Source organism: Pseudomonas tructae (assembly GCF_004214895.1).
Lineage (GTDB): Bacteria > Pseudomonadota > Gammaproteobacteria > Pseudomonadales > Pseudomonadaceae > Aquipseudomonas > Aquipseudomonas tructae.
In genome coordinates this window covers 3,654,597-3,764,463 of sequence record NZ_CP035952.1, presented here as the reverse complement: position 1 = coordinate 3,764,463, position 109,867 = coordinate 3,654,597, and the positions used below count along the sequence as shown (strand labels likewise).

Sequence of the window (109,867 nt, the reverse complement as noted above, 5' to 3'; positions counted from 1 at the left end):
GATGCGTATCAGGGAAGAGACTTACTGGGCCTGGGCCGACGCGCAATTGCATAGCCGCAGCCATGATGAACAGCTCAGTGACGGCACCAGCATCGACGTGCAGGTGAGGTTATCGCGCACCGGTGCCACGCAGTTGTTCCTTGGCGTGTATGCATGCCAGGGCAAGGCCATGGTCGAGGAGTATTACGCCAATCGCCCCGGCGAAACCATGACCCGCGCCATGGTCTGGGGTGTCGACCGTGCCAGGGCCCTGGCCACTGGCGCGCTGCCGTTGACCCAGTTGCCGCTGCGCCGTCAGGCCTGAGGGTGGCGGGCGCGGCTGGCCTGGACAATGCGCTGGGCCGGCACGCGGAGCTGGCGCAGCAGGTAGTCGGCGAATGCGTCGGAGTAATCCTGCAGCGCGATAGCCTGCTCCATGCAGCTTAACCAGATAGCGCTGTGGTGTTCATCGATTGGCCATTGGCTATGGAAGGCCGGGATGGCGATCGAGCCGTAGCGTTCACTGAACAACCGCGGGCCGCCGAGCCAGCCACTGAGAAAGCAGGCCAGTTTGTCCTGCGAATCTGCCAGGTTTTGCGGGTGCATCTGGCGCACGGCCGAGGCCTCGCGGTTCTCGTCCATCAAACGGTAGAAGTCAGCGGCCAGGCGGCGCAGGCCGTCGATGCCTCCGGCGGCCTGGTAGGACGCATCAGCGGTTCCGAAAGCAGGCTGGGTCATATGCGGGCTCTTCAGGTAAAAGCGTCATTCTAGCCAGCTCGCGAGGCAAATAAAAAAGCCCAATCCGCAGGGATTGGGCTCAAGCGTGGCTGGGGCCGTGCAGCACCCCAGCGACTCTTAGCAGAGGCGGTCGATGACCGCGACGCCTGGCGTGTGCTGCAGCGCAGCCCATTCGCTTTGCAGGGTCTGCAGGACCCGCCCGACGTACTGCTTGTCGGCGGCGGCTTTCTTGCCAACGTAGCCCTGGCCGCGCCGGTACATCTTCAGGCGGGCACGCATGTTCGGGTTGCGCTCCTCGAACTGGGCTTCGTCGGTCATGGTTTCCAGGCTGTCCAGGCGAACTTCGCCCGATGCGCAAACCCAGAGAATGTGGCTGTCGAGTGTGTCCTTGCGCGCGGCGAACAGCCGGGCCAGTTCATCAACAGTCGGTTGATTGTTCAGATTCATCATAAAGCCCCCTTGACCATTCGTTGTTTGTTCGCACTTGGCGCATAACATGTAGCGTTAAATGAAAGCTGCTACAGCAGCGTCACAACTGGGGGCTTCTACACGCTGCCTTTTGGGCAGTACCCATCCGCACACAGCTCATGGATCTGTCGAGCTGCCTGGAACACCCTTGCCAGTACCCCCGATCGGGGAGACGACCTCATCATGCAAGGGGCGACGAACGGCGTCAACAGGTTTTGTAGTGATTTTTTTATTGCACTACATATTGTCCGGCAATGCCCGGAATCCGCCCCATTGATACGCATCAGTCCAGCCCGGGGCGATCTGCACGATCATGGCAAAACATGTTCTGCAGGGAGTTACCCATGAATTCGCCGGCCAATGTGCCTACCTCTCAAACCGCCGGAACCCTCGTGCCCATTGGCTTGCTGATCGCTATCGCGGCCCTGGCCGGGGTGTTGCTGCTGCCGATGCCCGCAGACTTGCCGGTGGCGGGCCACCGGGTGCTGGCCATCCTCGCCTTTGCCGTGGTGGTATGGATTAGCGAAGCGGTGTCGTACGAAGCCAGTGCGATCATGATCACTTCGCTGATGGCTTTTTTGCTCGGCACCTCACCCACTGTGGCCGACCCGTCACTGACCTATGGCTCGTCGGCCGCCATCACCCTGGCCCTGACCGGCTTCTCCAACAGTGCCCTGGCCCTGGTGGTAGGCGCATTGTTCATTGCTGCGGCCATGACCCATACCGGCCTTGACCGGCGTATCGCCCTGGTGACGCTGGCGAGTGTCGGCGTCAGCACCCGGCGCATACTCATCGGGGCAGTGGCGGTGACCGTGCTGCTCAGCCTGGTGGTGCCCAGCGCCACGGCCCGCAGTGCTTGCGTGGTGCCGATCATGATGGGCGTGATCGCCGCCTTTGGCGTCGACAAGCGCTCGAACATCGCCGCCGGGATCATGATCATCGTGGCCCAAGGCACCAGTATCTGGAACATCGGCATCCAGACTGCCGCGGCGCAAAACCTGCTGACTGTCGGCTTCATGGACAAGATGCTCGGCGCGCGGGTGTCGTGGATCGACTGGCTGATCGCCGGCGCGCCCTGGGCGCTGATCATGTCGGTGGTGCTGATCGTACTGGTGCTGAAAATGCTGCCGCCAGAAAGCGATGCGATCCCCGGCGGCAAGGCGGCGGTGAGCAAGACCCTGGCCGAGCTCGGGCCGATGACCTGCGCGCAGAAACGCCTGCTCGGTGTGTCGCTGATGTTGCTGCTGGCCTGGGCCAGCGAGGGCAAGTTGCACCACTTCGACACCACCACGACCACCTATGCCGGGCTGGTATTGTTGTTGTTGCCAGGCTTCGGGGTGATGACCTGGAAAGACGTGCAGGCGCGCATTCCATGGGGCACGGTGATTGTCTTCGGGGTCGGTATCAGCCTGGGTACCAGCTTGCTCACCACCCAGGCCGGGCAATGGCTGGGCGCGCAAGTGGTGGCGCATACCGGGCTGGATCAACTGGGCACTTTGGGGGTGTTTGCGATCCTGGCGGCGTTCCTGATTCTGATCCACCTGGGGTTTGCCAGCGCCACCGCACTGACCTCGGCGCTGCTGCCGATACTGATCGCCGTGCTGCAGACCTTGCCGGGCGACTTCAGCCGCCTGGGCATGACCATGGCCTTGGGCTTTGTCGTCAGTTACGGATTTATCCTGCCGATCAATGCGCCGCAGAACATGGTGTGCCTGGGCACCGAAACCTTCAGCGCTAAACAGTTTGCCCGGGTGGGGATTGTGGTGACCTTGATCGGCTATGGGCTGATGCTGGTGTTTGCCGCTACCTGGTGGCAGTGGCTGGGGTGGATGTAGCAGCAAGACTCATCGCGGGGCTTGCCCCGCGATCAGGTTCAGAAGTTCGCCGGGGTGTTGGCGCTGATGATCTCGGCCTCATCCTGGCCGATATTCTTGAAGCTGTGGGGCAGGGTGGTGGGGAAGTAGTAGCCGTCACCGGAGTTGAGGATGCTGACCTGGCCATCGACGCGCAGTTCGATGGTGCCACGGGTCACCAGGCCGCACTCTTCGCCCTCGGCATGCACGATCGGCTCACCGGAATCGGCGCCCGGGGCATACAGCTCGCGCAGCATGCGCATCTGCCGGCCTTCGACACTGGCACCCACCAGCAGCATGCGCAGGCCGCTGTTACCCAGGTCCGGCTGCTCGGTGGAGCGGAACACGAAGCGCTCTTCGCGGATCGGTTCGTCGAAGCTGAAGAACTCCGCCAATGACATCGGAATGCCTTCAAGCAGCTTTTTCAGGGAACTGACCGAAGGGCTGACGCGATTCTGTTCGATCTGCGAGATCGTCGAGTTGGTCAGGCCACTGCGCCGCGCCAGCTCCCGCTGGGAGAGTTTGTTGCGTTCACGCACCAGTTTGAGTCGTGTCCCCGTGTCCATAGCCGCCTTAAGTGTCGAAAATTTTGGGCGAGGCATTAAAACACATTCGACCAGGCTTTAGCGGCCCACCTGTTAGGCGGACTTTTTCAGCTGCGGCCATAGTCCCACCAACAGCAGTAGCGCAGCGACAATCAGATACGGCAGGCGCGGATCGACAGCGTAGATCAGGGTCCCGGCCAGGGGCCCGATTACCACGCCCAAGCCCTGCACGGCGCCGATGGAGCCGGCCGTGGCGCCTTGTTCGGAGGCATCCATGGCATTGGCCGCCAGGGCCGAGAACGCCGGGAACACCCAGCCCATGCCGGCTGCCGAGACAAAGAAGCACGCCCACAAGCCCACGGCGCTGCTGGCCAGGGCGCTGGCAGCAAAGCCGACAGCGGCGATGCTGGCGCCGACGCGGATCATCCGCAGCGCTGGCCACTCAAGCTTGCGCACCAGGACCTGCGAGAGGATCAGCGCCACACCGACCAGGGTCAGGGCTACGCCTGCGGTTTGCGCAGCGTCGGCCGGGTTCATGCCGAGGCGGTCGAGGGCGAAGAAACCGACGGTGATTTGCGCCACCGAGACACTGAGCATCGCCACGAAGGCCACCAGCAACGGCCGGCGCAGGCGGGGGTCGGCCAGGCGTACCGGGCGCGGCGGCTGCTTGAGGTGCAGCTCCTGACGCTTGAGCTTGAGCCGCAGCACCACGAAAGCCAGCATCGGTGGCACTGCCATCACATAGAACGGCAGGCTCAGGCTGTAGCGGGCCAGTACCGCCGCCAGCGCCGGGCCGAGCACCAGGCCCAAGGCATTGGCCGCCCCCAGCGAAGCCATGGCCCGGGCGCGGTGCTGGGGTTCGATATTGTCGGCAATCAGCGCTGCACTGCCGACCGGCAGGGCAGCATAGAACGCACCGATCAAGCCGCGGCCAATCACCAGCCCGGCAAAGGCCAGGGCGGCGCTGGGCAACAGTTGCAGGGCGCTGTCGATGAACAGGCACAGCGCCCAGTAGGCGGCGGTGAAGCCTGCGGTACCGAGCAGCAGGACCTTGCGCCGCCCCAGGCGGTCGCTCGCCTGGCCCCAGGGCCGCGCCAGGAGCATCCAGATCACCCCGGCCACGGTCACCGCAGCGCCAGCCTGCCAGGTGGCCAGGTTCAGCGTACGGGCAATCGGGCCGATCAGCGAGACGAAGGCCATCATCGCCATGGTGCAGGCCATGTTGGCCGCCAGCAGCGGGCGCAGGTCGAACGTTGCGTGTGTGGGGGGAGCGAGGCTGGCAGGGTCCGTTGCAGGGGTCATGGGCTATCCGGGGCAGGGAGGGCAAGGCGGTCGATGATCGATCAGATGATAACGATTATCATCTGTCGCTGTCGACCGCCAATTACCTGCCTTAGAAATCGCCTTTGAGGGTCACCGTGAAGTTGCGCGGCTCACCATAGAAGTTACCCCAGGCCAGGGCGCCGACACTGGAGTAGTAATGCTTGTCGAACAGGTTGTTGCCATTGACGGCAATGCTCCAGTGGTCGTCCAGGCGATAACCCAGGCGCGCGTTCCAGATCGCGTAACCAGGTTGCACGGTTTTCGCCGCACGGTCCTGATAGTGGTTGTCGCTTTGCGCGTTGACGCCACCGCCCAGGCTCCAGCGTTGCAGCGGACCGTCGAGCTGGTAGTCGGCCCAGACCCGCAGCAGGTGGCGTGGCACGTAGCTTGCGGTAAAGGTCGCATCCTGGCTGTTGGTGTTGGTCTTGAGGTATTCAAGCTCGGTGTAGGTGTAGCCGGCCAGCACCTGCAGGCGCTCGGCCAGCTCGCCGCTGAGCTCGGCCTCGAAGCCCTGGGCGCGGACCTTGCCGTCGTCGCTGTAGCAGTAACCGTCGGAGGAGCCGGCACAGACCGAGTCATAGTCGGCCTCGGCGCGGTGTGCTTCGATAGTGCGGAACAGGTTGAAGGCCGCGTTGAGGCCGCCGTCGAACCATTCACCTTTGATCCCCAGCTCGTAGTTGGCGCCGGTCTTGGGTTGCAGGGGGCTGCCCTGGGCGTCGGTGTAGGTGCCCTGGGGCTGGAAGATGTCGGCGTAGCTGCCGTACACCGACCAGGTGTCGTCCAGGTCGTAGATCAGCGCGGCGAAAGGGGTGACCTGGCCGTTCTCCTGGCTGCGGTCATGCTGCCAGTAGTCCCAGGCCTGGGTGTAGGAATCGCGCTGGCTGCGGTACCAGCTGACCCGGCTGCCGAGCACCAGGGTCAGCGGCTCGGCCAGTTTCAGGCGCAAGGTGGCGTAGGTGCCGATCTGCCGGGTATCGCTTTCCACCGGCAACGGGCCGCCGCGGTAGGAGGCGGTCTGGTACAGGCTGTCGGGCGGCTTGGGAATGTCGCGGTCGGGGGCGAAGGGGTTCATGGTCACGCCGAGCAACTGGGTCATGTTGATCAGCGCGTAGCTGTCGCTGCCCTTGGCGCGGCTGGCGTTGGCACCGACGATCAGCTCGTGCTCCAGGCCCCAGGCGGTGAATTTGCCGTCCAGGTAGGCGTCCATGCCGTAGTCGTGCTGGTCATAGTCGAACACGCCGGAATACAGCTGGCTGTTGGCCGAACTGGCGCCGACCGGGACGCTGCCCAGGGTCATGGCGTACTGCATGTCCTGGGTGTTGTGGCTGTGCATGGCGGCGACTTTGAGCAGCCATTGGTCGTTGAAGTGGTGAGTGAGGTCGGCGAACAGATTGACCCGCTGGCTTTCCCAGCTGTTCCAGGTCGCGCCCAGGCAGGTGGCGCGCGACAGCTTCAGGTCCGAGCCATCGCTGTAGCGCGGCAGGCCTTGCCAGCAGGGGGTTGCATTGAGCTTCTCGTAGGCGGCGCCGACGCCGAGGGTGGTGGCGTCATTGAAGTCGTAATCCAGGGCGCCGTAGACCACCTGGTCGTCGCGCTTGCCCATGTCGTAGAAATACTGGCGATCCTGCCCGGCGACCACCAACCGGCCGCGCAGGCTACCGGACTCGTTGAGGGGGCCGCCGGTGTCGACCTGGGCGCGGTAGTTGTCCCAGGAGCCTGCCGAAAGGCTGACACTGGTAGCAGCCTTTTCCTGCCCGCGCTTGCGGATGAAGTTGACGCCGCCAGCGGAACTGCCCGAGCCCTTGAGCATGCCCGCGGCGCCGCGCAACACTTCGACCCGGTCGTAGTAGGCCATGTCGCTGGCAAAACTGTTGGCTTGCACATAGTTGCCACCCAGGTCCAGGGGCACGCCGTCGTACTGGTACTGGCCGGCAAGCATGAAGCCGCGCGAGTAGAAGTACTTTCCGCCCATGGGTGAATCGTGCACGGTGATCCCCGGGGTTTTCTCCATCACCTGTTCCAGGGTATTGAGGTTCTGCTCATCCATCATCTTGCGGGTGATCACCGTCACCGACTGCGGCGTCTCGCGCAGCGAGTGTTCGCCTTTGGCAATGCTGACCTGGCGCACGGTGAAGCTGTCGGTGGTGTCGGCGCTGCTGCTCAGGGTGCTGGCACCAATGGTGGTGGCGCCCAGTTCCAGGGCGCCGTTGCTGGCCGGCAGCGGGCGGATCGAGTAGCTGCCGTCGGCCTGGCGATAGGCCTGCAGGCCACTGCCGGCAAGGATCCGGCTCAAGCCTTCGAGTACCCCGAAGCGCCCCTGCAGGCCAGGGCTCTGCAGGCTGGCGGTCAGCTGTGCGTCATACGACAGGTTGACCCCGGCCGCTGCGGCAAAGCTGCCCAGCACCCGGCTCAGAGAGCCCGCTTCGATGGCGAATACCTGGCCGTAACTGGCGTTGTCGGTCTCTGCCGCCTGGGCGATGGCGACGGGCAGCAGGGGCAGGCCGAGGGCGGCGACCAGCAGGTGGCGGCCAATCAGATGGGGCTGGAGGGCACGGGGGAAGCGGGGTTGCATGGAGATCCTCTTCGTTCGCAAATGAGATTATTTCCTACAGAGGCGGACGAACGAAAAAAAACAGGCACCCCGGGCTGAAGAAAATTTCAACTCAGGTCAATGCGGACCCAATAGCGGTTGTAGTGGCGCACCTGGAGCTTGAACGAGGTGGCCAGAGCTGACAGCGCTGCATCACTGTCGGTGAGCGAGAAGGTTCCCGAAACCCGTAGTCCGTTAAGCTCGCTTGCATAGGACAACAATCCGGGTCGGTAGCGGCCAAGCTCGTCGAGCACATCACCCAGGCGCCAGTCCTCGACGATCAGGTGCCCGCCGGTCCAGGCCGACTCGCTGGCCATCACGGGCTGTGGGGCATGCACCCCATGGCTATCGAACTGACAGCGCTGGCCCGCCTCGAGTCGCCGAGCCGGGGCCTGGTACGGGTTGATGCGCACCGCGTGTTCGAACACCTCGACCTGGCTGCCGGCAGCGCGCTGATCGACGCTGAAGCGGGTGCCCAATGCTTCGATCACGCCTTGGCTGGTTTCGACCCGCAGCGGGCGTTGCTGGCTGTCCTTGGCGCTGGTCAGGAACAGCCGCCCGTGGCGCAGGCGAATCAGCCGTTGTTGCCGATCAAAGCAGATGTCGGCGGCGCTGGCGGTATCGAGCACCAGCAGGCTGCCATCGGCGAGGCTCAGGTGGCGGATTTCGCCGGTGGCGCTGCGGACATCGGCCAGCCAGTGCTGCGCCGGCTGGCTGCGGTAACCGGCCCAGCCACCGAGGCCAAGGCCGGTGGCCAGCAGCAGGCCTTTGAGCACGCTGCGCCGAGGCAGGCCGTCGCTGTCGCTGCGCTGCAAGGTGTCGAAGGCCAGGGCGCCGGGCACGCTGGCCAGGCGCCCTTGCAGTTGCTCGACCCGTTCCCAGGCCCAACGGTGTTCGGCGGCGCTGGCCAGCCAGGCGTGCCAGGCCTGCTGCAGCTCGGCCGGGGCATCGCCAGCGGCCAGTTGCACATGCCAACGGGCAGCGGCTTTCAAGGCCTGGCGCTGGCGTTCGCGGTCAGTCATGGCTGGGCATCGTAGGCGAGCAGCAGGCAGCGCTCGGTGGTCTTGATCAGGTATTTTTTCACCGTGGTCAGCGACACACCCAGGGCTGCGGCAATTTCCACGTAGGTCATGCCCAGCCAGTTGGCCATCAGGAACGCCTTGCGCGCCTTGGCGCCGCAGCCGGCCAGCAACTGGTCAATTTCACGCAGGGTTTCAAGAATCACTATTTGCGCTTCGGTGGAGATCTGTTCGGCCTCCGGTTGTGCTGCCAGGGCTTCGAGGTATGCACGTTCCAGTTGCTGACGGCGGAAATGATCGATCATCACCCGCCGCGCCACGGTCGCCAGGTAGTTGCGCGGCTCACGCAGCAGGCGCACCAGCTCCAGCGCCTCGGAGGAGGCGAGGATGCGCACGAAGGTGTCCTGCATCAGGTCCGCCGCCCGCTGCGGGCAGCTCAGGCGGCGGCGCAGCCAGTGTTGCAGCCACAGGTGATGGTGCTGGTAGAGCTGGCCGAGTTCGGCATTGGGCGGTGACGGCGGTGCGCTCATCCTGGCGGCATCCCGAAAAAATGATGCAGATGATAAGCATTCCCAAAAAACTAATAAAGGACTGATTTCACCGCGTCGCACAACGGCTTACCAGAGTGCCAGGGTGTAGCCGACAATCAGCCGGTTTTCATCGATATCACTGGTCAGGCCATTGCTGGAGCGGAAGGTGGCATTGCGCAGGCGCACGCTGACATTCTTCAGTGGCCCGCTTTGCACCACGTAGGCAATGTCGGTGTCGCGCTCCCACTCCTTGCCGTCGCTGACGTTGGCGGTTTCGATATGGCTGCCATTGACGTAACGGGTCATGAAGCTCAGGCCGGGTAAGCCGAGGGCGGCGAAGTTGTAATCGTAGCGTGCCTGCCAGGCATCGGTTTGCGCCTTGGTGAAGACGTTTACAGTCACCAGGTTGACCGAATAGGGGTCCAGGCCTGGGTAGGCAAAGTCGCCATCACCGGAAAGGTTCTGGTAACCGAGGCCGAACTTGTGCCCGCCCACGCCCAGGGTCAGCATGCCGTTGAAGAAGCGGTTGTCGATCTTGCCGCCGTCGACCCGCGAGGCACTGCGCAGGTCATGGCTGCCCTGTTCGCGGGTGTCGAAGTAGCGCAGGTCGCTGCGCAGGTTGATGCCTTCGGCCAGGGGCAGGTCGTGGACCAGCCCGGCGTAGTGCTGGCGGTAGATGTCCTGCATCTGCGCGTAGTAATAGCTGACGGCCAGGCGCGGATTGATTGCGTAGGTGCCGCCGGCCAGGTCCAGGTGATTGCTCTGGACCCCGGCGTAGCTCATGTCGTCGTTGCTGGAGGAGTCGCGCAGGTTCTGTTTTTCCAGGCGGCCGAGGTTCAGGGTCAGGCCGTCGATGTCTTGCGACGTCAGCAGGCCACCGCTGTAGGTCGAGGGCAGCAGGCGCACGTCGTTGATGGCCGCCACCGGCAGCGTCGGTTGTAGGGTGCCGAGCTTGAGGGTGGTTTTGCTGACCCGCAGCTTGGCGGTCAGGCCCAGTTCGCTGTAGTCGTCCACCGGCTCCTGGCTTGCGCCAAACGGCAGCAGGCCGGTGCCGCGGCGGTCGCGGCTGGAGTCGAGCTTGACCCCCAGTTCACCGAGGGCATCGAGGCCCAAGCCTACAGTGCCTTCGGTAAAACCCGACTCCATTTTCAGGATGAAGCCCTGGGCCCATTCCCGCGCCTGGCTTTGTGGCGCGCCGCTCTGGCGAAAGTCGCGGCTGAAGTAGAAGTTGCGCGTTTCCAGGCTGGCCTTGCTGTCCTTGATGAACTCGGCCTGAGCAATGTACGGGGTGAGCGCGGCGCACAGGCCGGCACTCACCGTCAGGGAACGGGGCAGAAGCATGGGGCTACCTTTTTTTGTTGTTGTGGGCGGCGGGTGCCAGGTGTCTCTGCCTATATTGTTAACATATTATCTTTATTTGTGGATAGCCCTGTTGCTGAAGGAAATGCCTTTGCTCAAGGAATAATGAATATATTAATTCTTGCGCAATGGCCCCGGCCACATGCTGCGCAGCACCCCGTCACGGCGCACCAGGCCATGCATCAGCGCCGCCCCCAGGTGCACCAGCACACTGGCGAACAGGACATAGGCCAGCCAGCCATGGGCCTGGCGCAGCAGGGCATACAGCTGCAAGTCATGGGGCAGCAGCGCTGGCAACTGCAGCGGCAACGGGTAACCCCCGGCCGAAAGCATGCCCCAGCCCAGCAGTGGCATGGCCAGCATCAGGCCGTACAGCAAAAGGTGCGAAGCCTTCGCGGCCCGGTGCTGCAGCGTCGGCAGGTCGTCGGGCAACGGTGGTTGCGGTAGCAGCAGGCGCAGGCCGATGCGCACCAGGACCAGCAGCAACAGGGCCAGGCCAATGGCCTTGTGCAGGCTGACCAGCCAGGTATGGCGCGGCGACAGGTCGTTGACCATGCTCACGCCGATGAACAGCATGGCCAGGATCAGCACCGCCATCAGCCAGTGCAGCAGGCGGGCCAGGGGGTGAAAGGCAACAGGTTTCATGGGTGGGCTCCCAGCTGCGCGGCTTCACGGCTGCGGCGATTGAAGGATTCTGAATAGGCCGCCGAACGTGCGGCGAGGATCGGGTCGGCCGACGGCTTGATACCGGTCGGCAGGATCAGCGGATCGAAGTTGAGGTCGCGGCAGGCGCCTTGTTGCGCGGCATCGACCTGGTCGAGTACCAGGGTGCCGGCATTGACTGTGGGGCGTTGAGCGGGCCAGGGTTGGCTGGGGTCATCGACGGCATCACCGGCTGCGGCCAGGGTCAATTGCAAGGTCCAGCGCAGCGGCCCCAGGCTCAGGCGCTGGCGCAGGTCGTGCTGCAGGTAGTCGTTGTCCTCGACCTGGGCGGGCAGGGCGGCGAAGGGCGTTTGTGGCAGCAGGCTCCAGCGCACATAACGGGCCTTGCCTTCGGCATCGATCAGGGCGAAGGCGTTGATGCTGTTGTAGCTGGAGTTGGCGAAACTGTCCGAGGCTTTGTAGTCCTTGGCCCATTGGCGAAAGGCTGCGCTTTCCGGGTGTGCGGCGAAAAACGCCTGCAGGCGCGAGGGGTCCGGCTTGCCGGTGGCCGGGTCCGGGGTCATGGCCAGGACCTGCTGGTAGAAGGCTTCAGGGGTGCCGACCGCCAGCACCGGAGGGGTGTTCATGCCGGTGCGCCACTGCTGGCCATCGTCGCTGCTCAGTTGCAGCGCCAGGCTGCGGGTCGGCACACTGGCGTCCGGGCTGTGCGGGTTGGCGCCACCGAGGGCGAAACGGCCGATCACCGGCACCCTGGCCTGGCTGAATACCCGTGCACTGGAAAGCTTGGCCGCCTCGCCGCTGCTCTGGAAATAACCGCTGACACACAGGCCCTTGGCGTGATTCTTACGGTAGCCGGGGTAGTGTCCGGCTTGAGCTTCGAAGGTGTCGATGAAGCGCTTTGGCGTCAGCCTTTCGCTGCCGATCCAGCCGGCGGTGTAGGCAAAGCCTGCGGCCAGGGCGGTCAGCCCAAGGCCGATGGCAGCCAGGCGCAAGGCGCGGGGACGACCGTGTAACGGAGTGCTCATGGCGCTGATCCGGGTCAGTGAATGAGCCGGTACGACGCCTGGACCAAAGGTTTATTCCAGCGTGCTGGAATAATTCTTCACCTCGAGCGTCTGCCTCGTACACTGATCGCCTACAGGCCAAGACTGCGCCAATGAACGAGCTAGATGACGAGCAATTGCGAGAGATACTGCAGCGCTTGCGCCGCTTCGCCCTGTGGCTGACGCGCGAAGCCAGCAGCGCGGACGACCTGGTCCAGGCCACGGTCGAGCGGGCCTTGAGCCGTCGCGGCCAGCAGCGCGAAGACGGCAGCCTGCGCGCCTGGCTGTTCTCGATCCTGTACCGGCAGTTTATCGACGGCAAACGTCGCGAGCGCCGTCAGGCACGCTGGCTGGCCTGGTTTGGCCGAGTTGAGGAGGCGGGTAGCAACACTGAAGCTATCGTGCTTGCCCAGTCGGGCTTGGCGGCGTTTGCGCAACTGCCTAGCGAGCAGCGCGCCTTGCTGTTGCTGGTCAGCGTGGAAGGCCTGAGCTACAAAGAGGCCGCCCAGGCCCTGGATGTGCCGATCGGTACGGTAATGTCACGTTTGTCGCGCGCTCGCGCGGCCATGCGCGAACTGGCCGAGGGCAATACGCCGCCCCCGGCGTTGCGGAGGTTGAAATGAGTTTGATCCCGTCTGAACACGAACTGCACGCCTATGTCGACGAGCGCCTGGACCCCGAACGGCGCCGGGCGGTTGAGCTGTACCTGGCGGCCAATCCCGAGCAGGCGGCGCGGGTCGAGGCCTGGCGCAACGATGCTCGACAATTGCGTGCGGCGTTGTCCGGCTTTGCCGGGCTTGCGCCCAACCCGCGGCTGGACCCGCTCAATGTGCGCCGTGCGCTGCGCCGTCGGCGGCAACGGCGTTGGGCCAGTGCCGCCGTACTGCTGGTGACCCTGGGCATTGGCGGCCTGGGCGGCTGGCAGGTGCGCGAGGCAAGCCTGTTGGCCAGTAACCCGCCAATGGCCGATGCCGTGCAGGCCCATCGGTTGTTTGCCGACAGCAAGGCCCTGGACCTCAGCGCCCAGGACCCGGCGCGCCTGCAAGCCTGGCTGGGCCAGCACTTCGCCCATGTCGGCAACCTGCCAGACCTCTCGGCGTACGGCTTCACCCCGGTGGGTGCGCGGCTGCTGAGCAACGAGCAGGGGCCGGCGGCGCTGGTGCTGTTCGAGGATGCCCAAGGCCTGCGGGTCAGCCTGTTCTTGCGCTCGCCGGGTGAGCACTATGCGCGCATGCCCAGCGGCGAGCGAACCGACGGCCAACTGCAGGCACGCTACTGGTCGCACGGTGACTACAACTACGCCCTGGTCAGCGCTGCGTCCGACAGCCGGGGTGAGCAACTGCGTCGGGCGCTCGACGTCACTTTGTAGCTGAAATGCCATTAGGGGCGTAAGCTCGAAACCGTTGTCCCCGTTGTTAATTCACTTCATTTGAGGTACCCGCCAATGAAGCGCATGCAAGGTTTGGTAATGGCAGCAGTGGTTCTGCTGGCCGGCCAAAGCGCGCAGGCTTCGGCACCAGAGGTAAAGGATGCGCGTCTGGTTGCCCATGAGCAGGCAGTGCAGGCCTATGCAACAAGAACCGGCAAGACTGTCCCCGCAATCCAGGATTTTGCCTACGGCAAATCCATGGATGTCGCCCGTCTGATCGAACAGACCCCCCTGGCCCGCGGCTGTGACGCCGCGCCAATGTTGATGACCTTCGAGGATTCCAGCGGCCAGCTGGTGACGATGCGTTATCGGCTCGAAGGCCAGTGTTCGCGTTTTCAGTCAACGCGATAACACGCCCTGGCAGCGGCGAGGGAGCGTCGCTGCGCCAGGCTGGATACAGGCCGCAATCACGGGCTTGCTTCTGCTTGATGGCACTTTGCACTCCATCTAGTATCTGCGGATTTGCCTGAGCCAAAGGACAGTCCATGAACGCAACAGGGAGGTCGCGTAGCGATTTCACGCCGCTAACGGCGGCGGAAAGTAGTTTGCAGGCGCATTGCAGGCAAGGAACGACTGCTCGATTCGGTTCATCACGGCCGACCCAGGCGACGTATGAAAACAGCATCCGGGCCGATTTTTTGCGGTTCATGCTGCTCGGTGGTGACCGCTCTGCCCCCGTTCATGAGCGTGGGGTTGAGCTTGCAGGGGCTTACATCATCGGTACCCTGGATTTGTGCAGTTCGGTGGTACCACGGTCGATGACCTTGAACGACTGTACCTTCAGTGATCCACCCAATTTCACCGATTCCCAGGTTTGCGGTTCACTCAATATGCCTGGCTGCTCTAGCCCTGGCTTCGAGGCTGAGCGGCTGGAAGTTTGCGGAGAGGTGGACTTCAACGGATACCGCTGTTCTGGCCCGATGAACTTATGCGATGCCCGGGTGGGCGGAAGCCTGTTTCTGATCAAGGCTCTGTTGAATGGGCGCAAACAGGCTGCGCTGGTCGCTACACGCATCGAGATTACAGGCTCGCTGGTGATGCCAGGCTTGCTTGCCAGGGGCATGGTGACATTCCAGGAAGCCCGTGTATCCGGTGAAGTGAATGGCCGAGGAGGGCGTTTCAATGGCCGAGGCGTTATCGCGTTACTGTTTGCCCATGCGCAGGTCAAATCGTCTGTCCGTTTTTCAGATGAGTTCAAGGCGAAGGGGATGGTTGTCTGCCAGGGCATGAGCGTCGAGGGGGTACTGGACTGCAGTAATGCGTCGTTCGATGGCGCAGGGGATATGTCGCTGTTCTTTAACGAAGCCTGGGTTAAAGGCAATGTCCGCTTGAACAGCGGATTCAGGGCACAGGGAGGGGTTTACTGCCAGAACGCCCGGATAGACGGCCAACTTAATCTTGAAGATGCCAGCCTCAATGGCATGGGTGACTCAGCGCTGAATGCGGAGGGTCTAAAGGTCAGACAGGATCTTGGCATGAGTGGCGATTTTACTGCCGTGGGCGAGGTCCGTCTGTTAGGTGCCCGCATTGGTGGGCAACTGGTTTGTGAGGGGTGTATTGACGGACAACACAGCCCCGCGTTGTTCGCCGATGGGGTCGTTGTCGCGGGCGGCGTATTTTTCAGCAACGATTTTCAAGCGCAGGGGGAGGTGCGGCTGATCCGGTCCAGGATCGACGGTCAGTTGAATTTTAATGGTGGTGCCATAGATGGACAGGGTGGGGATGCGTTATCGGCTGACGGCATGATTCTCCAGGGGGACCTGTACCTTAGCCAGGGATTCAGGGCCATTGGTAAATTTCGTCTTGTGGGGGCCCAGATCGAGGGTGGCCTGATGTGCGGGCACGCTGAACTGTGGGGCGACGACAATTACTCGCTGGCCGCGGCGAGGGTAGAAGTCAAGGGGACGGTCAGACTGGGTGAAGGATTCCATGCGCGCAAAACGGTGAGTTTTGACGGCGCCAAGTTAGCCGGCAGTTTCGATTGCAGCAGAGCCCGGTTTGCCGATGATGATGAGGTCTCGCTGGACCTGGAAGGACTGCATCTTGAGGGGCCATTGATACTCAGGGCGCTGCATCATCCATTGAAAAATGCCTCGCTCGCCGGGGCAAAAGTGGGTGAGCTGGACGACGATCAAAACACCTGGGGCGACAATATCGTGCTCAACGGCCTGGACTATAAGTCTCTGGCCGCAAGCGCACCGGTGAACGCAGCGTTCAGGGTAGCGTGGCTGGGTAAGCAAGTTCCCGCACTGTCAGGCAGTCGGACAAACTCTGGTGAAGACTTCCGCCCGCAACCCTGGCGCCATCTGCAACGGGTCTTCGAGAACATGGGGCATACCGCCGAAGCCCGTGAAGTAGGGATCGCATTCGAGCGCAAACTGCGCGATATCGGCCATATCGGTCAGCCGCCACAGTCCTGGTGGTCTTGGACGCACCCGATTTACACCTACACAGCCAGAAGCTTGCACTGGCTCTATGGCAGGCTCACCGGTTTTGGCTATCGCCCGATGCAACTACTCATCTGGTTCCTGGCGTTCTGGTTGATCTGCGCGTTTATCTACTGGTACGCAGCATCGCAACAACGTGTGTTCGGCCCCAGCAACCCGCTGGTGTTCCAGAATGACGCCTATTTCGATTGCCGACCGGACCGGGGCGTTGCCTGGCGCGGTGCGAATCCCGGGCAGGAGACGCCGCCGGGTTACTACCGCGAGGGCAACTGGTACCTGTGCGACAACCTGCGTGAGGAATACACAGGCTTTAGTCCCCTGGCCTATTCTCTGGACCTGTTGATGCCCCTGGTCGACCTGCAGCAGGAGTCGGATTGGGCCCCGCTGGTACCAACACCCAAGCAAGGCTATTGGGACGAGTTCACGTCGTTTGGCTGGAAGCATTTCGTGCGCCTGGTGATCTGGCTCGAGATTCTGGTCGGGTGGGGTATCAGCCTGCTGATGGTGGCCATCGTCTCTGGTCTGGCGCGTCGTAGCGAGTAATCCTGCTCATGAGCCCATTGCGAGCCGCATTGGCAGTTGAAAAAAGCCCTGCAATAGCACTTGGTTTGCACCAGGGTATTAATTAGAATCAATCTCATTTGATTCCGGTTAACCCAGGTGCGTTGATATGAGCGAAGCGGCGGGCCCCACCGAGCAGACCTTGCATGGCCTCTATCGGCAGCATCGCAGCTGGCTCGAAGGTTGGTTGTACCAGCGCCTGGGCAACCGCTGGGATGCCGCCGACCTCAGCCAGGATACGTTTTTGCGGGTGCTGGCCAGCCCCCAGGTGCTCAGCGAGTTGCGCGAGCCGCGGGCCTATCTGCTGACCGTGGGCAAGCGTTTGCTGGTCAATTTCCACAAGCGCCGCAGCCTGGAGCGTGCCTACCTCGAGGCCCTGGCCAATCTGCCTGAAGCATTGGTGCCTTCGCCAGAGCAGCGCTGGTTGCTGCTGGAAACCCTGCAGGCTCTGGACGAACTGCTCGATGGATTGCCAACGGCAGTGCGTCGGGCATTTCTCTGGGCGCAGCTCGAGGGTTTGAACTACGCGCAGATCGCCGAGCGCCTGGCGGTCAGCGAGCGCACGGTCAAACGCTACATGGCCCAGGCCTATGAGCATTGCCTGCTGGTTGCGGCATGAACACCTTTACCCGCGAGTCCCGGCAACTGGCGCGCACGGCGGCGCGCTGGCTGGCCTTGCTCGAGTCGGGCCGTGCCAGCGCCGAAGACCTTGTGCAATTGCAAAAGTGGCGCGCCGCCAACCCGCAGCATGAGCAAATCTGGCAGCGCGCCGAAGGCTTGCGCCAGCGCTTTCAGGAGGTGCCAGCGGCCTTGGCCATGGCCAGCCTGGATCGCCCCGACGGCCAGCGGCGCACCTTGCTCAAGCGTGGCCTGGCACTGGCATTGGTAGTGCCAGCAGGCTGGCTGCTGAGCCAGCAGACGCCGCTGCTGGCCTTGCGCGCCGACTTGCGCACTGCGGTGGGCGAGCGCCGTGGCCTGCGCCTGGCCGATGGCAGCCTGTTGCAACTGAACACTGCAAGCGCCGTCGACCTCGACCTGGCGCGACAGCGCCTGACCCTGGTTACCGGCGAGATCGCCCTGAGCGTCAGCCGCGCGCAAGCCTTGCACGTCGACCTGGGCATGGCGCAGGTGAGCGTCGGTCAGGCCCAGGTCTGCTTGCGTCGTGACGCCGAGCAGTGCCGAATCGCCGTGCTCCAGGGGACCGTGCAGGTGCAACCGTTGCATGGCGCGCAGCTGGCCTTGCACGTTGGCGATCAATTGACCGTCAACGTCGACGGCAGTGGCGCCATGGACCGTTTCGACCCGCGCCAGCCAGATTGGCGCGATGGCGTGCTGAGCGTCGACAACCAGCCACTGGGGCAGTTTTTGCGTGAACTGTCGCGCTACCGTCCGGGCTGGCTGCGCTGGGAGCCGGCGCTTGAATCATTGAAAGTCACCGGTACCTTTCGCCTGGATGACACTGACCGGGTCCTGGCGTTGCTGGCCGCCAGCCTGCCATTGGCGGTGCAGGCGCGCAGCCGTTACTGGATCACCCTGGTGGCGCAACAAAAAGCCGTGTGAAGGGATCTTCGCTGCGCTTGACCTGACATTTTTGCCAGTAGCGCAGCGGCTCCTGTGTTGGTGATGATGCCGACTCAAAGGCCGGAGCCATGCCGTCATGGATGAAAACAACAAAGCGCGCCTTCGCCTGTACCAACCTGGAGACAGCGTCGTGCTCTACGGCTGCTTTGCCGCCGAGTACGGGGTGATGGAAAGCCAATCGGGCATCGTGCGCAGCATCGATTGGTGCAGTTGCCAATTGCAACTGTACTTCGCCTGTGACGACGAATGCCGCTACATTCCCTTCGCCAGCATCACCGCGGTGCAGTCACCCGCCCGCTGCAGGGCTGGCACAGCGGATCAAGGCTGAGCCGGCCTTCAAGGCAGTTCGATCTGCGCGCACAGGCCGCCACCGTCGCGGTTGCTCAAGGTCAGGCGGCCACCGATGGCCTGGGTCAGTTGCGCGGCGATGGCCAGGCCCAGGCCGGTGCCGCCGGTGGTGCGGTTGCGCGAGTTTTCGACGCGATAGAAGGGCTGCAACACCGCAGCCAGTTCTGCGCTGGGGATCCCCGGGCCCTGGTCCAGCACACTGATCAGCGTGCTGCCCTTGGGCCCGCGGCGCACTACCAGTTGCGCAGCACCCGCGAACTTCAGGGCATTGTCGATCAGGTTCACCAGCACCCGGCGCAAGGCTTGCGGGCGGGTCTGGATCAATGCCCCGTTGTTGCCTTGCAGCTCGACCTGCTGGCCGCTGTCCTGGTAGTCGCAGACCAGGCTGTCGAGAAAAGCATCGAGGTTGACCCGGCAGGGCGCCTCGCTGTTGCCATCGATGCTACGGGCATAGGCGACGCCTTCGCGCACCAGGTGCTCCATGGCTTCCAGGTCGTGCCAGAGCTTGTCCTTGTCACTGCTGCTGTCCATGGCTTCGAGCCGCAGTTTCATGCGTGTGATGGGCGTTTGCAGGTCATGGGAGATCGCTGCCAGCAACTGCATGCGCTCTTTGAGGTAAGCGCCGATGCGCGCCTGCAGGGTGTTGAAGGCCGCCGCGGCGTACACCACTTCACGCGGCCCGCTTTCATCCAGTTGTGGCCCCGGCGCGTTGGGGTCCAGTTTATCGACTGCTTCAGCCAGGCGGGTCAGCGGGCGGATCGCGGTTTTCACCGCAAGCCAGGTGCATAACAGCAGCAGCGCCAATTGCACCAGCAGCACCACGGGCAGCCAGCTGGACATCGGCACCGGCGCCGGGGTTACGTCGAGGGTCAGCGGTTGGCCATCGGCCAGGTGCAAGTGCACTTGAAAGTGCGCGTTGGGCCCGGGAATATTCTGGTAGTTCAGGGCGTAGTGAGTGCCCAGGGCCTTACCGATCGACAGCGCCGCCATGGGCGCTTCATCCATGTTCAGGCGCAGCCCCGAGGCGCCGTCATCCAGCCGATAGCGGTAGGTGCGCCGCGCAAGGCGTGGCAGCCAGGCGGCGCGCTCGGCGGCGGGCAGGCGGTCGAGGATGGCTACGGAGGTGGCGACATCCAGCTCCAGGTTGTTGAGCATCATCGAGCGTGAGCTTTGGTAACGCTCGTAGAACTGGAAGCTGAACGACAGCCCGTAGGCCAGTACCAGGCCCGTGAAGAAAATCAGCGCCAGGCGCGAGGCGAGGGTGCGCGGCCAGCGCAGCAGCGTGCCCATGTTCAGGTCTCGACCAGTTGCACGGGCAGGGAGAACACATAGCCCTCACTGCGTACGGTCTTGATACAGGCCGGCTCACGGGCATCGTCCTGCAGGCGCTGGCGCAGGCGGCTGACCAGCAGGTCGATGGAACGGTCGAAGATATCCGCCTCGCGACCCTGGGTGAGGTTGAGCAGTTGCTCGCGGCTGAGCACCTGTTGTGGGTGATCGAGGAATACCCGCAGCAGGCGGTATTCGGCGCCGCTCAGGGCCACCAGGGTGCCGTCGGCATCGAGCAGGTGGCGCGCGGTGGTGTCCAGCCGCCAGTGGCCAAAGCCGATCAGGCGGCTGCTTTCGCTGATGGTCAGGTTCGGCGGCAGCATGCGCGTGCGGCGCAGCACGGCGTTGATCCGCGCCAGCAGTTCGCGGGCCGAGAAGGGTTTGGTCAGGTAGTCGTCGGCGCCCATTTCCAGACCGATGATGCGGTCGGTTTCGTCGTTGCGGGCGGTCAGCATCAGCACCGGCGTGGCCTTGTGCTTGCCGGCGCGCAGCTCGCGGCACAGCAGCAGGCCATCGTCACCGGGCATCATGATATCGAGCACGATCAGGTCGACCACATCGGCGTCGAGAAAGGCGCGCATCTGCCGACCATCGGCGACGAGGGTCGTGCGCAGGCCGTTCTTCTTCAGGTAGTTGCCTACCAGCTCCCTGATCTCGCGATCATCGTCGACGACCAGGATGTGATCGACATGCTCCATCATACGGCTCCCATTGTGGTGGTGGCGCGAGTGTACCCAGCCCGCTCGTGCTTGCCTGCCGGGCTTTGTATTGCAGTGTATCTGCTGTGGCCGCAGATACCTGGAGAAGCAAAGCGGGCTGATCCGGACACATCGACGATACCTGGCGGGTCTGAAATAGCCGGCAGCGGGGTGGAGGTCTCCACCTCCTTGCACACGGCTTCAGGAGTACCGCCATGAACATCAAGACCCTTGCCACTGCCAGTCTGTTAACCCTGCTCAGCCTCGGCGCCGTGGCTGCCCCGGCCAACGACGAAGTGCCGGTGCAGGAGTATCGCTATGGCCAGCACCTGGACGTGCACAAGGTCCTCGCCCTGCGCGAGGACAGCCGCATTGGCTGCGGCGTGGTCAATGCGCAAATGGACTACCTTGATTCCCAGGGCAAGGAACACCGCCTGCAGTACCAGAAATTCGCCAGCGACTGCCATGACGGCAGTTGAGTCATCGATCAGGGAGATTCGTCCATGAGCATCAGTTTCAACTCAAACCGCCGCTGGGGCCTGGGTATCGCCGCATTGCTTGCCGTGCTGCTGGCGGCGGCAGGCCTGGGCAATCGCCTGCTCGCCGGCACGCCTTCAACTCTTGAAACACTGGGGCCGATGCCGGAACTGGGCGGCGCCGTGCAGTGGCTGAACTCGCCGCCGCTCGACCGTCAGGCACTCAAGGGCAAGGTGGTGCTGGTGGACTTCTGGACCTACGAGTGCATCAACTGCCGCCGCAGCCTGCCGCACGTCAACACCTGGGCCAAGCGTTACGCGGACCAGGGCCTGGTGGTGATCGGCGTGCACACCCCGGAGTACCCCGAAGAGCGGGTGGTGGCCAATGTCCGTGAGCAAGTGCAGCGTCTGGATATCGGTTATCCGGTGGCCATCGACAACGACTATGCGATCTGGAACGCCTTCGGCAACCAGTTCTGGCCGGCGCACTACATCGTCGATGGCAACGGCCAGGTGCGTTATGTGCACTTTGGCGAAGGGGCCTACGACACCCAGGAGCAGGTGATCCAGCAACTGCTCAAGGAGCGTGACGGGCAGGCGGGGTGAAGGCGCTCACTGGGAGCGGTGGTGCGATGCTTCGACTTGCCCCGCGAGAGCATTCTGTCAGTTGCATCGTATCGCGGGGCAAGCCCGCTCCCACCGAAACACTTTGTTAGGCCTGTTTCAAGGCCTTGGCCAGTTTGCGGATCGCCGTTTCGATTTCACTGGTCGTCAACGAGGAATAACCCAGCAACCAACCTTGTTGCTTGTGCTCCCCCGCATACAGGCGGCTGAGTCCGGGTAGCTGTATACCGGCGCGGGCGGCCAGGCGCTGGGTCTGTTGTTCTGACCAGCCAGGCTCGAGCACGCAGGGAATCTGCAGGCCGCCTGGCGGGCGCAGGGCGGTAACGATGCCCGCCAGGTGCTTGCCAATAGCCTCGAGCAGGCACGCCCGGCGGCCGGCGTAGAGTTTGCGCATGGCCCGCACATGGGCGTTGTAGTGACCGTCGTCCATGAAGCGCGCCAGGGTCAGTTGCAGGGTTTGCGGGGTGTGCCCGTCGATGATGCTGCGCGCTGCAGCGAAGGGCGCCACCAGCTCGGGTGGCAGCACCATGTAGCCGATGCGCAGGCCAGGGAACAGGGTCTTGCTGAAGGTGCCGATGTAGAGGGTGCGCCGGTTTGGGTCCAGGCCTTGCACGCAGGCGGTGGGCAGGCCGTCGTAGTGGAACTCGCTGTCGTAGTCGTCCTCGATGATCCACTTGCCGTTTTCTGCCGCCCAATGGATCAGTTCCAGGCGCCGCTCAAGGCTCAAGGTCGCACCGGTCGGGTATTGATGGGAAGGGGTCAGGTACAGGCAACTGGCGCCGCTGCGGTCGGCGCGCAGCAGGTCGGTGCGGATGCCGTGGGCATCGACATCGATCGGCACGATCCGCGCCTGCGCCGCTTCAAAGGCCTTCTTCGCGCCAAAGTAGCCGGGGTTCTCCAGCAGGATCGGCTTGCCGGCATCCACCAGCATCTGCGCGCACAGGAACAAGGCCTGGCGGGTACTGCTGAGCACCAGCACCTGCTCGGGCGCCACCTTGGCTCCACGCTCAAGGTTCAGGTAGGTGGCGATCGCCTTGCGCAGGGCCTCGCTGCCTTGCGGGTCGCCGTGCAACAGGACGTTGCCGCGGTGCTCCTTCAGCGCCTGGCGCTGCAGGCGTTCCCAGACTTGCAGCGGGAACGAGCGGGTTTCCGGCAGGCCGGTGGCGAAGGCCTTGATCGCCTGTTGATCGCTGACCCCGCCGTTGTCGAACAGCGCTCGCCCGCGCAGGCTCAGCCCTTGGCCGGGCTCCGGGTTGCCGCGCTTTTGTGCCTGGGCCTTGTTCCGCCGTTGGGCAGTGCCGCGCAATTCTGCGCCGAGGCGGTCCGCCACATAGCTGCCCGAACCCTTGCGGCGCAGGATGTAGCCATCGCGCTGCAACTGCACATAGGCATTCTCGACGGTGTCGCGGGCAACCCCCAGCGAGGTGGCCAGCGCGCGGCTGGCGGGCAGCTTGACGCCGCCGGCCAGCGCGCCTTCCAGAATCAGCCCGCGCAGGGCCCGCTGGATGCGCTGGTGCAGGTCCAAGGCTGAGAACTCGCTGTCGTTGACGCGTATCTTCAGGGTTTCGAGCTCGAAGCGGGTTGTCATGTGGTTTGCCATAAGTGAAGAAGTTCGCCTGAACGGTATTTTGCACCGGCCAAGCAGGCTACGATCAACAGTCCTGCACTGACAACGAGGTCACCTGTGAAATACGCCATTGCCCTGCTAATGAGCCTGATGCCGCTGCTTGCCGGCGCCGCCGAAGTCGGCGAACGCCTGGCGCCGTTTACCTTGCTTGACCAGCACGACCAGGCCTACAGCCTCAACGAGCAGACCCGTGTGCTGCTGGTGGCGCGCAACATGGACGGCGCCAAGCTGGTCAGCGCCGCGGTGGGCGAGCAGCCCAAGGGTTACCTGGAGGCGCGCGATGCGGTGTTCGTCGCTGATATCCAGCGCATGCCGGCGCTGATCAGCAAACTGTTCGCGATTCCGGCCATGCGCGATTACAGCTACCGGGTGGTGCTGGACCGTGATGGCAAGGTGGTTGCGCGGTATCCGGGGGCTGAGGACAAGGTGCTGTGGATCGAGCTGGAACAGGGCAAGGTAATGGCGCAGAAGGAGTATGCCAGCGCCGAGGAACTGGCAGGCGCGCTGAACGCATTGGCTCTGCGCTGAAGGCAACTGCTGTATGTGGGAGCAACTGTCTTGATGAAAATCTAAAATGCTTGCGCGATCTCTGTGGGAGCGGGCTTGCCCCGCGATGCTCTGCCGATCCCGCCACAGGCAAGCGCACACCTCAAAGTGGCACCTGCAGCGTCGTTTTGACCCGATCCAGCACCACGATGGTCCGGAACCATTTCACGTTAGGGTTATCGTGAAACAGCCGCTGAGCGATGTCCTGGAACACGGTCATGCTCGCTACCGTCAACACCAGCAGAAAGTCGGCATCGCCCGTGACGTAGTAGCACTGCTGAATTTCCGGCCCGGAAAAGGCGCGCTTCATCACCTCCAGGTCCGCCGACTGGGTGCGGTCGGCATGCACCTCGACCATCAGGGTAATCACCTGGCCGACTTTGTCCGGGTTGATCACCGCCGCATTGGCCTGAATCACCCCGGTCTTTTTCAAGCGCTGAATCCGCCGCTGCACCGAGGCGGTGGATAAATGCACCTGTTCGGCCAGCTCGCGCAGGGGCTGGCTGTTGTCTCGCTGCAAGGCGGCGAGCAGGGCAAGGTCGAATTCGTCCAGGTCCATATGCAAAAATTTCTCATCGTGAGCGGTAAAAACGAGGGCACTTATCGGCGGCTGCGGAATAAATTATCACCCTCTGCTGACCCTGATTAAGGTATTTACCATGACCGCGCATAATTCCACGTTGGGCGTAGTGCTCAATGTTCTTGCCTCGGTGCTGTTCGCGGTGATGTACGCCTACACCAGTCTGCTCGCGCCACTGGATGGCGCCGAGATTTATGGCTGGCGGATCCTGCTGACCGTGCCCTGCCTGACCCTGATGGTGATTGCCAGCGGGCACTGGCCGCAGGTGCGGCGGATCTTCCAGCGCGTGTTCGAGGAGCGCGGGTTCTGGGCGATTCGCCTGGTGTCGGCGGTGTTGCTCGGCGTGCAGTTATGGCTGTTCATGTGGGCACCGATCAACGGCTATGGCCTGGATGTGTCGCTGGGTTACTTCCTGATGCCGCTGGTCATGGTGATTGTCGGCCGCCTGGCCTTCAAGGATTCGATCAGCCGCCTGCAACTGCTGGCTTGCGCGCTGGCGGCGCTGGGCATCATCAACCAGATCGCCATCGCCAAGGCGATCTCCTGGCCGGTGCTGGTGGTGTCCCTGGGCTACCCGCTGTACTTCTGGCTGCGCCGGGTCACCGACACCAACAATATGGGTGGGCTGTGGTTTGACATGAGCCTGAGCCTGCCGGTGAGCCTGTACTTCGTGTTCAAGGGCGGGGTGGTGCTGGGGCTTGGCGGGCTGGCCTCGAGCTTGCCCTGGCTGGTGCTGGGTCTGGGCGCGATCAGTGCTGCAGCCCTGGGACTGCAGGCGTTGTCGGCGCCGCGGCTGAACCTGACCCTGTTCGGCTTGCTGATCTATGTCGAGCCAGTACTGCTGGTGGTCGCTGCGGTGCTGCTGGGCGACAGCATCGCCCCGGCGCAGTGGCCGACCTACCTGGCGATCTGGCTGGCAGTGCTGGTGCTGGTGGTGGAGGGCGGTCTGAGCCTCAATGGCAACCGCCGCAGTTACTCGCCTAGCCGCTGCTCGCGCGAAGGCGGATAGCCAAAGTAGGCGCAATAGCATTTGCTGAAGTGCGAGACCGAGACGAAACCGCAGGCAATCGCCACATCCATCAAGGGCAGGTCGGAGTACTGCAACAGGCGCCGGCTCTTGGTGATGCGCAATTCCATGTAATAGCGGCTCGGCGAGGTGCCGAGCTGGGCCTGGAACAGGCGGTCGATCTGCCGCCGCGAACGGCCACTGTAGGCGGCCAACTGATCGAGGCTGAGGGTTTCTTCCAGGTTGCTTTCCATCAGCTCGACGATGGTGCGCAGCGGTGCACTCATGGTCTTTTTCTGGCTGCTGTCGGCCCGACGAAAACGTGCACTGGAAAATGCCAGGATCTCTTCCACGCCCTCGGCCAGCGCTTCGCCGTGCTGCAACTTGAGCAATGCCAGCATCAACTCCAGGGCGCCATTGGGGCTGGCGGCCGTCAGGCGCTCACGGTCGAGCACAAAGCTTGCCGGAGTGATGGTGCACTGCGGGCTGCGCTCGGCCAGGCTGGCCCGTTGCTCGGGGTGAATGGTGCAGTTGTAGCCCTCCAGTACCCCGGCGCGCCCGAGGAACCAGGCGCCATTCCACAGCCCGCCCAGGGCCATCTCGAGCGCGGCGGCGTCAAGCAGCAGCTTGTCCAGTTGCGGGTACTTGAGCGGGGTGCGCAAGCCGCCGCAAACGATCAGGATGTCGAGCTTGCCCAGGGTTGCGCGGTCGATGGGGGCGGCATAAATCTCCAGGCCCAGGTCACTGACCACGCGCTCGCCGCCCAGGGAGAACGGCGTGCTTGCATACCGCTGGCTCTGGAGCAGATTGGCCGTTACCAGCACGTCCATGGCCACGGTGAAACTGGCCATGGAGAAGTTCTCCAGCAACAGGAAGCCCACCTGGCACACCGGGGTCGAGGCGGCGTCGGGGTGTTTGAGGCTGAGCATGTTGCTGGTGCTGGATTTCTTGCTGAACTGGCGTGGGGTGGGCAAGGTCGACTCCGCGTGGCGTGGCGCATCGCCGCCGAGTGTGCGTTCACAGGTGGCGAAACACAATACGGCCTCTGCAGGTCACCATTCGGGTGGCGGTAGCGGTATCTGGGAGAACGGCTCGGGTATCAGGGGAGGATAGCCGGTCAGTTGATCCAGCAAACCCTGGTAGCCCTGCAGAGGGATGGTCCGCGCAGGTTCGTACGGATTGCTGGCAAAGAAGTTTTCCCAATGCCCCAGTACCAGGGTGCGTGGCCGGGTGATTCGCAACAAGGCAGCCGGGTAGTTGCGTACCTGGTCCCAGCTGGCGGCGCAAAGGATCTCCACATCGATGCTTTTGCCGTCGGCGATCAGCGGCGGGAAGCCTAACGGGGGCTTGGCGGCGCTGTCCTGGTAATGGATGCGGTAGACCGGCTTGCCGTTTTCGTCGAGCAGGTCGATCAGCCAGGCCAGGGTGACTTCGCCAAGCCGCCAGCCGAACAGGCCTTTGGGCAGGGTGTCGAGGTCGTCATCGTATTGCCCCTGAATGAAGTTGATGCCCAAGGCGTGACCGGCATGTTCACTGCGGATCGGCATGGCGCGGATCATTCCGGGCGTCGGCTTGGAGGGCCGGGTACCGTCCTTGACGGTTTGGCCGTTGGAGTAGAACCAGGTGCCTCGCTGGCTTGGCTGGTAGGGGTCGGCAATTTCCTCTGTCGTCGGTGACGTGATGCGCGAGGCGTCCACCTTGGCTGCATGGAGGATATGGCCCATGGTTTGCGAGCCGTAGACCCTCGCCTTGGGGGTATGGATGTGCATGATCCTGGGGACATCGAGCAAATGATCGTAATGGGCATGCCCGACCAGGAGCATTGTCACGTCACGGGCGGGGGGCATCAAGGCATCGATGCGTTGCGGGTTGGCCCTGACCCGTAACGGCGGCACACCGCGGATGCCCAGGCTGCCGGGATTGGAAAACGACGGCGCCAGCAGCAGGCCTTCACCTCGCCAGTGGATCAGCCAGCCGCCGACCCCCAGGTACTGCAGTTTGGGCTCGGGCAGCGATTGCTGATTGCTTACCGTCAACTGCCGAGCGCTTGGCAGGTAGGTGCAGGCCGAAAGCAACAGGGCCAGGATGAGCAGCAGCCTGCGCATGGCGTTACCTCGCAGGGGGGAGGAAGGTGCACACCCAACAGTTCAGTCGAACGCTTGGCTATTTGCCATCATTTTGTGCTGTGGCGGATGAGCGGTGTTTGACTGAATCGGGCATGCTTGACCCGCCCAGGCTTGAGAAACCCTCTGGGAGCTATCATTCGCATAAGGAAAGTGCCATGCCGCTGTTCGAAACCCCGCGTCTGCTGGTCCGTGAACTCTCGCGCCAGGACCTGCCTGCCCTGACCGCCATCCTCAGCGATCCCGAGGTCATGAAGTACTCGTTGCGGGGTGTTTGCGATGAGCAGGTCACGGGCGATTTCATCGACTGGTGCGTGCAGTGCTACGCAAGCTACGGCATGGGGCAGTGGGCCCTGGAAGAGAAGGCCAGCGGCGCGCTGGTCGGGTTCTGCGGGGTCAGCCCCGAGCAGGTCGCAGGCGTTGAGGAACCCGGCCTGGGCTATCGTCTGGCTACAAGCTACTGGCATTGTGGGCTCGCCAGCGAAGCGGTGAACGGCGTGCTGGAGTATGTGTTCAGTCGGCAACTGCAGCCTGCCGTCATCGCGATCATCGAGCCTGCCAATGTCGCCTCCTTGCGCGTGGCGCAAAAAGCCGGTTTCAATCGCTTTGATACCGTACAGTTCCACGACCGGCCCGTGCGTGTGTACCGGCTGACGCAGCAGCACTGGAAGGCGCCATGACCAGCAGACACCTCGACCCCTTGCGCCAGGCCATTGGCCAACAATCGGTCACGCCTGCGCCTGCGCCATGGAAGCTGGCGGGGCATTTCACCATCGCCGGCCTGCTGGAAATCGGCTTTGACCGCGATACAGAGCGCTTGCTGGTAGCCTCAAGCTCGGGCCGCAGTGTGATTGACTGCCGCAATGGCGAGAAAATCGCCCGCGACCGTACCGACAACCTGGGCAGCGACCATTACCTGGAAACCCGCGGTATCGGCCCGCTGCACGACCGGGTGATCCGCATGGCCGGCATTCAGGGCGGTAGTCTGCCGATCAGCACCAGTGATGGCTGGGTGGTCGAGAACATCACCCTGGCCTGGCCCGAGCAGCACCTGCTGCTGGTCGAGCCGGGCTCGTGGCTGCACGGCGCCCGCTACAACCGGCCCTGGCAGTTTCATACCCTGGCGATCGAGACCGAGGTGCGCGCGTTCGGTTTTTCCTATACCGGCTTGAGCCTGGTGATCGCCACCGCTGGCGAACTGGTGGTTTACGCCCGAGGGTAGCGGCTGAGCCAGTTCAGTATTTCGTCCCATAGCGGCTGTGCCTGAGCCTTGAAATAGCCCATGTGGCCGATGGCTGTATTGCCCGGTTGCAGGTCACGGCGAACCAGTGGCGCGTTGCAGTAGGCCTTGACGAAGGCATCGCGCGACTGCGGTGGCGCCCAGGGGTCATCCACTGAGGTGGCGAACACGCAAGGCATGCGCACCTGGGCGTACTGCCCGGCCAGGTGCGCCATGCGGGGGTCATCGAAGTAGTAATGCGGGTAGCTGCACCAGCGCTTGCAGTCGCGGTAAACCCCGTGCGGCAGATCATCGCCCATGCCCAGCAGGCTCCAGGCCATGTAACCCTTGAAGGCCACCAACGGCGGCAGTATCCAGCCCCACAGCAGGCGCATTTTCAGGGCCTCCAGCCAGGGCATCCAGCCGGCCCAGCCAGCCCCGCTGCCCAGGCTGTAACAGGCGCTGATGCCGGTGTGGTTGGGCAGCAGGCCGATGGCATGGCCGCCGAAGGAGTGGCCAACCCAGTACAAGGGCAGTGGCTCTGCGCCGAGCAGGTCGACGGCCGCGCTCAGGTCCAGGTGGGCCCAGTCCAGGTAGGCCATCTCAAAGCCCTTGAGTGACGCTGGACGCGATTCACCGACACCGCGGTAATCCAGGGTCAGCACGTTGAAGCCACGGGCTGCGGCATGCTCGGCAAAACGCCGGTAGAAACGCTGCTGCACGCCAGCGGCGCCGGCCATGATCAGGTTGCCCCGGGCCTCACCCTGAGCCGGGTAGCGGTAAGCCGTCAACGGATAACCGTCGCGGGCAGGCAGGGTAAAGGCCGCTATTGGCTTCGCTCATCGACTTGCACTCCTGCAAAGAAGGTTACTGACCATTTATTCGGTTATGGAATCTAACCAAACGTTCAGTAACTATCAAGTGGAGCGGGCCGGGCTTATGGCATAGAATCAGCGTCATTGATACCGAGCAGGGTTGGCCGTGCGACCGCTGAAAATCCCCCGAAACGAACTGCTGCAGCGCTGCGCCAACACCTTCAAGCGTTTTGGCTATCACGGCACCACCATGGACATGCTCTCGGCGGCCTGCGGCCTGACCAAGGCATCGTTCTATCATCACTACCCGAACAAGGAAGCACTGTTGCGTGACGTGCTGGCCCGGACCCATGAGGAGCTTGCCGAGCACCTGTTCAGCATTGCCGACGATCTGAGCCTGAGCCCCGTTCAACGCCTGGAGGCCATGGGGCGCAAGGCAGGTCGGGTGTTCGAGGCCGATGCCATTGGCTGCCTGATGGCGGTGGTGGCCATTGATGCCAGTTATGGCAAGAACGAGCTGATGGAGCCCATTCGTGAATTCTTTGCCGCCTGGGCCAAGGCATTTGCCCGGCTGTACCAGGGCCTGCTGGATGATGAACAGGCGCAGGCCCGTGGGCGGCAATTGGTGGCGGACTACGAGGGGGCGATCCTGTTGGCGCGGATCCATGACGACATGAGCTATTTCAAGGCGGTGACCAAACGGGCCTTGAGTGAACTGCAGGGCGCTGCCGGGCAACCCACTGTCGGCAACGCCCGCCACAATGGCTCTGTATAGACGTGACGGGTAGTGTTTGCAGCGGTCGCAATCCGAACAACGCTGGCGTATTTTTGATAACCCGTCCTCAAGATGCCATTGCTAATGCCCGCCCAACTTTTCCAGCCCTGCCAAGACCTCGCCGACGTTCTGTTGCCGCACTTGCCTGCGGATAATGGCGATGGCTCCCACGATCTGGCCCATATTCATCGGGTCTGGAGCAATGCCCGGCGGATTCAGGCCCAGGAGGGCGGCGATCTGCACATCCTCTTGGCCGCCACGCTGCTGCACGATTGCGTCGCGGTCGAAAAGAGCTCGCCGTTACGCGCAAAGGCGTCGACCCTGTCTGCGCAAAGGGCCGAGCGGATACTGGCCGAACTGGGCTGGGCGGGTGAACGCATCAGCGCCGTCGCCCATGCCGTCGCTACCCACAGTTTTTCTGCCGGCTTGCAGCCTGAAACCCTGGAAGCAAAAATCCTCCAGGACAGCGATCGCCTGGATGCCATCGGTATGGTCGGCGTGGCTCGCTGCTTTTATGTCGGTGGGCGCATGGGCTCTGCCCTGTACGATTTCAGCAACCCCACCGCAGCAGGGCGCGAGTACCAGGACCGGCAGTTCAGCCTCGAGCACTTCCATACCAAGTTGCTGAAGCTGGCCTCGGGCTTTCAGACCGAGGAGGGCGCACGCCTGGCGGCCGAGCGCCATCGACGCCTGGAGCTGTTCGTTGAAGGCTTCATGGACGAAATCAGCGGCCCTCAAGACTGATGCGGGCAGTGCAGGAATCGTGCATGCTCGGGGGCCTAGCAACCTGAGCGAGAGCCGCCGATGATCACCTGCTACCTGCGCTACGTCCTCGACCCCTGCAAGCTCGCCGAGTTCGAGTACTACGGCAAACTGTGGATTCCGCTGGTGGAGCGCTTCGGCGGCCAGCACCACGGTTACTTCCTGCCGTCCGAAGGCGCCAACAATATCGCCCTGGCGATGTTCAGCTTCCCCAGCCTTGCCGAGTACGAACGCTACCGCCAGGATTCGATGAACGACGCCGAATGCCTGGCTGCCTTCCAGTACGCCCAGGACACCCGCTGCATTCTCAGTTACGAGCGTTCGTTCTTTCGCCCGGTGTTTGCCCAGGACTGCGCGACTAACCCGGCAAAACCGGCTGGTCTGACGGCAAAGTGACCACTGACTGAGGGAAAAGCGCTTTTCGCTCTTTCGACTTGGGGCAAGGGAGGGCACAATGCGTGTCCTTTTTTTGGCCGGCCTGGCCGGGGGCCTCGAAATGATCAAAACGCCGTACTACCTCATCGACAAAACCAAGCTGCTGCACAACATGCAGAAGATCGCCTACGTGCGCGAGCAGTCCGGGGCCAAGGCCCTGCTGGCACTCAAGTGCTTCGCCACCTGGTCGGTGTTCGACCTGATGCAGCAGTACATGGACGGCACCACTTCGTCCTCGTTGTACGAGCTCAAGCTCGGCCGCCAGAAGTTCGCCGGCGAAGCCCACGCCTACAGCGTGGCCTGGGCCGACGATGAAGTCGAAGAGATGCTTGAAAACTGTGACAAGATCATCTTCAACTCCATCGGCCAGTTGCAGCGCTTCGCCGATGCCTCTGAAGGCAAGGTCCGCGGTCTGCGCGTCAACCCGCAGGTGAGCAGCTCCGACTACCTGCTGGCCGACCCGGCGCGCCCGTTCAGCCGCCTGGGCGAGTGGGACCCGGTGAAAGTCGAAGAAGTCATCGAGATGATCTCCGGCTTCATGTTCCACAACAACTGCGAGAACGGCGACTTCGGCCTGTTCGACCAGATGCTGTGCACCATCGAAGAGCGCTTCGGTCACCTGTTGCACAAGGTCGAGTGGGTCAGCCTCGGTGGCGGCATCCATTTCACCGGTGAAGGCTACGACGTGGACGCGTTCTGCGCGCGCCTCAAGGCATTCTCCGAGAAGTATGGCGTGCAGGTTTACCTGGAGCCGGGCGAAGCGGCCATCACCCAGAGCGCGTCGCTGGAAGTGACCGTGCTCGACACCCTCTACAACGGCAAGCACCTGGCCGTGGTCGACAGCTCGATCGAAGCGCACATGCTCGACTTGCTGATCTACCGCCTCAACGCCAAGCTTGCGCCAAGCGAGGGCGAACACACCTACATGATCTGCGGAAAATCTTGCCTGGCCGGCGATATTTTCGGCGAATACCCATTCGATCGTCCGCTGGCGATCGGCGATCGGCTGTCGTTTGTTGACGCAGCGGGTTACACCATGGTCAAGAAAAACTGGTTCAACGGCCTGAAAATGCCGTCCATCGTAGTGAAACAACTCGACGGTAGTGTCGAGGTGGTTCGCGAGTTCGGGTTCGAAGACTACGTGTCCAGCCTGTCGTAAGCTGGCAGTAAAGGAGAGAAAGAGAAATTGAAGAAGAACGTTCTTATCATTGGTGCAGGAGGTGTCGCCAAGGTGGTGGCCCACAAGTGCGCGCAGCACAACGACGAACTCGGTCGTATTGCTATCGCGTCGCGCAACATCTCCAAATGCCAGGCCATCATCGACAGCGTCAAGGCCAAGGGTAGCCTCAAGCAACCCGCAGAAATCAAGGCCTTCTCGCTCAATGCGCTGGACGTTGAAGCGACCAAGGCGCTGATCCGCGAAACCGAATCGCAAATCGTCATCAACGTCGGTTCTGCGTTCCTCAACATGTCGGTGCTGCGTGCCTGCATCGATACTGGCGTGGCCTACCTGGACACCGCCATTCACGAAGAACCGGGCAAGATCTGCGAGACGCCGCCCTGGTATGGCAACTACGAGTGGAATCACCTCGAGGAATGCCAGCAAAAGAACGTTACCGCCATTCTTGGCGTGGGCTTCGATCCGGGCGTGGTCAACGCCTATGCGGCCCTGGCCAAGCAACAGTATTTCGACAGCATTGAGTCGATCGATATTCTCGACGTCAATGCTGGCTCCCATGGCAAGTACTTTGCCACCAACTTCGACCCGGAAATCAACTTCCGCGAGTTCACCGGGCAGGTGTGGAGCTGGCAGAACAGCCAGTGGACCAGCAACACCATGTTCGAAGTCAAGCGTACTGACGACCTGCCGGTAGTCGGTTCGCAGAACCTGTACCTGACCGGTCACGATGAAGTGCACTCGCTGTCGAAGAACCTCGACGTGCCGAACGTGCGCTTCTGGATGAGCTTCGGCGAGCACTACATCAATGTGTTCACCGTGCTGAAGAACCTTGGCCTGCTGTCCGAGCAACCGGTCAAGACCGCCGAAGGCCTGGAAGTGGTACCGCTCAAAGTGGTCAAGGCCGTGTTGCCTGATCCGTCTTCGCTGGCACCGGGTTACACCGGCAAGACCTGCATCGGCGACCTGGTCAAAGGCACCAAGGACGGCCAGCCGCGCGAAGTGTTCATCTACAACGTAGCGGATCACGAAGAGGCTTACGCCGAAACCGACAGCCAGGGCATCTCCTACACCGCAGGCGTGCCGCCTGTAGCGGCGGCGCTGCTGGTTGCCCGTGGCGAGTGGGATGTGCAGCGCATGGTCAACGTCGAGGAGCTGCCGGCCGAGCCGTTCCTCAAGGCGCTGGACGTGATGGGCCTGCCGACGCGGGTCAAGGACGAGAACGGCGACCGTCCGTGGAACTGAGTTTCACCCTGCGGTAAAGGGTCGAGGCGCCTTGCTGGCGCCTCGATTCAAAGTAAGTAGCTGTTTTAACAACAATTTGTGCAGTAGGGGGCTTCCCAGACGCATCGATGTTTGTTAAATTAGCGCCCACTTCGCAAGTGAGTGCCAGGCACTCATCGCTACAGTTACAGGGGCGTCGCCAAGCGGTAAGGCAGCAGGTTTTGATCCTGCCATGCGTTGGTTCGAATCCAGCCGCCCCTGCCATTTTCTCGTTGTATCCTCCCCACTGGTTTTAGCTTCGTGGGAGCGGGCTTGCCCCGCAATAACCTCAACTCGAAATGCCCATTGGCTTCCTGCCAATTTACTGTCATCGTTGCCACTTCTTCTCCCTGGCAAGGACTGCCGTCCATGGCATTGCACCTCTGGCTCACCTTTTCCTTCGCATACCTGCTGACTTCCCTGACGCCTGGCCCCAACGTATTGCTCACCGTGCGCAACGCCTTGCGCCATGGCCCGGCAGGCATGGGCGTGACCTTGTTCGGCAACCTGCTGGCGCAATTGCTGGTGATCAGTGCCGTGGCCTGGGGTGTGGGGGCGATGTTGCTGGCGCTGCCAACGGCATTCCTGGCCTTGAAGGTGATCGGCGCGGGCTACCTGATCTACCTCGGTGCACGTCAACTGTTCGCCCGTAAAGCCTCAGCGGTGGCCGCAACCCAGGCCCCCGAGCACCTGGCTCAATCGAAGTGGCGCATTGGCAGCGAGGCTTTCCTGGTCTCGGCCAGCAACCCCAAGACCCTGATCTTCTTCTGCGCCTTCCTGCCGCAGTTCCTCGACCATGGCCGGCCGATCGCCGAGCAGTTCACGGTCATGTACCTGACCAGCGCCGCCATCGTCTGCGGTGTGCACTCGTTCTACAGTTTCAGTGCCATGCGCTTTAGCAAACACGTGAAGGCTTCGCGCCTGGTGGCGGCGCTCAAGCGTGCCACTGGCGCGCTGTTCATCGGCCTGGGTGTGCGCTTGTTGAGTGCTCGGGCGGTATAAAACGCCCGTTCACAGATGCCGCACGGCGCCCATGCCGACCATGGCCGCCAGCCCCAGCAGGCAGAGGATGCCCACGGCGTAGGCAAGGGTGCGCCAGGGTTGCCAGCGCGCCAGATAGGTCAGGGTGTGCACCAGGCGGGCAGCGGTGAACAGCACCATCAGCCCGGCCGTCAGCATGAACGGCGGGTTGAACACCAGGCACAGCGCGCCCAGTACAAAAAACAGCGGAATGTTCTCCAGATCGTTGGCCCAGGCCTGGGCTGCGCGGCGTACTTGCGGCAACTCCTGGGCACTGGCTTCGCGGCCGACCAGGCTTGCGTCTTCAGGGTTCTTGAAGGTCAGCCGGCTGATGCGATAAAAGCCCTGATAGCAGGAGATCGCCAACATCTTCACAAACAGCGCGACCACGCACAGGGCGTAGACGGAGAGTAGCGTGTGCATCTTCATTCCTTTGAAATGGGGAGCGCGATCATCGCCTGAATCACCCTGGCGCGTATAGGCCAACTGTCGTGGGGCAGAGGGCAGGTATCTGACTCAGGTATCGGTCAGGTCGCGGTCTTTGGTTTCCGGCAGGAAGAAGGTGCCGAGAATTGCCGTCATCACCGCGATTACGATCGGATACCACAGCCCGTAGTAGATATCCCCGGTGGCGGCGACCATGGCAAAGGCCACGGTCGGCAGGAAGCCGCCGAACCAGCCATTGCCGATGTGATAGGGCAGCGACATCGAGGTATAGCGGATGCGCGTCGGGAACAGCTCCACCAGCCAGGCGGCAATCGGGCCGTAGACCATGGTTACGTAGATCACCAAAATGGTCAGCAACAGCAAGACCATCGGGTAATGGGTCTTGGCCGGGTCGGCTTTTTCCGGATAGCCGGCGTCCTTCAGCGCGGTGCCCATAGTGGCGATGAACGTATCGTTCTGCGTCTTGAAGTCAGCGGCCGGCATGCCGGTGCCCTCGAAGCTCTGGATCACCTTGTCGCCGATACGAATCTGCGCGACGCTGCCCGGCTCGGCCTTGACGTTGGCGTAGGGGATGGCCTTTTTCGCCAGCACGCTTTTGGCCAGGTCGCAGGAACTGGTGAATTTGGCCTTGCCCACCGGGTCGAACTGGAACGAGCACTGCGCAGGGTCGGCGACCACGGTCACCGGGTTCTTCTCCTGGGCGATGAACACATCGGGGTTACCGTACTCGGTCAGCGCCTTGAAGATCGGGAAGTAGGTCAGCGCGGCAATGATGCAGCCGGCCATGATGATGCCCTTGCGGCCGATGCGGTCCGACAGGCTGCCGAACAGAATGAAAAACGGCGTACCGATCAGCAGTGAGCCGGCAATCAGCAGGTTGGCGGTTTGCGGGTCGATCTTGAGCATCTGCAGCAGGAAGAACAGCGCATAGAACTGCCCGGTGTACCACACCACTGCCTGGCCGGCGGTGCCGCCGAGCAGGGCCATGATGACGATCTTGAGGTTGTCCCAGCGGGCGAACGATTCGGTCAGCGGTGCTTTAGAAGCCTTGCCCTCGGCCTTCATCCGCTGGAACACCGGTGACTCGCTCAGTTGCAGGCGGATGTACACCGAGATGATCAGCAGCAGGATCGACAACAGGAACGGAATCCGCCAGCCCCAGGCCTCAAAGGCCTCGGTGCCCAGCAGGGTGCGGCAGGCGAGGATCACCAGCAGCGACAGGAACAGCCCCAGGGTTGCGGTGGTCTGAATCCATGAGGTGAAGTATCCGCGCTTGCCCTTGGGCGCATGCTCGGCCACATAGGTCGCCGCGCCGCCGTACTCACCGCCCAGGGCCAGACCCTGCAGCAGGCGCAGGGTAATCAGGATGACCGGCGCGGCCACGCCGATGGTGGCGTAGTCTGGCAGCAAGCCGACCACGGCAGTGGACAGCCCCATGATCACGATGGTGATCAGGAAGGTGTACTTGCGCCCGATCATGTCACCCAGGCGGCCGAAGACTATCGCGCCGAATGGCCGCACGGCAAAACCTGCGGCAAAGGCCAGGAGAGCGAAGATGAAGGCGGTGGTCTCGTTGACCCCGGTGAAGAAGTGCTTGGCAATGATCGCGGCGAGCGAGCCGTAGAGGTAGAAGTCGTACCACTCGAACACAGTGCCCAGGGACGAGGCAAAAATGACCTTGCGCTCTTCCCGGGTGATTCCGCGTTTGGGCGCGCTGCCCGTGGGGGTACTGTCGATTGCGGCCATGAGTCTTCTCCGTTTTGTCATCGGATCGCCAACAGCGTGAACACAGACAGCCCCGCACCGCTGCACGGTTTCTTGAAGCATAATCATCTTTGCTTGGATATCCACTCGTGGCGCAGGGCAGCTCAATGTGGTGTGGGAGCGGGCTTGCCCCGCGATCGGGCATCACATCTTGCGATTGGGTGATGGCGCAAAGGCGCAGGACGTGAGGTCGGGTATACCTTGCCAGGTGTTCGCCGCAAGGCTTGTGGTGCCCTTGAGATCGAGCGCCGCCCGCGCGGCGCATCGCGGGTCAAGCCCGCTCCCACATTTTTTGCAACGTGCCATGGCCTGCGAGAACGGTGTTGTCAGCTTTGGTGCAAGGCGAGCGCGCGTGTCGAGGCACCCCCTAAGGTCTCGCCCGCTTTGAAACCAGTGGCAAAGTCATGGACAGGATCCTTGGGCGAAAAGGCCCGGAACCTAGCACCGATAATCTTGACCTGGGGTACCGCTGGGCGGAGCCAGAAACGTCCTACGGCAAGCACGGATTAATTGAAGTGCCCAAGGTAGGTGAGTGTGGCCGTGCTTTGCGGCTGTCGTAAAGGCGTGTGATCCGGCGCACGGCGATCTGCGCCGAGCGCGTTGTCGCCGATGATGATGAAGTGACTGAAAGCCTCCAGCGACGGGGAGGACAACAGCGCTTTCTGCGCCTCGCTGGCCACCAGGCTGTGCACGTAGGTCAGCGACTCATCCAGCTCGACAAAGTCTGAATCCATAAAGAACTCAAGCTCCTCGGCGAGGGGCCAACTCGGGTTGTTATCTTCCCATGCAGCGTATTGAGCCGGGCTCGCATCGGCGGGCGGCTCGGGCTGCCACTGCTCGAATGCAAACTGCCGAGCCTGGTCTTCGCTCTGGAAGGTGGCGGCGAAGAGGTGGAAGGGGTAGTAGCGTGGATCGTCCATAATCTGCCGTGCCGGGTGTTTTGAATGGCGCGCAGGTTATCAGTGTTGAGTGATTAATTGGTTGCCTGGTTTGTGATCGCGGGCAAGGTGTTTCACAGGGTCGCTGCTATGTTTCTTGAAGCATAATCCACTCATGGCGCAGCGCGGAGACGGCGGGGGATGGCATCCTTGTCATGGGCAGGTTCCTTGGGCAATGAGGCCCGGAACCTAGCACCGATAATCTTGACCTGGGGTACCGCTGGGCGGAGCCAGAAACGTCCTACGGCAAGCACGGATTAAAGAGGTGCCCGAGGTAGGTGAGAGTGGCCGTGCTTTGCGGCTGTCGTGGAAGGGCGTGATCCGGCGCACGGTGATCCCCATCGAGCGCGTTGTCGCCGACGATGATGAAGTGACTGAAAGCCTCAACCGTCCGTCGCCCATACTGCACTTTCGCCACCATCCCCTGGCCACCCCGGCTTTCCCTGCTTAACTGCAAGGGGCTGCCAGGCAGGCAGCTATGCGCCCAGGGAGGGTTCAATACCGTCGCACCTCGGCAGGCCTTGCCCATCGTCGGCAAGGTTGTACCGGACCGCAGCGTCTTCGCCGCAGGCAATCTGCGCGTGACGTCATCACGGAGGTCGCAACGCCATTCGCCCATCTCCAACTGTGCGCCAAGGAAGTCGCCGGCCAGAAACAGCCTACGCGCTTGTTTCCACTCATTGATTGCAATGGAGGCACCATGACTGACTCATTACAAGCACCTGTGATCGGACTGTTCCCACTGTCTTACGTTATTGGCACCGAGGCATCCGGCGCCCAGCGCCTGGTACTCGACCTGCTGGTTCATCCAGCCGACCGCACCCTGCGCGGCGTTGCCCAGCTCACCCAGGCCACCAACCCACCGCTGGACCTGCATCTGGATGTCTGGGGCACTTTCAGCTATCAGCTGTCCCTGCCACCGAGCCCGAGCCATATCCTCATTACCCTGCAAGGCAACCATGGCGGCAAGACGGCCAATTCGCCGATCATCTTCCACCTCAATCTTGCGGTCGGCAGCGACTGGCAAAAAGGCCTGGCGGGTTATCGCTACCTGAACAGCCAGGGGCAATGGATCGTGGTCGAAGCACCCGCGCACCGGGAAGAAACCCGTATCCAGACTTTCGGCAACCTCGACATCCAGGCGCTGTTGCACGCCACTACCCTGGAGGCAGCCATTGCCACGGGCGATGTCGAGCACCTCAAGGCCGTGGCCGCCGGTGACGCCGGCCAGGCGCTGAATACCGCGATCGATTCGACCAAAAGCACTTCCGGTAAAGCCGGCAAGTCCAGCCGCGCCTGACCAGACAAGGAGTCGTACCATGCCTGTAATCGGATTGTTCCACACTCGCCTCAACGTGCGCACCGGCCTGCTCGGCGCGCCGGTCCTGACCCTCGATCTGCTGGTCAATACCGTGCAGAAGAGAATCAGCGGCGTGGCCAGCATCTTCGCTGCTACGTACCCGCCGCTGAACTTCCACGCCGATGTGTGGGGAGACTACTCAGACCTCAAGCTGGGCCTCAAAGGCGAGGGTCATATCGTCCTGAACCTCACCGGCAGCCCGAGCGGCCCGTTCAGTACCCTTGAGCAGACCTTCCACTTGCACGGGATCCTCGACGCCGACTGGGCGAGGGGGACCGCCAGCTACCGTTACCTGCGCCTGGATGGCGGAGATTGGCACGTGGTGCCCCACGCCAAAGTGCGTCAGGCACCGACCGAGACTCACCAGAGCCACAAGGATCTCGGCGAGCATAGCCGTCACCGGCTGCAGACGGCGATTGCTGAGCTGGAAAGCGTGTAAACCGGCGCAACAAGAGGGCAGCCTGGGGTGACCGGGTTGCCTTTCTCCTAGGTGTAAAAGCTTTGCGCCCTTCAAAGCTCGATCTCAACGACAACCGGGCAATGGTCCGATACCGCCAACACTGGGGTAGGGTATTGGGGTGGGTTGGCGCGAAACGAGGCGCCCATCTTGCCGATCGAAATCTTGGACACCGACTTGATGCCATTGGCCAGAGTCTGTGATACCAGTACATGGTCCAGGCCCACGGGATTTCGACAGCCCAGTCCATTGGTAGCCGTCAGTGTTTTGCGTTGCTCTTGAGTCAGTGTCGCGGTTTTCGCTGACTCGCACGCTGCCGTCACTTCAGGCGATCCGGGGCAGGCCGCGGAAAGGAGCCTGGCCTGCGAGCCTGCGGGCGCTCCGTCATTGATTTCCAGCAGCAGGTTTCGCGTCGTTACTGTGGCGGCCCGGCTTTTCGTCAAGTCGACTTCTCCGTCGCTTCGCCGTGGCTCCGCGCCTGCTACTTTGTTGGCTTCGTGCCAAAGATTGCGGTTGAAGTCGCCCAGTACAATAAAACCATCCACGTTCATCGGCTGCTTTTCAAATGCGGTTTCAAGTGGACCTACCTGTTGCTGCAGAACAGGGCACGGATCGTTGGTGCCTTTGTTGCCGTCGAGTCGATCGCCTTCCAGCGGTGACACACAGCCGGACTTCAGATGCAGCGTCAGAAAACGAACCCGCTTGCCTGCCAGGTTCAACGTGACGCTATAGCCGGGCCGTACCTGCTTGCCCTGCGGTTGATCCGGCAGGGAAAAATCCACCAGGTCGGTACAGGCTTCGACCGCGTCGCCCCATGATTTTTTCCAGGCAAACGCCAGGCGCTGGATCTTGTAGGCGCCGTCGAAGGAGCAGACGTTGTAGTCTGCGGCAAGGTCGCCGAGTGCTTCACGCACACTCTGGGTTCCGGAGACTTCCTGGAATGCAATGACATCCGGCTTGATCTGGGTAGCCAACAGGCTGGCGATTTGCGTCAGGCGTTTGGCATAGGCTTGAGGGGTAACTTCCACCCCTTGATGGGCAGCCGTGGTGTAGGCCGCGCAGGGCGGCATTGTGGAAAGATCCACCCCTTCGAGTGACGCACGTGACTCGCTGATGTCCCAGCCACGCTTGGCTTGCGGTGTGCCGGCAGGTACCAGCATCCAGTCACCTTGGGCGTTCTTGGCATAGGTTTTCGAGCACTGGGCAATCCAGCCTGGCAGCTCTTGTGCAGCGACGTGCCAGCCCAGGTTCCAGGTGGTGATGCGAATCACCTCGCCCTGTGCGAAAGAACATCCGAACAGCATGGCGGTGCCTATGATGAGCTTCCAGGTCGGGTACATGCGATGCTCCTTCTGCAAGAGATGAGTCCCGGCGGATGATGTCCGGTAATCAGAACTTGATCGGTATGGATAACGATACGGAGGGGAGCACGCTGCCAATGGCTTTGCCCGCTTTGACCAGGTCATTGTTTTCACCCATGCCATTGCGCACATCCCCCAGGGCAGTATTGAATGCCTTGACCACTTCATGATTGGGCCCAGGAAGCAAAACATTGTCCTTGTACAGTTTGTAGGCTTTGTACACTTCGCTGTTTTCACCCAGCGCCGTCCGCATGCTTCCATCGATTTGATCAACGAACTTGCGGATGTCATTGTTGGGGCCAAAACAACCGTCATTCGTCGCTACGCCATGCTCCCAGCACTTGTCGAGCTCCCTGGCCAGTAATTGACCGCCGGTGCATGCCAGGAAAAGCTTGGGATTGCCGCCGGTCTTGACCGCACAGGACACTGCGATCTGCTGCTCGGGTGTCAGGTCCTTGGCCAGGCCGCATGCGGCTGCAGCGCCATAATCGGTTTTGTTCTGCTTCAGGCACTTTGCATAATACAGCTCGTTTTCACCCAGGAACTCTCGACCGGCGCAGAGCGCTATATCCTCTTGCGTGTTGTGATTTTTACTGCACTCCTGGACCCTGCGCATTTTCCGGTAGGACTTTTCAAGGTTCTCATCACCGATGCTGCACACTGCGGCAGCGCCTGCATCGTCCGGATGTTCATCCATGCACGTCACTGTCGTACGGTAGGCTTTGGGCAACGCCCGATTGACCAGGCACTGGTACATCTGTTCTTCATCTTGCGCCTCGTCGTAACACTTCTCGGCGACCTCCAGATTCGGAATCGGTGGCCTGGCCATGGAAATCGTCGTACCAAACTGCCCGTCACCCTGTGCTGGCGCTGGCACCACAATCTGGACCCTGGGCTTCCAGCCGAATCCACCGATCTGTTCGCGAGGCACTCTTACGAATATCGGTGGCGCAGGTATGGGGGCCTGAACAATCTGAGGATGTGGACAGGCAAACGTGGTGGGTGCACCGCAGGGTTGCGCGAGTGCACAAGGGGGGAGCCCCGCCACGCCACAACCCGGCGCTACGATGAACGGCGGGAACGGATATCCAGGTGGTGGTGGGCAGGCGATGGTATTGGGAAATCCGCACGGGCTTGGCGCCGGGCAGTATGCATAGCCCATTGCGCCACAAAACGGCGCACCAGGCGGCAGTGGCGGCGGTAGGGGTTGCGAGATTCCCAGAGGCGGCTCATCGAAACAGGCACCACCGGTCATGCAGGACTGAAACACCGGTGTTGGCACGTTCAGCCCACTGCATTGGTACATCATTTGTTGATTGAAAGCCCCGGCGCTCCAGCAGGCGGCAATCGCCTGGCGCTTCTGGGCTGCAGCGTCATTGGCCATCACAGCTAACAGGCCAACGAGGATGATGCTGAACAGTGATCGCTTCATGGTGGGGCCACAGCTGGCAGAGAGCCATAATTCTCATCGGTATAGACTGCATCCCGATACTCGGCAAACACCGCTCAACCTGATGGCCTTACCGAGGGCAGGTTTTTGCGCGTTTGGCCAAGCCAACCTTGATCGCCACCAGCACAGGCGCCGCCAGCACAAACAGCAGCGCCACGGCCATGAACGCACTGTCGAAGGCCAGCACCTGGGCCTGCCCGGACAGCGTGCGCCCCAGCAGGTTTGTCGCCGCCCGGCCAGCTGCTACTGCATCCAGGCCCTTACCCATCAGCATCACCGTGCTGCTGCTCAAGCGCTCCACCACCGCTGCGCTGCCAGGCGTGACATGGGAGCCGAGCACTACAACATTGCTCACGGCATTGTGCTCGATCAGGGTCTGCAACCCGGCCACGCCCATCAAGCCACCCAGTTGCCGCCCGGTATTGAACAGGCCGATGCCGGCCGCCAGGTTGCGGCTGTTGAGGTGAGTGAAGGCAATCAGGGTGATCGACAGAAACAGAAACCCCAGGCCCAGGCCGCGCAAGACGATCGCTGTCAGCATGTCCGCGCTGCCGCTGTCGTGGGTCGAGCCAGACAACATCCACATGGCCAGCATGATCAATGCAATGCCAACCGGCACCGTGGCAAACGGTGGCAGCCCGCGTACCTGCACGAGGTAGGCGCAAGCCAGCAGCGCGGCGATGAACACCGCGCCACTGGGCAACAGCAGCAGGCCTGCATCCGTCGGGGTGAAACCAAGCACTGACAAGACAAATGCCGGGATCAGGTAGGCACTGCCAAACAAGGCGGCACCAGCGACGAAACTGACGATGAAGGCAAAGGCAAAATCGCTCGACCTGAACAGGCTGAAGTCCAGCAGGCCTTGACCTTTGGCCAACACTTGCTGAGCGAGAAACGCCAGCAATGCCGCGGCGCCCATCAGCGTCAACCAGCGGATGCGCAGCGCCTCGAACCAGTCCCAGCGGCTACCTTGGCTGAGCACGTAGGTTGCGCACAGCAGGGCAGTGGCGAGCAGCCCCAGGCCAAGCCAGTCGTACGGCAGCATTCGCGCCTTGGCCGGCCGCGGCACGGCGGCGATCAGCAACAGTCCACTGGCGAGCAGCGCCAGCGGTGCAACGCTGAAGAAGATCCAGGTCCACGACTGGCTGTCGAGCAACCAACCCTGCAGGGCCGGGGCGAGTGCTGCGGGGGCAACCACGGCGCCCATGGCGAACAACGCTTGCACGAGCGGTTGCCACGCACGCGGGTAAGCCCGAAACAGGAGCATCTGAGCGCTAACCAGCAGGGTGCCGCCGGCATACCCCTGGGCCACCCGCAGGGCAACCAGCAGTTCCAGTGGCGGGGTGAAAGCCGCGATGGCACACGCCAGACCCATACCCAGGGTTGCAGCGATGACCACCTGCCGGGGAGCGAAGCGTTGCAGCAGCCAGGCTGCGCTGATGAAGCCGATCAGTTTGCAGCCGGTGTAGCCGATATCCAGCCAGGCGAACTCATCGGGGGTGGCATAGGTGTCGCCGATGATGTCGCTGCGGCCCAGTCCCAGCACGGTACTGGCGATGGCCTCGGTCAAGGTGGCGAGCAGTATGCCGAGCACCAGCAGGTTAGCGCCGCTGCGGTTCACGAGCCACCGCCATGAGCCACCTCGACCCGTGCCGACAGGCCCGGGACGATGCGCCCGGGCAAAGGGTTATGGGCCAGGCGGATCTTCACCGGTACCCGCTGGACCACGCGGACAAAATTGCCGGTGGCGTTGTCGGCCGGCAGCAGGCTGAACGCCGAACCGCTGCCGGGGGCAAAGCTGTCAACCACGCCTTCGAGCACGTCGTCGGGGTAGCCGTCGACTTCGATGCGCGCGCGTTGGCCGGGGCGGATCGCCGCAAGTTGGGTTTCCTTGAAGTTGGCCACCACCCACACATCGTTGATCGGCACGATATCGAGCAAGGCCATGCCAGTGCTGACAAAACGCCCGACCCGTACCTGGCGGTTGCCGATAACGCCATCCACCGGGGCACGCACCACGGTGCTGTCCAGGTCGATCTGCGCCAGGTCCCGCGCAGCCAGGGCCTGGGCCACGGCAGCAACGGCAGCTTGACGCAGGGCCAGCAGCACGGCGATGTGCTGCTCTTGCGCGTCCACCGAGGCCGAGGCTGCAGATACTGTCGCCGCAGCTTTGGATTGCGCCGCGCCGGTTTCATCGACCAGGGCCTGGCTGACGGCGTTGCTTGCGATCAGCTTGCGGCTGCGCGCGTGGCTCTTGCTCGCCAGGTTCATCTCGGCGGTGGCCGAGCGCCGTTGGGCCTCGGCCTGGCGAATCAGGGCGTGTTGCAGCCGGGTCTGCGCATCGACATGGTTCAGGCGTGCCTGGGCCGCCTTGTAGTTGGCTTCAGCCTGGGCCAGGTGGGCGCGGTAGTCCTGGTCGTCGATGCGAAACAGCACGTCACCGGCGCGTACGCTCTGGTTGTCCTGTACCTCCACCTCGGTCACGTAGCCAGCCACTTTGGCTGCCAGCGAGGTCACGTCGCCGCGCACGTACGCGTTGTCGGTCGAGGTGCTGGCGCCGCTCAAACCCACGGCCCAGCCAAGCGCCAACACTGCCACGGCAGCGGCGCACAGCAGCAGGCCGACGGTCTTGCGCTTGCCGAGCCGTGGTGGTTCTGCTTGGGTATGGATGGGCTTGGGCGCGTTCATGATCGGTGTCCTGTTCACGGTCAGTGCCCCCGGCAGCAGTCGCTGCCAAGGGCGCTTGACGGGTTACTTGCTGACCGGCTTGACCAGTTCCTGCTCGCTGCTGTCGAGGACGAACACCGCCAGCAGGCGGGCCGGTTCGGTGCTGCTGGCGTTGGCGCTGACTGCATGGAAGGCGCCTGGCTCCTCGACGAAGTGTTCCCCGGCCTGGTAGACCTTCTCGGGGCCGTCGCCGACCTTGCTGCGCACCGCGCCTTCGAGCACCGTGGCATAGATGAACGCCGACTTCGGATGCAGGTGCGCCGGTGATGCGCCGCCGGGCGCGTACTCCACCAGCACACCCTTCATGCTCTTGCCCGGCACGTTGGGCAGGGCGCGGTCGAACACTACGCTGACCTTGCCCGGTTGCGGTTCGCTAGCCCATGCGCTGGTGATCGACAGGCTGGCAAAGGTTGCGGCGAGAACCAATCGGCTAAACATGGCAATACTCCTTCAATGGGTGGGGTGAGCGCGCCTCAGCGCGGTGCCTGGGCGGTAGATTGCGCCAGCCAGTCCTCGAAGCGCAGCGCGCCCAGGCGCGGATGGCTGCCGGGGGTCAGCGACTGGTCGTCGAGCACGTCGCCGAAGTAGCGCGCGTGCACGTCTGGCACCACCTTGCGGGTGTCGTGGGTGGCGCGGAAAAAACGCCGCACCAGCTCGTCCAGCGGCAGAGCCTCGGGGCCGGCAACTTCTGCGGTGGCGTTCAGGGGGGCTGCCAGGGCCACATCGGTGAGCGCAGCAGCGACGTCATCCGAAGCGATGGGCTGGATCAGCGCCGGCGACAGACGAACTTCCTCGCCAACCACGGCCGCCTGGGCGATGCCGCCGACAAACTCGAAGAACTGCGTGGCACGCAGCAGGGTAAAGGGCTGGCCTGACGCCTTGATCAGGTTCTCCTGGGCGAGCTTGGCGCGGAAGTAGCCGTTGGCCGGCAGCCGCTCGCTGCCGACAATCGACAGCGCCACATGGTGGCCGACCCCGGCAGCGGCTTCGGCGGCCAGCAGGTTGCGGGTGGAGGTTTCGAAGAACGCCAGCACGGCCTGGTCTTCCCACGACGGTGCATTGGCCACATCGACCACCACCTGGGCGCCATCCAGCGCCTCGGCCAGGCCTTCGCGGGTGATGCTGTTGACCCCGGTGTTGGGCGAGGCGGCGACGGCGTCATGGCCGCGCTCGCGCAAGTTGTTCACCAGTTTCGATCCGATGAGGCCGGTGCCTCCGATGACGACGATTTTCATGGCGACTCTCCGCTTGCCGACGGCAACCATTGCTGTCGATATGCTTCAAGCGTGCCAGCAGCGCCGGGGCAAGTCCTTGCCGCGGCCTTGGATTTACCTTGGCGCTGGCGTGGATTTGTGTCCAAAGCCTCCAATCTGCGCCAGGCCGCCGGTTGGACGGTGCAGCCGGCCACGGCCTGCCGTATGATCGAAACCACGACCCATCGCCGGCTCGGACACGGCGTCGGGGGCGCTCGATCCAGAGGATAGCCACCGTGCAATTCGTGTTTGAAGACTATCTGCTCGACCAGCAGCGCCGGCAACTGACCCTGCGTGGTCAGGTCGTTGCCATCGGCCCACAGGTGTTCGACCTGTTGCTGTTGTTGGTCAGCAACCACGAACGGGTGCTCAGCAAGGACGAGCTGCTGCAGGTGGTCTGGAGCGGGCGGATTGTTTCCGAGTCGACCATCACCAGCCATATCAACGCCGTGCGCAAAGCCATCGGCGACACCGGCGAGCAGCAACGCCTGGTGCGCACCGTGCCGCGCAAGGGCTACCGCTTCTCAGGTGTGGTCAGCCGCAGTACAGAGCCGGCTGATGAGCCTGCAGCCTCAGCCGAAGTCGTACCGGCCCCCGCCGCACTGAAGCTGCCGGACAAACCGTCCATCACTGTGCTGCCGTTCCAGAACCTCAGTGGCGACCCTGAGCAGGACTATTTCGCCGACGGCATGGTCGAGGACATCATCGCCGCCTTGTCGCGCCTGCGCTGGCTGTTCGTCATCGCCCGCAACACCAGCTTTACCTACAAGGGCAGGGCGGTGGACGTGCAGGGCATTGGCCGGGAACTGGGGGTGCGCTACGTGCTTGAAGGCAGCGTGCGCAAGGCTGGCAACAAGGTGCGCATCACCGGCCAGTTGATCGATGCCAGCAGTGGTACCCACCTGTGGGCCGAGCGCTTCGAGGGCCTGCTCGACGACATTTTCGACCTGCAGGACCGTATTGCCCAAAGTGTGGTCGGCGCCATTGCCCCACAACTGGAACGGGCCGAAATCGAGCGGGCCAAACGCAAGCCCACCGACAGCCTCGATGCCTACGATTACTACCTGCGCGGCACGGCCAAACTGCATAACGGTACCCGCGAAGCCATCGACCAGGCCCTGGCGCTGTTCTACCAGGCAATCGAACTGGATCCGGAATTCGCCTCGGCCTACGGCATGGCCGCCTGGTGCCATTTCTGGCGCAAGCTCAACGGCTGGATGAGCGACCGCCCGCAGGAAATCGCCGAAGGTACGCGGTTGGCACGCCTGGCCGTGGTGCTCGGCCGCGACGACGCCGTGGCCCTGACCCGTGGTGGCCATGCCCTGGCGCACCTAGCGGGCGATGTCGATGGCGGCATCGCCTTGCTCGACCGCGCCCGGCTGCTCAACCCCAACCTGGCACCGGCCTGGTACCTGGGCGGTGTGTTGCGGGCCCTGCGCGGCGAGACCGAGGCCGCCATCGACAACCTTAACCATGCCGTACGCCTGAGCCCGCTGGACCCGGAGATGTTTCGCATGCAGGTGGGCATGGCCCTGGCGCACTTTTTTGCCGGACGCTTCGACCTTGCCGCCAGTTGGGCCGAAAAAGCCCTGGGCAACCTGCCCAGCCTGCTGCCGGCTGCGGCCTTGCTGGCGGCCAGCTACGCCCATGCCGGCCGGCAGGACAAAGTCGAGGGGGCAATGCAGCGCCTGCGGCTCATGGACCCGACACTGCGGGTGTCGCGGCTCAAGGAGTGGCTGCCGATCCAGCAGGGCGAAGATTTCGAGCGATTTGCCCAAGGGCTGCGCCTGGCGGGTTTGCCCGAGTAATTGCGAGCGGTACAAGACTTCCCGGCGAAAACCCGGATAATGGCGGCCAAATCGTTTTGCTCGGTATGGTAATCCCCATGGAAATCAAGGTTAACTTTCTCGACAACCTTCGACTTGAAGCCAAGTTCGATGACTTCACGGTGGTGGCCGACCAACCTATCCGCTACAAGGGCGATGGCTCGGCGCCAGGCCCGTTCGACTACTTCCTGGCGTCCTCGGCGCTGTGCGCGGCGTACTTCGTCAAGCTGTACTGCCAGACCCGCGATATCCCCACCGATAACATCCGCCTGTCGCAGAACAACATCGTCGACCCGGAGAACCGCTACAAGCAGATCTTCAAGATCCAGGTCGAGCTACCGGCTGATATCAGCGAGAAGGACCGCCAGGGCATCCTGCGCTCCATCGACCGTTGCACGGTGAAGAAGGTGGTGCAGACCGGCCCCGATTTTGTCATCGAAGAGGTGGAAAACCTCGATGCCAACGCCCAGGCCCTGCTGATGCTCGACCCGGCCTCGGACACCAGCACCTACATCGCCGGCAAGGACCTGCCGCTGGAGCAGACCATCGCCAACATGTCGGCGATTCTCGCAGGCCTGGGGATGAAGATCGAGATCGCTTCGTGGCGCAATATCGTGCCCAACGTCTGGTCGCTGCATATCCGCGATGCGCAGTCGCCAATGTGCTTTACCAACGGCAAGGGGGCGACCAAAGAGGGCGCGCTGGCCTCGGCACTGGGCGAATTCATCGAGCGGCTGAACTGCAACTTCTTCTACAACGACCAGTTCTGGGGCGAAGACATCGCCACTGCCGAGTTTGTCCACTACCCGGACGAACGCTGGTTCAAGCCTGGGCGCAAAGATGCGCTGCCGGCGGAGATCCTCGACGAGTACTGCCGCAAGATTTACAACCCCGATGGCGAGTTGTGTGGCTCGCACCTGTACGACACCAACTCGGGCAATATCGAGCGTGGTATCTGCTCGCTGCCGTTCGTGCGCCAGTCCGATGGCGAGGTGGTGTATTTCCCCTCCAACCTGATTGAAAATCTCTACCTGAGCAACGGCATGAGCGCCGGCAACACTCTGGCTGAAGCCCAGGTGCAGTGCCTGTCGGAGATTTTCGAGCGGGCGGTGAAGCGCGAGATTCTCGAGGGCGAACTGGCCCTGCCGGATGTGCCGCAGGCAGTGCTGGCCAAGTACCCGGCCATTCTAGCCGGTATCCAGGGCCTGGAAGAGCAGGGCTTCCCGGTGCTGGTCAAGGACGCCTCGCTGGGCGGTGCCTTCCCGGTAATGTGCGTGACCTTGATGAACCCGCGCACGGGTGGCGTGTTCGCCTCGTTCGGCGCGCACCCAAGTTTTGAAGTGGCGTTGGAACGCAGCCTCACCGAATTGCTCCAGGGCCGCAGTTTCGAAGGCCTGAACGACCTGCCGCAGCCAACCTTTGAAAGCCACGCGGTGACCGAACCGAACAACTTTGTCGAGCACTTCATCGACTCCAGCGGCGTGGTGTCGTGGCGCTTCTTCAGTGCCAAGGCAGACTTCGAGTTCGTCGAGTGGGACTTCAGCGCCGAGGGCGAACACGCCAACGCCGAAGAAGCCGCAGCGCTGTTCGGCATTCTCCAGGACATGGGCAAAGAAGTGTACATGGCGGTGTACGAGCACCTGGGCGCCACGGCATGCCGCATCCTGGTACCGGATTACTCGGAAATCTACCCGGTGGATGACCTGATCTGGGACAACACCAACAAAGCACTGTTCTTCCGTGAAGACATCCTCAACCTGCACCGCCTGGATGATGAGCAACTGCAGGCGCTGGTCGAGCGCCTGGAAGAAAGCGAGCTGGATGACTACACCGACATCACCACCCTGATCGGCATCGAGTTTGACGACAACACTGCCTGGGGCCAGCTGACCATCCTCGAATTGAAGCTGCTGATTCACCTTGCCCTGCAGCAATTCGAGCCTGCCAAAGAGCTGGTCGAAACCTTCCTGCAGTTCAACGACAACACCGTTGAGCGCGGCCTGTTCTATCAGGCGGTGAATGTGGTGCTCGAAGTGGCGCTGGACGATGAGCTGGAACTGGCCGATTACGAGGTCAACTTCCGCCGCATGTTCGGCAACCCGCGCATGGACGCGGTGCTTGGTTCGGTGGACGGCAGCGTACGTTTCTACGGCCTGACCCCGACCAGCATGAAGCTCGAGGGCCTCGAGCGTCACCAGCGCCTGGTCGACAGCTACAAAAAACTGCACGCGGCGCGGGCCAAGGTGGCCAACCTGTCTCGGTAAGACGCGCAAACAACAAAAGCACCTTCGGGTGCTTTTTTTGTGTTTATGCATCCAGGTTATAGCCCTGTAACCAACGAATCTTGCCACTGAAACGGCGCCGCTTGCCGGATCATGAAGTTGGCGTTTAGCTGAGCGTTCGTGTGAACAACCTCATCAGGTGCAGACCATGAGCACACCTCTGGATATGAATGCCTTGAAGGCCCGCCAGCAGGCGGCCTGGGCCAGTGGCGATTACGCGGTGATTGGCACCACCTTGCAGCTGGTTGGCGAACGCCTGGCCGAAGCCTGCGACTTGCGCTGGGATGAACAGGTGCTGGATGTCGCCGCGGGCAATGGCAACGCCACTCTGGCCGCCGCCAGGCGTGGCTGCCAGGTCACCTCCACTGATTATGTGGGCGAGTTGCTCAAGCGCGGCGAAGAGCGCGCCCGGGCAGAACGTCTGAGCAATGTAGTGTTTCAAGTCGCCGATGTTGAAGCCTTGCCGTTCCAGGATGGCGTGTTCGACGCGGTGGTCTCGACCTTCGGCGTGATGTTCGCCCCCGATCAGGCCCAGGCGGCCAGGGAGCTGGGGCGTGTGTGCCGCCCGGACGGCCGCATCGGCCTGGCAAACTGGACCCCGCAAGGTTTTGTCGGGCAAATGTTCAAGACCCTCGGCCGCCACGTCCCGCCACCGGCCGGTGCGTTACCGCCGTCGCGTTGGGGGGATGAGGAGCAGTTGCACATTCTGTTTGGCGACGCTATCGGCTCGATCAAGGTAACGCGCGAGCATTTCAACTTCCGCTATCGCTCGGCGGCGCATTTCATCGAGGTGTTCAGGACCTGGTATGGGCCAGTGCACAAGGCGTTCGCGTCGTTGGACGGCGACAAGGCCAGTGCCCTGGAAAGCGATCTGAGCCAACTGTTGAACGACAGCAATGTGGCGCAAGGTTCAGCGCTGGTGGTGCCCAGCGAGTACCTGGAAGTCGTCATCACTCGACGCTGAACAATTGTGTGTGGGAGCGGGCTTGCCCCGCGATAGCATTCGTTCAGCCACATCGCATCGCGGGGCAAGCCCGCTCCTACAGATGTATCGTGTCGATGACTGCGCCGGTAAAGAAGTCCACGACCTCCAGGCGATGGGTCAACAACCGATCGCCAAACCAGTCGGCCGCAAGCCGGGCAGGTGGTCCCTTTTGCCGGACCACGGTGTTTTCGATCCGGCCGCTGCCCGCCGCAATGATGATGTCTTCGCCCCAGTCAGAGCGCTGGGTTGATGAGAGGGGCAGGCACAGGTGGCTGCCAGACTCATTGAAGAAGATTTTCCCGGCGCCGGTCTGGCCAATTTCACTCATATCCCTGGCCCAGCGCACCGCGCCGTCGCGGTCGCAGCAAAGCAGGCGGTGGTTTTCGCCGACGACGAACAGGTACTGGCCATCACGGGAAAATCGCAGGTTTTTCACCTTGGCCTCCAGCGGCAACGCCACCTTGCTGATCTCACCGCTGGCGCAGTCAACCACCAGTACGCTGTTGCTGGCGCGCTCATCGGGGGCCCAGAGCTTGCCCTGCACGGGGTCGATGCTGCCGAACCTGGCGTCGGCGTCGCGAGCGATAGGCTCGCTGCATTCGCCGCTGTTCAGGTCGATGACCACGGGGCGTTTTTTACCGTTGCCGACACTGACCAGCGCATACCGGGCGCTGGGGTCGAAACGCGTCCAGTACGACAGGAACCTGTCGGTTGCCTGCAGCGGCGCACCATCCTGGATGAAACTCAAGCGCGAGCGACTGGCGCCGCGCACCACCAGCCAGTCGACCCCTTGCAAGGCCATGCGTCGACCATCGGCGCTGATGTCGCTGACACTATCGTCGGCCAGCGGGCCAAGAGGGTAGCTAACGGCGCCGCTGTCCGGATGGTATTGGCTCAGGCGGGCCGGGCGGATATTGTCGTGTTTGTCGAAGAACACCAGGCGGCGCGGTACATCAATGTACATTGGAACTTCCCAGGGTCGTTACGCAAAGAGGGGCAGGATAAAGTAAAGCCAGGCCGGGTGTCTGCAAAGCCTCACATCGGCTGCAACGCCCTGAACTGCTCGACGAGCCAGGCATGCAGCTGCGACACCGCCGGCGAGAGCTGTTTACGATGCGGGCAGACCAGGCTCAAGGGCAACACCTCGCCAGGACAGTCGGGCAGCACCAGCTCAAGACGCCCGGCCAGCACGTCGGCACTGACATCCAGCCAGGACTTGAAAGCGATACCTTCGCCCTCGATCGCCCAGCGACGGGCGACCTCGGCATCATCGCTGAACAACGGGCCCGAAACCTGAAGGGTCTGTGAGCCCACTCGCCACTTGTCGTAGACGCGGCCGTGCTGCAGGTACAGCAAACAGGCGTGGGCGAGCAGGTCCTTCGGGGTCGATGGGCGGCCATGGCGTTCAAGGTAAGCCGGCGAGGCCACCAGCACCCGCCGATTCCACGGTGCCAGCGGCAGCGCCACATAGTTGGCCTCGGCATTGAGCCCGTAGCGGATGGCGATGTCCACCGGGTCGCGAAACAGGTCGGCAATCTGGTCAGAGAGAAACAGACGCAGATTCAGTTGCGGGTGTTCGCGTCGAAACGCCGAGAGCCAGGGCAGCAGAATATTGCGCCCAAGGTCCGAGGGCGCGGCGACCTGCAGCACGCCTTGCAGCGGTGCGTTGTCACCGCGCAGGCTGTCGCGCCCTTGCTCGAGGGTTTGCAGCACCGACACGGCGGTCGGCAGGTACTGCTCACCTTGCGCTGTCAGGCGCAGGCTGCGGGTGGTGCGGGCAAACAGGCGCACGTCGAGTTCGCGCTCAAGGCGCTTGATCGCGGCTGCCACCTGGCCCGGGAGCAGGTCGGCCTCAAGCGCTGCGGCGGTGAAACTGCCCAGGGCGGCGCTGCGGACAAACATCCCCAGATCATCAATACGGATCATTTTCACTCCTGCAGTGAAAGTGTTGGCGTATTTTGCCGGTTTTTCTTTGCCCTGGGGAAAGTAAAACTATGCCTCGACCTTACTTCTTCAATCAGGAACTCACCCATGGATCTCGTCAGCCTGGCTCAACACCGCTACACCACCAAGGCCTTCGATGCCACCCGCAAAGTACCGGCCGCCACGCTGCAGGCCTTGCTTGAGCAACTGCGCAACAGCCCGTCCTCGGTGAACTCGCAGCCCTGGCATTTCGTCATCGCCCAGACCGACCAGGACCGCGCGCGCATCGCCAAGGGCACCGAGAACGGCTTTGCCTACAACCAGGCGAAAATCCTCAATGCCTCCCACGTCATTGTCTTTTGCACGCGGACCCACATGCCTGAGGAGCACTTGCAGGCGGTGCTGGCCCAGGAGGCTTGCGACGGACGTTTTCATACCGACCAGGCCAGGGCCGGGCAAGATGGCAGCCGACGTGGCTACGTCGATCTGCACCGCTTTGAACAGAAAGACTTGCAGCACTGGATGGAGAAGCAGACCTACCTGGCGCTGGGGACGCTGTTGCTCGGGGCGGCCTCGCTTGGCGTTGATGCCACGCCCATGGAAGGTTTTGACAGCAAGGTGCTGGATGCCGAACTGGGCTTACGTGAGCGGGGTTTCACCAGCCTGGTGCTGGTCAGCCTCGGCTACCGCAGCAGCGAAGACTTCAACGCCGGCCTGCCCAAGTCGAGGTTGCCGGCGCAGTCACTGTTTACCTTTCTGTAAACAGTGACTGCGCAGCCTTGGCGCACCGTCCGTGACCAGGGCCTTGAGCAGCAGGTCAGGGTACCCCTGGCCGATGGCCTGGCGGCGATCAGATCTGCGCAGGATCGGACTGCAATTGCCACTGGCTGCGTTGCGACTGCAGCTGTGCTTCCAGGATCGATAGGCCGCGATCGCGCAGGGAGATGCGCTCGCGATCGAACAGGTCGGTGAGCAGGCCAAGCAGATTGCGCGATTCGGAGACGGAGCGTGGTGTGCTCAGGTCGCTTACCAGCGCGCCATTGGCGTACGTGCGCACACGCTCGTTCTGACTCGCCTGCTGGGTGGCGCTGGCCTGCACCAGGACATTTTTGTCGTAGCTCAGGCGCGTGCTACTGCTCGATTGGTCACTGATCTGGTGGTAGCGGTAGTTCTGCGACAGCAGAGCATTGGCCAGCGATTCCTGCGGGTTGAGGCTGGTGTGGTAAGCGGCTTTGAGCTGCGCCTGCTGATCCTGTTGCACCGAGCGGTTCGCCGCAGACGCTCCACTGACCTTGGTGGACTGGGACACCTGGTAGTCGAAGTGGTCGATCTCTGTAAGTCGCAGCGGGTTTGACTGCTGGCTGGTCTGGCTGATCGATGCGCTGAAGTCGGCCAGCCCACTGAGTAGAACGGTGTCCTTGGCAGCGAGCAGCGGGATGCGGTCGGTCGACGGCCTGCCGATGTCGTCAGCGCTATTGAGTTGAACGAAGGCGTCCTTGAGCAGGCCCACCAGGTTCTTGTCGCCTTTGCCGCGGCTTTGCGCCGCATCAAATTGGTTCAGGTAGTTGCTGATCGCTGCCTGGCGCTGGGCACTTTTTCCCAGCAGTGAGCTGTCGAGGGTATCGAGGTTCAACTGCACATTGCCGGCAGGGCCCTGCAGGCTGAGTTTGCGCGTGCTGTCATCCAGTGTCAGGTCGAAGGACAACTGATCATCATTTGCCGTGTCCAGCTTGCTATGCATCTGCAGCGAGCTGAACAGGGCCGGGTCGAGTGTTGCCAGCTTGCCCAGTTGCAGGCGCGGTGGCTGTTCATTCAGGCCGCTGATGGTTGCCTGAAAACTGTCGGCCAGCGACGCCAGCCCCTTGAGCTCATCGCTCGTGAGCTGGCCGCCCTGTACCTGGGCGCTGACTGCCAGGCCTTGCTCATTGCTGGCCAGGGTCAGGGCAACGGTGGTGCCGGAGGCGGTGGTCAGGCTCAGGTTCACGGCATTGGCCGGGTGTTGGCGCAGGCTGTTGCCTTGAAGCTTGAGCGCCTCGGCGCTTGGCTGGCTACCCTCGGCGAAAGCGAACACCGATTGCGTGAATGACTGCCCGCCATTGGCCACCAACTGATTGATCAAGGCCGCGCCCAGGCCATGCAAGCGCGAGCCGATAGCCGAAGACTGGACGCCGACGAGCAGCTTCGTGCCGAGCGTGTTCGGACTGTCATTTTCCAGCGCATAGCGCAGGGGGACTGTGATGACCCCGCGCGACGAATAGGTGCTGGTGGCGTCGTCACGGGGGCTCTGGCCCAGGCTGACGGTGCTACCGGGGATTGGCGCAAGCTGCTTGGCAGCAGTGCTGACAGCGGGCGGTATCGGCTGGGGGCCCGTGTATGCGGGGGCAATGCGCAATCCTGCGTTGATTGGGGTCATGCTCGGTACCCATGGCATCCATACTTGTTCAATGGTATCGGCGGCGGATTGCCAAGCTTGAATGGGTGGGCGCAGGCTTGCCCGCGATCCGGGCGATGGGCTATAAGCGCCCCGGTTGCAGGCGTTCAACGCACTGCAGTAACCCCATGATTCAGGACGAATGAATGAGCCGTTTTTGCCTCAGGCCGCTGTTGGCCGCACTGGTGCTTTTGCCACTCGCTTACACGGGCACTGCCACGGCACAGGAGAGTAGCTGCTATGGCTACCTCACCGAGCTGGTCAGGAGCAGTAACTTCCCGTTTCTTTATGTCGGCAAGGACAAGGTCAATCTGTTGATTGACGAGGACGACGGCGAAACCGTGCAAGCGAAGCTGTTGTATGACACCGATGGCACCGGCACCATTGGCTGGATCAAATACACCCCGGCCACCCGCGAACTGCTCAATACCTCGGCGGACCTTGAAGAGCCGGTGAGGCTGCGCTTCGATGCGGCGTTTGCCGATGGCTATGCACAATGTGTAGCCGGGCAACAGAACTCACGCTAGTGGCGTTCACTGCGCCTCGGTACTGGTGATGGGTGAGCGGTGTTCGGTGTGAGCAGGAGCAACAGCGTCGCGCCAGCCGACAGTACCGTGAAAGCGCTGAGTATCAGCAGCAGGGTACTGAACCCTTGCCGATAGGCTGTCTTCAACAGCAGCGGGTCGAGCCCCTGGCGTTGGCTGAGGTCGCCCATCGCCAGGCGCTGTGCCAGTTCGCTGTAGTCGGCATGAGGCAGGGCTTGGGACAAGTTGTTGCCGATCAGGGCGCTGAGCAGGGCGAAGGTGATTGCCAGTGCCACGCCTTCGCCGGCCACCCGGGAGGTGTTGAAAATACCGGCGGCCATGCCGGCTTGCTCTTTGGGCACCAGGCTGACTGCCAGCCCGTCCATCAGGCCCCATGGCAAGCCTGTGCCGACACCGATCAGCAGCATGGCCAGCACCCCGTGCAGATGATCGTCGCTGTCGACCCGGGCCAAGGCATACAGGCCAGCGGCGGCCAGCAGGAAGCCGGCGGCGCAGAGCCTGCCGACGCTGACCCAGCGTGTCAGCCAGGCGGCCAGCATCGGCACTCCCAGCATCGGTGCAGACAGCGCCAGCATCAGCAGGCCGCTGTGCAGCGCAGTGAGACCTTCCACGCCGATCAGGCGCAACGGCAGCAACACGATCAGCACGATGTAGCAGTAGCAGGTGCCAATGGGCAGGATCTGCACACCTAGGAAACGGGGGTGTTTGAGCAGGCTCAGTTCAAGCATCGGCTGCCGGCTGCGCAGTTCAACCTTCACCAGCGCCAGCGCACTCAGTAACGCACCTGCCAGCAATGCCAGGATCAGTGGCGAAGTCCAGCCGTACTGTGGCGCGAAGATGATGGCGCTGGTGAACAGCACAAGCAGGGTCGAGAAGCTGACGATGCCAGGCAGGTCCGGTGCTTGGGCGTCGATTACTTTGCTTTCGCGCATGTGCGACCGTGCAACCAGCAGCGAGAGACTGGCGAGTACGGCGGTGGTGATGAAAATCGAGCGCCAGCCGAACTGCTCGATCAGCAGGCCGCTGAGCAGTGGTCCGAACGCCAGGCCAAGGCCGAAGGTGCTGCCTAGCAGGCTGAAGGCGCGGGTTCTGGCATGGCCTTCGAACGCCTGGGCCAGGGCCGCCGATCCGCTTGCCAGGGCGGCAGCGGCTGCGATGCCCTGCACTGCACGCAGCGCATCAAGGCACACGATGCCGGGGGCGATCGACAGCAGCAGGCTGACGATGACGAACAGCAGCAGGCCGCCAGTGAACAGGCGTTTACGTCCATAAATGTCAGACAGGGTACCCGCAGCCATCAGCAGGCTGCCGAAACTGAGCATGAAGGCGTTGGTGATCCACGTCAGGCTCGACGGCTCGGCATTGAAGGCCTTGCCAATGGCGGGCGTCGCGACGGCGCCGCCGGTGAAGCTCAGTGGCAGTACCAGGGCGGCCAGGCAGATGGCCGCCAGCACTGCGTAACAACTTGTTGGTAGGGACTGATCGGTAGCCTGGTCCATTGCGTGCGCGCTCCTGGTGTAGCAATCTGTGAATTAAATCTACAGTGGCGGCAATTTCGGATAAATAGGCTGTCAATCCACTAATAATGGACAAAAAGGATGTAATTGTATGGAGAGCCTGAGCGGCATTCTTGCATTTGTGAAAACCGCCGAGTCCCTGAGTTTCATCAGCGCGGCGCGGGCGCTGGGTATCTCGGCCTCAGCCGTCGGCAAGAATGTGGCCAGGCTCGAAAGCGCCCTGAAGGTGCGTCTGTTCCAGCGCAGCACCCGTAAGGTCAGCCTTACGGTCGAGGGCGAACTGTTCTATGAGCGCTGTCGCAAAATCCTCGATGACCTGCAGGATGCGCAGGCCATGCTTTCCCACGCGGTAGAGGTGCCGCGGGGCCGTTTGCGCGTCAGTTTGCCGACCATCGGCTACCGTTTCCTGCTGCCGTTGCTGCCGGCCTTTCGCACGGCCTACCCGGAAATCGAGCTGGAGATGGATTGCAACGACCACCTGGTCGATCTGATTGACCAGGGTTTCGATGTGGTCATCCGCAGCGGCGGGCTGCCCGACTCCAAGCTGATGTCACGCAAGCTTGGGCCCTTTCGTTTTGTCCTGTGCGCAGCGCCCGCCTACCTTGAGCGCAGGGGCAGGCCGCAGACCCTGTTCGAGCTGGAGGCGCATGACTGCTTGCGCTATCGCTTCGTTACCACTGGCAAGATCATGGACTGGACTCTGAGTGCCGACCCCGAGGTCACTCGGCTGCGCCTGCCCTGCGCACTGACCCTGAACAACATGGAGGCGATTCTGATGGCTGCGCGCGATGGTCACGGTATTGCCTATATGCCGGACTTTCTGGTCCATGACGCAGTTAGTGCCGGGGCGCTGGAAACCTTGCTTGATGCCTGCACCCAGGAGCAAGGGCAATTCTGGGCGCTTTGGCCGTCTAACCGTCACCTGTCACCGAAGATCCGGGTATTCGTCGACTTCATCAGCGAACACCTGTTCAAGGACCAGCCTTGAGTCGGTTTGGCTCAAGCGGAGGGTGATTCACTTGCAGCAAGGGGGGCGTCGAGACCGGCTTCAGCGGCCAGTTTCAACCGGTCAGCCTTGCAAATGTATTTAGGCTTGCTCTTGGGCGCCAATTTGGCACTGGCCTTTTTGGCGTGAGCCTTCAACAGTTGTTTGATTTTCTTTTGACGATTCACTTTTTACTCGCAATGGTAAAAGCCGGAATCATACCAGCTATGCGGAACGATGCTTCTTGATCCGGTACATATCGCTATCGGCATGGCTGAGTAGCGTGTCGGCATCCTCTGCATCGATGGGATAAAAGGCCACGCCGACACTGCAGGACGGCATCTTGATCCCGCCAAATTCAGCGCCCAACGGCTCGGCCAGGACTGCGCGAATCTGTTCGATCTTCGCGTGAACGGCCTCTTGGGAATGGATACCCGGTAACAGCACCGTGAATTCATCGCCGCCCATCCGCGCCACTGTGTCGGTCTCACGCACGCAGCCTTCCAGGCGTCGTGCAATCATGCAGAGGATACGATCACCCATGGCATGCCCATGGATATCATTGATCCCCTTGAAGTCATTGATATCCAGAAACAGCAGCGCCAGGGAGCTTTGCTGTCGGTGCGCCACGTGCAGGGCCGACTCCAGTCGATGGTTGAACAGCGAGCGGTTGCTCAGTGCTGTCAGTGGATCGTGATGGGCCAGGAAGTGCAGTTCTTCCTCGGCCTGCCTCAAGGCTGTCACGTCCCGCGCGACGCCGATTCGCGCCTCTACTTCCTCGGACCAGAACGCCGCCCAGAGGATGTGCACGACACTGCCATCCTTGCGGATGTAGCGGTTGCGAAAATCGACATGGGATTGACCATTCATGACCCGGACAATGGAGGTGCGGGTGACCGCCAGGTCGTCAGGGTGGATGTAGTCGGTGATCGGCGTGCCGGTCAGTTCGTCGGCACGGTAGCCAAGCAGCGTTTCGCAGGCATCGCTGACAAACACAATCTGATTGTCCCGGTCGACCACGAACACTGTATCGAGCATCAGGTGGATCAATTTGGGGTACAGCGCTTGCAGGTCGACGGGCATAGGCCGGGGTCCGCTTGGTTTTGCTGGATCATGGCTGCTGGTTAAGGCCGGTGGCAAGCCCCGTTGGATTAGCGTCGATAGTAACGGCGATCCTCTTCGTAGCGGTGACGCATGGCCCGATCATGGCGGCGCTCCCACTCATGGCGGCGTGCAGCTTCGCGGCGTGCTTGCTCGCGCCGCCATTGTTCCCGACGCCAGTTGTCTCGGCGCCAATCGTCGCGGCGATCGTGCCAGCGGTCGTCATGCCAGTAGCGGTCATCGTGGGCCAGCAAGGTTGCGGGTTGTTTGTCGGCGATGCTGGCCATTGTCGGCCAGGGGCTGTTGCCCGGCTGGGCTGCCGGGGCTGACACAGGGGTGGGGGTCTTCATCGAAGTGGCCGAGGCCGAGGCCATGCCCGCCAGGGCGAACAGGGCAACGAGCAGTATCCGCGGGGAATGGTATTTCATGAACCAAGACAACCTCTGCGTGACGATTGGGCGTATCCCAATAGACCGATAAACAAAGAAAAGTTCTGTGGCAGTCGCGCAGCACGGCAAAGGGCCAATCATCCGTACCAAGTCGATATACTCTGCACCATTGGTAAGTGCGAGAGAGAGGTTTATGCGCCAGGTTTTGCTTATCGTTGATGTCCAATCCACGTTCAGCCCGCCCGAGTGGCTGGTCGATGGTGTACGGGCCCTGTCAGAGAGGATCCTGACCATCGCCTCGGTCGAGTTGCATGATGAGCGGGTAACCCCGTTTGAAAAACAACTGGGCTGGCATCCGGCGGCCGAAGACGAGAGCCTGGTCGAGGCCGACCGGGTGTTTATCAAGCACGGCTACGGGCAGAGCGTGGAAACCATCGAGTACATCAAGCAACTGGGCGTTGAGCGCGTGCTGGTGTGTGGCATCCAGACTGAAACCTGCGTACTCGCCGCAGGCTTTGCGCTGTTCGATGCAGGGCTTTCGCCGACCCTGGTGACCGATCTGACGGTGGGCTCGTCGCTGGACAGGTCCGGTCGGTTGGGCATTGATCTGTGGAAGCATCATTTTCGCCAGGTCACGACAAGAGCAGAGATTCTGGCCGATCTTGATCGGTGAGTTTCTACCGTATGAAGCATTATTAACTGTGGGCTTGCCCCACGATCCAGACGTTCTGTACAGGGAGTACACAATGGACACACCTCAATGGCTGGCTTTGTTCGAACATGCTTTTCGCCGCATGGAAAAGAAACTTGAGCAGGTCGTGCAGTTGAACAGTTGCCGCGAACACTGGATACAGGCCGAGATCAGTCTCCACGCCTGGTTCGAAGATGGCATTGAAATCTGGACAGAACTGCCAATCGGCGACCGGCGCAAAGCTGACCTTTATGCCTTGGATGGCAGCGGCTCGCCGACCATGGTTGCCGAGATCAAATGCCTGGGCGATCTGTCGCAAGCCAAATGCCTGGAAGGCGACTGGTCGGTGCGGGCGGACGTCGATCGGCTGCGATCATTCGAGTGCCCGACCCGCTTGTTCGTCCTGGTCATCGCCAACGGTGAGCGGGAAACCACTACCGGGCGGCGCCTTCGTGAGGACGAGTGGGTGGATGGGCAGTGTGTCAGCGTGGACCTTGGATTTGCACTGGTGCGGATGTGGGCGTTGTGATCAACACCGCTCTCACAGGCCATGGGTGGGAGCGGGCTTGACCCGCGATGCGCCGCGCGGGCGGCGCTCGATCTCAAGGGCGCCACCAGCCTTGCGGCCTACACCTTGCCGTCATCACGCAATCAAGAGTTGAGTAGATTGCCCTGCTCATCGCGGGGCAAGCCCGCTCCCACCCATGGCCTGTGAAGCGGTGTTGTCAGCCTTGCTGCATGACGAGCAATAACCACCTGTCGGACCTGCGCGCTGGCCTGTCGATCCACCCCCCGCCCAATCGACCATCCTGCACACCCCAAAGGCAGGAGTATTCCCATGTCCTATGTAGACGGTTTCGTCCTCGCAGTTCCCACCGCCAACCGTGACACCTTCAAACAGCACGCCGAAGCCGCTGCCGTGGTGTTCAAGGAGTGCGGCGCTTTGAAGGTGATCGAGTGCTGGGGCGATGATGTGCCGGATGGCAAGATCACCTCGTTCCCCATGGCCGTGAAGCTCAAGGACGATGAGACGGTGGTGTTCTCCTGGATCCTCTGGCCGTCGCGCGAGGTGCGCGATGCGGGGATGCAGAAGATGATGCAGGACCCGCGCTTGCAGCCGGACAAGAATCCGATGCCGTTTGATGGCATGCGGATGATTTTTGGTGGCTTCAGGATTTTGGTGGATGTGTAGGTTGATCGCGGGGCAAGCCCGCTCCCACAGGCTCCGCGATGATCTGTGCCGTGTCGTTTACCTCAGCGTCCCTCATGCTGGCGCCGATACGCCCCCGGCTGCACCCCGACGGCCTTGCTGAAGGCGCGGGTGAAGGCGGCAATCGACTGGTAACCCACGGCCGCGCACACCTGTTCTACGGTGTTGTTGGCCTTGAGTAACTGGCAGGCATGGCGCATGCGCAGGGCCAGCAATACCTGCCCCGGGGATTGCCCGGCCAGCTCGCTGAAGCGTTTGAAGAACGCCGAACGCGAAAGCCCGGTGCATGCCGCCATGCTTTCCAGCGACCAGGGCTGCTCGGGGTGTTCGATCAACTGTTCGAGCAGACTGGCAAAGTTGCCGTGGCGCGCCAGTGCCACCAGGCCACGGATACCCTGATCGTCACTGACGCGCTGGCGCAGCACATATAGAAACAGCAGATGGCTCAAACGTTCGAGCAAGGCCGAGGAGGGCGCCGGCAGGCGCTGGCACTCGGCAAGGATCAGCTCGAACAGCGCCCGCGCAGCACTGAGCGCCGGGTCACCGGCGCGCAGGATGATCCAGTCGTCCAGGCCTTCGATGATCAGCGACGACAAGCCCGGCTGAAAGTGGAAGAACCCGCACACCAGGCCCACGCCATCTGTGGCTTCACTGTCCAGCGGCTGCATGACCTGGCGCGGTTGTTGTTGGGCCAGCTCGCAGTCCGCGGCGTTGGACAGTCGATAGTTGAAGTCGCGCAGCAAGAACACTGCATCGCCAGCCTGCAGGCGAATGGCTTCGGCCTGGCCGTCGATATGCAGCCAGCAATGGCCCTGGACGACCAGGTGAAAACTGGCCCGGGCCAGGCCGTGGGTGCTGGCGTGCCAGCCGCCGCAATAACGCCCGACATGGAACAGGCTGGCGTCTAGCTCAAGGCTTTCTAATAACCAATCGACGAGGGGGCTGGACGAAATCATCTAATGAAAAGACTCAGGAGCAAGTAATAGCGACTGCAGAATATGGCAGGTAATTCTTATAACCAACAGACTTGTGGCACACCCTCAGTCAGCAGGAGTCCACTCCATGTCGCGTGTCACTGTCCATACACTGCAAAGCGCCCCAGAGGCTGCCCGTCCTTACCTGGAAAACGCCCAGAAGGCCTCAGGCTTCATTCCCAACCTGCTCGGCGTGCTGGCCAACGCCCCGGCGGCGCTGGAAACCTACGTCACGGTGTCGGCCCTCAACGGCAAGGCCGAGCTAAGCCTGGCCGAGCGCGAGGTGGTGCAACTGGTGGCCGCCACCCACCATGGCTGCGACTTTTGCGTGGCCGGCCACACCGCCGTGGCCTTGAACAAGGCCAAGCTGCCGCAGGAGGTGGTCGATGCCCTGCGCGCCAAGGGCGAACTGCCGCAAGACAAGCTCGAAGCCCTGGCCGCGTTCACCCGCGAAGTGATCGCCACTCGTGGCAATGTCAGCGAAGCCGGCTATGGCGCCTTCCGTGAGGCGGGCTACAGCGAAGGTCACGCCCTTGAAGTGATCCTCGGCGTGAGTCTGGCTACCCTGTGCAATTTTGCTAATGTGTTCGCCCAAACGCCGCTCAATGACGAGCTGAGCAAGTACCGCTGGCAGCCTTCGGCCTGATGACCCTTGGCGCCAGCCTGTGCTGGCGCATTTTTTAAAGGAGTAACGCTATGCTCGATCCCGCATTGGTCACCTGGCTGGATGCTCAGGCCGAAGCCCTCGACCAGGGTCACTGCGACCCGCAGGCGGTGCTGGGGCAACTGGCGGCGGCGCAGGTACTGCGCGTGGGTATCGACCCGGCCCAGGGCGGCAGCGGCGGCACGGTCGCCGACGCGGTCGAGACGCTGGCCCAGGTCGCCAGCCATTCCCTGGCCGCCGCCTTCGTGTTCTGGGGCCAGCGCGCCTTTATCGAATACCTGCTGCACAGCCCCAACACCGGGCTGCGCGAGCGCCTGCTGGCGGACTTGCTCAGCGGCAATCTGGCCGGTGCCACGGGGCTGTCCAACGCCATGAAGTACCTGTCGGGCATCGAAGCGCTGCAGGTCAAGGGCCTGCGTGATCACCAGGGCTGGACCCTCGCCGGTCGCCTGCACTGGGTCACCAACCTGCGCCAGGGCGGTTTTGTGGTCGCTGCCGCGATCGAAGAGGAGGGCGCTGCGCCGTTCGTCCTGGCTATCCCGGACAACGCCAGCGGGCTGAGCCGCTCCGATGACCTGCAACTGATGGGCCTGCAGTCGAGCAACACCGCTGCCTTGAGTTTCGATCAGGTGTCGATCAGCCGCGACTGGTTGCTGCACGACAACGCCAAGCAGTTTCTGCCGGCGGTGCGGCCGTCGTTCCTGGGCCTGCAATGCGGCATGGCCATCGGCCTGGCGCGCCGTGCCCTGAGCGAGGTCGAGGCGCACCTGCAAGGTATGCGCTCGTTCCTCGGCGAGGCGCTGCAGGTGCTGCGCGAGCGCCTGGAAAACACCGTCAGCGAGCTGAAAACGGGCCTGCTCGACGGGCGCTTTCTGACCCAGCCGGCAGCCTTGTTCAAGCTGCGCATCACCCTGGCGGAAACCGCCGCCGATGCCGTGCAGCTGGAGTTGCAGGCCAGCGGTGGCAAGGCCTATCTGAGCGCGCATGGCGCAGGGTTTGCCCGGCGCTGGCGTGAGTCGGCCTTCGTGCCGATCGTCACCCCGAGCCTTGTGCAACTGCGCGCCGAGCTGCAACGCCAGGCGCCAGCAGCATGAGCGAGGTGCTGCTCGAGGCGCGTGGCATCAGCCTTGGCTACCCTCGCGAGCAAGGCTGGCAAAGCGTACTGGAAGGCTTTGACCTGCAACTGGCGCCGGGGGAAGTCATTACCATCCTCGGCCCCAGCGGCGTCGGAAAGTCCAGCCTGCTGCGGGTGCTGGCCGGTCTGCAACAGCCGCGCAGCGGTAGCGTGAGCCTGCTCGGCGAGCCGCTGCAAGGCCCGCATCCACGCTTGGCGGTGGCGTTCCAGGACCCCAGCCTGCTGCCCTGGCTGAGCCTGGAAAGCAACGTCGCCTTCGGCCTGGATTTCGCCCGCCAGCCCAAGCTGGCTGCCAGTGAACGGCGGGCACGTATCGACCAGGCGATCGAGGCGGTCGGCCTGCAGCACGCCCGCGAACAGTACCCGGCGCAGCTCTCCGGTGGCATGGCGCAGCGCACCGCGCTGGCCCGCTGCCTGGCTCGCCAGCCCCAGGTGTTGTTGCTCGATGAGCCGTTTGGCGCGCTGGATGAAGTGACCCGCGCCGACATGCAGCAACTGCTGCTGCAACTGATTGCCCGGCACAACACCGCAGCCATCCTGATTACCCACGATATCGACGAAGCCCTGCTGTTGTCCGATCGCGTGCTGCTACTGGGCAACCACCCGGCGCGCACCCTCGGCCGATGGCACATCGACCTGCCGCAGCCGCGCGAGCAGCGGGTCGAGGAACTGGGCGCGCTGCGCATCGACATACTCAAAACCCTTCGGCGGGCCAGCCGCACACCCGAACCTGATTCCCAACCTATGCCGCTGCCGCCGGAGACTGCCCATGTGCCTGGACGACTTCACTCACACTCGTCGTGACTTCATCAAACTCAGCGCCTTGCTGACAGCAGGTGGCGCCATGCCGCTGCTCAGCAGCCTGCAAGCGCGCGCGGCCAGTGAGCCGGATGCGCCGGTGCGCATCGGCTACCTGCCGATCACCGACGCCACGCCGTTGCTGGTGGCGCACAACAATGGCCTGTTCGAGGCCGAGGGCATCAAGGCCGAGCGCCCGGTGCTGTTGCGCAGTTGGGCGCAGGTGATCGAGGCGTTCATCTCCGGGCAGGTCAACGTCATTCACCTGCTGTCGCCGATGACCGTCTGGGCCCGTTACGGCAGCAAGGTGCCGGCCAAGGTGGTGGCCTGGAACCATGTCGGCGGCTCGGGCCTGACCGTGGCCCCGGGCATCACCGAGGTCAAGCAACTGGGCGGGCAGAGCGTGGCCATTCCGTTCTGGTATTCGATCCATAACGTGGTGGTCCAGCAACTGTTCCTTGACCACGGCCTGACTCCTGTATCCAAAGCCACTACGGCCCAGCTTGCCGCCAACGAGGTCAACCTGGTGGTGCTGCCACCGTCGGACATGCCGCCGGCCCTGGCCAGCAAGCGTATCGCCGGCTATATCGTCGCCGAGCCGTTCAACGCCCTGGCCGAAGACCTCAAGGTCGGCCGCGTGCAGCGCTTTACCGGCGACATCTGGCGCAACCATGCCTGCTGTGTGGTGTTCATGCACGAGCATGACCTGAACAACCGCCCGCAGTGGTCGCAGAAGGTGGTCAACGCCATCGTCAAGGCCCAGCTGTGGACCCGCGATCACCGCGCAGAAGCCGCCGCGCTGCTGTCCAAAGCCGGCCCTAATCGCTATACCCCGCACACGCCTCAAGTACTGAGCAAAGTGCTGGCGCCAACAGCGCAGGACCGCGAAGCCTATGTGGCCAGCGGTGCGATCCAGCACGGGCAGTGGGACGAGCAACGCATCGATTTTCAGCCATACCCGTTCCCCAGTTACACCGAAGAGCTGGTGCGCCGCCTGCAGAACACCCTGATCGAAGGCGACAAAGGTTTTCTCGCCGGCCTCGACCCGCAACACACCGCCCGCGATCTGGTCGACGACCGCTTCGTGCGCAACAGTATCGAAGCGGTAGGAGGGCTCAAGGCCTTCGGCTTGCCCGAGAGCTTCGAGCGTAGCGAGGAGTTTGCGATCTGATGGGTAAGCATGCAGTACATGGCGCCCTGGGCGTTGCCGGCCTGGTCGGCTTGTTGTTGCTCTGGTGGGCGGGCGTGCAGCTGTTTGGTGCGGCCGATGGCCTGTCGGCGCGTTTTTCGCCCCAGGCCACCTTCAGCAGCCTGATCGAGTTGCTCGGCCAGGCCGAGGTCTACGAGCACATCTGGGTCAGCCTCAAGCGCATTTTGATCGGCTTGCTGCTGGCCTTGCTCATCGGTGTGCCATTGGGCCTGCTGGTGGGCAGCTACCGCCACCTTGAAGCGGCGACCACCCCGGCGTTCCAGTTCCTGCGGATGATCTCGCCGCTGTCGTGGATGCCGGTGGTGGTGATGCTGATGGGCGTCGGCGACCAGCCGATCTACTTTCTGCTGGCGTTTGCCGCCTTGTGGCCGATCCTGCTCAACACCGCCGCCGGTGTGCGCCAGCTTGATCCACGCTGGTTGCAGTTGAGCCGCAGTTTGAGCGCGACTCGCTGGGAAACCCTGAGCAAGGTGATCATCCCCGGGGTTATCGGCCATGTGCTGACCGGTGTACGTTTGGCCATTGGCATTTTGTGGATTGTGTTGGTGCCGTGCGAGATGCTCGGGGTCAGTGCCGGGCTGGGCTATTTCATCCTCGACACCCGCGACCGCCTGGCGTACTCGGAACTGATGGCGATGGTGCTGTTGATCGGTGTGCTGGGCTTCATGCTCGATGCCCTGGCCCGTGGCCTGCATCGGCGGTGGGTGCACGCCTGATCGCGGGGCAAGCCCGCTCCCACTTTGGATGGCCTACACCCTCCTGGTGGGAGCGAGCTTGCCTCGCGATGCGATCTACCTTGTGCCGAACTGTTGCGCAATAAATTCACCACGCTGTAGTGCTTGCCCTGGCTGAAAACCCGCTACTGTCGAGACTCGCAACCCAGCCAGGAGGCCTGCGATGCTCGACATGCAAACGCTGCTGATTTTTTCCGGCGCGGTGATCCTGTTGCTGCTCTCGCCGGGGCCGAACATGGCCTTTGTCATCAGCCACGGGCTGTCCATGGGCTGGCGCGGCGGGCTGGCTGCGGCGCTGGGGATCAGCGTTGCCGATCTGCTCCTGACCGTGCTGACCGCCACCGGCGTCACCGCGCTGATCGCCGCCTGGCCGCCGTCGTTCGACATCATCCGCTACAGCGGGGCGGTGTATCTGTTGTGGATGGCCTTCAAGCTGCTGCAGCCGCGCAAGGCGGGCGAGGGGCAAGGGCGGCGGGAAACGTCACTGGTGGCGGTGTTCGTTGCGGCCACGCTGAACAGCCTGCTCAACCCCAAGGCGTTGTTGTTCTTTATCGTGTTCTTGCCGCAGTTCGTGGTGCCGGCCAAGGGCGCGGTCGCCGAGCAACTGTTGTTGCTGGGGCTGGTGCTGAGCGTGATTGCCCTGCTGTTTCATGTGCTGCTGGGGGCCTGTGGCGGGGTGATCAGCCGGTGCTTCAGTGGCCAGGGGCGTATGGCCAGGTTGCAGCCGCGTTTACTGGCCAGTGTGCTGGCGTTGCTGGCGCTGCGCTTGGTGTTGATGCAGCGCCCGGCTTGAGTGGACGAATTGCGCAGTAGCCTCGGGATTGCTCGTTAGAACCAGCGATCGTTGCGTTTGCGCCCACGGCTCAAGGCCGGCAGGATCAAACCGGCTAACAGACCGGCGCCGGCGATGGCGCCACCGTAGACCATGTAGCGCATCAGCACCTGCTTGTTCTCGTCTCCCAGGCGCGCCTGGGTGCTGCGCAGTTCCGACTGGGTGTCGCTGAGCTCGGCATTCAGCGCCTTGCTGCGTGCTTCAAGCTCATCGATCAGCGCCTTGCGCGAGTCCAGGGTTTCCTGCATGCCTTGCACGCGGGTTTTCCAGCTGTCGTCGATGGTTTTCAGTTGCTCGCTGAGCTGGGTCACCCGTTCGGTCAACTGCGGCAGGCGTTCGACCTGACCGGGCACGGCCTGCAGGTCATTGCTGGTGATCCACACGGTGTCGCCGGACTCGCCGCGAACCTGGCTGTAATTGCCCTGGGTGGTCAGCAGGGTGACCTTCTGCCCGGACTTGAGGTTGCCAACGATACGGTGGCCATCGGTCGGGCCGCTGCGCACGTAGGTGCTCAGGCTGTCACTGACCCAGCGCTCGCTGCCGGTAGCGACTTCTTCGGCGTGCAGCGGGGTGGCAAGGACCAGCAAGGCGCCTATCAGGCCACCGGCCAGCACTCGGCGTGCGTCTGGGTTCGAGGAGCAAAGCAGCGCTGGCGTTGCGCTAACAGGACGGGTGATAGGCATGATGGTCTTCGCGTGAAATAAACAGTAAAAGCCCGATGATTGGGCCGGTGAAGATGAGCGTGCGCGCAGGCCGCCTGCAGAAAGACCATATTTCTATAGGCTGGTTCACTGAGCAGTGTAGGAAAATGGCAGGAAATGTTGCGGGCACAGGCTGTGCCCGCAAGCGGGGACGTGCGGTTGAGTCAGCTCACGACGCGGTAGCAGGGCACATACTCGGCGCCGCCTGGCAGCTTCATGCGGTGCTGGTCGACGAAGGCCTGGAGCAGGTGGCCCAGCGGTTCGAGCACGGCGCTGTCACCCTTGATTTCGTATGGGCCTTTCTCTTCGATCAGGCGAATACCCTTGTCCTTGACGTTGCCGGCGACAATCCCGGAGAACGCCCGACGCAGGTTGGCGGCCAGTTCGTGGGCCGGCAGCGCGCGGCTGAGCTTGAGCCCGGCCATGTTCTCGTGGGTCGGGTCGAAGGGGCGCTGGAAGCCTTCTTCGATCTTCAGCAGCCAGTTGAAGTGGAAGGCGTCGTTGCGTTCGCGGCGGAACTGCTTGACCTGCTTGAGCCCCTCGACCATCTGCCGGGCCACTTCGGCCGGGTCGTCGATGATGATCTGGTAGTGCTCTTGCGCCTCGTCGCCGAGGGTGGCGCGCACGAACGCATGCAGTTGCTGCAGATACGGCGCGGCGCTCTTGGGCCCGGTGAGGATGACCGGGAACGGCAGGCCGCGGTTGTCCGGGTGCATGAGGATGCCGAGCAGGTAGAGGAACTCTTCGGCGGTACCGGCGCCACCAGGGAAGATGATGATGCCATGGCCGACGCGGACGAAGGCTTCCAGGCGTTTTTCGATATCCGGCAGGATCACCAGCTCGTTGACGATCGGGTTTGGTGCCTCGGCGGCGATGATGCCGGGCTCGGTCAGGCCCAGGTAACGGCTGCCGCTCATGCGTTGCTTGGCGTGGGCGATGGTTGCGCCTTTCATCGGGCCCTTCATCACGCCCGGGCCGCAGCCGGTGCAGACGTCCAGCTTGCGCAGGCCCAGCTCGTGGCCGACCTTCTTGGTGTACTGGTATTCCTCGGTGCTGATCGAGTGACCGCCCCAGCACACGACCATCTTCGGCTCGACGCCCGGGCGCAGGGTGCGGGCGTTGCGCAGCAGATGGAAGACGTAGTCGGTAATGCCCTGGGAGCTTTCCAGGTCGATGCGCTGGCTGGCCAGTTCGCTTTCGGTGTAGACGATGTCGCGCAAGGCGCTGAAGAGCATTTCGCGGGTACTGGCGATCATTTCGCCATCAACGAAGGCATCCGCCGGCGCATTCAGCAGTTCCAGGCGCACGCCGCGGTCCTGCTGGTGAATGCGCACCTCGAAGTCCTTGTAGGCTTCGAGGATGGTCTTGGCGTTGTCGACGTGCGCGCCGGTGTTGAGGATTGCCAGCGCGCACTGGCGGAACAGGGTGTACAGGCTGCCGGAACCGGCTTCACTCAGTTGCTGTACTTCTCGTTGAGACAGTGTTTCCAGGCTGCCTTTTGGGCTGACAGATGCATTGATAACTTCACGTTGGGGCATTCTGGGTTTCCTGTGAGCGGGTAAACGTCCATCTTCAGAACACCACCATACCGGCAAATTGTCGCAGCAACGAGTGCCTTTCGTTGTCAGGCCCTCCAGCCGACCGCCCGCAGGGCTTCACCCAAGCGCTCGGGCGTGAGCGCCAGGACCTTGCTGCCATGGGCCTCAAGGTCGCTGGCGGCCAGCAGGGCATTGACGATGGCTTCTTCCACCGCGTCGGCCGCAGCGCTGAACAGCGCCGAGATATGGTCGTTATTGACCATCTGAACCGTGCTGGTCGGCGCCCCGGGGTGGCCGAAGTTGGCCGCAGGCAGTTCGTTGCCGGTGGAGAAGGCGATGAAGATGTCGCCACTGGAGTCTTCGGTGCCGCCGCCGACCCGCGCCAGGCCGACGCTGGCCCGTTGCGCCAGGCGCGTGCACTGGTGGGGCAGCAGTGGTGCGTCGGTGGCCAGGGTGATGACGATCGAACCCATGCCCGGCTCGCCAACATTGCGCGCAGCGCTGAACGGCGAATGCACCTCGCCCAGCACCTGGCCGACCGGGTAGCCGGCCACGCGCAGGGCGCCGCGCACGCCATAGTTGGCCTGTACCAGCACGCCGACGGTCCAGCCACCGGCCTCGCTGTGCAGTACCCGCGAGGAGGTACCGATTCCGCCCTTGAACTCATGGCAGATCATCCCGGTGCCGCCACCGACGCAGCCTTCGGCGACCGGTCCCGACTGCGCGGCGGCAAGCGCTGCATGGACATGCTCGGCAGTGATGTGCTGGCCCCAGATGTCGTTGAGCACACCGTCGTAGGTTTCCAGCACTGTGGGCATGCACCAGTAGGTACGGGCCTTGCCCAGCTCGCGCTCGGCCGCCACCAGTGCATCGCGGACCACACCGACGCTGTGGGTATTGGTGTAGGCAATGGGCGTGGTCAGCAGGCCCGCCTCGCGAATCCACTCAAGCCCGGTGGCATCGCCGTTGCCATTGAGCACGTGCACGCCGGCAAAGCAGGGCTGCAGGCTGGCAGCCTGGGCTCGCGGCTCGATCACCGTGACGCCGGTATTGACCGCGTTGTCACCGCTGCCGCGCTGTACGGTGTGATGGCCGACGCGCACACCCGGTACATCGGTAATGGCGTTGAACGCCCCAGGGGTGCCGGTGCCGATACGAATGCCCAGATCACGTACACGCATTGATTCACAACTCCTGCTGAAGGTTTCGAAAGGCCGCAATAGCCATTGCTCGTACAGCATGACAAGTGCTCGAGCAACCGCAATACTGCGTGCCGGTGAACAGAGTCTAGAAACTCGGCCTGCCGCTGGCGATTCCCCCCAATCGTTACCCCCTAGGAGTTACCGGTGAACCTGCTATTTGAAGCCGCCGCCCATCACCATGCCCTGGCCCGGGCCATCGAGCAGTTGGGCAAACCGGGGTTCTGGCATCAACTGATCGTGCTGCTTGAGCAACTGGTGCCCTGCGATACGGCCCTGGCTTTGCTGGTTGAGCGCGACGGCGCGCCGACGGTACTGGAGGAGTTCGACCGCGGTTTTCGCGATGCGCCTGCAGCCGCGCCGATGTACCTCGGTGGCCTGTACCTGCTCGACCCGTTTATCCAGGCCATGCGCGATGGCCTGGCCGATGGCGTGTACCGCATGGAAGAGGTGGCGCCGGACGAGTTTCGCAAGAGCGACTACTTCAACAACTACTTTCGTGCCCTGGTCGGCGAGGATGAGCTGCAGCTGATCCTCAACCTTGAGGCCGGCAAGGTGTTGGCCATCTCCCTGGGCGCCAACCAGCGTTACCAGAGTGCGACCATCGGCCAGTTGAGCGTGCTCGCCCCCTGGCTGCTGGCGTTGATGCGCCAGCACTGGCACCAGCAGCATCCACAGCAGGCCACAGAACATTCGACACCGGTTGAGCGTGCTCTGGAGCATTTTGGCAGCGACACCTTGTCGGCCCGCGAGCTGGAAACCGCCCGCCTGGTGTTGCGCGGCAACTCCAGCAAGGCCATCGCCAAGCGCCTGGACATTTCCCAGGAGACGGTCAAGGTGCACCGGCGCAACCTGTACAGCAAGCTTGGGGTATCGTCCCAATCGGAGCTGTTCAACCTGTTTTTGCAACACCTGGGACAACACGACCAACAGGAGTGAGTGATGCTGCGGATACTGGGCAAGGCTTCATCGATCAACGTGCGCAAGGTGCTGTGGACCTGTGCTGAACTGCAACTGCCGTTCGAACGCGAGGACTGGGGCTCGGGTTTTCGCTCGACTGCGGATGAGGCGTTTCTGGCGCTGAATCCCAACGCCATGGTGCCGGTGATTGAAGACGGCGATTTTGTGTTGTGGGAGTCCAATAGCATCATCCGTTACCTGGCCGCGCAGTACGGTGGCCAGCACCTGTACCCGGCCGAACCCAAGGTGCGGGCACGGGTCGATCAATGGATGGACTGGCAGGCCACCGACCTCAATGGCGCGTGGAGCTACGCCTTTGTCTCGCTGGTGCGCAAGGCGCCGACCCACCAGGACCCCGAGGCGCTGGCGGCGGGGTGCCGCAACTGGGCGAAGAACATGACCATCCTTGAGCGGCAACTGGAGCGTACCGGGGCCTATGTCAGCGGCGCGGATTTCTCCCTGGCCGACATTCCCATCGGCCTGTCGGTCAACCGCTGGCTGCAGACCCCGCTTGAGCGCCCGGCATTGCCGGCGGTCGAGGCTTATTATGATCGCCTGAGCGAGCGCGAAGGCTATCGATTGCATGGGCGCAATGGTTTGCCTTGAGGTCAATTGGCCTCAATCGCGGGGCAAGCCCGCTCCCACAGGGGTGGTGGAAACCCAGTGGGAGCGGGCTTGCCCCGCGATCTTATTGTTCCAGAACCGTCAGGATCTGATGCGCCACCTTCACCCGCTCGGCAATCGGGTAGTTCTTGTTCGCCAACAAGACAATGGCAATGCGTTTCGACGGCACGAACGCTACATAGGCACCAAAGCCTTCAGTCGAGCCGGTCTTGTTCAGCAACGTGTTGGCCGGCAGCGGCTGCGCCGGTTTCAGCCAGGTCACCGGTTGCGGCTCCAGCACCATCGATGGGGCGTTGCCGGCCTGTAGCTGTTCCAGGCTGACCGGGTAGGCATACTGCTCCCAACCCAGGCCCTGAGTCATTCCGCCCACCTGGTAGTAGCCGGTCTGGGTGGTGGCGATGGCCCGTTGCAAGGGCTTGCTCAGGCTTTGCGGCTGCATGTTCAGGTCCAGGTAGTGCAACAGGTCCACGGCCGTCACTTTCAAGCCGTAGGCTTCGGCATCCAGCGGCCCGGGGCCGACGCGTACCGGTTGGTCCTGCTTGTTGTAACCCTGGGCGTAATTGCCCATCTGCGTGGCAGGCACCTGCAGGTAGCTGTGCTGCAGGCCCAGTTGCGCCAGCAGCTGTTTTTCCATCAGTTGGGCAAAGGGTTGATCCAGGCTTTTTGCCGCCAGGTAGCCGAACAGGCCCAGGCTGGGGTTGGAGTACAGCCGGTGGGTGCCTGGCGCGTAGTCGGCTTTCCAGTGCGTGTAGTAGCCGGGCAGGTCGGCTTCGCCCTTGATCTCGTCGGGGAACTGCAAGGGCAGGCCGCCGGCGCTGTAGGTGCCAAGGTTGAGCAGGGTGATGCCATCGAACGCCGTGCCCTTGAGCGCCGGCCAGTGCTTGCTGGCGGCATCGCCCAGGCTCAGCTTGCCACTGGCCTGGGCAAAGCCTGCAAGAGTCGCGGTGAAGGTCTTGCTCACCGAGCCGATCTCGAACAGGGTGTCGGCATTCACGGCCTGGCCGCTGCGTTTCGACGCAATCCCGTAGTTAAAGTAGTGCTGTTGGCCATCGACGCTGATGGCCACGGCCATGCCGGGGATCGCCTGTTGTTGCATCAGCGGGCGGATGGCGGCGCTCACCGTGGATTCCAGCGGCGCCTGGGCGAAGCTGTAGCCGGAGGCCAGGCTAAGGGCGAAGGCGGCCAGAATCCCTGGCTTGAGGTTGGTTTTTTGGTGCATGATCGGCAACCTTTCCATAAGTGGACTGTTGTGGGCCTGGCTGCAGCAGGGAGCGCCAATCTAGGCGTTTTGCCCAGGCACGACAAACGATGATATTTCGCAGCAGCCATTAGAAAAATTTGGGAGTCTGCATGATTCGACCGCACCTGCCCCTGAACGCCCTGCGCGCCTTCGAGGCCTCGGCCCGGCACCTGAGCTTTACCCGCGCCGCCATCGAGCTGTGCGTGACCCAGGCGGCGGTCAGCCATCAGGTCAAAAGCCTCGAGGCCCAGCTCAAGGTCACCCTGTTCAAGCGCCTGCCGCGCGGGCTGATGCTCACCAGCGAAGGCGAGACTTTGCTGCCGGTGCTGCGCGAGTGCTTCGACCGCATCGCCCAGACCCTCGATTGCTTCGACGGTGGCCATTACCGCGAGGTGCTGACTGTAGGTGCGGTGGGCACCTTTGCCGTTGGCTGGCTGCTACCGCGCCTGCCCGAGTTCCAGGCCCTGCACCCGTTTATCGACCTGCGCCTGTCGACCAACAACAACCGTGTCGATATCGCTGCCGAAGGCCTGGATTACGCTATTCGCTTTGGCAGCGGTGCCTGGCATGGCATCGATGCGCAGGCGCTGCTGGAGGCGCCGCTGTCGGTGTTGTGCGTGCCCGCGATTGCCGAGCAGTTGCACAGCCCTAACGACCTGCTGCAACAAACCCTGCTGCGCTCCTATCGCAGTGACGAGTGGGCCGAGTGGTTTCAGGCCGCCGGGTTGTCTGGCGCCGTCCAGCCCTCGCGGAGCATGGTCTTCGATTCGTCGCTGGGGATGATGGAAGCGGCCCTGCAAGGCGCCGGTGTCGCCCTGGCGCCGCCGTTGATGTTCGAACGATTGCTGGCTAGTGATGCCATTCGCCAGCCGTTTGACCTGAGTATCAGCACCGGCAGCTACTGGCTGACACGCCTGCAATCGAAGGCCCAAAGCCCGGCGATGAATGCTTTCAGCAATTGGTTGCTGGAGGCGTCTGGCCGCTGAACCGCGTCGGTCGGCAGCCTTGAAGCTCTGTTGCAAGCTTGCCTTCGATGAGCTCTTGCGCTACCAGCCGGCCGATCACTGCCGCGAGGGTGACGCCCGAATGCATCACCGCCAGGTACAACCCGCTGACAGACGGCAAGGTACCGATGATGGGGATGCGATCATCCGGCATGGGCCGCAGGCCAACCTCGGTGCTGAGCAGCTCAAGGCCCTGGCCGCCGTGCAAACGCTTGCGAATGGTATTCAGCGCCCGCAGGGCAATGGCCTCGGGGCCATCTTCGCCGTCGGCGTCGAGGTAGTCTTCGGCGGCCAGGATCAGCTCAGGTGTCGGTTGGCGGATTTCCAGTTCGTCGCTGGCGATCAGGGTATGCACCAGCTGGCCTTGTGCTCGCAGGCGGAGCAGGATCGATGGTGACGGGTGTAGCGGCAAGGTAACACCCAGGGGCTGCAGCAAGGCCTTGCACTCGGTGCCTGCCGCCACTACCAGACACTCGCAGGTGATCCGTCCGCCAGCGGTGACAAGCGTTTCGACGGCGCCGTCACGGCATTCAATCGCCTGCACCGGCGTGTCAGTCAGCAGGCGGGCGCCGTTGGCCTGGGCGCGCTCGAGCAGCAAACGGGTCATCGCTACCGGGTCGATTGATCCTTCCTGCGGAGCAAACAGCGCCTGCTGCATTGGCGCTTTGAAATGCGGCTCAAGCTGTTGTACGCGAGCGGGGCCGATCAGCTCGACGCCATCAGTGGGCGAGGGCGTTTCGCTGAACGACAGCGCGCCGGTCCAGTTGATCAGCGCCGTACCCAGCTCGTGTTGTAGCCGGTGATACTCGGCAATCGCAAGGCCCCGCAGCCCAGCAAATTCAGGGGGCTGTGGCGCCGTTGTGTTGAGCCAGCCAAAAGCCCGGGAGGTGACGCCCAGGCCTGGCTGGCCCTTGTCGATGATTGTCACCTGGGCATGCGTGCTCAGGTGGTAGGCAATCGAAGCGCCGACGATGCCCGCGCCGATCACCACCACGTTTGGGCGCTGATTACCTGCTGTCATTGGCGCTTCTGCGGCCAGCTGGCGGTTGGGAAGTAAGTTTCCATACCCGGCTCCTTGTGCTCGATGCCGTCGCGCTGCCAGTAGCAGGTCAGGCGCGCGTAGTTGTCCAGGTCCCCGTGGATCAGGCAGGTCGAGTGGTGCCCGGGCCAGGTGAAACGCAGTACTTTGGCCTTGGCAATGGCCGCGACCTCGACTTTGCCGATGGCAGTGTGGGTCTTGCCGTCGATGGTCTTTGCCAATACCAACTGGCCATCCAGATAACGCAGGGTGGCTCGGCCGGAATAAGTGGCGCCGTTATCCGGTTCTTTGCCGATCAGCGCGTAAGGTCCGACCACAAAGCCGTATAGCGGGTCCGGATAGTCCTCGTCATCGGCGATGCTGGCGCTGGCGACTAGCGCCAGGGCGAGCATGAACCACCTCATAGCGGTGTCAGCTGTTGGACAATCATGGGCAATCCTTTGACTGATGGCGTGTTATTGGGTCGGGACCAGATTGCTGGCAATCAGTGTCGGGCAACTGAATGTGGGCCTGGGCGCCGAAGGGTCCAAGGGGATCAGCACCGAACCATTGATTAATAATGAGTGTGGGGTGGTCGAACGATTACTGGTACACGCAGGCTCGGGCCAACCCATGGTCCAGTGATTACCCAGCGCCAGCGCATTGGGATGGTGATGAACATTCAGGGCGCCGAGCGACAAGGTTAGATGGGGTGCAACGGACGTTGTTGCAGCCGGGGGCATTCCCGCCCATCCACCATGGTGACTGGCAACCAGCGATACCAGCTGGGGGGGAGGTGATGGCCAGTGGAGATTGGCGTACTCAACGTCGCCCGGAAGGAGGGTCGCCCGTTGGGCGCCGGCATTGGGCATCACGAACCACGCCAGACCCTGGTTGTTGCGATCGTGCGGGTCTCTGGTCGGGTCGGTACGAGTGATGACGCCGGCCGCGAAGGGGACGCTCCGCAGCCTGTTTGGCCAGACCAACCGTTGGCGCAGTTGGGCAATGAAACGCAAATGTGTCGGGCCCAAGCCTTTGCCCCTGCGTCTTGCAGGTGGTCGTGGAATAATCCAGGGACGATCAAGTGCATGCGGATCGAACCTGATATTGGCGGCCCGGGTACCGTAGTTGTAGTTCATGTTGCTCACAGCATAGGCCCAATGATCGAAGTCCCAGTGAGACAGCACCACGGGAGCAGCAGAGCCACTATGGCAGACACAGCCAGGGGCAACCAGCAGTTGCGGTCGTTGCGGCGGGCGTGTGCGAGCATTGGCACTGGTCGGCCAGCCAAGGTCAAAAAACAGGCAGGGGTAGCCCAAATCGTTGACAAGCGCATTGGCGTTACCCTGGCCAACGTCGTAGGCCACTACCCATCGTGATTGACCCGCTTGCATTGCGGCGGCTTCGAGTACCTCCAGGATCTGTGTCCCGCGTACCGATAGGCCAGTCAGGAAAGCCAGTTGCTGTAGCTGTGGTGCTGCACTGCGGATATCGGTCAGGGTAAAGTGCGGGAGCGTTTCCTGGTCCTGGCCTCCAAGGCTGAGAAACCTGGCGCTGATTGCGCCTTCGTCTGCAACAGGATTGTGATCCTGCAGGTTGAAGCAGATCCACACCTTTGGCACATCAACATTTGGCTGTAGATGCAATGTCACGCGGCTCATCAGGTCTTTCAGGCTGACAGTCAGCAGCATCGTCTGTTCAAGGTGCTCGTCGTTGGGCTGGGTCCTTGCCCATTTTTGAGTGCTCAGTGCAGAAGCGGCTTGGGCAGTGATGCAATCGAGGATAACCATGGCATCAGGTCCATCGAACACAATATCTTCGATCATCGCGTAATGGGTGTACGTCATTCGCATTCCTTCCCTGGTCATCCGGGCTGAGCTGCCGGTTACTTCAACACCAACTGCCGAGTAATGGTCGGGTCACTGATCTTGTCGTCATCGATCAGCAGCAATGCCTTGGAGAGGATGATCGACAATAGCGCGTCGCCCTCGAACGGCAGGTATTGCGGCGTGGTCTGCTGGCGCGCCTTGGCGTCGGGGACGATGCACAGGTATTGATCGTTGGGCAGCATGAGGATGTTGCCCGAGCCCAGGTGGATCTTGTAGCTGCGCAGCTTGCCGGTAACCTCCAGGAAGCGCCCGTGCAGGGCCCATTTGTCCTTGAGGCGGGTCATGCGTGGCAGCAGTTTTTCCAGCAGTTGCTTGCGCGTTTGCGCGGTGGCGCCCAACTCGCCAAACGAGTGCTTGTGCCAGTAATCGCGGTAACGCCCATCCGGACCGCCATCGGCCCATTGCGGGTCGTTGGCCAGCGAGGCGACACCGACGAACAGGTCGACATCGCGCATCACTTCACTGAGCACCAGCGCCGGCACCTGGTCCAGGGGCAGGGGCGTGGCATCTTCGCCGTCACGCCAGTGTTCGGGGGCATAACCGCCGCCGCCGGCATGGGAGTAACGCTGTGCGGCATCGATGGCGTAGAAGCGCACCTGGTCGGTGCTCAGGCGCAGGAAGGCCCCGGCTTCGTTGGTATCGACGCCATAGTCATCGCCCACGCCTTCGATCCAGAACTCGGCGCGCAGGCCCCAGGCCGGCAGATCGCGGGTGGCCGGCGGGTAGCTGTCATCGACCATCAGCCGCAGTTTGTTGCGCCAGCCGCGGGCGGCGGCCAGGGCGTGGAACTGATGCTGGCGCAGAATGTGCGCGGCGAAGCGGTTGGAGTAGATGGCGGTGTTGCGCTCGGCCTCGGTCAGCAGGTAGACCTCCCGGTGGGCCTGCTTGAACGGCTGGGTAATCTGCAGCGCCTCGATACGTTCGCGCCAGGCCAGGACCTCTTCCAGGGTACGGCCGATCGGGTGCCAGAGGCGTACCTCGGCCTCGCTGGACGGTGTCACGGTTTTGCCGTCGAGGGTTTGCAGGCGGTCTTCGCTGAACACCACGGCGTGCTGCTGGCCGCCTTCTTTGATCAGCCAGATCAGCCGCCGCGCCAGGGTGCCGATCAGCGGGTGATCAAGGTAGCGCTCCTGCCATTGGCCAAACGGCCAATGTTTTTCCAGCAGGAACAGGCTGTCCAGGCGCTCGGCCTGGGCCGGCAACATGGCGCCGATGTCCTTGACCGCGCCTTGCAGCTCCTTGAGTTCGTCCTTGTGTTCGGCCTTGACCTTGGCCGGCACCGATTTTTGCGGCGTGCCGTCGGCGCGGAACCAGTTCAGGGTAGCGCTCTTGCCATCGACTTTGAGCTCGGCGACAAAGGCGCCGTCAACAAAGCTTTCCCGACGCAGGCCGACCTGCTCCAGGCCATAGCTTGGCACGCCGAGCTCTTCGATCTGGTCGCGGGGCAATTGCAGGGCCTGGGCGGCGCTGGTGAAGGCTTTTTCGATTTCCTTCTGTGCGGTCCCGAACTTGACCCGCACCTTGAGCAGGGCCAGTTGCCCGACTGCTTCATGGCTGGGGATCGACGACAGGGCGAACACCGCCGCGTTGCCGACCTTGGGCGCACGCGGGCCGATGCCGCGGACCTTGCGGTAGGCGCTCAGGGCCAGGCGGGCGATGGCCCGGGTCAGTTCGCTGTCGGCCAGCGCGGCGCTGATCCAGAGCAGGCCGCGCAGCACCGTGGCGTTGCCATCGTGCATGCGTGCGCGGTCATCGCTGCTTTCCCAGCCGACATTGAGCAGTGCGCCGCAACGCCCGGCATCGACCCGTGCAAACCAGCGCAGCAGGGCCGCCCGCAGTGGCGTCTCGCCGACCTTGAGCAGCAGCGCCTGGGCGTTCTTCAACCATTTCGCCGATGGCCGCGCCGAGGTCGCCGCGGCGGCCTGACGCAGCAACGCCAACCAGTCTTCGCGTGCCTCGGGGCTCAGTTGTTCGAGGTCTTGCAGGGCCAGTTGGGTCCAGTGCTCGCACGGCGCCAGTACCTGCCAGGCGCCGCTGCCCAGCAACGGGTCGAGCTTGGCCAGCAGTTGATCGCCGAAGTTGCCGTAGTGGCCCAGATCTGAACACTGGCTGCGCAGCAGGATCAGCAGCTCACGCAGGTCGTCGGGTACTTTCGGGAAGTTTTGTGCGATGACCCAGTCCGTCACGGTCAAGGTCGGCAGGGTGCCGTAATAGGCGAAGCGGTAGCTGGTGAACCACTGCAGCACCGGTTCGGCCAACGGGCCGACCTGGGCGCCGTTTTCCATCAGCCAGGACATCAGCGCTGGCAGCACGCCATAGTCGAAGACGTGGGAAAAGGCATGGCCGGCACTGGCTGTGCTCAGCTCACCGTTGTAGGCCACCACCCGTTCGATCAACGCCAGTACCAGCCGGGTGCGAAACGCAGGGTCCGCATCCAGGGCCATGACCGCCGGCAGTTTGCTCAAGGCGAAGATCATGGCATCGGGTCGACCATGAATCTTCTGCAGCAGCGGCAGCAGCTCGCTGATCAACCCATGCTCGTGGCGCAACTCGGAGCCTGCCAGCAGCGGGTAGCCATCGGGACCGATGTGTTCGACCGGGCCCAGTTCGGTTTGCGGGCGGTCGTGACGAAACGCCTGAAGTTGTTCCAGTGCCATGTTCAGCCTCCTATCAGCGGGGTCAGTTTGATGAAATTGACCACGCTGTCGTGGCGGATGGTCAGGACTTCGTCGAGGCTTTCGGCCTGACGCTCGTCGAGAAGGATGAAAAAGCCATTGCGCACGAAGGCGTCGCAGGCGACCTCGACCTGTTTGCGCCAGTCGATGGTCGGGCGTTCGCTGGGGCGCTCGCCATTGAGCGCAGCTTCCAGCGGCTCGGGGCTGACCAGGCGCTGGCGTCGGCTGTGGGGGGCGGTATCGCTGCTGCGCTGCAGGACTTCCTGATGGACCCGCTCGCGGATCAACTGGCGCACAGTGATGGTGTCGGTGGCAAAGTGCAGGGCGAAATCGTCGAAGACTTCGCCCGAGACCGACTCGTCGCGAACGGTGAGCGTTGCCATGGGAACTCCTTTTCTGGCAAGAGGCAAAACGGATGGGCGCAAGGGTATCAGGCCGGCCGGGGAATTTCGATGTACAGGGTTTTACAACAACACACCCTTGACCGGTTGCAAGGGCGCCGGCGCCGCTTCGCCTTCCAGCTCGCGCACGGCGATTTCCAGGTTGCGGCACATGGCATCCAGGGCCAGGTCGTTGGGCTGGGTGTCGAACGGGTCGGCAATCTGGTCACCCAGGGCATCCAGGCCGAAGAAGGTATAGGCCAGCACGCACACGGCAAACGGCGTGAACCAGCCAATGCTGTCGACCAGGCAGAACGGCAGCAAAAAGCAGTAGACGTGGACGATGCGGTGCAGCATGAGGATGTAGGGGTAGGGGATGGGCGTGTTCTTGATCCGCTCGCAGCCACCGAGCACATAGGACAGGCGGTTGAGCTGCTGATCGAAATTGGCCTGGATCACCTCGCCAGCGCCGGCTTCGCGGGCCTGGGCCATGAAGCGTTGGCCGAGCAGACCGAGCAGGCGGCTGGCCGGCGCATCGCTGCTGGCCAGGGCCGTGCGCGTCGGGGTGTCGAGCAGGCGCTGGCGGTCGGCGCTGGCGGGGGTGCCGCGCAACTGGTCACGCAGCACGTAGGCGAAGCCGATCAGCGGGTCGAGCAGGGCGCGGCGCTGGTTGGCGTCGAGGCTGGGCAGCAGGCTCAGGGTCTGGCGGGTCAGGTTGCGGCTGACGATCAGCAACTCGCCCCACAGCGTGCGCGCCTCCCAGAAGCGCTGGTAGGCCACGGTGTTGCGAAAGCCGAGGAAGATCGCCAGGGTCAGGCCCCAGAGGGTAAAGGGTGTGGCAGTGAGGATCACCTTGTACTCGAACAGCGTGCCGTGGGTGGCCACTACCGCCGAACTGATCAGCACGGTGTACAGCACCTTGCGCCAGATCGCCGGGATGATCGAGCCCTTGAGCGAAAACAGCAGGACGCGGATGGAGGGTTTTTGCGGCTGGATGATCATGCAAGGCGAACCTGTACAGTAGCGCGGGGCTTTGTGCGCGCTACTGTAGGGCAAAGTCTGGCCAGGATACAGTCCGGCAAGGCCCGGTCGTGACTGTACTAGTCGTGGCAGCAGTGCGCAGGTGCCTGGCTGGCGCCTTCATAGCGATCATGGTGGCGCACCCAGTCCATGGTGCCGTCTTCGTTGCGGCCTTTGGGCATCAGGTCGAGGAAGTTGTAGGTGCCGACCAGGATGTCGAGGCCGCGGGCGTAGCTGGAGTAGGTATGGAACAGCGTGCCGGCAGCGTCGCGGTAAAACACGCTGAGGCCTGGCAGCTCGGTTTCATCGCCCGCATACGGCTCATAGTTGTATTGATCGCTGCCTTTGCCGCCAACGCCGAAGTCCTGGTTGAAACTGCTGGCATGGGATGAGACCCAGGGAAACTGCCAGCCCATGCGGTGCCTGAAGGCCTGGAACTGGGCGTAGGGCGCGCGGGAGACGGCTACCAGCGATACATCGTGATGGGCCAGGTGCAGGTTGGCGCCGTCGAAATGATCGGCCAGGAACGAGCAGCCGGGGCAGCCTTCTTCCCAGCCTTCGCCGAACATGAAGTGATAGACCAGCAACTGGCTGCGCCCGGCGAACAGCTCGGCCAGGCTCAGGTGCCCGTTGGCGCCTTCGAAGCGGTAGTCCTGCTCGACGCGCACCCAGGGCAGGGCGCGGCGGGCCTTGCTCAGTTCATCGCGCTGGTGGGTCAGGGCCTTTTCATGCAGCCACAACTGGCGGCGGGCGCTGAGCCATTCGCTGCGCGTGACCACCTGGGGGTTTTGATAGTTGTCCATGGATTACGCTCCGCTGGGGGATGTACTCATGGTCGATTGCCGGGGTGGGGATTCGACAGGTATGAGGGCAGGGGCGATGAATGGTGGTGAATTCATCGCCGGCAAGGCCGGCTCCCACAATGGATCTGCATACACTGGAACCTGTGGGCGCTGGCCTTGCCAGCGATGGGGGCGATGCGGTCCTCAGGCAGACATCCGCTTGATCAACGCCCACAAGCGCTCATCCTCGAAATCCTTCACCACCAGCTGCGCACCTGCGGCCAGCAGTGATTCAGGCCGCTGGCTGGTGGACAGCCCGACGGTAAAGATCCCCGCGCCACTGGCCGCCTTGACCCCCGGCACCGAGTCCTCGAACGCCAGCGAGTGCGCCGCCCGCGCCTGCAGGCGCTCAAGGCCGGTGAGGTAGGGCAGCGGGTCGGGCTTGGCCCGGGCCAGTTCCTCGGCCACCAGCACATGTTCGAAACGCAGGTTCAGGCCCATGGCGCCAAGCATGTGCACGGCATTGGCCCGTGGCGCATTGGTGACCACGGCAACGCCGATGCGCAGGCGCTCGGCATGCTCGAGCAGCTTCAGCAAGCCGGCGGTGGGCTGCAAGGTCGGCGACAGGGCACGAAAGCGTGCCTCTTTGCGGTCGGCAAAGGCCTGGTGCTCGTTCAGCGGCCGGTCGGGGAACAGGTAACGGCACAGGTCGGCATTGGCCCGGCCGCTGATGTGGGCGTCGAACTGCGCTTGGGTGAGTACCCGGCCTTCTTCGAGCAACAGTTGTTGCATGGCCAGCAGGTGGAGTTTGTCGGTGTCGGTGAGGGTACCGTCGAGGTCGAACAACAGGGCATCAAGCATGGTCGGTATCCGCTGCGGTGGCCGCACATGATAACCGGATCGGCGGGGCTGGTCAGACCTACAGGAAAAGAGTACAAATGTACTCCATGAATACACTATCGCCCAAACGCCGCGCTATCCTCGACTTCATTCGTCAGCGCATTGCCGATCAGGCCCAGCCGCCGAGCCTGGCCGACATCGCCACGGCCTTCGGTTTTGCCTCGCGCAGTGTTGCGCGCAAGCATATCCAGGCGCTGACCGAAGCCGGCTTCATCGAGGTGACCCCCAACCAGGCCCGTGGCATTCGCCTGGCCGGTGCCCTGCGCCGCCCCGAGGTCCTGGAAATCCCGGTGCTCGGCCAGGTGGCCGCCGGCCGGCCGATCGGCCCGGACGTGGATATCCACGAGCAGTTGATGCTCGACGCGCACCTGTTCAGCCGCTCCCCCGACTACCTGCTCAAGGTCCGTGGCGACTCGATGATCGACGACGGCATCCTCGACGGTGACCTGGTCGGCATCAAGCAGCAGGCCGACGCCCGTGACGGGCAGATCATCGTCGCGCGCCTGGACGGCGAGGTGACCATCAAGCGCTTCGAGCGGGCCGGCGGGCATTACCGCCTGCTGCCGCGCAACCCGGCGTATGCCCCCATCGAGGTAGGCCCGGAGCACGACTTCGTCATCGAAGGGGTGTTCTGTGGCCTGGTGAGGCGCGGCTGATGGGCGCGGTGGTCAGCCTCGACGGCCTGCTCGACCAGCAACGGCTCTGGAAGGGCCGGCCGCAGGCCTTGCCCCAGGGCTTGCAGCCCACAGGCCATGCTGCCCTGGATGCGGCGCTGCCCGGTGGCGGCTGGCCGCCCGGGGCGCTGACCGAGTTGCTGCTGGCGGCCGAGGGCTGTGGCGAGCTGCAACTGCTGTGGCCGAGCCTGGCGCGGCTGACCCAGGCTGGTGAGCGGGTGGTGCTGATTGCCCCGCCATTGATTCCCTACCCACCGGCCTGGCAGGCGGCCGGGGTCGACCTGCGCTGGCTGACGGTGGTCCAGGCCACTGCCGGCGAGGTGCTGTGGGCTGCCGAGCAGTGCTTGCGCTCGGGCAGTTGTGGCGCGGTGCTGTGCTGGCCGCATAAAGCCGATGACCGTGCCTTGCGCCGCTTGCAGGTGGCTGCCGAAAGCGGCCAGACCCTGGCCTTCGCCTGTCGCGCGCAACAGGCCGCGCTCAACCCGTCACCGGCAGCGCTGCGCATTGCCGTCGATGCCCAGCCGGCGCAATGGCGGGTGCTCAAGTGCCGTGGTGGCCTGGCCCCGGCTGTGGCCATTGCCTGCCCCGGGCGAGGCTGATGGATCATGCTCTGGGCCTGTATCCTGCTGCCGCAACTGGCACTCGACGCGGTGCTGCGCAGTCGCGATGACCCCGACACGCCGCTGGTGCTGCTCAGCGGCCCGGCCCAACGTCGGGTGCTGCAGGCGGTCAACCCGCCAGCGGCCGCCTTGGGCTTGCGCGCCGGGCAGTCGTTGACCACCGCCCAGGCCCTGGCCGGCAGTTTTACCTGTGTCGAGCACGACCCGGCCGCCATTGAGCAGTTGCAGCAGTTCCTGGCCGCCTGGGCTTACCGCTTCAGCTCCCAGGTCAGCCTGCATTACCCGCGGGTGCTGTTGCTCGAGGTCGAATCCAGCCTTGGCCTGTTCGGGCCCTGGCCGGCTTTCGAGGCGCGGCTGCGCGCCGAGCTGAGGGCGCTGGGTTTTCGTCACCGTATTGTCCTGGCCAGCAACCCGGTGGCGGCGCGCATGCTTGCCAATGCCCACGATGGCCTGGCCCTCGACTGCCCGCAGCAAACCCGAGCGGCGCTGGAACAGATGCCCATCGAGCGCGTCGGCCTGCCTGCCGAGGCCGCCAGCGCCTTTGCCCGCATGGGCCTGCGCCAGCTCGGCCAGGTCCTGGCCTTGCCACGTGAGGCCCTGGCCCGGCGTTTTGCCGCGCCGGTGCAACTGCACCTGGACCGCCTGCTCGGGCGCCGGCCCATGGCCCTGGCGTTCTACCTGCCGCCGGACCGCTTCGATGCGCGCCTGGAACTGAACTTCGATGTCGAGTCCCATCAGGCCTTGCTGTTCCCCCTGCGCCGGCTGATCAACGACCTTGCCGCCTTCCTCGCCGGGCGCGACAGTGGCGTGCAGCGTTTTATCCTGCACCTGGAGCATGCCCAGGGGCCCGACACCTGTGTGCCGGTCGGCCTGCTGGCCGCCGAGCGCGACCCGTCGATGCTCTTCGAACTGGCCCGTGGCCGTCTTGAGCAACTGCAGATTGGCGCACCGGTGCGCAACCTGCGCCTGCTGGCCGAAGACCTGCCGGCCTTCGTGCCGCAACGCAATGAGCTGTTCGAGGCGCGAGCGCAGCAGAACCAGCCCTGGGAGCAACTGCGCGAACGCCTGCGCGCGCGCCTTGGCGACGAGGCGGTGGGCGGCCTTGCGGCCCAGGCCGATCACCGCCCCGAATGCGCCTGGCAGCGCGGCGAGGGGCCGCGCCAGGCACCGCTGTTGACGAGTGCGCCGCGCCCGGGCTGGCTGCTGGCCGAGCCCCAGGCCTTGCCCGGCATCGGCGTGCAACTGCTGACCGGCGCCGAGCGTATCGAGTCTGGCTGGTGGGACGGCGGCGATGTGCGCCGCGACTACTATCGGGTGCGCACCGCCAGCGGCCTGCAGGGCTGGGCCTACCGCACCCTCGGTGAAGAGGGCCCACTGTGGCTGCAAGGCTGGTTCGCATGAGCGCGCCGGGTTACGCCGAACTGCATTGCCTGTCCAATTTCAGTTTTCAGCGCGGCGCTTCCAGTGCCCAGGAGCTGTTCCAGCGGGCCCGCCAGCAGGGTTATCAGGCCCTGGCGATCACTGACGAGTGCACTTTGGCCGGCATCGTCCGTGCCTGGCAGGCGGCCAGGGCTGTGCAATTGGCGCTGATCGTCGGCAGCGAAATCCGCCTGCACGATGGCCCCAAGCTGGTGCTGCTGGCGGAGAATCTCACGGGCTATCAGCACCTGTGCAAGCTCATCACCCTGGGCCGGCGGCGGGCGAAGAAGGGCGAATACCAGTTGCTGCGCGAAGACTTCGCCAGGCCCCTGGAAGGCCTGTTGGCATTGTGGGTGCCGGACGGCGGCGAAGACGACCAGGCCAGCGGCCACTGGTTGCGCGGGGTGTTTGCCGAGCGCTTGTGGCTGGCGGTGGAGTTGCACCGCGGCCCGGACGACCCGCAGCGCCTGCAGCAGTTGCTGGCCCTGGCTGAGCATCTGGGCATCGCCGCCGTGGCCAGTGGCGATGTGCACATGCATGCCCGTGGTCGCCGCGCCCTGCAGGACAGCATGACCGCCATCCGTCATCACTGCAGCGTTGCCGAGGCCGGCCAGCGCCTGTTCGCCAACGGCGAGCGGCACCTGCGCCCGCTGGCGCAACTGGCCGAACTGTATCCGCCGGCATTGCTCGAAGAAAGCCTGCGCATTGCCGCGCGTTGTCAGTTCGACCTTGGCCAGTTGCGCTATCAGTACCCCCGCGAGCTGGTGCCTGAGGGCCAGAGCGCCAGCACCTGGCTGCGTCACCTGTGCGAGCAGGGCCAGCGCTGGCGCTGGCCCGAAGGCATCGGTGACAAGGCTCGCCAGTCCCTTGAGCATGAGCTGGAACTGATTGCCGAGCTCAATTACCAAAGCTACTTCCTCACCGTCCATGACATCGTCAACTTCGCCCGGGGCCAGGGCATCCTCTGCCAGGGGCGTGGCTCGGCGGCCAACTCGGTGGTGTGTTTCGTGCTCGGCATCACCGAACTCGACCCGATGAAAAGCCACCTGCTGTTCGAGCGCTTTTTGTCCCGCGAGCGCGACGAGCCGCCGGACATCGACGTCGACTTCGAACACGAGCGCCGCGAAGAGGTGCTGCAGTACGTGTTTCGCCGCTATGGCCGCCATCGCGCGGCGCTCACGGCAGTGGCCAGCACCTACCACGCCGCTGGCGCGGTACGCGATATCGCCCGGGTGCTGGGTTTGCCGGTGCAGCAGATCAACGCCCTGGCCGACTGTTGCGGGCGCTGGAGCGACCGCCTGCCGCCGCCCGAGCACCTGCGCGAAGCCGGTTTCGACCCCCACAGCCCGTTGCTGCGCCGGGTGCTGGCCTTGACCGGCGAGCTGATCGGTTTTCCCCGCCACCTGTCCCAGCACCCGGGTGGTTTCGTGATTTCCGAGCAGCCGCTGGACAGCCTGGTACCGGTGGAAAACGCCGCCATGGAAGACCGCACGGTGATCCAGTGGGACAAGGACGACCTCGACCTGGTCGGCCTGCTCAAGGTCGACATCCTTGCCCTGGGCATGCTCAGCGCCTTGCGCCGCTGTTTTGACCTGCTGTACCGCCACCGTGGCCGTGAGCTGACCCTGGCCAGCATCCCGGCCGACTGCGCGGCGACCTACGCAATGATCGGCCGCGCCGATACTGTCGGGGTGTTCCAGATCGAGTCGCGGGCGCAGATGGCCATGCTGCCGCGGCTCAAGCCGCAGAACTTCTACGACCTGGTGATCGAGGTGGCCATCGTTCGCCCCGGGCCGATCCAGGGCGACATGGTTCACCCATACCTGCGCAGGCGCCAGGGGCTTGAGCCGGTGAGCTATCCGTCCGAGGCGCTGAAAAAGGTCTTCGAGCGCACCCTCGGCGTGCCGTTGTTCCAGGAACAGGTGATGGAACTGGCCATGGTCGCTGGCGGTTATTCGGCGGGGGAGGCCGACCAGTTGCGCCGGGCCATGGCCGCCTGGAAGCGCCACGGCGGCCTTGAACCGCACCGCGAGCGGCTGACCCGGGGCATGCTCGACAACGGCTACAGCGCAGAGTTTGCCGAACGTATCTTCGAGCAGATCAAGGGCTTTGGCAGTTATGGTTTCCCCGAATCCCACGCCGCCAGCTTCGCCTTGCTGACCTACGCCAGTTGCTGGCTCAAGTGCCATGAGCCGGCGATCTTTGCCTGTGCGCTGATCAACAGCTGGCCCATGGGTTTCTACAGCCCCGACCAGATCCTTCAGGACGCCCGTCGGCATCGCATCGAAATCCGCCCGGTGGATGTCTGCCACAGCGACTGGGACTGCAGCCTGGAGCCGGGGGCTGGGCAGGCCCTGGCCATTCGCCTGGGGCTGCGTCAGGTGCGTGGTTTTCGCCAGCAGGATGCCCAGCGTATCGAACAGGCCCGGGCCGAGCGCGGTTGGCGTGATGTCGGTGACCTGTGTGAGCGGGCGCACCTGGATGCCCGCGCCCGTGAGCTGCTGGCCGATGCCGGGGCCTTGCGCGGCCTTGCCAGCGACCGCTATCGGGCGCGCTGGAGCGTGGCGGCGGTACAGGCGCAACTGCCGTTGTTCGCCGGTATCGAGGCGCCGCCGGAAGCGCCGGTGGACTTGCCGCAGCCGTCATTGAGCGAAGACATGTTCGCCGACTATGCAAGTGTCGGCACCACCCTCGGCCCGCATCCGCTGACCTTGCTGCGCCGCCGCCTCACTGCCCTGGGTTGCCGTAGCTCGCAGGCGCTGGAGCAGGCCGGGCATGGCGACCGGGTCAGCGTGGCGGGGCTGGTGACCGGGCGTCAGCGCCCGGGGACGGCCAGCGGGGTGACCTTCGTGACCCTTGAAGACGAGTTCGGCAACGTCAATGTGGTGGTCTGGCGCGACCTGGCCGAGCGCCAGCGCCGGGTGCTGGTGGGCTCGCAGCTGATGCGGGTGAGCGGGCGGCTGGAGTGCGAGAGCGGGGTGCGGCACCTGATTGCCCAGCGCCTGGAGGACTTGAGTTCGCTGTTGCAGGGGCTGGATGTGCGGAGTCGGGATTTCCACTGATAAACATCGCGTGTAGGAGCGGGCTTGCCCCGCGAAGAGGCCAATCGCGGGGCAAGCCCGCTCCTACAGGTTGAAAGGTCAAACCATCGACAAATGCTGCTTGCGCGTCGGCGGCGCAAAAGCCCGATCAATCGCCCGCAAGTCTTCACTGCTGAGCACCAGGTTGGCCGCTGCCGCATTCAGGCGGACATGCTCAAGGTCCACCGCCTTGGGAATGGCGATCACACTCTCTTGGCGAATCACCCAGGCCAGGCTTACCTGCGCCGGTGTCGCGCCATGGCGCTCGGCAATCTCGGTCAGGACCGGGTGCTTGAGCAAGCGTCCGGCCTGGGCCAGCGGGCAGTAGGCCATGGTTGGTAGCTGGCGCTGCTGGCTCCAGGGCAACAGGTCGAATTCGATGCCGCGCTGGGACGGGTTGTACAACACCTGGTTGACCGCGCACTCGGCGCTCACCTGATACAGCTCGCGCAGGTCATCGACATCGAAGTTGGACACTCCCCAGCGGCCGATCTTGCCCTCGCTACGCAAGCGCTCGAAGGCTTCGACGGTTTCGCCCAGCGGGTATTGGCCGCGCCAATGCAGCAGGTACAGGTCGATATGGTCGGTGCCCAGGCGCTTGAGACTGCGCTCGCAGGCGGCGGGAATGCCCTTGAAGCTGGCGTTGTGCGGGTACACCTTGCTGACCAGGAACACCTGATCGCGACGCCCGGCGATGGCTTTGCCGACGACCTTTTCCGCGCCGCCGTCGGCATACATTTCGGCGCTATCGATCAGGCTCATGCCCAGCTCGATACCGTGCTGCAAGGCAGTGACTTCGGCGCGCTGGCGGTCCGGGTCTTCACCCATGTACCAGGTGCCCTGGCCGATCCTGGAAAGCCTGTGGGATGTTGTTTGCAATCGTGCGAGGAGGTCCTTTGTGTCAGTCATCAGCAACCGAGTCCGTAGTTCTTGAAAATGGTGCGGGCAACGGCTAGAAAAGGCTCGTTTGGCGCCAGGTGGCTTTTGGCATCTTCGAGCAATTGCCGAGCGTGCTCCTTGAGATCTTGCTTGAGCGCCGGATTATCAGCCTGGCGCATCATTTCAATGGCTTTGAGTGCTTGTTCCAGAGCCGCCTTGACGCGTTTCTCCTTGAGCTGGCGTTGTTCGACGAGGTCGCGCCGCAATAAGCCGTACACTTCGATGGAGACTTGTCCCTGCGGGCTGGGTACCAGGTTGGCCGCTATCTGGATTGTCCTGGGGCGGACCAGACCTTCGGCAAGAAACTCCAGGTGTTGCTCGGGGTTATCCACGCAAGGATTGAGCAGCAACGCTACTTCATTTTTTTGCGCGGCGTGGTTGCGCCAACGCAGCGTTTCATTGACTACAGGGAACAGATTGGCTTTACCGGACATGCCGGTGCTGTCATCGGCAAAGGTCTTGCCGCGTTTACGGTTGCAATCGATACACGACGGTAGCAGGTTGTCCCAGTCGGCGGCGAGCCAGTAGTAGCCGGGCTTGCTCATCTTGCCATTGATTATCACTGCGCCTTTGGGGCGAAAGTGCTCGATGTCTTCCGGCCCACCGGCAGCGTAATTGAATTCGCAGTAGGCGCATTTCTTGTGGAACAGCGTGCGCAGGGCTTCGACGATTTGCGGGTCCTTGTACACGCTGTACTCGAAGGGCGTGGACGGGGTTCCAGGCAAGGCACTGAGCACATGCGCGATGGCGCGGCGGGTCTCATCCTGGCCGGCGGATTGCGCCCCATTCAGCACCGACGGCGTGGCGCTGCGTTGTACCCGGATCATGATTCAGGCCCTTTTGCGCCGTTTGCCGCAAGCGGGGCGGGCTCAAGCTGGATTTCCTCCCACAGGCTCTGGAGTTCAATGAGCACGTCATGCTCATCCTCGGCTGGCAGCTTGCGGGCGCTCGCCATGCGCTCAGCCAGAAATTTGTCAGCCGCCTCAAAAACCATATGTTCCCGTGGCGTCAGGCCCATCTTGTTATTGCCCTGCAACTGCTCGCTGATGGCCTGCAGGCGATCTTGCTGGCCTGGGCTGCGTTTCTCCATGGCCAACAGGCGGTAGTATTCCTCGAACAGCCGATCGATCTCCACGTCCTCGGTCGAATGCAGGCCGAAATACTCTGAGGCCAGCAATTGATCGACGCGCATGTAGCGCGGGGAGGGCAGTTCAGTGTTCTTTGAGGTCATGGCCGTGACCGGGCCATCGAGCGTGCGGGTCAGTACGGCGATTTCACTGCTGTCCAGCCCCCTGAGGGTGAGCGGCTCATGGCTGGTGGCAATGAACTGGACCCGCGGAAACACTTCGCGCAAGCGCTGCACGATGCGCATCCGCCAGCGTGGATGCAGGTGGGCGTCGACTTCGTCGATCAGCACAATGCCTTCGGCCGAAGACATATCCTGCCAACCCAGGCGCATGATGCTCATGATGTCCATGGCCAGTGCCAGCACGGCCTGGTAGCCACTGCTGACGGCGGTCAGGGTATCTTGTCCGGAGGGGCTTTTGACGATGATCTGATGATTGCGGCGAACCAGTTCGACGCCATCGGCGCTGGGCAGCAACGATGTCAGTGAGCGGGCGAAGCGGTTGAACGCTGCTGAAGTGGCGGTATTGAGCCAAGGGACTCCGTTGTCCAGCAAGCGTGTCGGGTCGAACAGATTCTCCACTTTGCTCCTGGCCGCAGCAGACGGGTCGGCAGGCTGCGGTTTACCCATCAAGCGCGTTGCGCCATAAGCCAGCACCATGACTTTGGGCTCCGGTGGCGTGATGGTGATGTTGTTGCCGCGTCGGGTCAGGGTCATGACGATAGGTTCCGACATGCCCGACAACTCGACTCGCACTTCGCCACGGGCCGCGCCTTTTTGCAGCAGGTCGGTGGCTTGTACGCCCAACCGCTCAACGCCACTTTGCCCGACCAGTGCACACGCCAATGCCTGGAGCAAGGTGCTCTTGCCCGTGCCGTTCTCGCCGAGCAGCATGTACCAGGAGCCAACCTTGCCATCACTGAAAGAGGGTTCGAGTTGAAGGTGGTCAATGGCGCGAATATGCCTGAACTCCACGCGCTCGATGTACTGGGCCATTCGATAAAGTTGTTCGGGCGGCTGCGATTGCTCGATCGAGAATGACTCCAGCGCTTTGGTTCGTTGTGTCAGGTTTCTGGACGCATCGCGCAGTGCCTTGTTGCTGTTGGCATTGCTCGAGGCATCCAGCGCCGTGTTGAAACCAAGGAAGGGGGCCATGCGCTTTTGGCTGCTGGGGAACTGCACAACCATTTTTTCAGCCCAGGCCCTGACAAACTGCCGACGCATGGCGCAGAACGGGCTCTGCGGCCTGACCATTTGCGCAAGGTACTCCAGGCTCTTTGAGTCGGGGCGCTTGTTCTTCATCAGCGCTTGCAGATGCTCAAGGTTGCGCAGGTCATCGGACCTGGCTTTGATCAGGGTGCTGCGGTTCAAGCCCAGTACATCGATGGTGGCCTGGCCGCGTTCGGTTTCACTGGTGATTTTGCCGTCGCTCAGAAACAGGAACACGCCATCAAGGTCATCTTCCGTGGGATCAAGCAGCACGTTCTTTTCCTGGCGCAGGGCTTCCCCGGTGGTACCCACTTTGGCCCGTGGCCCTAGCACCGGGAAACGTGGCCCCTTTAGTGCGTTGCATTCGGCGCAACTGGGCAGGTAATTGCTCCACTCGAACGCCAACCACCAATAGTGGTCATCGGACACGCCGCCACTGAAGTCGGTGCTGCCGTAGCGTGGTCTGAACAGTTCGATTTCCGGGCGGCTTACCAACTGTTCGCAATAAGCACATTTGTTGACCTGGCGCTCGCTCCAGAGCAGACGAATATCCGGGTGCAGGCGTGCGGCAATGCGTTGGAAGCCAAAGCGCGCCTGGGCCCTTTTCGCCGCAGGCTGGCGGTAGAACGCCTCGGCATCACTGCGTAACCGGATAAACGCCGCAGAAGAAAACACCTCTGGCATTGGCCCGCGTTCAATCCTGATCATCTGGCTAGGCTCCAGTGAGGGGGCTACGGCTGTGCATAATCTCCTGACTATAGCTGTTGGAATGGCACTGATGGCGATAGAGCATCATTGACCTATAGTCAAAGCCTCAGCACAGGAGGTTGTGTAAATGGCGCGGCAACTGGTGATATGCCTGGATGGGACGAACAACCGTTTCAGTCTGCAACCGACCCACATTCTGCGCCTGGTCCGGGCGCTCGATCCGGACCCGCAGCACGTGCTGTCTTACTATGACCAGGGGGTCGGCACGTTTGGCCTCAAGGAAACCCTGTTCGAGTGGCAAAAGCTGCCGGCACGGATCTTTGGCCTGGCGTTTGGCTGGGGGCTCAAGCGCAATGTCGAGGGTGCCTACCGTTTTCTTGCCGAGCAGTATCGGCCGGGCGACCAGGTGTTTGTTTTTGGCTTCTCGCGCGGCGCCTATGCGGCCAGGGCCCTGGCTGCACTGGTGCATGGGATGGGGTTGGTCGCGGCCCATCAAGTTCATCTTTTCGATTATGCCTGGTCCATGCTCCTGGCCCGGGACAAGGACAAACGTCCTGACTTTGCCTTGCAGCACCAGTTCAAGCAGACCTTCGGCCGCACCCTGGATATCACCTTCCTGGGCCTGTTCGATACGGTGAAATCCCTGGGTTGGGTCTATGACCCGGTCAGTATTCCCTATACCGCCAGTAACCCCAGTGTGTTGACGGTGCGCCATGCGGTGTCGCTGGATGAGCGGCGCTGTTTCTTCCGTCAGCATTTGTGGCGCGCCAAGCCAACCGACCCGACCGATGTCAAAGAGGTGTTTTTTCGCGGCGTGCACTGCGATGTCGGCGGCGGCTATGCCGTGAGTGAATCACAGCTGGCCCTGGTGCCCCTGCGCTGGATGTTCGCCCAGGCCGGAGCGGCCGGTCTGGCGCTGGATGCCCAGGCTTGCCAGGCACAATTGAACCCGCTTGCCGGTGTTGCCCCCGACCCTCTGGCCGACGCCCATGACTCGATGAAGCCGGCCTGGCGGGTCGCCGAATGGATACCGCGGCTGGTATGGAGCGAGGGCCGGCGCAAGCTGGTGATCGGCGCCATGCCACCGATTCGCCAGCCGTACCCCAGGGTGTTGCCGGACGCTCTGTTGGTCCATGAATCGGTCGATGCGCGCATCAAGGCCGGTGGTTACGCGCCGGCGAGCATTGTCAGCGGCGTCACTCAGGTGACCTATGTCGCCGATCTGCCTTGAGTGAATCTGCCGAGCCTGGCGGATTGTCGGCGCTGCATTCCAACAGTACCTCCAGCAGCGCCTGGGCCGCTGCCGAGAGTTTATGGTCGGCCAGCACGGTCACGCCGATACGCCGTTCTATACTCGGTTCCACCAGCGCCACGCAATGTGCGCCCAGTTCCTGCATCTGGCCGATGCACAAGGCCGGCACGGCGCTGACGCCCAGACCATTGGCAACCATGCGGCCGACGGTCGACAACTGATGGCTTTCAAAGGCCACCGCCAGCTTGCCGTGTTCGGCAGCCAGGTGCTGCTCGAGCAACAGGCGCACTGCCGAAGGCCGTTGCAGGGCAATGAAGTCTTCGGCGAGCAGTTCGCGCCAGCTCACCTGCGGCTGTTGCGCCAGGGGCGAGTCGGCCGGCACCACCGCGACGAAGCGGTCCAGGTACAGCGGCTCGAAACGCAGGGGCGCACTGGCTTCAGGCTCGAATCCGATGCCCAGTTCGACGCGCCGGTGGCGGACCAGTTCCAGCACCTGTTCGTTGATGACGTCGTGGACGGTGACGTTGACCCGCGGGTAGCGCTGGCGGAACACCTTCAAAGCCGCCGGCAGCAGGTTGCCGGCAAAGGCCGGCATGGCGGCGATCGACACCCGCCCAAGCTGCAGGGTAAAGCGCTGGCGCAGCAGCTCTTCGGTGTTGTCCCAGTCCGCCAGCAGTTGCCGGGCCAGCGGCAGCAGCACCTCGCCCTCCGGGGTCAGGCTGACGCTGCGGGTGGTGCGGCTGAGCAGTGCACCGCCGAGGTTGTCCTCCAGGGCCTTGATGGTCAGGCTCAGGGCCGGCTGCGACAGGTGCAGGTGGTCGCCGGCCTGGGCAAAGCTCTGGTATTTGGCAACGGTGACGAAGGCGCGCAGCTGTTTGAGGTTCATTAAACTGATTCTTTTGGAAAATTTATCAAACGATCATAAAAACAAAATTAACAAATAAGTGCTCAGGGGTGAAGATGAGGCAAACGCTCACCGACACCCTGTCGGTTCAACAACTACAAAAGGCGGATCAGCATGGCCGGACTGGACAAGCGCGTAGCAACCTATGAACAGGCCCTTGAAGGCCTGACCGACAACATGACGGTACTGGCCGGTGGATTCGGCCTGTGCGGCATCCCGGAAAACCTCATCGCCGAAATCAAGCGCCGTGGCGTCAAGGGCCTGACCGTGGTCTCCAACAACTGCGGTGTCGACGGCTTTGGCCTGGGCGTGCTGCTCGAAGACCACCAGATCCGCAAGATGGTCGCCTCGTATGTTGGCGAGAACGCCGAGTTCGAGCGCCAGTTGCTCAGTGGCGAGCTGGAAGTCGAACTCACCCCGCAAGGTACCCTGGCCGAAAAAATGCGCGCTGGCGGCGCCGGCATCCCGGCCTTCTTCACCGCCACCGGCTACGGCACCCCGGTCGCCGAAGGCAAGGAAGTGCGCGAATTCAACGGCCGCAAATACATCCTTGAACAAGCCATCACCGGCGACTTCGCCATCGTCAAGGGCTGGAAGGCCGACCACTACGGCAATGTGGTGTACCGCAACACCGCGCAGAACTTCAACCCGTTGGCCGCCACTGCCGGCAAGATCACTGTGGTCGAGGTCGAAGAGATCGTCGAGCCGGGTGTGTTGCTGCCGACTGAAATCCATACCCCGGGCATCTATGTCGACCGGGTCATCGTCGGCACGTTCGAAAAGCGTATCGAAAAACGCACCGTCAAAGCCTGACCCGACCCCAGAACAACAAAGAGAACCTGAGCATGGCACTTACCCGCGAACAAATGGCCCAACGTGTCGCCCGCGAACTCAAGGACGGCTATTACGTCAACCTCGGCATCGGTATCCCGACCCTGGTGGCCAACTACGTCCCGGCCGACATGGAGGTGATGCTGCAATCGGAAAACGGCCTGCTGGGCATGGGGGAATTCCCCACTGAAGCGCAGCTGGACGCCGACATGATCAACGCCGGAAAACAGACCGTGACCGCCCGTATCGGCGCTTCGATTTTCAACTCGGCCGAATCCTTTGCCATGATCCGTGGCGGCCACGTTGACCTCACCGTACTCGGTGCCTTTGAAGTGGACGTGGACGGCAACATCGCCTCGTGGATGATCCCCGGCAAGCTGGTCAAGGGCATGGGCGGGGCCATGGACCTGGTGGCCGGCGCCGACAACATCATCGTCACCATGACCCATGCCTCCAAGGATGGCGAGTCCAAGCTGCTGCCGCGTTGCAGCCTGCCGCTGACCGGTGCCGGCTGCATCCGCAAGGTGCTCACCGACCTGGCTTACCTGGAAATCGAGAACGGCGCGTTCATCCTGCGCGAGACCGCGCCGGGGGTGACGGTTGAAGAGATCATCGCGAAGACCGCGGGCAAGCTGATCGTGGCGGATGATGTTAAAGAAATGACGTTTTAAGTAGTACTTTCGGGCCCCATCGCGGGGCAAGCCCGCTCCCACCGGTAGGAGCGGGCTTGCCCCGCGATGGGGCCTTGTGCCGTCCAATAAAACCAATAAAAGGAAAATCCCGTGGCCGCTGATATCCAAGACAGCCGCTCCGCCCGTTTTGCCCTGCGTTGCTCGAACTGGGCCGAACGCTGGTTCCCCGACTCCTGGGTGTTCGCTGCCCTGGCCGTGGTGCTGGTGTCGGTCGCGGCCATGGCCATGGGCGGCAAGCCCACCGATACTGCCAAGGCCTTTGGCGATGGTTTCTGGAGTCTGATCCCGTTCACCATGCAGATGGCCTTCGTGGTCATCGGCGGCTATGTGGTGGCCAGTTCGCCACCTGCGGTCAAGCTGATCGACCGTCTGGCGCGGATCCCCGGCAATGGCCGTTCAGCGGTGTGCTGGGTGGCGCTGATCTCGATGGTCGCGTCCTTGCTCAACTGGGGGCTGTCGCTGGTGTTCGGCGGTTTGCTGGTGCGTGCCCTGGCACGGCGTACCGACCTGAAAATGGACTACCGCGCCGCCGGTGCTGCCGCCTACCTGGGCCTGGGTGCAGTATGGGCCCTGGGCCTGTCGTCCTCGGCTGCGCAGTTGCAGGCCAACCCGGCGAGCCTGCCGCCGTCGATCCTGGCGATCACTGGGGTGATCCCGTTCACCGAGACCATCTTCCTCTGGCAGTCGGGGGTGATGCTTGCGGCCCTGGTGGTGGTATCGCTGGTGGTGGCCTACGCCACCGCACCGGGCCCGAACAGCGCGCGCAGCGCCGAAGCCTGTGGCGTCGACCCAAGCTTCTCGGCACCGCCAACGCCCCAGCGTACCCGCCCGGGCGAGTGGCTGGAGTACAGCCCGATCCTGATCCTGTTGCTGGTGGCACTGGCGGCCGGCTGGTTGTACAACGAGTTCTCGACCAAGCCTGCGATCACCGCGATCTCCGGGCTGAACACCTACAACCTGTTGTTCATCATGGCCGGTGCCTTGCTGCACTGGCGCCCGCGCAGCTTCCTCGACGCGGTGGCCCGCGCGGTGCCGACCACCACCGGGGTGCTGATCCAGTTTCCGTTGTACGGCTCGATCGCGGCGATTCTGACTCAGGTCCAGGGCGCCGATGCCCAGAGCCTGGCGCACCACATCTCGACCTTCTTCGTACAGATCGCCACCCACGATACCTACGCCTTGCTGATGGGCGTGTACTCGGCGGTGCTCGGCTTCTTCATCCCCTCGGGCGGCGGCAAGTGGATCATCGAAGCGCCGTACGTGATGCTGGTGGCCAACGATCTGCAGTATCACCTGGGCTGGGCGGTACAGATCTACAACGCTGCCGAGGCGCTGCCCAACCTGATCAACCCGTTTTACATGCTGCCGCTGCTGGGCGTGCTGGGGCTCAAGGCGCGTGATTTGATCGGTTTTTCGTTCGTGCAGTTGCTGGTGCACGTGCCACTGGTGCTGTTCCTGCTGTGGATCCTGGGCACCACCTTGCAGTACACGCCGCCAGTGATGCCCTGATCGCAGTGTTCATGGGGTGTCAGACTTCATCCGGGTTACTCAGGTAGGGGGCATTGACCGCTGTGATCTCAATTCTCAACAGCAAGGGCGTTCGCCCGGCTTCTACTGCCGTGAAGGTGCTGCTGACCTGGCTATAGGTCTTTGAGCCAAGCAGTAGTCCGCGCGAACGGTGGTAGAGGTAGAGTTGGCCGGAGGCCCCTGTAGCCTGGGGGGCGACCACCAGATTGTGGGTCTTGCCATCGGAAATCTGGAACAGGTCGGGGGCGGCATTGACATACCGCGCGAACAGCATGGCATCCTCGTTCAGATAGAGCCCTTTGCCATAGTGTTCATTGTTGCTGCGGATATACAGGCGGTACGCACCGTTGCTGTGCCGGAAGTAAAGCGAAAGGTGCTTGTCCGAGTTGTCCCAGAGGGACACCAGGTTTGCGAGATTCTTTGTTTTGCTGACGATGCCGTTGTCACGTCGGATCTTCGACATGAACGGCCGGCCCAGCTGCGTCGAGGCCACGCAAAACGCTTTGCCCGGCGCTGGGAGGCGTACCGTGGCTACAAAGGAAAGCTGTCGATCGGTAGGCATGAGCGGTGTCTCGCTTCAGGTGTGATGCCGCCAATCTATAGGGCGGGCCTGGCGAAACGCGGTACATAGTTAGCTTGTTCCAGGGCGCTCAGCTTGCAGCGCCCTGGCAGTCAGGGCCGCTCAGCTGGGCAGCATGGCAAAGCCTACGCCAAAGCGGTTCCAGGCATTGATGGTGGCAATGGCCAGGGTCAGGTTGACCACTTCGGTTTCGCTGAAGTGTTCAAGCAGGGCACGGTATTGATGCTCGGGCGCGTGCCGCTCCGGCAGCCGGGTCAGGCTTTCGACCCAGGCCAGGGCTGCGCGTTCGCGCGGGGTGAAGAAGCTGGTTTCTTCCCAGACGCTCAACGTCTGCAGGCGTGCTTCGGTTTCACCGGCTTTGCGTGCATCGTTGGCGTGCATATTTACGCAATAGGCGCAGCCGTTGATCTGCGAGGCGCGCAGGCGCACCAGCTCCAGCAGCGAGGTCTCCAGGCCTGACTTGCCCAGGGCCATTTCCAGGCCGACCATGGCCTTGTAGGCTTCTGGTGAGTGTTTGGCCCATTCGATACGGTTGCTCATTGTTGCTCTCCGGTAAGGTCCGCGGCAGGCGGCGATGGCACTACCTTACCTCCGTGCCGGGTGGGCCCGAATAGCCAATTGGGCGCTTTCTCAGGAGGCCAATCAGCCCAGGGTCTGGAGGATGTCGCGCAGCCGGTCCAGCGCCGGGTCGATGTCCAGCAGTTCGATGGCGCCAAAGCCCAGCAGCAGGCCCTGGCGTACCGGCACCCGGGCATGGAAGGGCGCCAGGGAATACAGGCCGACCTCGACCTTGCGCGCCATGCTGATGATGAACGCCACGTCCAGATCGCCCCGGGCCAGGGCGCTGAGGTGGTAGCCGGCAGTGGCCGGCACGGCTTCGAACCAGGGCGCAAGATCTCCGTGCAGGCGCCTCAGGATGCGTTCGCGGCGTGCGGCATAGACCTCGTGCACGCGGCGGATGTGCTTGAGCAGCGAGCCCTCGCTGATGAACTGCGCCAGGGCCCATTGGTTGAGGGTCGGGGTGTGCCAGTCGGTCAGTTGCTTGGCGATGCACACCGCTTCGCGCAGCGCTTGCGGGACGATGCAGTAGCCCAGGCGCAACTCCGGCAGCAGGGTCTTGGAGAAGGTCCCGACGTAGGCCACCAGGCCATGGCGGTCGAGGCTTTGCAACGAGTCGGTGGGCCGCCCTTCATAGCGAAATTCGCTGTCGTAGTCGTCCTCGATGATGATCGCCCCCAGCTGCGCCGCCCGCTCCAGCAAGGCCTGGCGTCGCGCCGGGCTCATCGGCATGCCCAGCGGAAACTGGTGCGAGGGGGTGACATAGATCAGCCGCGTGCCGGCGGCGATCTGCTCAACACACATCCCTTGCGCATCCACCGGCACGTACTGCAACTCAGCGCCCTGGGCCAGGAACAACTGGCGCGCGGGGGTGTAGCCGGGGTCTTCCATGGCCACCTGGCAGCCGGGTTCAATCAGCACCCGGGCGATCAGATCCAGGGCTTGCTGGGCACCGTTGCACACCAGCACGTCCTGGCTGCTGCAACGCACGCCGCGGGCGAAGGCGATATGCCGGGCGATGGCCTCGCGCAACTCCGGCAGACCCTGATGGGCGCTGTAGCGGGCGCTGCTGTGGCGGATCTGGCGCAAGGCATACTGGTTACAGCGGCGCCAGTCATCGAAGGGAAATTGCACCTTGCTCGAGGCGCCGCCGATAAAGTCGTAGCGCAAGGTCGGTAGCGCCAGGTCGGCCAACGGGTTGGCCCGGGCCCGCCATTTGGCCAGGGTCGCGGCGCTGGCCAGGGCAATGCTGGCGGCGGGTGCAGGGCTGTGGGTGGGGGCAGGGGTGATGAAGCTGCCCTTGCCGACCTGGCCACTGAGCAAATTGTCGTAGGTCAGGCGTGAATAGGCGTCGGCCACGGTCTTGCGTGACACGCCTAGTTGCTCGGCCAGCAGGCGGCTGGGCGGTAGTTGCGTGCCGGCGGCCAGGCGACCGCTGTCGATGCCGTCGCGCAGTTGCTGGTAAAGCTGCTCGGCCAGGCCCTTGCGGCCTTGCAGGCTGATATGCAGTTCCATGATGGGGGTGTCCGCAGGCAGTTGTCTGTTGCCCAGATTACCGTAATCAGCGCCGTTGATCCCACAGCGCACGAACGCCCGGGCAGTGGTAGCCTTGCAGGGTCAGTCGCAACGGATTCGCCCATGGCCCAGCACAAGCTCAGCATTCGTCAACGCAACGTTGACAACATCCTTCTGGCGGCGGAACAGGTGTTCGCCGAAAAAGGCTTCGCCGGCACGGCCATGGCCGACATTGCCGAGGCCGCGCAGCTTCCGCGCAGCAACGTGCATTACTACTTCAGCACCAAGGCCGAGCTGTACCAGGCGGTGCTGTTCGGTCTGCTCGATGTGTGGAAACAGGATGCCTTGTGCTTTGAGCTGTATGACGACCCGCGCATCGTGCTGAGCAGCTACATCCGCGCCAAGATGAACCACTCGCGCACACGCCCCCATGGCTCCAAGGTCTGGGCCAACGAGATCATCCATGGCGCGCCGAACCTGGGGGCGGCGCTGGATGCCCCGCTGTACGACTGGGCGAAAATGAAGGAGGCAAAAATCCGCCAGTGGATCGAGGCCGGGCGGATTTTGCCGGTGGAGCCGTCAGGCCTGCTGTACATGATCTGGGCCTCGACCCAGCACTATGCGGACTTCAGCCACCAGGTGGGGCTGCTCAATGATCACCAGCCGCTGTCGGAGCTGCAGTTCGAGCGGGCGGTACAGACGGTGACCAGTGTGATCCTGCGCGGCATCGGTCTTGAGCCTTGATTGCTCAGTTGGCTCAGCTGCGTATGAAGGCCAGCAGATCAGCATTGATGGTATCGGCATGGGTTGTGGTCATGCCGTGGGGGTAGCCCTTGTAAGTCTTCAGAATGCCATTGCTGAGCAACTTGGCCGACAGCGGCCCCGAGTTCTCGTAGGGCACAATCTGGTCATCATCGCCGTGCATCACCAGCACCGGCACGGTGACTCGCTTCAAGTCTTCGGTGAAGTCAGTCTGCGAGAAGGCGACGATACCGTCATAGTGGGCTTTGGCGCTGCCCATCATGCCCTGGCGCCACCAATTCAGGATCACCCCTTGTGAAGGCGTCGCCCCAGGGCGGTTGTAGCCGTAGAACGGCCCGGAGGGGATGTCGTGATAAAACTGTGCACGATTGGCTGCCAACTGCGCTTGCATGCCATCGAACACTGACTTGGGCAGGCCGTTGGGGTTGCTTGCGCTCTGAACCATCAGCGGTGGCACTGCGCCGATAATTGCCGCCTTGGCTACCCGCTCCTGGTGGTAACGGGCGATGTAGTGAATTACCTCGCCGCCACCGGTCGAATGCCCGACATGCACGGCCTCCTGCACACCCAGGTGTTTGACCAGCGCCATTACGTCATCGGCATAGTGGTCCATGTCGTGGCCATCCCAGACCTGGCCCGAACGCCCGTGGCCCCGTCGATCATGTGCGACGACCCGGTAACCCTGGGCAAGAAAGAACAGCATCTGTGCATCCCAGTCGTCGCTGCTCAACGGCCAGCCGTGATGAAAAAAAATCACCTGGGCATCGCGCGGACCCCAGTCTTTGTAGAAGATATCAACGCCATCGTTGGTGGTAACGAATGCCATGTTCGCCGCTCCTCTGTGGTGTGGTTGCTGCCGGTCCGACTTCAGGATCAGGGGCAATACCCTGCTGAAGGCGAGCTTTGAGCATAGGAGATCAGAATGAACCTGGCGTTGGCTTGCCAGAGGCCCGGTTTTCGACAAATGCGGCAATCTGCCGACGACCACGCAAATGCACCACCGGCACCTGCGGCCCGATGGCCACGCGCACCGCTTCGATCCCCGGGCGATAGCCGCGGTCGAAACCCCACACGAATTTCAAGAATGTCAAAAACGCCCCGTTAAGCTTCTCACTGCAACCGTCCGGAAGGTCAGGCCGAGGGCGGTTCATGACACTGCGCCTGATGACCCGAAAAAAACAGGTCAGGCGCGGTGTGTCCAGCCAGATCACCAGATCCGCCCGCGGCAGACGCAGGTCGAACGTGCGCCGGGCATAATTGCCTTCACACACCCAGGTTTCTTGTGACACTGCCTGACGCACGCGCGCGCGGTACTGTTCGGCATCGGGTTCGACCCAGCCGGGTTCCCAGAACAGCCGGTCCAGGTGCACCACCGGCAGGTCCAGGCGTTTGCCCAGGGCGCGGGCGAGGGTGGATTTACCGCTGCCGGCATTGCCGAGAATGACGATCCGTTGCATGCAGGACTACCTTGTCGGGAAAAAAAGCCGGCGATTGTGCAGGTTTTGCAGAAGAACCAAAAGCAGTTTTGATCGCATCCTGAAGAAGGTTTATCCAAAGAACTACGGAGGCTGGCTGCGTTTGCAAAACCCGCCAGATTGATTATGTTGAATAGCTAAGCGGGAACGCCCGAGTAGTAAGCCAAGCGCCTTGCAACGCAGGGGGATACGCAGTGAACATTCGAGACTGGGGCAACTTCGCGAAGAACGCGATCGAGCTGGTCGGCCGACATCCACTGGTTACCGGGATACTGGCGATCACCGGCCTTATCGGGTTCTTGTTCTCTATCTACACCTATGAGCAGGACCGAGAGAGTTCGGTCGAAAACACCCGGCAGATGGAACGCAACATCGAGGCGATCGATCGTACGGGCAAAGGTGTGGAGGCTATTTCCGAAGCGACATTTGCAACCTGTGCCAAGGCGCCTTGTTGGGCGCTCAAGGACTTCGTCAACAAAGACACCATCGGCAAACCCAAAGACCTGATAGACGCCAAGGTCGCCCCGGCGACGAGAAAGGAACGTGGCCAGTTTGTATATGAACTGGAGGGGTGCGGTGTAAGGGTGGAGTACACCGACGATGCCGTCTCGTATTTGTCTGCGAACCTGTTCAAGTGGGTGGAAAGTGTGGGCGAGAAAGACAAGGATGGGCTGGCGCCTGGGCAAAGGAGGCCGTGCAATTTTTCCCTTGATCAGCTGTTTGGTCTGGAGGGCCGCCCCACGCCTGCCGACAATGCCAACCTGACGGTTGCCGACGCAATGCGGATGGTCGAGCCGCCAGCAGACTGCAGTGGTTGCAATGCACCGGAATTACGCATTGCCAGTGCGTGTATCGATTGCGGCAACCATGCCGAGCCCTATCTTGAGTTCATGGAGCAGGGCAACCATGCGCAAATGTTCATGAACTCGTTCTTCATGACCACCTTTGACCCCGTCAATGCTACCGGTGACGAAGGGTATGCGATCTATGACACCTTCAAGGAGACGATGCGCGCAAACATTGGGGCAGATGCCGAGTTCGGCATAGAGATGCAGGACTTGTGCGCCATGAACATCTATCCAGAGGTCAAGCGAATCCTTTCCCGGTCACAGGTTATCGCCGTGGGCCTGGGCGTTGGCCCACGCACCTGGACAAATGCGTTGTTCTGCAAGTGGTGGGAGTAGGGCGTAGGGCGCTCGTCAATTTCGGCAAGGCTCGCCTGGCCAGTGACCACGCGCTTGCAGGGCCTCACACAAAAAGACCAGTGCTCGCTGGAAGACCGGGTGACACTCGGCAACAGGCAACTGCTCGAGCGGGGCCCAGAAGAACTCGAAAAGATGGCCATGGTCATCGAGGGTCTGGTGAGACCAGTGCTCGGGTAGGGTGCCCTGCACCTGGCACAGTTGAAACGACCAGACCTGGGCGAGATGGCCGGCATCCCAACAGCCCAGGTCGTCCTGGATCGTGGCAGTGCTGATACCCGACTCTTCCATCAACTCGCGCAAGGCCGCCTGGCCCGGTGTTTCGCCGTGCTCGATCGTGCCCTTGACCAGTTGCACTCCGGCCAGAGGATGCCGGAACAGCAAAATCCTCGGCGACGACCCACCACAGAACACCACGGGGCAAGCTTTGTTGGGGGGCATGGCGATTTCCTTCTCGGCATTGGCGGCCGGCCATCATACGCTTTCGCACAGGGCGAGGCAGAATTGAGCCGGGGAGCGGTCATTGCATTTCAGTGGTACTGTCCATCCCCTTTTCGAGCGAGTGGAACACTGCATGGTGCACATAGATGCAAACCTGATTACTGACTGGCAAACATTCCACAGTGTGTTCGCTGAAACATTCGGCTTCCCCAAGTTTTACGGCCTCAATATGAACGCCTGGGTTGATTGCCTTTCATACCTTGATGACCCCAGCGCAGAAATGTCGACTGTCCACGTTCAACCTGGGCAAACGCTTGCACTGGTCATCGACAATGCCCAGAGTTTCAAGCACCGCTGTCCTGAACAGTTCGAGGCGTTGGTGGAGTGTGCAGCGTTTGTGAACTGGCGAGTCGTCGTTGCTGGCGGCGCGCCGCTGCTGGCACTGGCCTTCTATGTTTAAGTGCTCGCCTATGTGTTCACTTGGTTGTTCTGGGATGCAGAACACCCGCTACCGGCGTCCTAATCATGCACTTTGCAAGGTGGTGATGCGTTGCAATTATCCCAACGCATTGAATTAACAGATTTTGCCAAATGCATCGGTTTGGCACAGGGCGTGCACCTGTTGTACTGAACATTCGATGTCCCTCGCGGGAGCAAAACATGATGACAACATCACAAACCCACATGAGTACCCTCGCCGAAGCACATAACCGTTGCGGGGTGTCATGGGCGGCAGTTTTTGCAGGTGCAGCGGGTGCGGCGGCATTGTCGCTGATATTGGTATTGCTTGGATTCGGGCTGGGCTTTTCGGCCGTTTCGCCGTGGGTTGGCGACGGCATGAGCGCCAAGAGCTTGGGTATTTCAACGATTGTCTGGCTGGCGCTGACTCAAATTGTCGCCTCCGGCCTGGGGGGCTACCTGGCGGGCCGCCTGCGGGTCAAGTGGGCGAGCGTGCAGGGTGATGAGGTTTACTTTCGCGATACCGCCCATGGCTTTCTGGCATGGGCCGTCGCCACACTGGTAACGGCAACACTGGTGGTCGGTTCGGTCAGCAGTATTGTGGGCGGTGGCGTGCAGGCAGGTGCCCAGGTTGCGGCAGGTGCAGCCAGCGGCGTTACTTCAGCCGCTGCGACCGCTGTTGGGCGTTCTGACAGCGATCCCTATGGCTACTTTGTCGATAGCCTGTTTCGTGGGGACAATTCTGTAGCGGTCAATGAGGGTGCGGCCCAAGGTGTGGTCAGCCGAATCATGACGCGCTCATTGCGCAACGGCGGTCAATTAAGTGGCGAAGATCGGCAGTACCTGGCGCAACTGATCAGCCAACGCAGCAACTTGACCCCGGCGCAAGCCGAGCAGCGTGTCGATGAGGTGTTCGCACAAGCGCGTCAGTCTATGGAAGACGCCAAAAGGGCTGCCCGTGAGGCGGCCGACGCCGCCAGCAAGGCGGCTGCGCTGTCGGCCTTGTGGATGTTCATCGCGTTGTTATGCGGGGCGTTTTTCGCCAGCCTCGCCGCAACCTATGGCGGCCGTCGTCGCGATGCTGTGATCGTCATCGATGACGCTATCAACGCACACGTCCGTTGAACCGAGGAGAACTATCATGCGCTCACTACTGTTGTTCATGCTGGGTGTGCCCATTCCCGTGATCATCCTGATTGCACTGTTCATGCATTGACTGTCAGACAAAGCCGGCGACCTTGCTGCACGCCCTAGCAAGCTAAGACTCCTTTGACTGTCCGGCAGTAAGGTAGGGCGTCACGGTGTCTTCGAGCATGGTCACAAGCTCCGGGTCCATGTAGTGGAAATCGTCGGGAATTTCCAGCACGTGAAGCTGTTTGTGTTCGAGCAGGGGAGCATATTGCGCTTGCAGCCGCTGCTGGTGTTTGCGTTCCATGACAAAGATCACGTCGGCCCAGCGAATGTCCGCTGGGCCGACGGGTTTGCGGGCGTTCGGGCTGGTGCCCGCCGAACGGGCAGTGAAGCCAGGACGACGGCGCCAGATCGTTTCCGCGGTAGGGCTGCGCCATTGATTGCGGCTGCAGACGAACAGAAGGTTTGTCACTCTTGATCCAACAGTTGGCGGGTGGAGCGAATGGGATAGCTCATGCCGAGCTGGCGTGCCCTTATCAGCTTGTCGCCTCGGGTGTATAGCTGCTTCCAGTTTTTTTCTGGCTTGAACTGCAGCGGACGCACCGCTTTGCTCCTGCCGCTTTTACGGGCCTGTGAACGTCTCCAGGCGCGGGTTCTTTCCATGGTCATTTCCTCGTGAGTACCGGGTTCAGCAGCCGCGGTAATACGAGTTGGGCGTATGGTAAGGGGGAATCGGGGCTGTGGCTAGGCGGGTGTACGGATTTGAAACCAGAAGGTCTGGGGTTTGATGAAAGGCCGCTGCCGACCCACAGCTGCCCCTGACCAAAGCACAGCGATCCGTTGCGACTGAGCGTGGTTTTCTTCAAAGCGGCTGCTACAGCCGCGTGAAAATCGGTTTATTGACCGGTGCTCATCCGGTTCGTGACTAGGCTTTGTACGAAAAGTACATTTACCATTTTTTGTGGGAGCGGGCTTGTCCCGCGATCGAGTGCAAAGCGCTCGCAAACCGGCCACCCGGTTGTATCAGGCACTCCGTATAGCCAGGGATTGCTGCCGCGTTGCGGCAGATCGCGGGACTTTTCGTACACACCCTAGTTCTCGTAGCGTAGCGTGACGGCAAAGTTACGAGGTTCGCCGTAATAGTTTCCGGTGTTTTCACTGAAAATCGCGGTGTAGTATTTCTCGTCAAAAATGTTGTTGAGATTCAATTGAACGCTCAGGTTTTGGTCAATTCGGAAGTTGGCGTTCAAGTCCACAAGGTTGTAGGCGCTCTGCGAAATATCGTTCAGGTACAGCTTGCTCTGATGGTACAAACTGGTCCCCACTCGCCATTGATCGAGCTTGCCTGGCAGCTGATAGGTCGTGGCGGCCTTGAACAGTCGCTGTGGCGAGTTTTCTGTGCCATAGGTGTCACCCTTGTTGGTACCCGCTACATATTTTGGATGACTGTAGGTGTAGCCCATCGAAGCATTCCAACCGGGCATCAACTCGCCTGAAACCTCTGCATCGAACCCGCGGTTTCGCACCTTGGCACCCTCGGTGTAGCACCGCGAATCACGCGTTGGCCCGCAGACGCGTCCTGCTTGGGGAACGACCTGTGGAAGGCCGGACTGATCCACCTGAAAGAACGCCAGGGCGGTATTCAACCTGCCATCGAACAGCTCGTTCTTCACGCCGACTTCGTAGTTACTGCCCGTCGTAGGCGCCAGCAATTGGTTGTCGACGCTGTAATTGCTCTGCATCTTGTAGATCTCGGTATAGCTGGCGTAGACCGAGGTCGTGTCATTGACGTCATAAACGATGCCACCATAAGGGATGACCTTACGATTTTCCTTGAAGCGGTCCGTCTCCCATGGGCCTTGGGTGTCATAGTCGACCCAGCTCAGACGGCTG

At 62.7% G+C, this 109,867-nt stretch carries 113 protein-coding genes and 1 tRNA gene (1 of these 114 running past the window's edge); 55 read left to right on the top strand and 59 right to left on the bottom strand.

Annotated features, from left to right (window positions below):
- Position 1: 1 nt before the first annotated feature.
- Positions 2–304 (top strand): hypothetical protein, encoded by a 303-nt coding sequence (locus tag EXN22_RS17130; RefSeq protein WP_130265185.1) that lies wholly within the window; start codon positions 2–4, stop codon positions 302–304.
- On the opposite strand, the gene EXN22_RS17125 is transcribed toward EXN22_RS17130, so the two are convergent.
- Both EXN22_RS17125 and EXN22_RS17120 read right to left on the bottom strand, forming a co-directional pair.
- On the bottom strand, positions 295–717 hold the full coding sequence (locus EXN22_RS17125) for a group II truncated hemoglobin (protein WP_130265184.1): 423 nt from the start codon (positions 715–717) through the stop codon (positions 295–297). The two genes, EXN22_RS17130 and EXN22_RS17125, sit on opposite strands and share 10 nt — an antisense overlap.
- A gap of 117 nt (positions 718–834) precedes the next feature.
- The gene (locus EXN22_RS17120) at positions 835–1,167 is read right to left on the bottom strand and encodes a hypothetical protein (RefSeq protein WP_130265183.1); all 333 of its coding nucleotides are present in this window, start codon (positions 1,165–1,167) and stop codon (positions 835–837) included.
- 362 nt (positions 1,168–1,529) lie between these two features.
- Here EXN22_RS17120 and EXN22_RS17115 point away from each other — a divergent pair, with 362 nt between their 5' ends.
- The gene (locus tag EXN22_RS17115; protein ID WP_130265182.1) at positions 1,530–3,020 is read left to right on the top strand and encodes a DASS family sodium-coupled anion symporter; all 1,491 of its coding nucleotides are present in this window, start codon (positions 1,530–1,532) and stop codon (positions 3,018–3,020) included.
- 38 nt (positions 3,021–3,058) lie between these two features.
- Here the strand turns inward: EXN22_RS17115 and EXN22_RS17110 are convergent, their stop codons facing one another.
- The 8 genes from EXN22_RS17110 to EXN22_RS17075 all read right to left on the bottom strand — a co-directional run bounded on the left by EXN22_RS17110 (position 3,059) and on the right by EXN22_RS17075 (position 12,092).
- Positions 3,059–3,604: a cupin domain-containing protein gene (locus EXN22_RS17110; protein WP_010226800.1), complete on the bottom strand. Its 546-nt coding sequence runs from the start codon at positions 3,602–3,604 to the stop codon at positions 3,059–3,061.
- Positions 3,605–3,676: 72 nt separating this feature from the next.
- Positions 3,677–4,885: an MFS transporter gene (locus EXN22_RS17105; protein WP_177414029.1), complete on the bottom strand. Its 1,209-nt coding sequence runs from the start codon at positions 4,883–4,885 to the stop codon at positions 3,677–3,679.
- Positions 4,886–4,976: 91 nt separating this feature from the next.
- Entirely contained in the window at positions 4,977–7,478 is a 2,502-nt protein-coding gene (locus tag EXN22_RS17100) for a TonB-dependent siderophore receptor (protein WP_130265181.1), read from the bottom strand.
- A gap of 86 nt (positions 7,479–7,564) precedes the next feature.
- Positions 7,565–8,518, bottom strand: a complete 954-nt coding sequence (locus tag EXN22_RS17095) for a FecR domain-containing protein (RefSeq protein ID WP_130265180.1) — start codon at positions 8,516–8,518, stop codon at positions 7,565–7,567.
- Positions 8,515–9,045 carry a sigma-70 family RNA polymerase sigma factor gene (locus EXN22_RS17090; RefSeq protein WP_130265179.1) on the bottom strand — a complete coding sequence of 177 codons (531 nt, stop codon included), beginning with the start codon at positions 9,043–9,045 and terminating at the stop codon, positions 8,515–8,517. The genes EXN22_RS17095 and EXN22_RS17090 overlap by 4 nt, the downstream gene beginning before the upstream one ends.
- A gap of 87 nt (positions 9,046–9,132) precedes the next feature.
- The gene (locus EXN22_RS17085) at positions 9,133–10,386 is read right to left on the bottom strand and encodes an OprD family porin (protein WP_130265178.1); all 1,254 of its coding nucleotides are present in this window, start codon (positions 10,384–10,386) and stop codon (positions 9,133–9,135) included.
- Positions 10,387–10,518: 132 nt separating this feature from the next.
- Positions 10,519–11,049 (bottom strand): cytochrome b, encoded by a 531-nt coding sequence (locus tag EXN22_RS17080; RefSeq protein ID WP_130265177.1) that lies wholly within the window; start codon positions 11,047–11,049, stop codon positions 10,519–10,521.
- Entirely contained in the window at positions 11,046–12,092 is a 1,047-nt protein-coding gene (locus tag EXN22_RS17075) for a catalase family peroxidase (RefSeq protein WP_130265176.1), read from the bottom strand. Before EXN22_RS17075 ends, EXN22_RS17080 begins: the two co-directional genes overlap by 4 nt.
- Before the next feature lie 131 nt (positions 12,093–12,223).
- On the opposite strand from EXN22_RS17075, the gene EXN22_RS17070 reads away from it, so the two are divergent.
- The 7 genes from EXN22_RS17070 (at position 12,224) to EXN22_RS17040 (ending at position 18,456) form a co-directional block, all read left to right on the top strand.
- Entirely contained in the window at positions 12,224–12,733 is a 510-nt protein-coding gene (locus tag EXN22_RS17070; RefSeq protein WP_130265175.1) for a sigma-70 family RNA polymerase sigma factor, read from the top strand.
- Positions 12,730–13,479 (top strand): anti-sigma factor family protein, encoded by a 750-nt coding sequence (locus EXN22_RS17065; RefSeq protein ID WP_130265174.1) that lies wholly within the window; start codon positions 12,730–12,732, stop codon positions 13,477–13,479. The genes EXN22_RS17070 and EXN22_RS17065 overlap by 4 nt, the downstream gene beginning before the upstream one ends.
- Before the next feature lie 99 nt (positions 13,480–13,578).
- Entirely contained in the window at positions 13,579–13,890 is a 312-nt protein-coding gene (locus EXN22_RS17060; protein ID WP_165392230.1) for a DUF2790 domain-containing protein, read from the top strand.
- A 134-nt stretch (positions 13,891–14,024) separates the two neighbouring features.
- Positions 14,025–16,529 carry a hypothetical protein gene (locus EXN22_RS26415; protein WP_233281646.1) on the top strand — a complete coding sequence of 835 codons (2,505 nt, stop codon included), beginning with the start codon at positions 14,025–14,027 and terminating at the stop codon, positions 16,527–16,529.
- 127 nt (positions 16,530–16,656) lie between these two features.
- On the top strand, positions 16,657–17,166 hold the full coding sequence (locus EXN22_RS17050; RefSeq protein WP_130265172.1) for a sigma-70 family RNA polymerase sigma factor: 510 nt from the start codon (positions 16,657–16,659) through the stop codon (positions 17,164–17,166).
- Entirely contained in the window at positions 17,163–18,107 is a 945-nt protein-coding gene (locus tag EXN22_RS17045) for a FecR domain-containing protein (RefSeq protein ID WP_130265171.1), read from the top strand. The genes EXN22_RS17050 and EXN22_RS17045 overlap by 4 nt, the downstream gene beginning before the upstream one ends.
- Positions 18,108–18,204: 97 nt before the next feature.
- A complete protein-coding gene (locus EXN22_RS17040) occupies positions 18,205–18,456 on the top strand; it encodes a hypothetical protein (RefSeq protein WP_130265170.1) in 252 nt (83 codons plus the stop codon).
- 8 nt (positions 18,457–18,464) lie between these two features.
- Here the strand turns inward: EXN22_RS17040 and EXN22_RS17035 are convergent, their stop codons facing one another.
- Both EXN22_RS17035 and EXN22_RS17030 read right to left on the bottom strand, forming a co-directional pair.
- A complete protein-coding gene (locus EXN22_RS17035) occupies positions 18,465–19,754 on the bottom strand; it encodes a sensor histidine kinase (protein WP_130266849.1) in 1,290 nt (429 codons plus the stop codon).
- A gap of 14 nt (positions 19,755–19,768) precedes the next feature.
- On the bottom strand, positions 19,769–20,503 hold the full coding sequence (locus EXN22_RS17030) for a response regulator (RefSeq protein WP_130266848.1): 735 nt from the start codon (positions 20,501–20,503) through the stop codon (positions 19,769–19,771).
- 215 nt (positions 20,504–20,718) lie between these two features.
- On the opposite strand from EXN22_RS17030, the gene EXN22_RS17025 reads away from it, so the two are divergent.
- Both EXN22_RS17025 and EXN22_RS17020 read left to right on the top strand, forming a co-directional pair.
- Positions 20,719–20,982 carry a DUF2790 domain-containing protein gene (locus EXN22_RS17025; protein WP_130265169.1) on the top strand — a complete coding sequence of 88 codons (264 nt, stop codon included), beginning with the start codon at positions 20,719–20,721 and terminating at the stop codon, positions 20,980–20,982.
- Between the two features lie 24 nt (positions 20,983–21,006).
- Positions 21,007–21,585, top strand: a complete 579-nt coding sequence (locus tag EXN22_RS17020) for a thioredoxin family protein (protein ID WP_130265168.1) — start codon at positions 21,007–21,009, stop codon at positions 21,583–21,585.
- A gap of 106 nt (positions 21,586–21,691) precedes the next feature.
- Here the strand turns inward: EXN22_RS17020 and pdxR (EXN22_RS17015) are convergent, their stop codons facing one another.
- Positions 21,692–23,191, bottom strand: coding sequence for a MocR-like pyridoxine biosynthesis transcription factor PdxR (gene pdxR / locus EXN22_RS17015; protein ID WP_130265167.1), 1,500 nt, complete (start codon positions 23,189–23,191; stop codon positions 21,692–21,694).
- Positions 23,192–23,287: 96 nt separating this feature from the next.
- Between pdxR (EXN22_RS17015) and EXN22_RS17010 the strand changes: the two genes are divergently transcribed.
- Positions 23,288–23,758, top strand: a complete 471-nt coding sequence (locus EXN22_RS17010) for an FAD/FMN-containing dehydrogenase (RefSeq protein WP_130265166.1) — start codon at positions 23,288–23,290, stop codon at positions 23,756–23,758.
- Positions 23,759–23,879: 121 nt separating this feature from the next.
- Here EXN22_RS17010 and EXN22_RS17005 read toward each other — a convergent pair whose 3' ends face one another.
- A complete protein-coding gene (locus EXN22_RS17005) occupies positions 23,880–24,335 on the bottom strand; it encodes an Lrp/AsnC family transcriptional regulator (RefSeq protein ID WP_130265165.1) in 456 nt (151 codons plus the stop codon).
- Positions 24,336–24,435: 100 nt separating this feature from the next.
- Here EXN22_RS17005 and rarD point away from each other — a divergent pair, with 100 nt between their 5' ends.
- A complete protein-coding gene (gene rarD, locus EXN22_RS17000; protein WP_130265164.1) occupies positions 24,436–25,365 on the top strand; it encodes an EamA family transporter RarD in 930 nt (309 codons plus the stop codon).
- On the opposite strand, the gene EXN22_RS16995 is transcribed toward rarD, so the two are convergent.
- The gene (locus EXN22_RS16995; RefSeq protein WP_130265163.1) at positions 25,329–26,336 is read right to left on the bottom strand and encodes a GlxA family transcriptional regulator; all 1,008 of its coding nucleotides are present in this window, start codon (positions 26,334–26,336) and stop codon (positions 25,329–25,331) included. The genes rarD and EXN22_RS16995 overlap by 37 nt on opposite strands.
- Before the next feature lie 78 nt (positions 26,337–26,414).
- On the bottom strand, positions 26,415–27,467 hold the full coding sequence (locus tag EXN22_RS16990; RefSeq protein WP_130265162.1) for an MBL fold metallo-hydrolase: 1,053 nt from the start codon (positions 27,465–27,467) through the stop codon (positions 26,415–26,417).
- A 176-nt stretch (positions 27,468–27,643) separates the two neighbouring features.
- Here EXN22_RS16990 and EXN22_RS16985 point away from each other — a divergent pair, with 176 nt between their 5' ends.
- Positions 27,644–28,165 (top strand): GNAT family N-acetyltransferase, encoded by a 522-nt coding sequence (locus tag EXN22_RS16985; RefSeq protein WP_130265161.1) that lies wholly within the window; start codon positions 27,644–27,646, stop codon positions 28,163–28,165.
- The gene (locus EXN22_RS16980; protein WP_130265160.1) at positions 28,162–28,707 is read left to right on the top strand and encodes a hypothetical protein; all 546 of its coding nucleotides are present in this window, start codon (positions 28,162–28,164) and stop codon (positions 28,705–28,707) included. Before EXN22_RS16985 ends, EXN22_RS16980 begins: the two co-directional genes overlap by 4 nt.
- Here EXN22_RS16980 and EXN22_RS16975 read toward each other — a convergent pair.
- A complete protein-coding gene (locus tag EXN22_RS16975; RefSeq protein ID WP_233281645.1) occupies positions 28,692–29,495 on the bottom strand; it encodes an alpha/beta hydrolase family protein in 804 nt (267 codons plus the stop codon). The genes EXN22_RS16980 and EXN22_RS16975 overlap by 16 nt on opposite strands.
- 190 nt (positions 29,496–29,685) lie before the next feature.
- Between EXN22_RS16975 and EXN22_RS16970 the strand changes: the two genes are divergently transcribed.
- The 7 genes from EXN22_RS16970 to EXN22_RS16940 all read left to right on the top strand — a co-directional run bounded on the left by EXN22_RS16970 (position 29,686) and on the right by EXN22_RS16940 (position 34,933).
- Entirely contained in the window at positions 29,686–30,294 is a 609-nt protein-coding gene (locus tag EXN22_RS16970; protein WP_130265159.1) for a TetR/AcrR family transcriptional regulator, read from the top strand.
- Between the two features lie 84 nt (positions 30,295–30,378).
- Complete coding sequence (locus EXN22_RS16965; RefSeq protein WP_130265158.1) at positions 30,379–31,038, top strand: HD domain-containing protein; 660 nt, start codon at positions 30,379–30,381, stop codon at positions 31,036–31,038.
- A gap of 60 nt (positions 31,039–31,098) precedes the next feature.
- Complete coding sequence (locus EXN22_RS16960) at positions 31,099–31,452, top strand: NIPSNAP family protein (RefSeq protein ID WP_130265157.1); 354 nt, start codon at positions 31,099–31,101, stop codon at positions 31,450–31,452.
- 100 nt (positions 31,453–31,552) lie between these two features.
- Positions 31,553–32,650, top strand: a complete 1,098-nt coding sequence (gene nspC, locus EXN22_RS16955) for a carboxynorspermidine decarboxylase (RefSeq protein WP_130266846.1) — start codon at positions 31,553–31,555, stop codon at positions 32,648–32,650.
- A 27-nt stretch (positions 32,651–32,677) separates the two neighbouring features.
- Positions 32,678–33,913: a saccharopine dehydrogenase family protein gene (locus tag EXN22_RS16950; protein ID WP_130265156.1), complete on the top strand. Its 1,236-nt coding sequence runs from the start codon at positions 32,678–32,680 to the stop codon at positions 33,911–33,913.
- A 168-nt stretch (positions 33,914–34,081) separates the two neighbouring features.
- A tRNA-Gln gene (locus EXN22_RS16945) sits at positions 34,082–34,156 on the top strand.
- Between the two features lie 144 nt (positions 34,157–34,300).
- Positions 34,301–34,933 carry a LysE family translocator gene (locus EXN22_RS16940; RefSeq protein ID WP_130265155.1) on the top strand — a complete coding sequence of 211 codons (633 nt, stop codon included), beginning with the start codon at positions 34,301–34,303 and terminating at the stop codon, positions 34,931–34,933.
- A 9-nt stretch (positions 34,934–34,942) separates the two neighbouring features.
- Here the strand turns inward: EXN22_RS16940 and EXN22_RS16935 are convergent, their stop codons facing one another.
- From EXN22_RS16935 to EXN22_RS16925, 3 genes are all read right to left on the bottom strand, one after another.
- The gene (locus EXN22_RS16935) at positions 34,943–35,374 is read right to left on the bottom strand and encodes an MAPEG family protein (RefSeq protein WP_130265154.1); all 432 of its coding nucleotides are present in this window, start codon (positions 35,372–35,374) and stop codon (positions 34,943–34,945) included.
- 93 nt (positions 35,375–35,467) lie between these two features.
- Positions 35,468–37,144 carry an MFS transporter gene (locus EXN22_RS16930; protein WP_130265153.1) on the bottom strand — a complete coding sequence of 559 codons (1,677 nt, stop codon included), beginning with the start codon at positions 37,142–37,144 and terminating at the stop codon, positions 35,468–35,470.
- 524 nt (positions 37,145–37,668) lie between these two features.
- Entirely contained in the window at positions 37,669–38,082 is a 414-nt protein-coding gene (locus EXN22_RS16925; protein WP_130265152.1) for a hypothetical protein, read from the bottom strand.
- 283 nt (positions 38,083–38,365) lie between these two features.
- Between EXN22_RS16925 and EXN22_RS26210 the strand changes: the two genes are divergently transcribed.
- The 3 genes from EXN22_RS26210 (at position 38,366) to EXN22_RS16910 (ending at position 39,899) form a co-directional block, all read left to right on the top strand.
- Positions 38,366–38,551 (top strand): glycosyltransferase family protein, encoded by a 186-nt coding sequence (locus EXN22_RS26210; RefSeq protein ID WP_165392229.1) that lies wholly within the window; start codon positions 38,366–38,368, stop codon positions 38,549–38,551.
- Positions 38,552–38,800: 249 nt separating this feature from the next.
- On the top strand, positions 38,801–39,400 hold the full coding sequence (locus EXN22_RS16915; protein ID WP_130265150.1) for a DUF1842 domain-containing protein: 600 nt from the start codon (positions 38,801–38,803) through the stop codon (positions 39,398–39,400).
- A 19-nt stretch (positions 39,401–39,419) separates the two neighbouring features.
- The gene (locus EXN22_RS16910) at positions 39,420–39,899 is read left to right on the top strand and encodes a DUF1842 domain-containing protein (protein WP_130265149.1); all 480 of its coding nucleotides are present in this window, start codon (positions 39,420–39,422) and stop codon (positions 39,897–39,899) included.
- Between the two features lie 71 nt (positions 39,900–39,970).
- Here EXN22_RS16910 and EXN22_RS16905 read toward each other — a convergent pair whose 3' ends face one another.
- From EXN22_RS16905 to EXN22_RS16880, 6 genes are all read right to left on the bottom strand, one after another.
- Complete coding sequence (locus EXN22_RS16905) at positions 39,971–41,257, bottom strand: endonuclease/exonuclease/phosphatase family protein (RefSeq protein ID WP_165392228.1); 1,287 nt, start codon at positions 41,255–41,257, stop codon at positions 39,971–39,973.
- 49 nt (positions 41,258–41,306) lie between these two features.
- Positions 41,307–42,710 carry a hypothetical protein gene (locus EXN22_RS26205; RefSeq protein WP_165392227.1) on the bottom strand — a complete coding sequence of 468 codons (1,404 nt, stop codon included), beginning with the start codon at positions 42,708–42,710 and terminating at the stop codon, positions 41,307–41,309.
- A gap of 88 nt (positions 42,711–42,798) precedes the next feature.
- Positions 42,799–44,349: an MFS transporter gene (locus EXN22_RS16895; protein WP_130265147.1), complete on the bottom strand. Its 1,551-nt coding sequence runs from the start codon at positions 44,347–44,349 to the stop codon at positions 42,799–42,801.
- Entirely contained in the window at positions 44,346–45,416 is a 1,071-nt protein-coding gene (locus EXN22_RS16890; protein WP_130265146.1) for an HlyD family secretion protein, read from the bottom strand. The genes EXN22_RS16895 and EXN22_RS16890 overlap by 4 nt, the downstream gene beginning before the upstream one ends.
- Positions 45,417–45,479: 63 nt before the next feature.
- On the bottom strand, positions 45,480–45,893 hold the full coding sequence (locus EXN22_RS16885; RefSeq protein ID WP_130265145.1) for a cupin domain-containing protein: 414 nt from the start codon (positions 45,891–45,893) through the stop codon (positions 45,480–45,482).
- Positions 45,894–45,928: 35 nt separating this feature from the next.
- Positions 45,929–46,690 carry an SDR family oxidoreductase gene (locus EXN22_RS16880; protein WP_130265144.1) on the bottom strand — a complete coding sequence of 254 codons (762 nt, stop codon included), beginning with the start codon at positions 46,688–46,690 and terminating at the stop codon, positions 45,929–45,931.
- 254 nt (positions 46,691–46,944) lie between these two features.
- Here EXN22_RS16880 and EXN22_RS16875 point away from each other — a divergent pair, with 254 nt between their 5' ends.
- From EXN22_RS16875 to EXN22_RS16865, 3 genes are all read left to right on the top strand, one after another.
- Positions 46,945–48,516 carry a winged helix-turn-helix domain-containing tetratricopeptide repeat protein gene (locus EXN22_RS16875; protein WP_130265143.1) on the top strand — a complete coding sequence of 524 codons (1,572 nt, stop codon included), beginning with the start codon at positions 46,945–46,947 and terminating at the stop codon, positions 48,514–48,516.
- Between the two features lie 77 nt (positions 48,517–48,593).
- On the top strand, positions 48,594–50,798 hold the full coding sequence (locus EXN22_RS16870; RefSeq protein ID WP_130265142.1) for an OsmC domain/YcaO domain-containing protein: 2,205 nt from the start codon (positions 48,594–48,596) through the stop codon (positions 50,796–50,798).
- 166 nt (positions 50,799–50,964) lie between these two features.
- Positions 50,965–51,780, top strand: coding sequence for a class I SAM-dependent methyltransferase (locus tag EXN22_RS16865; protein ID WP_130265141.1), 816 nt, complete (start codon positions 50,965–50,967; stop codon positions 51,778–51,780).
- Positions 51,781–51,856: 76 nt separating this feature from the next.
- On the opposite strand, the gene EXN22_RS16860 is transcribed toward EXN22_RS16865, so the two are convergent.
- Both EXN22_RS16860 and EXN22_RS16855 read right to left on the bottom strand, forming a co-directional pair.
- Entirely contained in the window at positions 51,857–52,765 is a 909-nt protein-coding gene (locus EXN22_RS16860) for a YncE family protein (protein WP_130265140.1), read from the bottom strand.
- A 71-nt stretch (positions 52,766–52,836) separates the two neighbouring features.
- The gene (locus EXN22_RS16855; RefSeq protein WP_130265139.1) at positions 52,837–53,727 is read right to left on the bottom strand and encodes a LysR family transcriptional regulator; all 891 of its coding nucleotides are present in this window, start codon (positions 53,725–53,727) and stop codon (positions 52,837–52,839) included.
- A 105-nt stretch (positions 53,728–53,832) separates the two neighbouring features.
- On the opposite strand from EXN22_RS16855, the gene nfsB reads away from it, so the two are divergent.
- Positions 53,833–54,486 carry an oxygen-insensitive NAD(P)H nitroreductase gene (gene nfsB, locus EXN22_RS16850; RefSeq protein WP_130265138.1) on the top strand — a complete coding sequence of 218 codons (654 nt, stop codon included), beginning with the start codon at positions 53,833–53,835 and terminating at the stop codon, positions 54,484–54,486.
- Positions 54,487–54,574: 88 nt separating this feature from the next.
- Here the strand turns inward: nfsB and EXN22_RS16840 are convergent, their stop codons facing one another.
- On the bottom strand, positions 54,575–56,137 hold the full coding sequence (locus EXN22_RS16840) for a hypothetical protein (RefSeq protein WP_130265137.1): 1,563 nt from the start codon (positions 56,135–56,137) through the stop codon (positions 54,575–54,577).
- Positions 56,138–56,301: 164 nt separating this feature from the next.
- Between EXN22_RS16840 and EXN22_RS16835 the strand changes: the two genes are divergently transcribed.
- Positions 56,302–56,682, top strand: coding sequence for a hypothetical protein (locus tag EXN22_RS16835; RefSeq protein WP_130265136.1), 381 nt, complete (start codon positions 56,302–56,304; stop codon positions 56,680–56,682).
- On the opposite strand, the gene EXN22_RS16830 is transcribed toward EXN22_RS16835, so the two are convergent.
- Positions 56,679–58,199, bottom strand: coding sequence for an MFS transporter (locus EXN22_RS16830; protein ID WP_130265135.1), 1,521 nt, complete (start codon positions 58,197–58,199; stop codon positions 56,679–56,681). The two genes, EXN22_RS16835 and EXN22_RS16830, sit on opposite strands and share 4 nt — an antisense overlap.
- A 109-nt stretch (positions 58,200–58,308) precedes the next feature.
- Here EXN22_RS16830 and EXN22_RS16825 point away from each other — a divergent pair, with 109 nt between their 5' ends.
- Positions 58,309–59,205, top strand: a complete 897-nt coding sequence (locus EXN22_RS16825) for a LysR substrate-binding domain-containing protein (protein ID WP_130265134.1) — start codon at positions 58,309–58,311, stop codon at positions 59,203–59,205.
- An 11-nt stretch (positions 59,206–59,216) separates the two neighbouring features.
- Here EXN22_RS16825 and EXN22_RS16820 read toward each other — a convergent pair whose 3' ends face one another.
- The 3 genes from EXN22_RS16820 to EXN22_RS16810 form a co-directional block, all read right to left on the bottom strand.
- Entirely contained in the window at positions 59,217–59,390 is a 174-nt protein-coding gene (locus tag EXN22_RS16820; protein ID WP_130265133.1) for a DUF2986 domain-containing protein, read from the bottom strand.
- Positions 59,391–59,427: 37 nt separating this feature from the next.
- Complete coding sequence (locus EXN22_RS16815; RefSeq protein ID WP_130265132.1) at positions 59,428–60,285, bottom strand: sensor domain-containing diguanylate cyclase; 858 nt, start codon at positions 60,283–60,285, stop codon at positions 59,428–59,430.
- A 68-nt stretch (positions 60,286–60,353) separates the two neighbouring features.
- Positions 60,354–60,731 (bottom strand): hypothetical protein, encoded by a 378-nt coding sequence (locus tag EXN22_RS16810; protein WP_130265131.1) that lies wholly within the window; start codon positions 60,729–60,731, stop codon positions 60,354–60,356.
- A 154-nt stretch (positions 60,732–60,885) separates the two neighbouring features.
- Here EXN22_RS16810 and EXN22_RS16805 point away from each other — a divergent pair, with 154 nt between their 5' ends.
- The 3 genes from EXN22_RS16805 (at position 60,886) to EXN22_RS16795 (ending at position 62,575) form a co-directional block, all read left to right on the top strand.
- On the top strand, positions 60,886–61,365 hold the full coding sequence (locus tag EXN22_RS16805; protein WP_130265130.1) for an isochorismatase family protein: 480 nt from the start codon (positions 60,886–60,888) through the stop codon (positions 61,363–61,365).
- A 73-nt stretch (positions 61,366–61,438) separates the two neighbouring features.
- Positions 61,439–61,912: a hypothetical protein gene (locus EXN22_RS16800; RefSeq protein ID WP_130265129.1), complete on the top strand. Its 474-nt coding sequence runs from the start codon at positions 61,439–61,441 to the stop codon at positions 61,910–61,912.
- A 309-nt stretch (positions 61,913–62,221) separates the two neighbouring features.
- Positions 62,222–62,575 (top strand): DUF1428 domain-containing protein, encoded by a 354-nt coding sequence (locus tag EXN22_RS16795; RefSeq protein WP_130265128.1) that lies wholly within the window; start codon positions 62,222–62,224, stop codon positions 62,573–62,575.
- A 62-nt stretch (positions 62,576–62,637) separates the two neighbouring features.
- On the opposite strand, the gene EXN22_RS16790 is transcribed toward EXN22_RS16795, so the two are convergent.
- Positions 62,638–63,549: an AraC family transcriptional regulator gene (locus EXN22_RS16790; protein WP_130265127.1), complete on the bottom strand. Its 912-nt coding sequence runs from the start codon at positions 63,547–63,549 to the stop codon at positions 62,638–62,640.
- Positions 63,550–63,655: 106 nt separating this feature from the next.
- On the opposite strand from EXN22_RS16790, the gene EXN22_RS16785 reads away from it, so the two are divergent.
- The 6 genes from EXN22_RS16785 (at position 63,656) to EXN22_RS16760 (ending at position 68,901) form a co-directional block, all read left to right on the top strand.
- Positions 63,656–64,213, top strand: coding sequence for a carboxymuconolactone decarboxylase family protein (locus EXN22_RS16785; protein ID WP_130265126.1), 558 nt, complete (start codon positions 63,656–63,658; stop codon positions 64,211–64,213).
- Between the two features lie 50 nt (positions 64,214–64,263).
- Positions 64,264–65,325 carry an acyl-CoA dehydrogenase family protein gene (locus EXN22_RS16780; RefSeq protein WP_130265125.1) on the top strand — a complete coding sequence of 354 codons (1,062 nt, stop codon included), beginning with the start codon at positions 64,264–64,266 and terminating at the stop codon, positions 65,323–65,325.
- Complete coding sequence (locus tag EXN22_RS16775; protein ID WP_130265124.1) at positions 65,322–66,170, top strand: ABC transporter ATP-binding protein; 849 nt, start codon at positions 65,322–65,324, stop codon at positions 66,168–66,170. The genes EXN22_RS16780 and EXN22_RS16775 overlap by 4 nt, the downstream gene beginning before the upstream one ends.
- Entirely contained in the window at positions 66,136–67,335 is a 1,200-nt protein-coding gene (locus EXN22_RS16770; RefSeq protein ID WP_130265123.1) for an ABC transporter substrate-binding protein, read from the top strand. Before EXN22_RS16775 ends, EXN22_RS16770 begins: the two co-directional genes overlap by 35 nt.
- Positions 67,335–68,090 carry an ABC transporter permease gene (locus EXN22_RS16765; protein ID WP_130265122.1) on the top strand — a complete coding sequence of 252 codons (756 nt, stop codon included), beginning with the start codon at positions 67,335–67,337 and terminating at the stop codon, positions 68,088–68,090. Before EXN22_RS16770 ends, EXN22_RS16765 begins: the two co-directional genes overlap by 1 nt.
- Before the next feature lie 181 nt (positions 68,091–68,271).
- Positions 68,272–68,901, top strand: a complete 630-nt coding sequence (locus EXN22_RS16760; RefSeq protein ID WP_130265121.1) for a LysE family translocator — start codon at positions 68,272–68,274, stop codon at positions 68,899–68,901.
- A gap of 35 nt (positions 68,902–68,936) precedes the next feature.
- On the opposite strand, the gene EXN22_RS16755 is transcribed toward EXN22_RS16760, so the two are convergent.
- The 3 genes from EXN22_RS16755 to EXN22_RS16745 all read right to left on the bottom strand — a co-directional run bounded on the left by EXN22_RS16755 (position 68,937) and on the right by EXN22_RS16745 (position 72,360).
- On the bottom strand, positions 68,937–69,623 hold the full coding sequence (locus tag EXN22_RS16755) for a TIGR04211 family SH3 domain-containing protein (protein WP_130265120.1): 687 nt from the start codon (positions 69,621–69,623) through the stop codon (positions 68,937–68,939).
- Positions 69,624–69,805: 182 nt separating this feature from the next.
- Complete coding sequence (ppnN, locus tag EXN22_RS16750; protein ID WP_130265119.1) at positions 69,806–71,179, bottom strand: nucleotide 5'-monophosphate nucleosidase PpnN; 1,374 nt, start codon at positions 71,177–71,179, stop codon at positions 69,806–69,808.
- An 86-nt stretch (positions 71,180–71,265) separates the two neighbouring features.
- Positions 71,266–72,360: a DmpA family aminopeptidase gene (locus EXN22_RS16745; RefSeq protein ID WP_130265118.1), complete on the bottom strand. Its 1,095-nt coding sequence runs from the start codon at positions 72,358–72,360 to the stop codon at positions 71,266–71,268.
- Positions 72,361–72,525: 165 nt separating this feature from the next.
- On the opposite strand from EXN22_RS16745, the gene EXN22_RS16740 reads away from it, so the two are divergent.
- Both EXN22_RS16740 and EXN22_RS16735 read left to right on the top strand, forming a co-directional pair.
- Positions 72,526–73,317 (top strand): helix-turn-helix transcriptional regulator, encoded by a 792-nt coding sequence (locus EXN22_RS16740; protein WP_130265117.1) that lies wholly within the window; start codon positions 72,526–72,528, stop codon positions 73,315–73,317.
- A 3-nt stretch (positions 73,318–73,320) separates the two neighbouring features.
- The gene (locus EXN22_RS16735) at positions 73,321–73,944 is read left to right on the top strand and encodes a glutathione S-transferase family protein (protein ID WP_130265116.1); all 624 of its coding nucleotides are present in this window, start codon (positions 73,321–73,323) and stop codon (positions 73,942–73,944) included.
- An 82-nt stretch (positions 73,945–74,026) separates the two neighbouring features.
- On the opposite strand, the gene ampC is transcribed toward EXN22_RS16735, so the two are convergent.
- Positions 74,027–75,181, bottom strand: a complete 1,155-nt coding sequence (gene ampC / locus EXN22_RS16730; RefSeq protein ID WP_130265115.1) for a class C beta-lactamase — start codon at positions 75,179–75,181, stop codon at positions 74,027–74,029.
- A gap of 131 nt (positions 75,182–75,312) precedes the next feature.
- Between ampC and EXN22_RS16725 the strand changes: the two genes are divergently transcribed.
- Positions 75,313–76,188 carry a LysR family transcriptional regulator gene (locus EXN22_RS16725; protein ID WP_130265114.1) on the top strand — a complete coding sequence of 292 codons (876 nt, stop codon included), beginning with the start codon at positions 75,313–75,315 and terminating at the stop codon, positions 76,186–76,188.
- Here the strand turns inward: EXN22_RS16725 and EXN22_RS16720 are convergent.
- The 8 genes from EXN22_RS16720 to EXN22_RS16685 form a co-directional block, all read right to left on the bottom strand.
- Complete coding sequence (locus tag EXN22_RS16720; RefSeq protein ID WP_130265113.1) at positions 76,154–77,227, bottom strand: NAD(P)/FAD-dependent oxidoreductase; 1,074 nt, start codon at positions 77,225–77,227, stop codon at positions 76,154–76,156. The two genes, EXN22_RS16725 and EXN22_RS16720, sit on opposite strands and share 35 nt — an antisense overlap.
- Positions 77,224–77,637: a hypothetical protein gene (locus tag EXN22_RS16715; RefSeq protein WP_233281644.1), complete on the bottom strand. Its 414-nt coding sequence runs from the start codon at positions 77,635–77,637 to the stop codon at positions 77,224–77,226. The genes EXN22_RS16720 and EXN22_RS16715 overlap by 4 nt, the downstream gene beginning before the upstream one ends.
- Before the next feature lie 63 nt (positions 77,638–77,700).
- Entirely contained in the window at positions 77,701–79,071 is a 1,371-nt protein-coding gene (locus EXN22_RS16710; RefSeq protein ID WP_130265111.1) for a hypothetical protein, read from the bottom strand.
- 38 nt (positions 79,072–79,109) lie between these two features.
- Entirely contained in the window at positions 79,110–81,770 is a 2,661-nt protein-coding gene (locus EXN22_RS16705; protein WP_130265110.1) for a DUF4132 domain-containing protein, read from the bottom strand.
- A gap of 2 nt (positions 81,771–81,772) precedes the next feature.
- The gene (locus EXN22_RS16700; RefSeq protein ID WP_130265109.1) at positions 81,773–82,171 is read right to left on the bottom strand and encodes a hypothetical protein; all 399 of its coding nucleotides are present in this window, start codon (positions 82,169–82,171) and stop codon (positions 81,773–81,775) included.
- An 81-nt stretch (positions 82,172–82,252) separates the two neighbouring features.
- A complete protein-coding gene (locus EXN22_RS16695) occupies positions 82,253–83,170 on the bottom strand; it encodes a bestrophin family protein (RefSeq protein WP_130265108.1) in 918 nt (305 codons plus the stop codon).
- A gap of 98 nt (positions 83,171–83,268) precedes the next feature.
- Complete coding sequence (locus EXN22_RS16690) at positions 83,269–83,991, bottom strand: DUF899 domain-containing protein (protein ID WP_130265107.1); 723 nt, start codon at positions 83,989–83,991, stop codon at positions 83,269–83,271.
- Between the two features lie 183 nt (positions 83,992–84,174).
- Positions 84,175–84,831 carry an HAD family hydrolase gene (locus EXN22_RS16685; RefSeq protein WP_130265106.1) on the bottom strand — a complete coding sequence of 219 codons (657 nt, stop codon included), beginning with the start codon at positions 84,829–84,831 and terminating at the stop codon, positions 84,175–84,177.
- Between the two features lie 77 nt (positions 84,832–84,908).
- On the opposite strand from EXN22_RS16685, the gene lexA reads away from it, so the two are divergent.
- From lexA to EXN22_RS16665, 4 genes are read left to right on the top strand one after another with little or no spacing between them, the layout of a single operon-like run.
- Positions 84,909–85,526: a transcriptional repressor LexA gene (lexA, locus tag EXN22_RS16680; protein ID WP_177414027.1), complete on the top strand. Its 618-nt coding sequence runs from the start codon at positions 84,909–84,911 to the stop codon at positions 85,524–85,526.
- Complete coding sequence (gene imuA / locus EXN22_RS16675) at positions 85,526–86,143, top strand: translesion DNA synthesis-associated protein ImuA (RefSeq protein ID WP_130265104.1); 618 nt, start codon at positions 85,526–85,528, stop codon at positions 86,141–86,143. The genes lexA and imuA overlap by 1 nt, the downstream gene beginning before the upstream one ends.
- Before the next feature lie 6 nt (positions 86,144–86,149).
- On the top strand, positions 86,150–87,565 hold the full coding sequence (locus tag EXN22_RS16670) for a Y-family DNA polymerase (RefSeq protein WP_130265103.1): 1,416 nt from the start codon (positions 86,150–86,152) through the stop codon (positions 87,563–87,565).
- Positions 87,541–90,645: an error-prone DNA polymerase gene (locus EXN22_RS16665; protein ID WP_218567651.1), complete on the top strand. Its 3,105-nt coding sequence runs from the start codon at positions 87,541–87,543 to the stop codon at positions 90,643–90,645. Before EXN22_RS16670 ends, EXN22_RS16665 begins: the two co-directional genes overlap by 25 nt.
- A gap of 78 nt (positions 90,646–90,723) precedes the next feature.
- Here the strand turns inward: EXN22_RS16665 and EXN22_RS16660 are convergent, their stop codons facing one another.
- The 3 genes from EXN22_RS16660 to EXN22_RS16650 form a co-directional block, all read right to left on the bottom strand.
- Positions 90,724–91,491 (bottom strand): aldo/keto reductase, encoded by a 768-nt coding sequence (locus tag EXN22_RS16660; protein ID WP_407691976.1) that lies wholly within the window; start codon positions 91,489–91,491, stop codon positions 90,724–90,726.
- 80 nt (positions 91,492–91,571) lie between these two features.
- Complete coding sequence (locus EXN22_RS16655; protein ID WP_130265100.1) at positions 91,572–92,429, bottom strand: HNH endonuclease family protein; 858 nt, start codon at positions 92,427–92,429, stop codon at positions 91,572–91,574.
- The gene (locus tag EXN22_RS16650) at positions 92,426–94,645 is read right to left on the bottom strand and encodes an AAA family ATPase (protein ID WP_130265099.1); all 2,220 of its coding nucleotides are present in this window, start codon (positions 94,643–94,645) and stop codon (positions 92,426–92,428) included. Before EXN22_RS16650 ends, EXN22_RS16655 begins: the two co-directional genes overlap by 4 nt.
- A 127-nt stretch (positions 94,646–94,772) precedes the next feature.
- Between EXN22_RS16650 and EXN22_RS16645 the strand changes: the two genes are divergently transcribed.
- Positions 94,773–95,876 carry a phospholipase effector Tle1 domain-containing protein gene (locus EXN22_RS16645; RefSeq protein WP_130265098.1) on the top strand — a complete coding sequence of 368 codons (1,104 nt, stop codon included), beginning with the start codon at positions 94,773–94,775 and terminating at the stop codon, positions 95,874–95,876.
- Here EXN22_RS16645 and EXN22_RS16640 read toward each other — a convergent pair.
- On the bottom strand, positions 95,842–96,783 hold the full coding sequence (locus EXN22_RS16640) for a LysR family transcriptional regulator (RefSeq protein ID WP_165392225.1): 942 nt from the start codon (positions 96,781–96,783) through the stop codon (positions 95,842–95,844). The genes EXN22_RS16645 and EXN22_RS16640 overlap by 35 nt on opposite strands.
- Positions 96,784–96,915: 132 nt before the next feature.
- Here EXN22_RS16640 and EXN22_RS16635 point away from each other — a divergent pair, with 132 nt between their 5' ends.
- From EXN22_RS16635 to EXN22_RS16625, 3 genes are all read left to right on the top strand, one after another.
- Positions 96,916–97,614 (top strand): CoA transferase subunit A, encoded by a 699-nt coding sequence (locus EXN22_RS16635; protein ID WP_130265097.1) that lies wholly within the window; start codon positions 96,916–96,918, stop codon positions 97,612–97,614.
- Between the two features lie 32 nt (positions 97,615–97,646).
- Complete coding sequence (locus tag EXN22_RS16630; protein ID WP_130265096.1) at positions 97,647–98,303, top strand: CoA transferase subunit B; 657 nt, start codon at positions 97,647–97,649, stop codon at positions 98,301–98,303.
- A 111-nt stretch (positions 98,304–98,414) separates the two neighbouring features.
- Positions 98,415–99,833, top strand: coding sequence for a short-chain fatty acid transporter (locus EXN22_RS16625; RefSeq protein ID WP_130265095.1), 1,419 nt, complete (start codon positions 98,415–98,417; stop codon positions 99,831–99,833).
- 19 nt (positions 99,834–99,852) lie between these two features.
- Here the strand turns inward: EXN22_RS16625 and EXN22_RS16620 are convergent, their stop codons facing one another.
- From EXN22_RS16620 to pdxR (EXN22_RS16610), 3 genes are all read right to left on the bottom strand, one after another.
- Positions 99,853–100,413, bottom strand: coding sequence for a hypothetical protein (locus EXN22_RS16620; RefSeq protein ID WP_130265094.1), 561 nt, complete (start codon positions 100,411–100,413; stop codon positions 99,853–99,855).
- 120 nt (positions 100,414–100,533) lie between these two features.
- A complete protein-coding gene (locus EXN22_RS16615) occupies positions 100,534–100,971 on the bottom strand; it encodes a carboxymuconolactone decarboxylase family protein (protein WP_130265093.1) in 438 nt (145 codons plus the stop codon).
- A gap of 102 nt (positions 100,972–101,073) precedes the next feature.
- A complete protein-coding gene (gene pdxR / locus EXN22_RS16610; protein WP_130265092.1) occupies positions 101,074–102,504 on the bottom strand; it encodes a MocR-like pyridoxine biosynthesis transcription factor PdxR in 1,431 nt (476 codons plus the stop codon).
- 123 nt (positions 102,505–102,627) lie between these two features.
- On the opposite strand from pdxR (EXN22_RS16610), the gene EXN22_RS16605 reads away from it, so the two are divergent.
- A complete protein-coding gene (locus tag EXN22_RS16605; protein WP_130265091.1) occupies positions 102,628–103,248 on the top strand; it encodes a TetR/AcrR family transcriptional regulator in 621 nt (206 codons plus the stop codon).
- Positions 103,249–103,261: 13 nt separating this feature from the next.
- Here EXN22_RS16605 and EXN22_RS16600 read toward each other — a convergent pair whose 3' ends face one another.
- Positions 103,262–104,092 (bottom strand): alpha/beta fold hydrolase, encoded by an 831-nt coding sequence (locus tag EXN22_RS16600; protein ID WP_130265090.1) that lies wholly within the window; start codon positions 104,090–104,092, stop codon positions 103,262–103,264.
- Positions 104,093–104,183: 91 nt separating this feature from the next.
- On the bottom strand, positions 104,184–104,723 hold the full coding sequence (locus tag EXN22_RS16595; RefSeq protein WP_130265089.1) for a P-loop NTPase family protein: 540 nt from the start codon (positions 104,721–104,723) through the stop codon (positions 104,184–104,186).
- A gap of 212 nt (positions 104,724–104,935) precedes the next feature.
- Here EXN22_RS16595 and EXN22_RS16590 point away from each other — a divergent pair, with 212 nt between their 5' ends.
- Positions 104,936–105,925, top strand: coding sequence for a hypothetical protein (locus tag EXN22_RS16590; RefSeq protein ID WP_130265088.1), 990 nt, complete (start codon positions 104,936–104,938; stop codon positions 105,923–105,925).
- 15 nt (positions 105,926–105,940) lie between these two features.
- Here EXN22_RS16590 and EXN22_RS16585 read toward each other — a convergent pair whose 3' ends face one another.
- Complete coding sequence (locus tag EXN22_RS16585; protein ID WP_130265087.1) at positions 105,941–106,384, bottom strand: NUDIX hydrolase; 444 nt, start codon at positions 106,382–106,384, stop codon at positions 105,941–105,943.
- Positions 106,385–106,517: 133 nt separating this feature from the next.
- Between EXN22_RS16585 and EXN22_RS16580 the strand changes: the two genes are divergently transcribed.
- Together EXN22_RS16580 and EXN22_RS16575 are read left to right on the top strand one after the other, a co-directional pair.
- On the top strand, positions 106,518–106,844 hold the full coding sequence (locus EXN22_RS16580) for a barstar family protein (protein WP_130265086.1): 327 nt from the start codon (positions 106,518–106,520) through the stop codon (positions 106,842–106,844).
- A gap of 200 nt (positions 106,845–107,044) precedes the next feature.
- A complete protein-coding gene (locus tag EXN22_RS16575) occupies positions 107,045–107,968 on the top strand; it encodes a hypothetical protein (RefSeq protein ID WP_130265085.1) in 924 nt (307 codons plus the stop codon).
- A gap of 133 nt (positions 107,969–108,101) precedes the next feature.
- Here EXN22_RS16575 and EXN22_RS16570 read toward each other — a convergent pair whose 3' ends face one another.
- The 3 genes from EXN22_RS16570 to EXN22_RS16560 form a co-directional block, all read right to left on the bottom strand.
- Positions 108,102–108,446, bottom strand: coding sequence for a low molecular weight protein tyrosine phosphatase family protein (locus EXN22_RS16570; RefSeq protein WP_130265084.1), 345 nt, complete (start codon positions 108,444–108,446; stop codon positions 108,102–108,104).
- Positions 108,443–108,637, bottom strand: coding sequence for a hypothetical protein (locus EXN22_RS16565; protein WP_130265083.1), 195 nt, complete (start codon positions 108,635–108,637; stop codon positions 108,443–108,445). The genes EXN22_RS16570 and EXN22_RS16565 overlap by 4 nt, the downstream gene beginning before the upstream one ends.
- A 428-nt stretch (positions 108,638–109,065) precedes the next feature.
- Positions 109,066–109,867: the 3' end of a TonB-dependent siderophore receptor gene (locus EXN22_RS16560; protein WP_130265082.1), read on the bottom strand. 1,625 nt of this gene lie beyond the right edge of the window; 802 of the gene's 2,427 nt are visible here — the last part of the coding sequence; its start codon lies off the right edge, out of view — the gene reads right to left on this strand; its stop codon occupies positions 109,066–109,068.

What these genes read in the sequence shown, in the direction of transcription:
- EXN22_RS17130 (WP_130265185.1), top strand. Translation starts at nt 2, where the DNA reads ATGCGTATCAGGGAAGAGACTTACTGGGCCTGGGCCGACGCGCAATTG.
- EXN22_RS17125 (WP_130265184.1), bottom strand. Translation starts at nt 717, where the DNA reads ATGACCCAGCCTGCTTTCGGAACCGCTGATGCGTCCTACCAGGCCGCC.
- EXN22_RS17120 (WP_130265183.1), bottom strand. Translation starts at nt 1,167, where the DNA reads ATGATGAATCTGAACAATCAACCGACTGTTGATGAACTGGCCCGGCTG.
- EXN22_RS17115 (WP_130265182.1), top strand. Translation starts at nt 1,530, where the DNA reads ATGAATTCGCCGGCCAATGTGCCTACCTCTCAAACCGCCGGAACCCTC.
- EXN22_RS17110 (WP_010226800.1), bottom strand. Translation starts at nt 3,604, where the DNA reads ATGGACACGGGGACACGACTCAAACTGGTGCGTGAACGCAACAAACTC.
- EXN22_RS17105 (WP_177414029.1), bottom strand. Translation starts at nt 4,885, where the DNA reads ATGACCCCTGCAACGGACCCTGCCAGCCTCGCTCCCCCCACACACGCA.
- EXN22_RS17100 (WP_130265181.1), bottom strand. Translation starts at nt 7,478, where the DNA reads ATGCAACCCCGCTTCCCCCGTGCCCTCCAGCCCCATCTGATTGGCCGC.
- EXN22_RS17095 (WP_130265180.1), bottom strand. Translation starts at nt 8,518, where the DNA reads ATGACTGACCGCGAACGCCAGCGCCAGGCCTTGAAAGCCGCTGCCCGT.
- EXN22_RS17090 (WP_130265179.1), bottom strand. Translation starts at nt 9,045, where the DNA reads ATGAGCGCACCGCCGTCACCGCCCAATGCCGAACTCGGCCAGCTCTAC.
- EXN22_RS17085 (WP_130265178.1), bottom strand. Translation starts at nt 10,386, where the DNA reads ATGCTTCTGCCCCGTTCCCTGACGGTGAGTGCCGGCCTGTGCGCCGCG.
- EXN22_RS17080 (WP_130265177.1), bottom strand. Translation starts at nt 11,049, where the DNA reads ATGAAACCTGTTGCCTTTCACCCCCTGGCCCGCCTGCTGCACTGGCTG.
- EXN22_RS17075 (WP_130265176.1), bottom strand. Translation starts at nt 12,092, where the DNA reads ATGAGCACTCCGTTACACGGTCGTCCCCGCGCCTTGCGCCTGGCTGCC.
- EXN22_RS17070 (WP_130265175.1), top strand. Translation starts at nt 12,224, where the DNA reads ATGAACGAGCTAGATGACGAGCAATTGCGAGAGATACTGCAGCGCTTG.
- EXN22_RS17065 (WP_130265174.1), top strand. Translation starts at nt 12,730, where the DNA reads ATGAGTTTGATCCCGTCTGAACACGAACTGCACGCCTATGTCGACGAG.
- EXN22_RS17060 (WP_165392230.1), top strand. Translation starts at nt 13,579, where the DNA reads ATGGCAGCAGTGGTTCTGCTGGCCGGCCAAAGCGCGCAGGCTTCGGCA.
- EXN22_RS26415 (WP_233281646.1), top strand. Translation starts at nt 14,025, where the DNA reads ATGAACGCAACAGGGAGGTCGCGTAGCGATTTCACGCCGCTAACGGCG.
- EXN22_RS17050 (WP_130265172.1), top strand. Translation starts at nt 16,657, where the DNA reads ATGAGCGAAGCGGCGGGCCCCACCGAGCAGACCTTGCATGGCCTCTAT.
- EXN22_RS17045 (WP_130265171.1), top strand. Translation starts at nt 17,163, where the DNA reads ATGAACACCTTTACCCGCGAGTCCCGGCAACTGGCGCGCACGGCGGCG.
- EXN22_RS17040 (WP_130265170.1), top strand. Translation starts at nt 18,205, where the DNA reads ATGGATGAAAACAACAAAGCGCGCCTTCGCCTGTACCAACCTGGAGAC.
- EXN22_RS17030 (WP_130266848.1), bottom strand. Translation starts at nt 20,503, where the DNA reads ATGGAGCATGTCGATCACATCCTGGTCGTCGACGATGATCGCGAGATC.
- EXN22_RS17025 (WP_130265169.1), top strand. Translation starts at nt 20,719, where the DNA reads ATGAACATCAAGACCCTTGCCACTGCCAGTCTGTTAACCCTGCTCAGC.
- EXN22_RS17020 (WP_130265168.1), top strand. Translation starts at nt 21,007, where the DNA reads ATGAGCATCAGTTTCAACTCAAACCGCCGCTGGGGCCTGGGTATCGCC.
- pdxR (WP_130265167.1), bottom strand. Translation starts at nt 23,191, where the DNA reads ATGACAACCCGCTTCGAGCTCGAAACCCTGAAGATACGCGTCAACGAC.
- EXN22_RS17005 (WP_130265165.1), bottom strand. Translation starts at nt 24,335, where the DNA reads ATGGACCTGGACGAATTCGACCTTGCCCTGCTCGCCGCCTTGCAGCGA.
- rarD (WP_130265164.1), top strand. Translation starts at nt 24,436, where the DNA reads ATGACCGCGCATAATTCCACGTTGGGCGTAGTGCTCAATGTTCTTGCC.
- EXN22_RS16990 (WP_130265162.1), bottom strand. Translation starts at nt 27,467, where the DNA reads ATGCGCAGGCTGCTGCTCATCCTGGCCCTGTTGCTTTCGGCCTGCACC.
- EXN22_RS16985 (WP_130265161.1), top strand. Translation starts at nt 27,644, where the DNA reads ATGCCGCTGTTCGAAACCCCGCGTCTGCTGGTCCGTGAACTCTCGCGC.
- EXN22_RS16980 (WP_130265160.1), top strand. Translation starts at nt 28,162, where the DNA reads ATGACCAGCAGACACCTCGACCCCTTGCGCCAGGCCATTGGCCAACAA.
- EXN22_RS16965 (WP_130265158.1), top strand. Translation starts at nt 30,379, where the DNA reads ATGCCCGCCCAACTTTTCCAGCCCTGCCAAGACCTCGCCGACGTTCTG.
- EXN22_RS16960 (WP_130265157.1), top strand. Translation starts at nt 31,099, where the DNA reads ATGATCACCTGCTACCTGCGCTACGTCCTCGACCCCTGCAAGCTCGCC.
- nspC (WP_130266846.1), top strand. Translation starts at nt 31,553, where the DNA reads ATGATCAAAACGCCGTACTACCTCATCGACAAAACCAAGCTGCTGCAC.
- EXN22_RS16940 (WP_130265155.1), top strand. Translation starts at nt 34,301, where the DNA reads ATGGCATTGCACCTCTGGCTCACCTTTTCCTTCGCATACCTGCTGACT.
- EXN22_RS16935 (WP_130265154.1), bottom strand. Translation starts at nt 35,374, where the DNA reads ATGCACACGCTACTCTCCGTCTACGCCCTGTGCGTGGTCGCGCTGTTT.
- EXN22_RS16930 (WP_130265153.1), bottom strand. Translation starts at nt 37,144, where the DNA reads ATGGCCGCAATCGACAGTACCCCCACGGGCAGCGCGCCCAAACGCGGA.
- EXN22_RS16925 (WP_130265152.1), bottom strand. Translation starts at nt 38,082, where the DNA reads ATGGACGATCCACGCTACTACCCCTTCCACCTCTTCGCCGCCACCTTC.
- EXN22_RS16915 (WP_130265150.1), top strand. Translation starts at nt 38,801, where the DNA reads ATGACTGACTCATTACAAGCACCTGTGATCGGACTGTTCCCACTGTCT.
- EXN22_RS16910 (WP_130265149.1), top strand. Translation starts at nt 39,420, where the DNA reads ATGCCTGTAATCGGATTGTTCCACACTCGCCTCAACGTGCGCACCGGC.
- EXN22_RS16905 (WP_165392228.1), bottom strand. Translation starts at nt 41,257, where the DNA reads ATGTACCCGACCTGGAAGCTCATCATAGGCACCGCCATGCTGTTCGGA.
- EXN22_RS26205 (WP_165392227.1), bottom strand. Translation starts at nt 42,710, where the DNA reads ATGAAGCGATCACTGTTCAGCATCATCCTCGTTGGCCTGTTAGCTGTG.
- EXN22_RS16890 (WP_130265146.1), bottom strand. Translation starts at nt 45,416, where the DNA reads ATGAACGCGCCCAAGCCCATCCATACCCAAGCAGAACCACCACGGCTC.
- EXN22_RS16885 (WP_130265145.1), bottom strand. Translation starts at nt 45,893, where the DNA reads ATGTTTAGCCGATTGGTTCTCGCCGCAACCTTTGCCAGCCTGTCGATC.
- EXN22_RS16880 (WP_130265144.1), bottom strand. Translation starts at nt 46,690, where the DNA reads ATGAAAATCGTCGTCATCGGAGGCACCGGCCTCATCGGATCGAAACTG.
- EXN22_RS16870 (WP_130265142.1), top strand. Translation starts at nt 48,594, where the DNA reads ATGGAAATCAAGGTTAACTTTCTCGACAACCTTCGACTTGAAGCCAAG.
- EXN22_RS16865 (WP_130265141.1), top strand. Translation starts at nt 50,965, where the DNA reads ATGAGCACACCTCTGGATATGAATGCCTTGAAGGCCCGCCAGCAGGCG.
- EXN22_RS16860 (WP_130265140.1), bottom strand. Translation starts at nt 52,765, where the DNA reads ATGTACATTGATGTACCGCGCCGCCTGGTGTTCTTCGACAAACACGAC.
- EXN22_RS16855 (WP_130265139.1), bottom strand. Translation starts at nt 53,727, where the DNA reads ATGATCCGTATTGATGATCTGGGGATGTTTGTCCGCAGCGCCGCCCTG.
- nfsB (WP_130265138.1), top strand. Translation starts at nt 53,833, where the DNA reads ATGGATCTCGTCAGCCTGGCTCAACACCGCTACACCACCAAGGCCTTC.
- EXN22_RS16840 (WP_130265137.1), bottom strand. Translation starts at nt 56,137, where the DNA reads ATGACCCCAATCAACGCAGGATTGCGCATTGCCCCCGCATACACGGGC.
- EXN22_RS16835 (WP_130265136.1), top strand. Translation starts at nt 56,302, where the DNA reads ATGAGCCGTTTTTGCCTCAGGCCGCTGTTGGCCGCACTGGTGCTTTTG.
- EXN22_RS16830 (WP_130265135.1), bottom strand. Translation starts at nt 58,199, where the DNA reads ATGGACCAGGCTACCGATCAGTCCCTACCAACAAGTTGTTACGCAGTG.
- EXN22_RS16825 (WP_130265134.1), top strand. Translation starts at nt 58,309, where the DNA reads ATGGAGAGCCTGAGCGGCATTCTTGCATTTGTGAAAACCGCCGAGTCC.
- EXN22_RS16815 (WP_130265132.1), bottom strand. Translation starts at nt 60,285, where the DNA reads ATGCCCGTCGACCTGCAAGCGCTGTACCCCAAATTGATCCACCTGATG.
- EXN22_RS16810 (WP_130265131.1), bottom strand. Translation starts at nt 60,731, where the DNA reads ATGAAATACCATTCCCCGCGGATACTGCTCGTTGCCCTGTTCGCCCTG.
- EXN22_RS16805 (WP_130265130.1), top strand. Translation starts at nt 60,886, where the DNA reads ATGCGCCAGGTTTTGCTTATCGTTGATGTCCAATCCACGTTCAGCCCG.
- EXN22_RS16800 (WP_130265129.1), top strand. Translation starts at nt 61,439, where the DNA reads ATGGACACACCTCAATGGCTGGCTTTGTTCGAACATGCTTTTCGCCGC.
- EXN22_RS16795 (WP_130265128.1), top strand. Translation starts at nt 62,222, where the DNA reads ATGTCCTATGTAGACGGTTTCGTCCTCGCAGTTCCCACCGCCAACCGT.
- EXN22_RS16790 (WP_130265127.1), bottom strand. Translation starts at nt 63,549, where the DNA reads ATGATTTCGTCCAGCCCCCTCGTCGATTGGTTATTAGAAAGCCTTGAG.
- EXN22_RS16785 (WP_130265126.1), top strand. Translation starts at nt 63,656, where the DNA reads ATGTCGCGTGTCACTGTCCATACACTGCAAAGCGCCCCAGAGGCTGCC.
- EXN22_RS16780 (WP_130265125.1), top strand. Translation starts at nt 64,264, where the DNA reads ATGCTCGATCCCGCATTGGTCACCTGGCTGGATGCTCAGGCCGAAGCC.
- EXN22_RS16775 (WP_130265124.1), top strand. Translation starts at nt 65,322, where the DNA reads ATGAGCGAGGTGCTGCTCGAGGCGCGTGGCATCAGCCTTGGCTACCCT.
- EXN22_RS16770 (WP_130265123.1), top strand. Translation starts at nt 66,136, where the DNA reads ATGTGCCTGGACGACTTCACTCACACTCGTCGTGACTTCATCAAACTC.
- EXN22_RS16765 (WP_130265122.1), top strand. Translation starts at nt 67,335, where the DNA reads ATGGGTAAGCATGCAGTACATGGCGCCCTGGGCGTTGCCGGCCTGGTC.
- EXN22_RS16760 (WP_130265121.1), top strand. Translation starts at nt 68,272, where the DNA reads ATGCTCGACATGCAAACGCTGCTGATTTTTTCCGGCGCGGTGATCCTG.
- EXN22_RS16755 (WP_130265120.1), bottom strand. Translation starts at nt 69,623, where the DNA reads ATGCCTATCACCCGTCCTGTTAGCGCAACGCCAGCGCTGCTTTGCTCC.
- ppnN (WP_130265119.1), bottom strand. Translation starts at nt 71,179, where the DNA reads ATGCCCCAACGTGAAGTTATCAATGCATCTGTCAGCCCAAAAGGCAGC.
- EXN22_RS16745 (WP_130265118.1), bottom strand. Translation starts at nt 72,360, where the DNA reads ATGCGTGTACGTGATCTGGGCATTCGTATCGGCACCGGCACCCCTGGG.
- EXN22_RS16735 (WP_130265116.1), top strand. Translation starts at nt 73,321, where the DNA reads ATGCTGCGGATACTGGGCAAGGCTTCATCGATCAACGTGCGCAAGGTG.
- ampC (WP_130265115.1), bottom strand. Translation starts at nt 75,181, where the DNA reads ATGCACCAAAAAACCAACCTCAAGCCAGGGATTCTGGCCGCCTTCGCC.
- EXN22_RS16725 (WP_130265114.1), top strand. Translation starts at nt 75,313, where the DNA reads ATGATTCGACCGCACCTGCCCCTGAACGCCCTGCGCGCCTTCGAGGCC.
- EXN22_RS16720 (WP_130265113.1), bottom strand. Translation starts at nt 77,227, where the DNA reads ATGACAGCAGGTAATCAGCGCCCAAACGTGGTGGTGATCGGCGCGGGC.
- EXN22_RS16715 (WP_233281644.1), bottom strand. Translation starts at nt 77,637, where the DNA reads ATGCTCGCCCTGGCGCTAGTCGCCAGCGCCAGCATCGCCGATGACGAG.
- EXN22_RS16710 (WP_130265111.1), bottom strand. Translation starts at nt 79,071, where the DNA reads ATGACGTACACCCATTACGCGATGATCGAAGATATTGTGTTCGATGGA.
- EXN22_RS16705 (WP_130265110.1), bottom strand. Translation starts at nt 81,770, where the DNA reads ATGGCACTGGAACAACTTCAGGCGTTTCGTCACGACCGCCCGCAAACC.
- EXN22_RS16700 (WP_130265109.1), bottom strand. Translation starts at nt 82,171, where the DNA reads ATGGCAACGCTCACCGTTCGCGACGAGTCGGTCTCGGGCGAAGTCTTC.
- EXN22_RS16695 (WP_130265108.1), bottom strand. Translation starts at nt 83,170, where the DNA reads ATGATCATCCAGCCGCAAAAACCCTCCATCCGCGTCCTGCTGTTTTCG.
- EXN22_RS16690 (WP_130265107.1), bottom strand. Translation starts at nt 83,991, where the DNA reads ATGGACAACTATCAAAACCCCCAGGTGGTCACGCGCAGCGAATGGCTC.
- EXN22_RS16685 (WP_130265106.1), bottom strand. Translation starts at nt 84,831, where the DNA reads ATGCTTGATGCCCTGTTGTTCGACCTCGACGGTACCCTCACCGACACC.
- lexA (WP_177414027.1), top strand. Translation starts at nt 84,909, where the DNA reads ATGTACTCCATGAATACACTATCGCCCAAACGCCGCGCTATCCTCGAC.
- imuA (WP_130265104.1), top strand. Translation starts at nt 85,526, where the DNA reads ATGGGCGCGGTGGTCAGCCTCGACGGCCTGCTCGACCAGCAACGGCTC.
- EXN22_RS16670 (WP_130265103.1), top strand. Translation starts at nt 86,150, where the DNA reads ATGCTCTGGGCCTGTATCCTGCTGCCGCAACTGGCACTCGACGCGGTG.
- EXN22_RS16660 (WP_407691976.1), bottom strand. Translation starts at nt 91,491, where the DNA reads ATGGGTGAAGACCCGGACCGCCAGCGCGCCGAAGTCACTGCCTTGCAG.
- EXN22_RS16655 (WP_130265100.1), bottom strand. Translation starts at nt 92,429, where the DNA reads ATGATCCGGGTACAACGCAGCGCCACGCCGTCGGTGCTGAATGGGGCG.
- EXN22_RS16650 (WP_130265099.1), bottom strand. Translation starts at nt 94,645, where the DNA reads ATGATCAGGATTGAACGCGGGCCAATGCCAGAGGTGTTTTCTTCTGCG.
- EXN22_RS16645 (WP_130265098.1), top strand. Translation starts at nt 94,773, where the DNA reads ATGGCGCGGCAACTGGTGATATGCCTGGATGGGACGAACAACCGTTTC.
- EXN22_RS16640 (WP_165392225.1), bottom strand. Translation starts at nt 96,783, where the DNA reads ATGAACCTCAAACAGCTGCGCGCCTTCGTCACCGTTGCCAAATACCAG.
- EXN22_RS16635 (WP_130265097.1), top strand. Translation starts at nt 96,916, where the DNA reads ATGGCCGGACTGGACAAGCGCGTAGCAACCTATGAACAGGCCCTTGAA.
- EXN22_RS16630 (WP_130265096.1), top strand. Translation starts at nt 97,647, where the DNA reads ATGGCACTTACCCGCGAACAAATGGCCCAACGTGTCGCCCGCGAACTC.
- EXN22_RS16620 (WP_130265094.1), bottom strand. Translation starts at nt 100,413, where the DNA reads ATGCCTACCGATCGACAGCTTTCCTTTGTAGCCACGGTACGCCTCCCA.
- EXN22_RS16615 (WP_130265093.1), bottom strand. Translation starts at nt 100,971, where the DNA reads ATGAGCAACCGTATCGAATGGGCCAAACACTCACCAGAAGCCTACAAG.
- pdxR (WP_130265092.1), bottom strand. Translation starts at nt 102,504, where the DNA reads ATGGAACTGCATATCAGCCTGCAAGGCCGCAAGGGCCTGGCCGAGCAG.
- EXN22_RS16605 (WP_130265091.1), top strand. Translation starts at nt 102,628, where the DNA reads ATGGCCCAGCACAAGCTCAGCATTCGTCAACGCAACGTTGACAACATC.
- EXN22_RS16600 (WP_130265090.1), bottom strand. Translation starts at nt 104,092, where the DNA reads ATGGCATTCGTTACCACCAACGATGGCGTTGATATCTTCTACAAAGAC.
- EXN22_RS16595 (WP_130265089.1), bottom strand. Translation starts at nt 104,723, where the DNA reads ATGCAACGGATCGTCATTCTCGGCAATGCCGGCAGCGGTAAATCCACC.
- EXN22_RS16585 (WP_130265087.1), bottom strand. Translation starts at nt 106,384, where the DNA reads ATGCCCCCCAACAAAGCTTGCCCCGTGGTGTTCTGTGGTGGGTCGTCG.
- EXN22_RS16580 (WP_130265086.1), top strand. Translation starts at nt 106,518, where the DNA reads ATGGTGCACATAGATGCAAACCTGATTACTGACTGGCAAACATTCCAC.
- EXN22_RS16575 (WP_130265085.1), top strand. Translation starts at nt 107,045, where the DNA reads ATGATGACAACATCACAAACCCACATGAGTACCCTCGCCGAAGCACAT.
- EXN22_RS16565 (WP_130265083.1), bottom strand. Translation starts at nt 108,637, where the DNA reads ATGGAAAGAACCCGCGCCTGGAGACGTTCACAGGCCCGTAAAAGCGGC.